Consider the following 87,627-nt stretch of genomic DNA (forward strand, 5'->3'; position numbering starts at 1 on the left):
GATATAAAAGAGATTAACTTCAACATGAGATGTATTTAAATTATAATATTGATGCTAGTATAGTTTTATGGACACATTCTTGAAATAAATTATAATTAAAGTAAGAGAGGTGTGTCCGAATGAGAAGGAAAAGTTATACAGAAGATTTTAAGAAAATGATAATAGAGGTCTATAACACTGGAAAACCGATTAAAGAAATCTGCAAAGAATATGGCGTTTCAACAGCAGAACAAATCTTTAGATTGATAACTGCTGTAGAGTTAAAAAAACATATTAAAAGTACATAAAATATTTAATATGTTGAATTCTACCATCAGTTCATTGGAAATGACAAAAAGTCTATATGATAATTTAGATGGAATAAAGCTACAGATAGTAAAACATCACAAACAAATGGTAAATGAGTTAATAACATTCATTAGACATTAATCTTAAAGGCGATAAACATTGAAAATTAATGTTTATCGCCTTTTTTTAAGCTACTTTATGAGAATCGTCACCAGATCCATCTGAATCTATAACGACTCCAAGCTTGGTTGATATTATGGTATTTAGTTTATTAATTGAACCAGATAAGTTGTTAATTTGTTTTTCTAAGCGAATTAGCAAATATGCGGCAACAGCAATAGCAAAGCCATTATTAACCATCAAATTAATCAGTTCATTAACTTCCATGAGTTCACCACCTCCTCAGATTGGATATATGTGAGGAAGTATTTTATTTCATAAGAATAGTGAAATAATTATTCAAAAGATGTGAATTATATTATTAATGAATTAAGGTCTAATACTAAGGTAATAAAGAAATTGTCTCTAAAAGCTATAATATTTTTGTAAGATAATGTGTACTGATAATGGTATTAGAGAAAAGCATTATATATAAATTCCTAAGAATTTAAGAATATATATTCTTAAGAATTTTTGAATAGTATAAAGTACAATTAAAAATAACAAGTTCATCTGATAGTACATTTGAATTTAATAATGTCACCACAAAAATAAGAGCTCCAAGGGCAACCTTGGAGCTTTAAGCTTGATAATTTAGGGAAATATAGTTGAAGATTTTATTTAAAGCAACTTTCTTTTTTCGAGTAGCAGTAGAGTAACACAGCTTTTTAAAGTGAGCATAATTTTGAACTGTATTGTTTTTAAAGAAAATAAAATCTATAAGTTCTTTTTCATCATCGTTTAAATTATTTAGGGCTAGTCTTAAATCCGTATAATCACATTCCTCACAAAATAAATCTTCTAGGCTGATATCCTGAGAGGGCAAATCTTTTTCAAAATCATCATGGAAACTCAAAGCATCATATCCTTCAGTAGAGCTTCTAGTTTTAATTCGCTTTATAAGATCATTCATATTATTTTTAATTGCATTAGTGGCATAAGCAACAAATCTGTGCTTTTCTAAATTATACATGGAAACACATTTGAACAATGATTTGTAACATTCATTATGAAGATCATGTATGTCATAACCATCAATAAAAGTTCTTTTAGAAATATTAAGGACTAAAGGTTTAAATTCCTCAGCCAATTTATCTTTTGATAACATATCTCCATTTTTACATTTATAAACTAGTTCTTCAATGTAATTAAAATCCATACAGACCTCCTTATGATAATCAGATAAAATTATTTTACTACTATATGCAGTGGAAAAGATAAAATTATATCTACATCTAGTATATATGGTTAATTTATATATATCTTCAGTGGCGACGTATAAAAATGAAAAATTTTATCCGATACCTAGCATGTGAAGATTATTTTACAAGAGCAAATTAGGATAATGAAATAGCAGAAACTTTAAATGTAGAACTATATGTGGAAATTCATCTTTATGGAAGTTGTAGATAATAATCCATATATGGATAAATACTTAAAAATTGATTTAAAATACTATTTAACATTATTCTCATATTTGGTAAAATACTACATATAAGTTGAAATAGTTTTTAGATATATATAGGAGAATTATGAAAAAGATTAAGTTTGGTAATTTTATAAAAAATATATTAACGGTATTATTAATAGTTCTTATATTTAGTGGACAAACAATTGCATTTGCAAGATCAGGAGGTGGAGGATCAGGTTCATCTCATAGTAGTACATCTTCTTCTCACAGCAGTAGTTCATCCCATAGCAGCAGACCATTAACTAGACCATCAAAAAGGCCTACGTTTATGGAGGCAATAATAATTATAGTGGTATTAATTAGTGCTATTATTTTTGTACCAATAATTGTTCGAAAAGTAAGATTAAATAAAAAGAAGCATACATGTATTTCAGTAATGCAGAATTTATCTAAATACGATGGCAACTGGAATTATGATAATTTAATGAAAGACATTAAGGATGCTTTTTATATGGTACAAAATGCATGGAGAGAAAGAAATCAAGATTTGGCAAAGGAATTTATGAGTGAATATTTGTATGGTAAACATAAATTTCAAACTGAGGAGATGAAGCTGTTAAAAGAGAAAAACATTCTTGAAAATATGGTTTTAATTGATGTAATACCTATAGGTCTACAGGATTTAGGAGGAATTGATAAGGATTATATATGGGTTCATATAAAGGCGAAATGCAGAGATTATACAATAAATGAGGAAACTAAGAAGACAATAGAGAAAAAATCTTCAAAAAGCGATTACTTTGAAGAATATTGGAAATTTATAAGAACCGAGAAGAGATGGGTATTGGATGATATAAGACAAATGGATCAGATAACAAATTTGAATTTTTTTAGAATAGATGCATCTAATAGGTATCATTAAAATTGCTGCAATCAGTATTTTGTAAAAATTTGAATTTTATAACTTGTTCAGCTTTTTTTATTTAGAATAAAAAATTGGAATTTTAAATTAGGAGCTCTGGGGTAATAGTAGTGAGTTTACTAACGATTTGCTAGTGGATATAAATAACAATATTGAGCAATTAAAAAAACAATATTCAGTATGGTTATCGTACTGAATATTGTTTTTTAAAAGAGCACAACAATCTTAACTAGCACAATAAAAGATAGTTTATCATCATATAATAATCTTTCGACTAATAATACAACAAATCACAACCTAATAATCATGGTTTGCTCCACCAAACAACATATTTACTCAACTCAATATAACCTCACGGCTATATAAAATCAATTCAACACATTGAATAATGTTAACTCGACCTTATATAATAAGTTGGAGTACCATTATAATAGATATAAATCAACTATAATAAAACTTTTCCCCATCATATAAAATCTTATCGCCGACTAATATAACAGCCATAATATTATGACCATTATATAATCTTTGTTCGACCCATATACACCCTAACTCAAGAGCATATATAAATCTTTGCTCAACTGTTATGTTCCTTATAATATTACTATGTGCAATTTTAGATATAGTATACATAAAATCAAATTGCAATTTATGGAAGTTGATGAGAACTATTTTCCTATGAAATTATTAGGAATATGCAAAATCAATCACGTAAAGAATCATAAAGCTACAGCATATTCACTTTCACAGAGTGCTGGATGAAATTAATAACGTTAATTAAGAAAAGGTGCTAGTCTTGGTTAGATGGAGCGCTTTTTTTGCTTTTAACTTCTATGTCAAAATCAAGAAAGAGAATATTTTTAATTATTTAGTGCGGTAACTCTATAGAATACTATGAGTTATTTGTGCACAATGTCCTATTGTATTTCAGTATCTATAAAGAAAACTCATATTTCAACTGAAATATAGTATAATGTTTGTTAGAACAAAAGAATAACAATATATTTTGTAATTATAAATTCACAATTATTTTTACAATATATATGAAGAAAGACAGAGAGGGAAAAATGAAGATTGCAGTTACTACTACAAGAGATGCAGATGAGAGTTTAAATTATAAAGCAAAAGGTGTATCTAAAGATTTAAATATATCATATATAAAAAGAGGTAATTTTAGCATAAAGGAAACAATTTTGAAAGATGGTTTTGACTATTTATTAGTAGTTGAAAGAGATAAGATTGTTATAAAGGGAGAAGATAGTGCACTGTTTTGGCATCCAAATATGTCAGAACTTAAGGTTAAATCAATAAGACAAGGAAATAAGGAAGCTATAATAGAGGCAACAAAATTAGAAGAAGGAAATAGTATATTGGATTGTACATTAGGTCTTGCAAGTGATTCTCTTGTCTTTTCAGCAGTTGTTGGAGAAAAGGGATATGTAGTAGGAACGGAAATTAATAAGTATATAGCCTATTTAAGTAAATGTGGATTAGAAAACTATAATGGTGTTAATGGTAAAAATATAGATAATATAAAGGTTGTTAATGAATCATATGAAGATTATATTTTAAAGCAAAGAGATAATAGTTTTGATGTAGTATATTTCGATCCTATGTTTAAAGAACCAAATAGAAAGTCAACATCAATAAATTCCTTTAGGGATTTTGCAGATCACAAAGGGTTAACAAAAAATATTTTAATGGAAGCACTTAGAGTATGTTCAAAAAGAGTTGTTATTAAAGAAAGACAAGGCTCTAATGATTTTGAAAAGCTAGGAATAGAAAAATATTATGGTGGCAAAAAAAGCGGTTCAATTATTTATGGAGTAATTGAAAAAAATATATAAAAAATTTAGATATAAATGAGAAATAGGCTGATACCAAAGGGGTTGAAGGTTTTTAAGTAAATATTGAAGTGTGTTTTATGTTCCCTCAGACTATTAGGTTTGGGGGGATTTTGCTTTAGGGGTCTAACATTTATGCAGAACTTGGGATATTGTGCTAAGGTTTGGATTTTGCGTAATTGTGTTTTAATGTTCCATCAATATTAAATTCAGATTCAGTACTAAAGTATTTCTGCTTTTCAGATAGAGGATAGATTAAAAAGCTGATATTTTAAAGCTGATAAATAAAGGAGGATGAAGATGAAAGTAAGTGGCATTATTAGACCTCAATACTCATATATAAGAGTGTAAAAAAGGTCGAATGTATGGTATAATTTGTATTATATAGACGATTTTTTATATATGACCTTGATGGGGAGGACGAAATGATAGATTTAAGCAACTTTGATGAGGAACAGACTAAAATAGTTCAACCAGAATTAGATAAGAGTAGTTCATCTACAGAAACCGGGGATTTTTATGTTGTGGGTATTGGAGCATCGGCTGGGGGACTGGAAGCACTGGAACAGTTTTTCGCAAACATGACACCTGCCAGTAATATAGCTTTTGTAGTAATTCAGCACTTATCTCCTGACTTTAAAAGCCTTATGCCAGAAATACTATCCAGAAAAACGGAAATGGAAGTATATCAGATAAAGAATGGAATGAAAATTTCACCGGGGTGTGTTTACCTGAACCCCCCAAAGTTTAATGTTAAAATATCACAGGGTCAGTTTTTACTTGAGGAACAAGACCCAATACACAAGATTAATCTCGCTATAAACACTTTTTTTGAATCACTAGCTGAAGATATAAATGAAAAATCCATAGGAATCATACTTTCAGGTACAGGAAGTGATGGTACACGGGGGGCTAGGGCAATAAAGGAAGCTGGCGGTATTGTAATAGCACAAGATATTAAGACTGCAAAATTCAACGGAATGCCTAAAAGTGTAATTGCCGCCAATATCTGCGATTTTATTTTATCTCCCTCAAGCATACCTGAAAAGTTGCTAAGATATACAAACCAATCTTCACTGATAAATGTAATAGAGGACGAAGCGGAAACGGTTGATGAAACAGCGGATATTTTATTGCAAATTTATAATATAATTAAAAATTTGCATTCCACTGATTTCAGCCTCTATAAGCAGGGTTATGTACTGCGATGCCTTAATAGAAGGATAAGAATATGTCAAATACAAACACTAGAGGGGTATCTTTCGTACTTAAAGGAAAATCAAGAAGAGATTGAGTGTTTATACAATAGTTTATTGATAGGAGTAACAAGATTTTTTAGGGACTTCAATGCTTTTGATCTGATAAAAAATAAAGTTATCCCTGAAATTGTTGGCAAGAAGACAGACAATGCTGTTATCAGGGTTTGGGTGGCTGGATGCTCTACTGGGGAGGAGGCATATTCACTTGCAATATTATTTAAAGAGTATATGGACAGCATCCAAAGAAATATAAATATAAAGATTTTTGCTACAGATATTGACATTAAATCAATAGAATATGCCAGCAAGGGAATTTATCCAGATAGTATCTCTGAAGATGTATCACTTGAACGTTTGAACCATTACTTCGTAAAAAAAGGGGACGGCTACCATGTTTCAAGACACCTTCGTGAAATGATTATTTTTTCAAGCCATAACGTAATAAATAATCCGCCTTTTTATAAAGTTGATCTCTTAACTTGTAGAAATCTATTAATATATTTCCAACCTAATCTTCAAAAAAGGATTATTTCAACTTTTCAGTTTGCCCTTGAAACAAATGGATTTATGTTTTTAGGGACAAGTGAAACTACCGGAGAAGTGGGTAAATATTTTTCTACCTTTGATGCAAAGTGGAAAATTTATAAAAAGAAGGATATAAAGAAGCGTCCACTCATAGACGATTTTTCCGTTATATCCACAGGTATAAAGGTAATTCAGTCAAAACCTGAAGAAGATTATTTTACTCCAGTGGAAAGGAACAAGCGAGAAATGGAAGATATCAATACAATTTTAATAGAAGAATGTTTACCACCAAGTGTGCTGGTTGATGAGAATGGTAGGCTTGTACAAATTTGTGGTGATGTGGATAAATATTTGAAGGTGCCTAGGGGAACGGTATGCTATGATATTCAAAAGATGGTGCCTAAGGAGCTATCAACCGCTGTTGGAACTGCAATCAGCAAGGTTAGAAAAGAGAGAAAAACCGTTGCTTATTCAAATATTAAAGTCAGGTTAGCCCGAGAAGAAAACAACATTAATCTTGTTGTTAAACCACTGTTTACAAAGAAGAGTGGTTTACTTATTCTTGTAATATTTGAAGAAGTTAATAGTGTCGGCAGCCACAAAGACTATGTTGAAGATTTTGATACAGTAAGTGAATTGCATAGCCGTATAGCTGACTTAGAACAAGAGCTTCAGTATACCAAGGAGAGCCTTCAATCCTCCATAGAAGAGTTAGAGACTTCAAGCGAAGAGCTCCAATCAGCCAATGAGGAATTGTTGGTTTCTAACGAGGAAATGCATAGTACCAACGAAGAACTTCAATCCGTCAATGAAGAATTAATGGTTGTAAACACACAATACCAGTATAAGCTACAGGAATTGGCTGATTTAAATAACGATATGACAAATTTCTTAAATAGTACAACTATAGGTACTTTGTTTTTAGATATCAACCTACGTGTAAGGAAGTTTACACCAGCTATTGCAAAGGAAATTAATCTTATAGAACAGGATATCGGACGCCCAATTGGCCATATAGCACATAACTTTAAAAATGAGGATTTAATTGAAATATCCCGTAATGTGATGGATAACCTAATTTCAGTTGAAAAGGAAATAAAGAGCATAAGCAATAAGTGGTATATACTAAGGTATTCTCCATTCCTTACAAATGAAAATGTTATTAAGGGTGTTGTTCTTTCTCTTGTTGATATTACATCACGGAAGGAAGCAGAAGAAAGTCAACGTAAAAGTAAAGAAAAGTTACAGGAGGCAATTGTATTAGATCAATTGAAAGCTGATTTCTTTAGCAACCTTTCCCATGAGCTTAGGACGCCGTTGAATGTTATTATGAGTACCTTGCAGCTTTTAGAAAGCCAAAGGAAAGCTATAGGGGATAAGGATATAGCTGATAAGCAAGAGAAGTATTTTAATATCATGAAACAAAACTGTTACAGACAGTTAAGACTTGTAAATAATATGATTGATAGTACAAAAATTGATTCGGGTTTTTTTGAAATCTGTAAGCAGAATCATAATATTGTAGAGATTGTTGAAAATATTACCTTGTCAGTAGCAGACTATATTGAAAACAAAGGCATAGAACTGGTATTTGATACAGATGTAGAAGAAAAGATTACAGCCTGCGACTTAGATAGCATTGAAAGAATTATACTAAACCTTTTATCAAATGCGGTAAAGTTTAGTGACCAGGGCGGCAGTATAAATGTGGATATAAAAGATAAGGGTGAAACTATTCAAATTTCTGTAAAGGATTCGGGTATTGGTATACCAGAAGACAAACAAAAAATTATTTTTGACCGATTTAGACAAGTAGACAAATCTCTTACTAGAAATCATGAAGGTAGCGGTATAGGACTATCACTAGTTAAATCCCTAGTGGTTATGCATGAAGGTAAAATTTCAGTTCAAAGTGAATACGGTAAAGGCACAGAGTTTCTCATTGAAATACCGGTAAAAACAGTTACAGAAGAAAATACTGCAATAAAAGCAGAAATCAAACAAGAGGGCAATGTGGAAAAGATAAATATAGAGTTTGCAGATATTTATAAATTAAAAAAATAATTACTATAGATCAACTAAAAAAATCCAGATAGATATAAATTGATGATTGTATTAAAATAAAACTTTGGCTTTGACTATTTATCATATAAATGGTGATACTCAAAAGAAAGGACTTCAAAGAATTATTAATGATATAACCCTAACTGGATTTTGTTTAAAGCCTATACAGATACAGAGTCAGGCAAAAATATCTATAGACCTAGTTTTCAAGAAATAATCTTTGATAGTTATGAAAATTAATTTGATATTATTTTAGCTAAATAAATTAGTCGCTTTAACAGAAAGAATGTTGATTTAATTGATACAGTTAATAAACTCAGATGTTTAGGAAAGGAAGAGTAAGCACTACAGTCCAAAGGATATAGAGGGCAGGGGGTAATTAGGCTTAGACATAAGTGAGTAGAACAGATTAACTGTGCTAAGGTAAGAAGTTTTATATGAAAGGTTTAAATAATAATTAGTTTAGTGTACAATGGGATAAATATTAATCATAGATGAGAGGAAATTGAGATGAACGGAACAAAGAGAAGTAATATTAAAATAGGAGCAACGGTTTTAGTTGTTCAAAAGCAGGATCAACGTACAGGAAAATTGACAGAAGGAATAGTGGAGAAGATACTTACCAATTCATCAGAGCATCATCGTGGCATAAAAGTGATGCTTAAGAACGGTATTGTGGGCAGGGTGAAAGAGATAAAGTAACAGTTATTATATTATGTAACTTATGAACAATCAATGGAAGCAGCTGCTGAATCATTAGAAGAAATTAGGGAAAGTGCTGCATGCATTATCAAAGTGCACTTTAGCATCAGAATTTTCAATTAAGTATAAAATGAAAGACTATTCACAAATGAAGGAACTTTTACTTGAAAAATCAGTATCGGATGCTAAAAATATAAAGCACTTACAATATCAAAAGCAGCAGAAGTAACCTTAGGAGAAATTATAAACATTGATTATAGTTAAAGTGATATAAATATTTATCATAAAGATAGTGTCATATATGAAAGTAGTATGGATTGCTGTGAGTCAAGTATTCAAGCTATTGATCTAGAGGCAGAGGATTTATTTACAAGTGATACCATAACAGTTACTTGGGAAATTATTTAATAGTATGTATAAAGGTTAGAAGTAAAAATTACTTCTAACCTTTTCATATTTAATATAAAAATCTAGAGGAAAAATATAGGTGAATTAATAAAATTTTGTAGTATAATAATGATAAACTATTAATCGAAATTACAACTAAGTTGAAATACTAATTATATCCATAATGGGAAGTTTGAGAATGATATTAAATTTGTGTGGATGAATGGGAATGCAGTAGTATGTGATATCAATAAATACTAGGAGGAATAGCATGTCAAATTTATATTTAAACATTTATACTGAAACTATGGATTTTGTAAGTGGAGACTTTACTCCTACTAATATAGTAAAAGTCAAAAATTATATATGTTCACTTAATAATTTTAATAACGAAAAAATAGAAGAGCTGAGAGCTTTAATTATGAGAGTGAAGGGTGATTGGATTAGTTTTAAGTATGCCTTTTTTAATGAAACATATTATGTAGATGTATATCTTATATTTCGCAATAAAACGCTATCCGTGAATCAAGAAGAAATAGTAAAAAGTATTATTTTACAATGTAGGGAATTTTTGTTAAAGAATAAATATGGAACTATAGATATTAATATTAATAACTCAGACAAACTTTCAAAGCTACTAGAAGAAGATGGATTTATACTAAGTATTTCAGAGAATGATGGAAGTGGATTGTTAAATAATAAGGAAATAGAAAAAGTATTTAATGAAAATGATGTAAAATATGAGGTGTTAAATATTGGAAAATCAAGCTTTGACGGAGGTGCAAGCGGAGCGGCTGAAAATTTAATTTACTTTATTATGAGTTCAGCAGCTTCAGGTGTTACTTGGGATGTTATGAAGCCTATTTTAACTGGAAACTTAGCACTTCCAATACAATCTATAACAATGAAAGTTATGGATAAATATAATTTTAATAAACTCCGAAAAATTGTAGCTGATAGGATAAGGGTGGAAGAAAGGAGTCTAATTCTGGCTGAAATGCATAAGAAGAATTCAAAATTAAATTTAGAATTCAGGGCTTCGAATAAGAAGATACATATAACTTGTGATAGCAATTACAATATTATAGATTTTAAGGTAGTGGAAGACTAGTTTAACTATACATTCTAGCTAGATTTGACTTCTCTTAAAAGTAAGTTATTAGGCTAATAATTGGAATTTAATAAAAATAGTATAGCTTAAATAAAAAGACATGGAGGAATAATATGTGTAATTTAAAATCGGATATTGGCGCCAAGGCAGCTTGGAAAGGGTTTTCTTCACAAACAACGTATATTGCACATAGGCTTATGAATTTAGGTGAGGATTATGATTTTTATCCTGAAAAAGTAGAAGATTTAATGATAAAAAAAGGTAATTCTATTATTGAATTGGTTCAAATTAAGAATCTTAGTAGTGACTTGGCTTTGTCAAGTTTTTCGCCTAAAGATTCAGATTCTTTTTTTAGACGCGCACTAAAAAGTAGAAAGGAAAATGAAAACATAATTTTAACAGTAATTTCATTTGGAAATATAGGACAAGAACTACAGGGATTAATAAAGAAAAATGAATCTCAAATTAAAAGCATAAAAAGTAAGTTGTTGGGATTTGATTATTCAAATGATGAGATTGAATGGATATTATCTAATTTATCTATCATTCAAGTTGATGAAGAAAATCTAAAGAATGACATATTTAAAAAACTAGAAGAAAAAATAGAAACAATGGCAGCTCCACAAATAGCCTTTGATACATTGATTTGTTATGTTTCTGATTTATCAAGATATGCAAAACATACATCAAAAGAAAAATGGGATAACAGAATAGATGATTTTGTAAAAGATATATCCTCAATAAATGGATTATGTGCCCAATATGGAAAAACAATTATTAAATTAACCGATTATAAAACACAAAAAACAGATGAAGATTTAATTAAAGAGTATAGAATGGGTGTAAATGCTCACCCACAGCATATACGAAATAGTTTAGATATTGTACGAAGAGACTGGTTATATAAAATACAAGATTGCTTTAAAAATAATAATATTGTGGTTGTTAAGGGAGTTTCGGGTCAAGGGAAATCTTCATTAGCATATAGATATCTAATAGATAATTACATTGAAAACTATGTGTTTGTTATAGAGAAACTTACTGATTCAAAACAAGCTATTGATATTGTTACAGCTTTAAGTGGATTGTCTATTAATAAGTCTGGTGATATTGCTGTTTATTTAGATGTATCACCTTATGATACTGAATGGTTATGGATAGCTGAAGAAATTAATAAACGTGGGATGAAATTGAAACTTCTTATAACTATTAGAGAAGAAGATTTTAATCGTTCAGATATTGATTCAAATATATTCAATTCTAATATTATTGAAATTTCTTTTAATAAATTAGAAGCTGAGGAAATATTTAATGTGTACGACACGCCATATTTTTTAAATTTTGAACAGGCTTGGGAGAAATTTGGTGAAACTGGGCCGTTTATGGAGTTTATGTATTTATTAAACCAATCAGATACCTTAAAAAACAAGCTTGAATCGCAGATAAATAGAATTATTACTAATGAGGTTAATGCTGATAGATGGTTAGACATTCTTCAAGTTATATGCTATGTTGGGCGGAATAATTTAAAAATAAATCTACAAAGATTAATTGAAAAGCTACCTTGTAATCAAAGTAGAAAAATGCTACAAGAGTTTGAGAAAGAGTATTTGGTGAAAATAAGCAACGATTATCAATATGTTGAATGCTTACATGCAGTTAGAGCTGAAATTTTATATAGCATTATATCTAAAAATAGTATCATGAATGAAGAGAGAACTCTATTGTATTCTATTAGTGTTGTAGATGAATTTTTCCAAGTGTTATTAGTAAAATATTTTTATAATAACAGAATAACAGATTCATTTATAAAAAAAATAACAGAAGATGAATACTTGTCATGGACAGCTTATGCAAGTGTATTAAGCGCTCTTTTGTGGTTAGATTTATACAGATTGTATACAAATAATAAAAGAGTTTATAAAGAAGCCAATAAACTGTTTGGCGGGAATTTTGTCATGTTTACTGGAGATGCAACAGGTTATATTGAATTTGATTCTTCAAGAATTGTTAATAGCTTTGGCACGATTAATCCAAGATTAGCTCAGAAAATGCTAGAGTTAATCAATGCATTGCCACAAAATAAAGTTGATTATTTATTAACTGATATGTTTATAAATAATATAAAGGAAAAAGTGAATAATTGTAATATTTCTTCAAATGATAATCTGTCAGAAGTTGGTTTTGTATTATTCTGGTTAGCTCAAAGGAATATTTTTATAGATAGTATTTTGTGTAAAGATGTGATTACTAATATAGATAATTACTCAATTGATAACATTCTCGACTTTCTTGTAGGAATTCAAATGCAAAACAAAATAGAAATATATGAAAGCGTTGCTAAATATTTAATGCCTGAAATTTGCAAAAAATATAATATTATACGCTTAGAGATTGATGAAAAATATATTGAGGCAGATTTTATTCAAAATGCTTTTAAAGGCAATGAAGAAGAAAATCATATAGAAATGAATGAAATTGTTATGGATATTATTTGTATTATGAGAAGGCTGTTTTATAATAAACAAAGATATAGAGTAAAAGCATTAGGCACTAACCTTATGCAAGGCATTCAAACACCAGATACAGAAAAAAATATAGAGTCAAAAAACTTGCCTTTAATATGGATTGTACAAATAAATGGATGGCTTATAAAAATTGATGATTATGAAAAAAGGACTGAAAATTGGAGTGATTTTAAAGAACTAATTGATAATGACAGAAAAAGTATTATTTACTTCTCAAAATTAATGTGTAATGGAATTGAATACTTTTATAAAAAAGGAGGGAATATTGAAAAATTTATTTCCCAAGAGTATAAGAAAGGTAATCAAGATGTAGCAACAATATCAACACGAACATATCGAACACCAAAGTGCGTTAATGACATATATGGATTAAATGTTAGCAAAAATAAAGTAAAGTTAATTGATAGTATGCAGAATACGAATCAACAAAAAGGTAATAAGGATATTACTTCATTTATGAATAGTTATAAAATGTCATTTACTAATTTTATCAATCAAAAGGATGATCTTATATTGTCTAGATATAAACAAGAAGAAATAAATGAAAATGCAAGGCTTTCTTTAATTAATATTGTAGGGGCTATTTCCGATTTGTCTGAAATGCAAAGTAAATATGCTGAAACATTTTCTAAAACTAGTAGTTATATAAATTTTAAAGAAGAATATGAGCAACTCTTATTGCTCGCCGTTATGTGGAGATATTTATATAACAATAAAGTTAGAAAGGAAAATTCACTTGTATATGAGTGTAAAGAAACAATCAAGCAGACTCGTAAGAAAATCAAAAACTTTTTTGATAAAATATTTGAAAAATATACAGTACAGAAATTTAATGCAATAGATGATAAATTATATATTTCTTTAGATTTAGCACTAGTTGATGACTTTTGTGAGAGATTATTTTCTCAATTCAAAAATGAGTTTCCAGAAATGAAGAATTTATCTGTTGATAGTTTATTTATGAATGAGTATGCTCAAAAAATCATTATTACAATACCTTTGTATGAAGACATAATTATTGGTGGTTTTAAAATAGAACTTAAAAATTTAATAGTGTGTGAAGAAATAGAAAAATTTATGATTTATAGACAACCGCTTGATAAAAATGAAATCGATGAAATTAACAATCATCCGGTAGATGAAAACAACACACTTTACAATGCATACAGAGTTATTGGAAATTTAAGTGCACTACCACTGTTTTATAATCATACTACTTCTGTAATGAAATATATTAAATCATATAGTAAGGGGATATTGATACAAGACGATGTTTTCTTTAATTGGTGTGATGACGGGGCAAAATTTCATTGTTCAGTTATTGAAGATATTATAAATTCCTTCAAAAAACTTAATGATGTGATACCAGAGGAGCTATATGAGACTTATCAAATAATTATGGCATTATTGAATGATTATAAAGAGGCAAGTTTGGACATTGTTAAGGTTGATGATATTGGTCAAATGAATGAAGTTATGGGAAAAATTAATGAGAGTATTATCTCTTTTTTTGATAAGTGCAATTTTGCATAGTGTGATATTTAACTTCCGATTATCAATACCCATTAGGCTAATAATACGAAGATGAGATTTGGAGTGGCAAATAAAAATTGTTCTTTGAACATTGATTAGTATAGTATTTTAAAAATATGTTATGAGGATTAATTGAAAGATAAATTATAATTTGTTTTGATAAAATAAACCTAGCATTGTAATAAATAAGGAGAAAAAATTTGAATAAATATACACGAAAGGATTTATCAGAATTATTTAATATAGGAAAAGAAACTTTGAGATATTATGAAAGTATAAATTTGATACCCAATCCAATCAGGAATGAAAGTGGTTATAGAGTTTATTCAGAGGAAGATGTATTAAGAATTAAATTTATTGTTCAAATGAAAAATTATGGATTTAGCTTAAGAGAAATATCTAATCTGATTAAAATAGTCAGTAATGAAAAATGTGCTCATAGAGATAGGTTAGTAGATTACATAGATAATAAGATAACTGGAGTTGAAAATGAAATTAAAAAATTATATCAATTGATAGAGATACTAAATAAAGTAAAGGAAAATAAGCATTTAGGTGAATGTGATTTTTTAAAATCATTAATAAATAATTCTTGACATTGTTCCATACTACAACCCTTACTATATTAATAAAGTTAATTTAATAATTAAATTTTATAAAATAGGAAATGGGGTTATAAATATGAAGGTAATTGCTATTAATGGAAGTCCAAGAAAAGACGGGAATACAGGAATTTTGCTAAATAAGGCTCTTGAGGGAGCAGCATTAAATGGGGCAGAAACAGAAATGATTAATCTACATGATTTTACTTATAAAGGATGTAAAAGTTGTTTTGCATGTAAATTAAAAAATGGTAATAGTTATGGACAGTGCTGTATTAATGATGAAATAAGTCCAATTCTAAAAAAAATTAAGAATGCAGATTCTATAATTCTTGGTTCTCCAATTTATTTAGGTTCAATTACAGGTGAAATGAAATCTTTTATGGAGCGATTAATTTTTCCATATCTAGTTTATGATGAAAAGTATTCTTCGCTTTTTCCTAAAAGAATTTTTGTAGGATTAATTTATACATTTGGAGTTAATGAGCAAAAATTGGAGCAAACAAAATGGAAAGAAGCTCTTAAATATAATGAATTTTTATTTGAAAGATTTTTTGGGAAAACGGAATCGCTTTTTGTGACAGATACATATCAATTTGATGATTATTCAAAATATGTTTCAACGGCTTTTGAGGCTGACAAAAAATTAAAACGTAGGAAAGAAGTATTTCCACAAGATTGCAAAAAGGCATTTGAATTGGGAAAACGACTAATCCCAATATTATAAGAGTCTTAAAAAATTATAGCAAATGGATATAATTACTAAGCAATAAATTTCAATTTGTAGAGTAAGTTATAAGTGGTATCAATTGATATTAATATAATGAATTATGATATATAGAATACAAATTCACATTATTCATATAATAATAAGTTGATGTGAGTAGAAAAAGTACTTAATAACTTAGGTGTTACTAATAAATTTAGGTTTTTAAAATAGGAAGGAGATTTATATATGATAAATAACTCCTTCTTTTATATCTCTTTAATATAAAAAATTCTTTATGATTGAAGAGTGGTTCCAAGGATTTTTGCTTGTTCTTGAATTTCTAAGGGGATTTTATTTTTAGAAGCTGCACCATCTAAAGTTATGCTTCCAATAATATTATATCCACCAGCTTTAAAAACTATTTCTATAGCTTGTAGAGTACCTTTACTTTGAGTTGGAAGCTGACTTATTGGAAAAGGTGCATTACATGCTGTAACCATAATAGCTTTTTTTCCATTATGTAATGGAATTGGCATTTCTAAGCCGCTCTTTGCTATTTCCTCAAAGGCGGTGAGATTTCTATCAATAAGAATTTTTAATTGCCCAGATATATTTCCAAAGTAAGTGGGACTACCAATAACTATGGCATCAGCAGATCGGATTTTATGCCATACATTATGTCCATCATCTTTAGAAAGAATACATTCTCTATTAGGTCTACAATTTAAACAGCTAATACAAGGTTTTATATCCAAATCGTATGAATGTATCCATTCTACAGAATGTTGTGAATCAATTCCTTTCTCAATACATTTCATTACACCAACTGTATAGCCACTTTTTCTAGGTGATCCGTTCAAAAATAGTATATTCATACATGAATTTCCTCCAGTTCTATATTATAAAAGGTTAGGATATGTTATAAATATAATATAAAGTTCTATGATGATAACAGGAGCTTATTTATACTGGTATAAATTATAATAGGATAGAAATGGAAGCTTAAATATGGAGAAACAGCGATATAAAGAATTAGGAGATTTTTTGAAAACTCGAAGAGCTAAAATTTTACCATCTCAAGTAGGACTTTCAGAAGGCTTGAGACGTCGTACACCAGGTCTAAGACGGGAAGAAGTGGCTCATATTGCAGGTGTGGGATTAACTTGGTACACTTGGCTTGAACAGGGACGTGCTATACAGGTGTCGGCAGAGGTACTGGAAAGCCTATCTAGGGTACTAATGCTTAGTAAACAAGAACGAATTCATTTATATACTTTGGCGAGGCAAGCTATTCCAACAGATATTCCTTCATGCAAAGAATTTGTTAGTCCAATTTTGCAACATGTGTTAAGTAACTTATTATTAAGTCCGTCTTTTATCATGGATACAAGATGGAATATTATTGCATGGAATAAAGCCGCAAGTGTTGTGTTTACTGATTTTAGTAAAATAGATGTAAGTAAGAGAAATATGATTAAGATGATGTTTACATATGATGATTATAAGAAATTATTTATAGACTGGGAATCTCATGCACAAGGAATGCTAGCACGATTTCGAGCAACAACAGGAAAATGCATTGAAGAACCTTGGTTCACTAAAATTATTGAAGATCTTAAAAGAGAAAGTGACGAATTTAATTTATGGTGGACTCGACATGATGTTCTGGGAAATAGTGAAACATATAAAAAACTCAAACATCCAATTGTGGGTGAATTGTTTTTTGAGTTCATTAGTTTTGACGTTTCAGATAATTCTAATCTAAAATTGATTGTAAATACACCCAATTCAGAATCAGATACCGATATAAAAGTAAAGTCATTGCTATAACGAGTTATATAGGTTTTAAATGTCGCACATTAAGTATGTTTTTAATAAAATGTAACTTATCATTATTCATACAATGGGAAGTTATATAGCCAGAAAATAAACTAAATGATAGATAAGTTTAGGGTATGTATAATAAGTGAATGCGAATGTTATTAAAATTGAATAATAGGACAGGGATTAGGTATGCTTCGCCTCCACCATAAAATCCACGACCATTTGTATGTGGCTTAAATAGCTGCTTACAGGTGGTAGTGTTTTTTTATTGTTATGAGTAGCTTACATACAGAACAGATTTTTATATAGTGGGATTTCTGTTAGAGCTTGGTCTCGTGATAATAATGTTAGTGAAAAACAATCTTATTATTTAGAATACTTCGTTAAAATTTAAATAGAAAAATATCAAAGGGATCAAAGATTAACATGGCAAATTATCTTTAGTGACAGAAGTTAAAAAAACGATATAGCAAAACAAGGCACTCTACGTTTAATTTACGTAAAGTGCCTTGTATATTTTATTAATAAAATTCCATTGCTACAGTTATGTAGAATTATTATCATAAAGAGTATATGAAATCAAAATAGACGCACTTCGTTGGTGTCAGGTAGCATGTAAAAATTTTGTTTTCACATGCTACCACCATTTACCTAAATAATACTGTTTTTTGCTCAATTATTCCAACACTTCAGAAGAAATATTCGGAATTTGTACTCTTTCTTCAAATCCATCCATTGGAACACCATCATAACTATATAGTTTTTTCAAAAGTTGCCATAGTGTTTCCAATTCTTCTTTACTGAAATCATTAAATATATCAGTCATAAAATTTTTCTTAACGTCCCTTGCATTTTTTGAAACAGAATTGATGCCAGCTTCTGTAATCATTACATTAACAGCTCTTTTATCCTTTTCTGATGGCACTACTGATATATAGTTTTTCTTATCAAGGCTTTTTATAATCCTTGTTGCATTCTGCTTAGTGGTGCCCAATTTACCTGCTATATTTATGATTGTAGCATCACCTTTAGGTATATGAAGTATTGCTAAAAGTGTCAACAGCTGCTTACTTGTTAGATCACCGCTGTAACTGTCCCCAGCAGTCTGAAGTTTGTTTGAAACCGCCATGAGACTGGCATATGTCTGATCCATTATATACCTTAGTTCGTTCAATTCTTTGTTATCCAATTTCAATCCTCCCGATTAATATAGTTTATAAAAATATTATATCACATATAGACAATGCGTTGACAAATTAATTTTAAAGGTATATATTTAATTTTAGACAATGCGTTGACTAAAATTAAAAAAGATTTTTAAGGAGAATAGAAATGAGATTTATAACTATTATGGGAAGTCCAAAGAAAAACGGAAAAACTGATTTTACACTGTCACTATTCGAAGACCAGATGAGAAAAGCTGGCCATGAAATTGAGAGAATTAATGTCATAGATATAAATATTAACGGTTGCAAAGAATGTTACGCCTGCACACATAAAAGTTCAGAACATGGATGTCCTCAAAAGGATGATTGGGACATGGTATTTAAGAAAATGCTCGCTGCAGATGCTTTAATATATGCAACACCGCTTTTCTGCTATGGTATGAGCTCTCAACTTAAACCACTTACTGACAGACACTTCAGTCTAATGAATAAGGATCTGTTAAAAGGCAAACTTTCAGCACTACTAGTTACTAGCGGAGGTGAAGAAGCCAACAACGCGGATCTTCTTCAAACAATGTTTAGACGTGCTTTTGATATAAATGAAGGAGATAAATTCAAAACTACTGTCGTTGGGACTTACGTTGCAGAATGGAGCATAAAACCTGACTTTGAAAAAAGAGCAGAAGCAGTTGCCGAAAAAATGTTTAATGACTTTAACTGTGCTATTTTGAGCAAATAATTTTAGGGAGGTTAATACACTATGAGTATATTATTTAAAGATGACCAATTTGATTTCCAGGTACTAAGATTACTTGGTGAAACAGCCTATTGTGCAGCTGATATAGGAGAAGTTGTCTCTACAAGCAATAGGATAACAGAAGGTGATTATGACAGTTGGTGTGATGAATGGACTAAAACTGCCGAAAGATTACATTGTATAGGCAACAAAGCCTTGGCGGAAGGTCACTTAATAAGTGCCAAAAAGGCATATCTGCGTGCTTGTAACTATTACCGTACTGCAGAATTTTTCCTTCGTGAAAATCCAAATCCAGAAAAAATTGAAAAGCTATTTGACGCAAGCACAGAATGCTTTTCAAAGGTTATGGAGCTTAATAATCCGGTAATTAAGTCTGTTATGGTACCCTATGAAGGTACAACTCTGTCTGCCCATTATTATCAGATAAATGATACAAATGAGACAAATCCAGTTCTGATACTTTTAACAGGATTTGACGGTACAAAGGAAGAATTTTATGGACTAGCTATGACAGCCCTTGAACATGGAATGAACTGTCTTGCTATAGAAGGTCCTGGACAAGGTGAAGTTGTTAAAAAGCAGCATTTATATTTCAGAGCTGACTATGAAACTATTGTTACCCCTGCTGTAGATTACCTCCTTGCGAATGAATCAATAGACCCGGAAAAGATAGTTCTATGGGGTGAAAGTTTTGGAGGATACCTCGCACCAAGAGCAGCAGCTTTTGAACATCGTCTTGCTGCATGTATAGCAAATAGTGGAATCTACGATTTCCTTGGAGGCGGAATAAAGGGCCTTGGTTTAACAAGAGAACAGATACTCACCATTGCTGAAAAAGACCCTGAAACTCTTAATAATAAGCTGTATCAGATTACGAAAAAAAGTCCTGAATTCCGATGGAAGATATCTCAAGGCATGTATGTATTCGGATGTAGCACTCCAGCAGAATTTGTTATAGCTGCAGGAAAATATCTAATGAAAGGCATTGCAGAAAATATAAAATGCCCGACACTGGTTGTTGATACAGATGAGGACGGACTTATTGATTCACAGGCCAAGCCACTTTATGATGCTCTCACTTGCAGAAAGGATTATATGCTCTTTACAGGAAAAGAAGGTGCAGGAGCACACTGTCAGTGCGGTGCAAAACTTATTGGCAACGAGAGAATTTTCAGCTGGATAGAAGATATTCTTTCCGCAAAGTAATAAGTCTCTCTAGCCTTCGTTAAATAGTTATATGTATCAACTGGGTGTTTATATATGGGTAGTTAACTCTGGACATGTACTTTGAGGTCAACATGGGTTTTTATATCAATCCATTCATAGCAGTATTATTTGGTGTTGTTATTTTTAAAGAGAAGTTAATCCCTTTAAAAATAACAGCACTTATTTTTTTTGAAAATGGAGAGGTAAGATTGTTTGATATGAGCTCATATTTAGAAAAAGGTATATTTAGAGAATTAAAAGATTTATCTTTATTCAAATCTGCGGGAGTTAGTTTTGACACAGTGGAATGGGAGAACGAGGATGATATAGACCTGAAACACTATATGAAGATAGTGTTCCTTATAGCGCTAATTATTAGTGGATTTCAAAGGTCACGCTTCGCCTCCACTATGAAACCCACGAAAATCTAAAATTTGGATTTTCGTGGTTTTTTTGTTTTATACAGGCAAATTAGAAATTCGTTTGGGATAATAAATGGAGTTGTGTATATAAGAATTAGTTATATCGTACGCTGTAATGATATAATTTTTATAATAATTAAATTGGAATTAGATTACAAAGTTTTAATTGAGGAAGAGTATAAAGAAATCTGTCAATAGAAAGCATTTAAAGATAGGACAAACGATCAAAAATTATTTATGATAAAACAGAGGGGAATAGGTTTATGGATTGGCTTAATGCAATGAAAGATGCAGTGGAATATATAGAGGAGCACATTACAGAAAAAATTGATATTGAAAAAGTAGCTAAAATTGCTTTATCATCTACATTTCACTTTCAGCGGATGTACCATATGATAACTGGTGTTACATTAGCTGAATACATAAGGAGGAGAAGGCTTACATTAGCTGCACAGGATATAATATCTGGAGAAAAAATAATAAACGTAGCCTACAAGTATAGTTATGAAACTCCTGAAGCGTTTACAAAAGCTTTTGGGAAAATGTATGGAATAAGTCCATCAGCAGCACGCAAGTCAGGGGTAAGTCTAAAAGCATATCCTAAATTATCCTTTCATATTTCAATAAAAGGAGATAAAGATATGAATTATAGAATTTTTGATAAAGGAAGTTTTACAGTAATAGGGAAGCAAAGAAAAATAACAATGGCTGATGAAAAAAACTTTAAACAAGTTCCAGAATTTTGGCAGGACTGTATGGAGGATGGCTCATATGATTGGCTTACATCAAAAGCAGGTAAGCTTGGTATATTAGGAGTATCTAAAGATTTTGATAAATATAAGGATGAATTTAATTATATGATAGCAATTGAGGAAATTCAGGGTACTATTCCAAAAGGATATGTTTCGACAGTCATACCAGCTGCAACATGGGCTACATTTGAATCAGTAGGGCAAATGCCTGAAGCAGCACATAATCTTCTTAGAAGAATATATTCAGAGTGGATGCCTTCAATGGGATATGAGCATGATTGTGCACCAGACATGGATGTTTTACCTATAGGTGATACATCTGCTAATGATTATAGGTGTGAAATCTGGATACCTATTAAGAGAAATAAGTAATTTAAATGATAATTAGATTTTACATGATTATAGATATATAACTAGTGTATGATAGTAATATTTTAAGAAGGGAAAAATAATATGTTAAGTTTTGAAGAAATTTTAAAAAAAGAGATAGTTTATAAAATTGATGATATTGAAAATGTTAATATACAAAAAAGTATAATTTATAAATCTACAAATAAAGAAGAACTATTAATGGATTTATATACTCCTTTTAGTAATGATAAAAAAGAGAAATTACCTGTAGTAATTCTAGTGCATGGAGAAGCTGCGTCTGTAAATTTTAAGGAGACAGGGCAGTATATTTCTTATGGGAAGTTACTAGCGTCTTTTGGATTAAGTGCAGTGAATTTTAATCATAAGGTTTTAGCTGAAGGCTTTAATATTAAGGAAGTTATTAGTGATATGGATTCACTTATTATTTATTTAGTAGAAAATGCTGATAAGTTAAAGATAGATAAAAATAAAATTGCTATTTGGTGTTTTTCTGGTGGTGTTCCATTTGGTTTATATACAGGAATGAGTAATTATTTTAATTATATTAAAGGTATTATTGCTTATTATGGTTTTGGAGATTTTACATCTTTAGGAGAATTTCTTCAGCTTAATATATCAAAAGAAGATGCAAAGAGGTATTCACCAATAAATCTTATAGATGAAAATGCAAGTAGAATTCCACCATTATTTATTGCAAGAGCAGGACTTGATAATCAAATAATTAATGAATCAATAGATGAGTTTATTACAAAAGGATTGAAAAATAATTTAACTATTGATATCTTTAATCATTCTACAGGTGGACATGCATTTGATTTATTTAATGATAATGATAGAACACATGAAATAATAGCAGAATCATTAGAATTTTTAAGAAAGCATTTGAAATAATAAATGAAATATTATTAATAAGAACATAATTTATGGTGGATTTCAAAGGTCACGCTTCGCCTCCACCAAATAAGAACTAGAATTTTAATACAATGCAAAGCCACTGATTTCAGTGTTTTCTAGGATAAACCTTAATAGAAATTTTTAGTTTTAGATAGTAAATTTATAGATTTCTATATTGTACATGCACACCCCTAATGTTTTTGGAATTAGGGATGTGCATTTTTAAGTTTGGGTGTGCACATTTTGGCGATAATGGCTAAATATGTTTGAATATAAAATAGAATATGGTAAAATGCTACTATAAGTTAAACTAATACAAGTAGCAAGTAAGTAATAACTAGCGAATTTGTTAACATAACTGGTAATGATTTTTTATTTAAGAAAATGTTGATATTTACCAATATATCTCACGCTGAGACGGTAGTAAAGATGTCACGAAAAGATAAATAAAAATATGTAAAGCACTGATAAATAAAGGGTTTCCAGAATATAAGTAATGCTGCTAGTTTTATGGTGGTATATTTCTGACTCGGAAATCCTTTTTTGCGTTGAAAGGAAATGCGTCAACTATAAAAATGTGCGTAGGGTTGAGTAGAGTGGTTAGATAACAAGTAGGTTGTGGAGATAAAATACCCTTAAGCCCCAAAATTGATTTGGACAATTGCCTATACATTTATTATAATGTAGAAAGTTATTGGAGGTAAGTCATGAGAGGAAGAACTTATACAAAGGAATTAAAAGAAGAAATATTAACAGAAGTAACAAATGAAAATGATCAGCTAAAAAAGATTCTTGGAGAAAAGGACCTAAAGATAGCAATACTTAGAGACTTAATAAAAAAATCAAACCCTCAATTAAAGATAAAGTAGAAATAGCTAAAAAATATATAGTGCAAAGATATAATGCAGTTTTTGTTTTATAAAGTAGTTAAACTTGGTAGGTCAACATATTACTATAATTTAAGTGTAGAAGGCAAAGAAAAGGTTAAACCTAAAGTCGGTAAGCCTAAGGGGTACAGCTTAAACATTGTAACTAGTTCAAATAAGATTTGGGAAATGGATATAAAATATGGTTGTATTCATGGTGAGGATAAATTCTTCTACAATATAAACGTTATTGATATTTTTGATAGAAACATCATTGATTATCATATGGGACTTCATTGCGAAGCTAAAGATGCGGCAGCATTGCTGAGAAAGTGCCTAATACGTAGAAACTTATTAATCCATGGAGTTTTATAACAATAGAAGGATTCATTCAAGTATAAGGTTTATGTCACCAAATGAATTTTATGGCCTTTATTTTAGAGAAAATATAACTAATATTGAAATAAGTGTCTAAATCTAAAAAAATTAAAGAATTTATTAGGTTTTGTCCAAAACGAAGGGGTTAATCCGATAAGACTATTAAAATCAAGGAGGATTTTCTATGAAAAAAGAAATCAACTCGTCCAACGAGACGATTAATAAAAATCAAAAGGTTACGGCTTCTGCAATTCTTGAAAAAGATATGGGTACATCAATTCGGGGCGAAAATTCAATGCCTTCAGTACGTATTAAATGGAATGGTTATGCTTTCAATGAGATTAAACTTCCAAATGGTAAAAATATTGTTATAGATCCTTACTATCACAATGTAGATAATAAATATATACTTGACAAAACAAAGACTGCTGCTGATATTGTTGATGGTTGTGATTATGTACTATTTACACATACTCACTTTGATCATAGCCAAGACTTTCCATATATACTGAAGAAATACCCAAGGGTGCCAGTCGTCATGCCTGAATCAGCTATAAGATCCTTTAACTATGTCTATGAGATCATGAGTTCAAATTATAATGTTCAAGGTGTTTCACACAATGATAAACTTGAATTTCCTGATTTCACACTTGAAACCTTCTTGGGCAAGCACACGACTAGAAAGACTATATCTAAAGACCCTAAAACTATTTCAATTTATTTCAACAAAGATGGGCAATTTGATCCTTTTATGTTTGAATTTTTCGAGACAGGCACTATTTTATTGAACTATAAAATAACCACAAAAGAAGGTTTTACTATACTTATTTGGGGTGGACAAGTACCATCAGAATATAGAAAATATAATTATTTAGGAACTAATCCTGATTTAATGTTCTATCAAATGGCTGCTAATAATCTAGGTGATGGAGCAACATTGAATACTGGCAATAGAGAAAATCCAGTAGCTACTATGCTTGGAGATTTCATAGCTTCAGTTAATCCTAAAGCAGCTGTGCCTTATCATCAAGAAAAATTTAGTATGAGTGATCTTAACTCTATTGCTGAGCAATGTGCTGAACGAGGAAACTTGAAAGGAACGACAACTAGTTTTGTTTCACCAGAAACTCATAAGTGGTATCTCTTCGCTAAAGATTCATCTAATAATGTAACTGTCACTTCCGTAGAAAAATAGAAGCTATTTATTAATTAACGAAAAAATATAAATATCTCTAATGTAAATTTTATTGTGACTTTGTGACGCCGTAGCACTGAAAATTTGTGCATGGCTCTTTTTTTATATTTGAGAAAAAATTATTTAAATAAATAATTTAATTCGTGTAATAATATCATCTTACTGCCAAAACACACTTAGTATTAGGAAATATATCAGTATAAGGTATGCACCTTTTAGCATAATTCATATACAATTTAGCGATATTAAAATCAATAACTCCATTAAAAACTCGCTAAATTGTATCAATATTTAAGTCATTAGACAAATAAGAACTAGAATTTTGATACAATGCAAAGCCACTGATTTCAGTGGATTTCAGTGTTTTATAGGAAAAACTGTGGTAGAAAATTTTGAGTTTTTAGATTAAATTTATAGAATTTTATGTTGGACATGCACACCACTGATTCTTTTTGAGTTAGGGGTGTGCATTTTTTGTTGGCGGTATATCTTTTGGTAGAAATAATATTTACAAAAAATATTGTTTTAAAATGTCATTAGTATTGATTCAAAGTGAAATTTTTATTTTAAGAAGCTATATGGTAAGTTATAGTTAAAATAAAAGATGATAAGAACGGATTGTATAAAATAGAAATGCAAATTAAGAATAAGATTCTAGTATTTGATATAAAGGAGTTGATTCAAATGAAATGGCAAGAAGTTAGAGAAATGTATCCAAATCAATTTGTTAAATTTGAAATTGTGGAATATCATGAAGATGAGAAAACTAAATATGTTGATGAAGTTGCAATTATAAAAGCAATAAAAGACGGCAGAGAAGCTATGAAGGAATTTACAAAATGTAAAAATGGTCAACTTGTGTATAGTACAGAAAATGAAAGCATTGTTATAGAGAAAATTAAACATATTGGAATTAGAAGGAGTATATAATGAAAACAAAAATACAAATAAAAAATGGATTACTATATACTTCTATAAAATTAATACATGAAGGAAATTATGTTATTTATAATATTAGTTAATAGTGAATTTCAAAGCTCATACTTCGCCTGCACCATAAAATCCACAACCGCCTGTAGGTGGCTTAAATAGTATTTACAGGCGGTTATGTTTTTTATTAGGGTAGCATTGCAATCAAAACCACAAAAATATAACTGGCAATCAAATTTCTAGTTATATTTTTGATAGTGCCTTACATTGTTAATGGAGATATTCTTCCTTTAAGATTATCTGTATAGGCTAGTTTTCCATCCACAGTTATTACAACAGCACCCATACCCTTAATTCTATTAACTTTATGAATAATTGAAGCAGCATCTAATCCAAACAATTTTGTAGTATATATATCGCAGTCTAAGGAGCTATCGGCAATAATAGTTAAAGAAGCTATATTACTTTTTATTGGGTAGCCTGTTTTGCTGTCAAATATATGGTGGTATTTACGTCCATCCTTTTCAAACACTCTCTCATATATTCCGGAGGTTACAACGGATTGATCTTTTATTTTGACAAGTGCCACAGCATTTCCTCTTGGTAGAAACGGATTTTGTATTCCAACATTCCAGTCACCACCGTTTGATGGTGAGTCTCCAAAAACAAGAACATTACCGCCCATATCTACCATAGCTGAAACAGCTCCATTTTCCTTAAATAATTCCATAACTTTATCAGCAAAATAGCCCTTAGCTATGGCTCCAAGGTCTATTTCAATGCCTTTTTTCAAGAAATACACGGTCTTTTTTTCATCATCTAGTTGTATATTTTCAGGCTTTAAAAGTTCCAGTACCTTTGCTATAGCTTCTTTCTCTGGTACATGTGCCTCCTTAAAACCTATTCTCCATAATTTTATTAATGGTCCTATTGCAATATTTAAATATGTATTCTCACATAGACTATGTTTTTTTCCTATTTTTATCAGCTCATACAGCTCTTCATCAACTTCTTGCGGAGCCAATGAAGCTGTTCTTTTAAGCATGGCAAGCTGTGATTTATCACTGTTAGCACTAAAGACTTCTTCATAATTAATAAGCATGCTGCAAGCCTTTTCTGCAAGCTCTTCAGCAGCCTCTCCCTTTATATAGAGAGAGATTTTCGTTCCCATAAGATATATTATCTTCGTATACTCATTCATTTTGATCTCCTACAGTGTAATTATTTTGTCCATGAATTAGAAATGCATCTATAAGGTCTTTATCAATATCAGTTAGTTTTTTTTCACTATGATATGCTATAAAATAATCTAAACTCAGCTCATCAATTGGAATTTGATATATGTTGTATTCAGATGGACACTCCTTTACATAGACGCTTTCTGGTATAAAAGTCAGTCCCAAATTACTCGCTGCAAGGTTACGTGCAGTATTTATTTCGGTGCTTTCCATTATGATCTTTGGTTCAACCTTATAAACGCTTAATAACTGATCTATCTGCTTTCTTATAGCAGAACCCTTGGAAGTTAGTATCAGCTTTTGAGACAATATCTTATTTATGTCGATAGTTCCTTCTGGAATAATGGCGACGTCTTTCTGATATAGATCACAGCAACGAGGAATAATAGCACGGTATCCGTGTCTGCCCCAAGTAATCGAGTTTAAGTTCGGAGAAATATTTCTTGAATTTTGTCCAAGCCAAAAATCCAATTCACCATTCAGAATAAGTTTCTCATTTTTTTCTGGTAAAACCTCTGAAAGCTCTATTCTACAGTTTGGATGTATATCCAAAAACTTTGGTAAAAAAAGAGGTAAAAGGTAGGTCCCAAGGCTAGGAAGCACTCCTATCTTTATAACCTTGCTATCTATATCTGACACAGCTGATATTTCCCTAATGAGCCTCGCATAATTATTTTCTATTGAAGTTAAATACTGATAATATATTTTACCCTGCTCGGTTAATCGATATGGAAGCTTGTTACGACTTATAAGCTCACAGTTTAACTGACTTTCTATCCTTTTAATACTCTGTGTCAAGTGAGGTTGAGAAATATAAAGTGATTTGGCAGCCTTGCCATAATTACTGTACTTTAAAATGGCATCAATATAATACAAAATATCCTGAGAATAGTATTTTGACATTTAATTCATCCTTTTGCGAAATATTTAGGCATATGAAAATAAATAACGAGTCCCAAATAGCCTTGCAATTGGACTTGTTATTTATGCGATAGTGCCTTAACTCATTTATTCTGTGTTCGATTATAACAAATATGTTATCAAACTTCAATAAATAACTATTAGATATAATGTACTTAACATGTTAAAATTATATCAAACAATTACTAATATTATGAAATTTTGAAATACAGAAAGGGGATTACTATGAAGTATTTAGCAATTGTAGGCACTAACTCAGACGTGTCAACTAATCGTATGTTGCTTCAATTTATGCAAAAGCATTTTTCGAATGAGGCAGAGATAGAACTATATGAAATTAAGGATTTACCTGCCTTTAATGAACCAGAGGATTCTGATGTTCCTGAAAAGGTAGCAGAATTATCGGATAAAATTTTAAAAGCAAATGGTGTAATAATAGCAACTCCAGAGTATGATCATGCCATACCTGCAGTTTTAAAGAGTGCTCTTGAATGGATTAGTTATACTAGTCAAGCACTTACAGACAAACCTGTTTTAATAGTGGGGGCTTCTCTTGGTACACTTGGTTCTTCTCGTGCACAGGCGCATCTTAGACAAATACTTGATTCACCTGAGCTTGCTGCAAGAATCATGCCAAGTAGTGAATTCCTTTTAGGAAGATCACAGGGGGCATTTGATAGCGCAGGAAATCTTATCTATTCAGATAAGTTATCAGAGCTTGATGAAATTTTCAGAGAGTTTCTTTTATTTACAGATATTACATCAAAACTTTTAGCAGAAAAAGTTTTACATAAAAAAGTTAAAAAATTCACTTGGGAAGAGTAGGAGGATTAATATCAATGAAATTTATAGCAATTGTTGGAACTAGTGCAAAAAGATCATATAATCGTAAACTCCTTCAGTTTATGAAAAAATACTTTGAGTCAAAGGCAGAAATAGAAATACTAGAGATTACTGATGTTCCTATGTTTAATCAATCTGATAATCAGTCCTCAAGTGAAGTTATACAGATGTTCAATAATAAAATTACAGCAAGTGATGGTGTTATTATAGCCACTCCTGAGTATAATCACTCAATTCCATCTAGTCTTAAAAGCTTAATTGAATGGCTAAGCTTTGATCTTCATCCACTTGCTGGTAAACCAGTAATGATCCTTGGCGCATCTCTTGATGTTCAAGGTTCTTCACGTGCACAATTGCATCTTCGTCAAATTCTAGATGCACCAGGTGTTGATGCAAATGTAATGCCAGGATATGAGTTTTTACTTGGAAGCGCACACAAAGCGTTTGATGAGGAAGGTAATCTAAACAATGAAAGAACAATAGACTTCTTAGAAATATGCTTTCTACGTTTTATGCGTTTTGCAAAGATTTCAAATCAGCTTAATGAAGAAGAAGATTTTACCTTTAACCCAGGAGTATATGAGGTAGATGCAATAGGTCATAGTGGAAGTCTTCCAATGAAGGTATCCTTTAGTGAGAACAGAATAGAAAGTATAGATATAAATACAGATGGCGAGACAGAAGGACTTGCAGATGTAGTTTTTGTAAGAATACCAGATAAAATAATTGAAGGACAGACATTAAATGTTGATGCTCTTTCTGGTGCTTCGGAAACTAGTAATGCTGTACTAGACGGTGTAGCTAAAGCAGTTAAGCTTGCAGGAGTTAACCCTGACATACTTAAGAGACGTCCAAAACCTGCTAGCAGTCTTATAAAAGAAGACGAAGAATATACTTGTGATGTAGTAGTTGTAGGTGGAGGCGGCGCTGGATTAAGTGCAGCTGCAACAGCGCTACAAAATGGTAAAAGTGCTATTGTTCTTGAGAAATACCCAGCAGTAGGTGGAAATACCATACGTTCAGGTGGTCCTATCAATGCTGCAGATCCAGAGTGGCAGATGCAGTTTGAAGAAAATAAAGGAGAAAGACATACAATTGAAGAGCTACTAGATACAGATGAGAGCTTAATTCATCCAGAATACATAGATGATTTCCGTGCACTTAGAGAAGAGTTTTCTGCTTATAAGGAAAAGTTTGGCACACAAAAGGGACATCTATTTGATTCGCCATTACTTCACAGAATGCAAACATATTTTGGTGGTAAAAGAACTGACCTTAATGGCAACACAATATACGGCCAATATGATCTAGTAAAGATACTTACAGACAGAGCTTTAGAAAGTGTTAAATGGCTAGAAGATATAGGGGTTGAGTATGATAAGAGCATAGTATTTGCTCCAGTTGGTGCACTTTGGCGTCGTGGTCATAAACCTACAAAAAGCCATGGTTCATCATTTATACTTGCACTAACAAAATATGTACAAGATAACTCAGGAAAAATCATTACTGATAGCCCTGTAAAAGAATTTATCATAGAAGATGGTGAAATAAAAGGAGTTATAGCAACTGGTGTCAATGGCCAAAAGATAACTGTTCATGCAAAAGCAGTAGTCCTTGCAAGTGGTGGTTTTGGTGCGAACACAAAGATGCTGAAAGAATACAACACTTACTGGAGTGAAATAGCTGATGATGTAAAAACTACTAATTCATATGCTATGACTGGTGATGGAATATTACTTGGTAAAACTGTAGGTGCAGCACTTACAGGAATGGGCTTTACTCAAATGATGCCTGTAGCTGATCCTGAAACTGGTGAATTATTCAGTGGAGTTCAAGTACCTCCTGAAAACTTTGTAATGGTAAATAAAGAAGGAAAAAGATTTATTAATGAATTCTCTGGAAGAGATGTTTTAACAAAAGCTGCAATTGAACAGGGTGGTTTATTCTACCTTATAGCTGATGATGAAATAAAGAAAACTGCAGCTAATACAAGTCAAGAAAAGCTAGACAGTCAGGTAGAAGCTGGTACTTTATTTAGAGCAGATACCCTAGAAGAGCTAGCAGTAAAAGTTGGAATGGATCCTGCAGTTCTTGTAGATACAATTAATAAATATAATTCATATGTGGATGCTGGTTTTGATCCTGAATTCCATAAGGATACATTTAGCTTAAAAGTAGAGAAAGCACCGTTTTATGCTACTCCTAGAAAGCCAGCAGTTCATCATACAATGGGTGGGCTTAAGATAGACACTAAAGCTCATGTATTAGATGAAAATGATAAACCAATTAAAAATCTTTATGCTGCTGGAGAAGTTGCTGGAGGTATCCATGCAGGTAACCGTCTTGGCGGTAATGCATTAACTGATATATTTACCTTCGGAAGAATTGCTGGTAAAACTGCAATTGATGAAATGAAATAGTTAAGGCAAATGGGCTTATTATTTATTTGATTGTGCCTAATGTTTAGATAAAGGGCCAGATACAAAGACGAAGAGGCTATAACACGCATAAGTAAAAATGCGGTTATAGGCTCTTTCTCTTATTCTTCATTAGATATTGTACATTATGAAAATTAAGTTTTCTTTTAAATGTTCGGTAGAGTATATATGATATCGAAATTGGTAAAAGGACTGCAGATAGAGAATAATTGCTACTGAAGTTATGTACTAATTACAGCAAAAATACATTGACAAGCGCAATTGTATTTATTACAATTAAATTGTAATAAATACTTAGTGGTGCCATAAAAAAGATAAATTTTAGTTTTTGTATTTTTATAAAGCAAGATGGTTTAGCCATATTAGCAATAATTCTATTAATTTATTTAATGTAGGAATTAAGAGAAGGTTTGATTTTTAATTAAAATTTTATAATATAATACTAGGAAGGAAGTGTTAGAAATGAAAATAGAAGTATGGTCTGATTTTGTGTGTCCGTTTTGCTATATAGGCAAAAGGAGATTAGAAATTGCTTTAAATAAATTTGAACATAGTAATGAAATTGAATTAGTTTTTAGAAGTTTTGAGCTTGATTTAGCAGCTAAAAAGAAATTTGATGGAAATATTCATGAAATAATAGCAAAAAAGTATGGCATATCAGTAGAGCAAGCTAAAGCATCAAATAATCAAATTGTTGAACAAGCTAAGGCTATTGGTCTTGACTATAATTTTGATAATTTAATCCCAACTAATACTTTTGATGCACATAGGATAACACACTATGCAAAAACAGAAGGAAAGATGAATGAATTAGCAGAAAGAATTTTAAAAGCATACTTTATAGATTCACTAAATATATCTGATTATAAAGTATTGGCTGGCCTAGTGGGTGAAGTTGGTCTTAATACTCATAAAGCATTACAAGTATTGGAATCAGATAAGTATGGAGCTGAAGTGAGAAAGGACGAAGAAAGCGCCTCAAAGCTTAAAATAAGCGGTGTTCCTTACTTTGTATTTAATAATAAATATGCAATATCTGGTGCGCAACAACCTGAGTTGTTTTTAGAGATATTGGAGAAAGTAAGAAAAGAAGAACTCTCATTACCAATAGAGAAATTTACAGTGGAAGAACAAAGTCAAGAAGATAATAGTTTAGGAACTTGTTCAGATGGCAAGTGTAAAATTTGATACTGTATTGGAATGATTAATTTCTTGAAAAATTAATAAAGAACTAAGATTTGGCTATTTCAAAATAGGAATTTAATTTCAATTTTGAAATAGCCTTTGATATTTTATCAGATAAAATAGAAAGTACTAATGAGTTGTTGACTTAAATTTAATTTATATATAAAATCAAATTTGTACTTAGGAATTAGCTTGATTTTATATACAGAGGAGATCGAATTATTTGAAGAAAAAGGATGATTATAATAAACAAATGAAAAATGGGAAAGAAGATACAGGTAAATGCATTGAGATGAAAAAGTTCAATGAAGAGGAAAAAGAAAATAATATATGCAAAAACTGTGGAGAACAAGCAAGTTATTTTAGTGATGAAAATAATGGTTGGCTATGTGAGGATTGCAGGAGCATAGAAGATAGGTTAGATAAACTTGCTAATAAAATTGAGAAAAAGCTAAGTAAAAGAGTATATTCTTTTGATTTAAATGAATTAATAAATTGTTTATCTAAGGATGAAATATATAATATAGCAAGAAATCTTGGAGTAAATAAGATATCAGGTTTAAATAAAGAAAAATTAATTGAAATATTACTTAAAGAATATAAGAATTTAGTTGAAAAAAGAGCTTTATTCTTTGACGAAGAAAGATATAAGGTTTTAAAAAGTTATGTGGATAGCAAAGGTGTAAAACTTTTTGATGATATTGATGAAGAGGAAGCAGATAAGAGCGCATATTTTATACAGCAAGGAATGCTCTTTCCAACTGTAAAAGATGGGGTATCAATATTTTTAATGCCTGAAATAGTACAAGGATTAATCAAAGAAAGAAATAATTTTGAATATAGACGTGTAATAAAATTTAATAGTGAAATTGTAAATATCTTTAGGGCAATGAATAAAGTATATGGTATTTTAAAACTGAAAGATGCTAAAGGGATAATAGAAAGATATTTGAATATAGAAAATTATGAATTAGAAGAGTTAATTGGAGAGGCAACATATTACTACAATGAATATAGAGAAGAAGGAATGTTTATTGTTAATAATGAAATAGATAATTTTGATGAACTATTAAAGGATATAGATAAAGAAAAAGATTTGAGTTATGCCATGATTTCGAAAGAAGAATTATTAAATATGTTAGAAGAAGATTGGGTTTATAATAGTAAAGCAGGAAAAACTTTTTATAAAGAGTTTACTAATATGTTTAGAGTAGATAGAGACATGCTGATAGCTATGATGGAAGACTTGATTTTTGATGTTCAAGAAAATGAACCTAAAGATGCAGTAGATAAAATGATAGAATTAATTAATATTGAAAATGAAGAAGCCAGATATGTTGCATTTAGTATGATGAATAAATTTGTTAAGAAAATTAGGTTATGGAGATATAAGGGTTCAACCACTAATGATATTAAATCAAATGTAGTTAGCTTAAAGGAAAATAAGGATATAAAAAGAAATGATCCTTGTCCATGTGGTAGTGAAAAAAAATATAAAAAGTGTTGCGGTAAAGATGAGAAGGTTATTAATTTATTTGAATAATTATTAGTTATTTTTTTACGGTTCATTTCAAGATATTATTCATTATAATTGCTCCTTTTATTCTGTTGTGATAAAATTATCGCGTACCTTGATAATAATTTAATACAAATATTTTTACGAGTACAATTATTTTAATACATAGTATCTTAAAAGATACCAAGGAGTGTAAGCATGCAAGAAAACTTAAGCTTAGAAAATTTAAATGCAGAAGAAATATGGGAAAAGTTATATAACAAAGAATTAAATTGTAAGAAGAACATTTTAGAATATATTGATATTGCTAAGATACTAAAAAAGGGTGAGGCTGACCCGGAAAAGATTCAAGATACTTATAATTTTATCTATGATAATATTGAGAAGATGTCAGATAAAGTTAAACCGAATACTATTATGTATCTTCAAAATGAATTAAAAAATCAGTTTGGCAAATATGTAGTTGAAAAGGAGCCTAAAGAAGAAGATGCCTTTATAAAATTCTTTAAGGAGGCATACCCTGTAAAAGATAGAAGAAAAGATTTTACTTGGGTTATGATGAATATTAATAACATAGTAGAAGAACAAATTTGGACTACATTAATTCACATTAACAGAGAATATATATGTAAAAGAATTAAATTAGAAGCTGAAGAAAAAGAATCTATAATTAAAATGATAGAAAAGGTAATTAAAAAAGATAATATAAAATATACTAATCGAATAAAAAGTTTAGATAAAGTATTAAATAATTTAAATATTAAAATAGTAAATGACAAGGATAAATTCAAGGTTAAAAAATTATAATTATGTAAAAAGAATTTTAGTAATGCACAAGAGCATTGTTAAAATTCTTTTTTATTGATAAAGATTTTTAAAGCTGTAGTGATATTTTTTATGTGACAGCTCACTTTTTATAGACAAAGAATAAGATTAGTGAAAATGGGCTATTGTTGAGCCTATTTTTTTAGGTTGTTCTTTTACTGGATCTACATGAATTACCATGCAGATATTCAAATCATTAGAAATTTCATTTTCAGCTGCATCAATTGTTTCCTTCGTTATGGCCATTGCCCCTATATTAGAATTAGTCCATGTTTTATATATTACTGGAGGATTTAGGCATTATTATGATAATAAAATAAGCATTTGTATTTTTAAATGTAAATAATATTGACAAAATTCTGTGAGAATAATATACTATGAAATAAGAACGACGACGTTCGACAAACATACTTTAAAAAGTATATTTTTCGGATGTCGTTTTTTTATACAAAAAAATAGGCCATTATAATTAGTTGAGAAAAAGAATTCAAAAATTAATTTTTAGGTAATGTGCAGTTATTTTTAAGCTAAGGCACATTCAAAAATTAAAAAAACTTATACATAAATAGCTGAAATTTTGTTTTGAGATTTGACATACTTAAGGAGGATTTTATATGGAAATTAATTTAGGCGATTGCAGTTTTATATTAATCTGTTCAGCACTTGTACTTTTAATGACACCAGGACTTGCATTTTTTTATGGTGGAATGGTTCGTAGGAAAAATGTTTTAAATACATTGATGTCTTCATTCTTTGTTTGTGGATTAGCATCAATAATGTGGGTTTTAGTAGGTTATTCATTGTCTTTTGGTAATGATTTTCATGGGATAATAGGTGGACTTAATTTCTTAGGTTTTAATGGGGTAGGAGCAGAGCCTTCAGCATATGCACCTACAATACCCCAAGAGCTTTTTGCTGCATTTCAAATGATGTTTGCAATAATTACTCCAGCGCTTATAACTGGAGCTTTAGTAGAAAGAATGAAGTTTTCAGCATTGTTCATATTTGTAGCTATATGGTCACTTTTTGTATATTATCCAATGGCACATATGGTATGGGGAGCTGGTGGATTAATAAGTTCTTTAGGTGCCGTTGATTTTGCAGGAGGAAATGTAGTTCATATAAGCTCAGGTATTTCGGGCCTTGTAGCTTGTATTATGTTAGGTAAGAGACATGGACATGGAATTATGGCATATAGACCACATAATATTCCATTTGTAGTTCTTGGAGTAGCATTACTTTGGTTTGGGTGGTTTGGATTTAATGCAGGTAGTGCGCTCGGAGCTGGTCCACTTGCTGTACATGCATTCATGACAACAAATACTGCAGCAGCTGCAGCTATGCTTTCATGGATGTTAATTGAAAAAGTAAAACATGGTAAGCCAACATTACTTGGAGCAGCAACAGGAGCAGTGTTAGGGTTAGTTGCAATTACACCAGGAGCAGGGTTTGTTCCACTTTGGTCATCAATTATAATTGGTATAGCAGTATCTCCAATTTGTTTCTTCTTTGTGGAAAAAGTAAAAGCTAAGTTTGGATATGATGATGCACTTGATGCTTTTGGATGTCATGGAATCGGTGGAATTTGGGGTGGTATTGCAACTGGAATTTTTGGACAAACTGCAATTAATCCTGTAGCACAATGGAATGGTCTTTTTTATGGAGATGTTAAACTTTTCATTGCACAAATAATGAGTATTTTAATAACAATAATATTTGCAGGTGGGATGACTTTCTTAATTATAAAAGTTATGAAAATGTTTATGGATATTAGAGTTGATAGCTCAGAAGAAGCTGATGGACTTGATGTAGCTGAACATGGGGAATCTGCTTATCCATCATTTAATGGATTAGACTAGGAATATAATGCATGAATGCATAAAATGGAGAAAGTATAATATTAAAAAATAGAATTAAAAAAATTCTATGGTGGATTTCAAAGGTCACGTTTCGCTTTCACCATGAACCACAACCATTTGTATGTAGCTTAAATAGCTGCTTACAGATGGTTATTTTTTTTATTTAAAAGTCTTAATATAAAGAATGTTGACGTCTGAAAATATTTGATGTAGTATAAAATTATACGGAGTTCAAGAATATACTGAGTATAAAAATGGGAGAGATTTTGATGATAAATAGAAGAGAACGTAAAAAAGAATTAACTAAGGAAATAATAATTGATAGTGCATTAGCTCTTTTTGAAGAAAAGGGTTTTCAAGAAACCTATATGGAGGAAATAGCAACGAAATCGGATATTTCTAAGGGTACGTTATATAATTATTTCCAAGATAAAGAGTCAATATTATCAGCTTATTTTCAGGCCCTTATAAATAATCATGATAATAATTTTAATGAAGTTAGTGAAAAATTCAAAGAAACAAGAGATATAAAAGAAACATTGAATAAGATATTAGATTTCATAAATCATATATTTAGAGAAAATATTCAATATACAGCAATTTATTTTAGATACAGACTCCAAACACTTTTTAACGCTAATCCCATAGATAATCCTAATAGAAGTGGATTGGAAAATTTGATTTCAGAAGTTATAAAAAATGCACAAGAAAATAACCAGCTTAGAAATGACATTTCTTCAATAATAATGGCAAGAAATTTTCAATTCATGTACATGAATTATTTTATTTCAAGTATTTATGGAAATGATAATATCGATTTAGAATTATCAAAGAGCCAAATTATAGAATTATTTTTAAATGGAGCAAAGCTTCAAAAAAATTAGGGGAGATGATCACTATGGTAAATAAGTATACATTGTACTTTGATGAAATAGATAGAAAAGATTTATCACTTGTAGGAGGGAAGGGTGCAAATCTGGGAGAGATGACTAAGGCTGGTTTTCAAGTTCCTTTTGGATTTTGTGTAACTACAGAAAGTTATAAGGAATTTATAAATTATAATAAACTTTATAGTTTTATTGTAGAAGAAATTAAAGATGCAAATCTTGAAAATATTGCTACCATAGGGATTAAATTAAGAGAAAAAATAGAACAAGCAGAAATGCCTAGAAAAGTAGAAGAAGAAATCATTAAAGCTGCTGATAAGATTGGGATTGATAACTATTATGCTGTTAGATCAAGTGCTACAGCAGAAGATCTAGCTTTTGCCTCTTTTGCAGGTCAGCAAGATACATATCTTAATATTAAAGGAAAAGATTCGCTAATTAATGCAGTAAAAAACTGTTGGGCTTCATTATTTACTGATAGAGCAATACTTTACAGATTGCAAAATAAAATTGAACATGAAAAAGTGCATATGTCTGTAGTAGTTCAAAAAATGGTTCTTCCAGATATAGCTGGTATTATGTTTACTGCAGATCCTGTATCAGGGCATAGAGGAATTATTTCTATTGATGCAAGTTTTGGACTTGGAGAAGCGTTAGTTTCTGGTCTTGTATCTCCTGATATATATAAATTTAATAAGAAAAAAGAGGAAATAATAGATAAGACTATAGCAGAAAAGAAACTCGCTATAATGCCAATTCAAGGTGGGGGAACTAAAAAAGTTGATATTACAGGTGAAAAATCTACTAACCAAGTCATGGCGGATTCTGATATTAAAAGGCTTTCTGAACTTGGAATGAAAATAGAAAAGCATTATGGCTGCCCACAGGATATTGAGTGGTGTTTGGAAAATGGTGAATTGTATATTGTGCAGAGTCGTGCAATTACATCATTATTTCCACTTCCAACCCCTAATAACAATGATGATAACACACATGTATATATTTCTATAAACCACCTTCAAGTGATGACCGATCCAATATCCCCTTTAGGGCTTGATTTATTTAGAGATATGCTGCCTTTTGGAAGAAATATTAAAAGAGAAGAAAAATATAAAATTTTAGCTTCAGCAGGTGGTAGGATTTATGCAGATGTAAGTGGTTTTATGAATTCTGAAAGAATAAAGGAAAAGCTTTTAGCTTTATTAACAAATGCAGATGCTTTGATGGCAGAGGCTTTAGGTGAGCTCTTAAAGAGAGAAGAATTTAAGGAAAAGTTTAAAGGAAAGAAAGCTAACTTAAGACCCTTCTTAAAATATATAGCTCCAATAGCAGTTAAAGTTATGAAAAACCTTCTTTTCACTAACCTAACTGGAACGGTGGAGTTTATGAATAATTATATTAAGCAGCGTGAAGAAGATACCTTGAAGGCTATTTTAAATTCAAAGAAAGGTACTGAAAAGTTAAATATAATACATGAAAAAGCAAGTCTTTATGAGGATGCTAAAATAATAGTACCATATTTAGCTCCAGGAATTATTGCCTTTAAGCTTCTTGAAAAGCTGGAAATGAAGCTTTTAGGAACAAATAATTATAGTAATATAATTGCAAAAGGTTTAGAAGGAAACATTACAGCAGAAATGGGATTACTTACTGGAGATTTGGCGGATATGGTGAGAAAGTCTCAAAGTTTAATTGATGAATTTGAAAATGAAGATTATGAAACTTTGGTTTCAAGAATAAATGAAGTTAAAGGAAATGAGGAATTTAAGAGCTTTTTTAATGATTTTATAAATATGTACGGAGTGCGTGCTTCAGGAGAAATAGATATAGCTAGAGATAGATGGATTGAAAATCCTGAGCCACTTGTAAAATCAATACTTGCAACTATTAAAACTTCAGAGGAAGGCGCTCATAGGGAAGAATACAAAAATACTATAAAAAAAGCAAAAATAGCAACAGAAAATATGGTAGAAGAAATACAAAGAAAGCATGGCAAAATTAAAGCTAAAATTGTGAAAAGGCTTATATTTGTTTTAAGAAATTCTTTTCCAATAAGAGAACATCACAAATTTATGATGATGAGACTTTGTATGATTTTTAAGAAGGAATTGCTAAAAGAAGCAGAAAATTTGGTTGTTAAAGGTTATTTAAATGAAGAAAAGGATATTTTCTATGTAAATTTCAGTGAATTATATAGAGCGATTGAAAATAATGAGAGTCTTAAAACAATAGTAGAAAAAAGAAAAGAAGAATATGAACATTATAAAAAGTTAAATGCTCCTCGTGTTATTACAAGTGAAGGAGAAGAAATAAAAGGTGGCTATAAGATAGGGAATCTTCCAAAAGGAGCACTTCCAGGTATTCCTGTTTCCTCAGGAGTTATTGAGGGAATTGCAAAGGTAATAACTGATCCTTCAAAGGCATCCTTGAACAAGGGGGAAATTCTTGTAGCGCCATTTACGGATCCAGGATGGACGCCGCTTTTCATAAATGCAGCTGGATTAGTTATGGAAGTTGGAGGACTTTTAACTCATGGAACTGTAGTAGCTAGAGAGTATGGAATACCAGCAGTTGTTGGAATTTCAGATGCTACAAAAATGATAAAAACAGGTCAAAGAATCAGAGTAGACGGAAATAGCGGATATGTAATAGTTCTAGAAGAATAGGCGGTTTTTCTATGATAGGTTTTATAGGCGTTCTTTTAAGCATGTTGGCTATGGGAATGATGCAGCTGGTACTTGCCTATGGTGAATTTCAAAGGTCGCACTTCGCCTCCACATGAAAACCACGACCATTGTATGTAGCTTAAATTGCTATTTACAGGTGGTCGTGGATTTTTCTTATAACTGGCGGCCTAATCCTATCCATTTTGTAAAAGATGAAACAATCTATAAATTAATCAATATAAGAATATAAGCAAAAATCTTTAATACTATCCTTTGTGTAATCTTTCATTGCTAACTATATTTTTAGCAATTTTATGAGCTGTCTTTCCAATTTCATCTGCATTCATTGAAATAAGATTTCCATCTTTTGATACTAACTTTCCGTTAACAATAGTCATTTTGGTAAAGCTTGAATTTCCAAGGCATACTAATGAAACAAGTGGATCATGGCATCCTGCATACTCAACCTTGTTAAGATCAAATAGTATTATATCAGCCGCCTTTCCAACATCAAGTCTCCCAGTATCAGGCCTTCCTAAAACATCTGCACCACCTCTAGTTGCAATCTTTAGTATTTCGTAAGCATTAAGTCCGTCAGCTCCATACTTTAAATGATTTAGAAGGTACGCACGTCTAACTTCTTCCCACATGTTCGAACCATCGTTACTTGCACTTCCGTCAACTGCTATACTTATATGTCCACCTTTTTTAAAAATTTCAGAAGTTCTACAGATGCCACTATTAAGTTTCATATTTGATGAAGGACAGTGGGCAATACCAGTTCCATTCAATCTATCTATTTCTGAATCGCTAAAGTGTATTCCATGTGCATACCAAACATCAGGACCAAGCCATTCAAGTTCTTCCATAAGCTCAAAGGGTCTTCTTCCATATTTTTCGATACAAAATCTCTCTTCATCAATGGTTTCTGCAAGATGAGTATGAAGCATAACTCCTCTTTTTCTGGCTAAGTTCTTAGTTTCAAGCATTAATTCTTTGGTAACTGAAAATGGTGAACATGGTGCAAGAGCTATTCTTGTCATTGCAAAATCATTTGTATCATGGTATTTGCTTATAAGTCTATCGCTATCCTCTAATATTTTACTTTCAGCTTGAACAACTGACATTGGAGGAAGTCCACCATGATCTCTACCTAAAGACATAGAACCTCTTGTAGCAGTAAAGCGAATTCCAATTTCTTGTGCTGCTCTTATTTGTTCATCAATTAATGTGTCAGGTTGGTTCTTTGGAAATACGTAGTGATGGTCTGAAGTTAAGGTACATCCAGTTCTTAAAAGTTCACTAAAACCTACTAGACCTCCATAATATACAGCATCTGGAGTTATATTTTTCCAAAATTCATAAAGCCCAATAAGCCATGGGAAAAGTGGCTTTTCTTGAACTTCTTTTATTCCCCTAAATAACGTTTGATACAAGTGGTGGTGAGTATTTACAAACCCTGGCAAAGCCACAAGTCCAGTACAATCAATAATTTCGGTTTCAGCAGGTACTTCAAGGCAAGTAGCTATTGAAGTAATTTTAGGTCCTTCAATTAATATATCTACATTTTCAAATACATCTTCTCTGTCATTGAATGTTATGGCATGTCTAATGTTCTTTAAAATTAATTTCTTCATCATAAGATCCTCCTTAAAATAAAAAACCACTTTGAAATGAGTAATTTCAAAGTGGTTAACTCTACACGTTTTTGCGCAAATATAAAATTATATGTTCCTTGGTATTATAATATCAATTGTTTTGATATTTGTATAGTTTTATTTATAGTTTTTATAATAAATTTTATCTTTCATATGAATATAGAAGGATTCCTGTGGTTTAGTATCTAAAAATATAATTTGGTGGATTTCAAAGGTTTTCCTTGTTTTTGAGGACAAACACACAGGGTTTAAAAGTATTTTTAATCAATTTTTACTTGCAAGGACAACGCCTTACAGAATGTGGATATAGCAAGTTTCTCTGTCGTTATTTGTATTGATAAACAATATTCTAAGATGGGTAAATAAGTGGTATTATGGAAGATAGTGGGCAGTTAAGCACTTTTATAAAAAATATAGATAAGAGGCTTTTGAGGAGTCTTGAAAAAGAAATATTCAAAAATTCCCATATTAATAAAAACTATACTGAAGTGACATTTAAAATACAAGAAATTAGTCCGATACTAAATCTTTATTGTAACTCTTAGTTAAGCACTGAAGAAGTGGAACAACTATTATATATGATATTTTAATGAGGTATAAAATTATTTATTTTTTGGGGGGGGATTCTTATGAACAATACTTCTTACGCAACAGACTATAAAGAACTTCCTTTTATTGTGGAAAGTGATGGTTTAATTATAGAGGTAAGTAAGGCATTTGTACAATTGACTGAATATAGCATAGATGATTTTCTAAATAAAAATATAGAAGATTTATTTACAACTTTAAGAGTCAGTCCAGAGGTCAACTATGAAGAAGTTGATAGCTCAGCCGACTATTTTTTGTTTACAAAATCACTTGAAGTTAGGTTTGTAAACATTGAAGTTATACAGGAAAGAGATAAACAATTATATATTTTTAAGGAAAAGTCAAACTCAAGACTAGAAGAGAAGTTTCAGTATATCGAACATCTTTATAAAGCCAACAAGTCTGGTATTGCTATTTACTCTGCACCTGACCCAACTCTTCTAAGAGCAAATGAAACTTACATAGGCTTTTTAAATGAGCCGTTTAATATAAAAGAAAACAGTATTGGGAGAAAGCCAGAGGAATTTGTAAAAGGATATAAAGGAAGTGTTTATGAGGAAATTTGGACAAACTTGTTGAATACAAATGAAGTTTTTTATGCAAATGAGATTCCGTACGATAGATACGACAGAGGTATAACCTATTGGGATTCTTCCATTGTACCCATATATGAGAATGGGACAATAAGGTATTTTGTGGAAAATGTTACCGAAGTAACAGAACATGTACAAAATCGCAAGTTTTTTGAAGAAAAGAACAAAGAATTAAAAAAGCAGGCGGAACAATTAAGGTTGATTTCGGAAAATATGAAGGACGCCTTGTATATTATCAACAAGAATGGAGATTATGAATATATCAATGAAGTAGGCAAAAAATACGCTTACCAACCAGAGAATATCAGCAAGGTTGGTGACAGCTTGGTTAATACATCATTTTATAATGAGAACGGAAGGAAATTAACGAGGGATGAACTGCCTTCTTCAAGGCTATTAAGAGGAGAGAAAATAGAAAATGTAGTACTCAGGGTTGAGAAACCGAACGGCACAGCATATTTGAACTTTAATGGCGGCCCGATTTATAATGATGCTGAAGAATTGACTTCCGCAATATTATGCTTCAGTGATGTGACCAACAAATATATAAATGAGCAAGAGATAAGGGAAAAGAAAGAATTGCTGGAGGCAATCATTGAGAATATATCCGATGGCTTAATAGTTTTTGATAGGGAGGGCAACTGTATGCTGCAAAACAAGGCTGCCCTTACGTTTCAATTCTTGTCTAGTCATAAAAACATCAGTAAAAGTTTTTCTTTTTCAAGATGCTTTGATATAGAAGGCAATGAAGTTCTTTCTTCTGATATGCCTGTAAATCGCATATTAAGTGGACAAAGAATACAAGAACAGACGCTGGCTATGGAACATCCGGAAGGCAAGAGATACTATGTATTTAATGGGTCACCTCTGTATAATGTGTATGGAAGCTTTGGTAAAGGTGTATTACATGTGCGGGACGTTACAGATTCCATAACTAAGAGTGAAATAATCAAGCTTCAAAAAGACCAGCTTGATGCTATATTAGAAAACATGAGGGAAGCCTTGTTTATATTTGATAAGCACGGCAAGTATATTCTTATAAACAAGACAGGCAGACAGCGTTTCGGTAGAGCAATTGATAAGGCGGGGGAGAGCTATGAATTTTCAGAATATTATGACCTTAACGGAAATAAAGTTCCCTTTGAGGATACTCCTAATTATCATGTATTACATGGCAAAACAGTAATTGAAAAAGTAATGCTTATGAAATCTCAAACACAAGAGATTTATATAAGTGTGAGTGGCTCCCCTATATTTGATGACAAAGGAAACTTCATATATGGAGTTGTTACAAGCCATGATGTAACTGAAAAGATAATGTATGAAGCAAAACTAAATCAGCAGCAGGAGCTTCTTCTAAAGGCCGAAAGAGGTCAGAGACAAGCTCTTGAGAAAAACATGGAGATGAAGGATGAGTTTCTATCACTAATATCTCATGAATTCAGGACACCACTAAATGTAATTAATGCAGCTATACAAGCAATGAATTATATCTGTGAAGATGAACTGCCTGATAAAGCAAAAAAATACATTAATATAATAAGGCAAAATACTTTTAGGCAGCTTAGATTGGTAAATAACCTTTTAGATATTACTCGGGTTAATGCAGGAAGGATTAAAATTAATAAAAAGAATATAGATATAGTATTTTTAACAAATTCAATCATAAAGTCGGTTTCCACATATGCTTTACAAAAGGGTGTTGCTGTAATTTTCTCTTCCTCTATAACAAGTAAAATAGTGGGAATAGATGATGAAAAGTACGAGAGGATACTTCTTAACCTTCTATCAAATGCCATTAAATTTACCCCTGCAGGAAAACTGATAGTTGTAAAGTTACGAACTACAAAAAATAAAGTATGTATTGAAGTCAAAGATAATGGTATAGGAATACCAGAGGAGAAGATAGATGTTATATTTGATAGATTTGGTCAAGTTGATAGCTCGTTATCAAGACAGGCGGAAGGTGCCGGTATTGGGTTATCACTTGTTAAAAGATTTGTTGATGCATTAGATGGAAGCATATCAGTTAAAAGTAAGATTGGTAAAGGAAGTACATTTAAAATTATGTTTCCAAATGAGCAGGTTATAGAGGAGCTAGATACAGAAACAGCAACGGATTTATTGGACAATCGCCTTGTTCAGGTTACAACTGTAGAGTTTTCTGATATTTATTTATAGTAGGTCGTAAATTAAGTTGCTCAATGTTATTCATATTATTTATTATCATACAGATTCAATACAATATGAATTTTTTAGATTTTAAACGTTGTAGATTCAGTCGCCTTTTCAGTTAGTTTTCAATGAAACTATGGCAAAATCTGATTATATATTAGTTTGTAATCTTCTTTTTTAATGAACTAAAGGCAACCTTAATTGGTTGTCTTTGTAATTTCAACATTGTTGTTAAACATAGCATTAAGGGCACCCACGAATGTCCAGTGCACAAAGTCGGCATAGCTACAGTATACTCGGTCTCGTACATATTCAGGAAAATTGACAGAAGGAATAGTGGAGAAGATACTTAGCAATTCATCAGAGCATCATCGTGGCATAAAAGTGATGCTTGAGAGCGGTATTGTGGGCAGGGTGAAAGAGATAAATAAAAGTATAGAATATTGCAAAAAGATATAGAGATCAGCAACTAGGGAGAGGTACAATTTTGCGGATTTATTTAGAGTAACTATTAAATTCTTGAGTTATCAATGTAATAATGCAAGCTATTGATTAACAGAAAAGCAGGGTGATAGTACACCCTGCTTTACAAATTTATATATTAATTGCTATTCTTAACTATTCTTTTAAAGCTAAAATATGTTGCATAAAAATATCCACCATATATCACAATAAGTGCTAAGGATATCATGAGGGAAGAACCTTGAAAAATACTTTTATTACCAGTCCTAAGTATTTTATTAGCTACAGTTATTCCAACTATTGAATGTATGATTGCCAAAGCTAAAGGCACCATAAAGTATATAAGTGTCTGTACTAGTATAGATTTATTTATCATCTTTTCAGTAACACCAATTTTTTTAAGAGAATTGTATCTATTCACACTATCGCTTGCTTCTGATAACTGTTGTAAGGCCAGTATTGCAGCACTAGATATCAAAAATACTATACCTAAGTATATGCCTAGAAATACAATAAGAGCTGATGGGCCATATACGCTTGCATAAAGCTGTTCTAGTGTATTTCCATAGATAAGCATAAAGTCATCCTTTTCGAGTTTGTACTTTTCAAGCTCAACAAATAAATTTGAGAATCTTTCCTTAGACTTTTCATAATTATTGCCTTTGAAGATTGCATTAAAGGACGATGCATGCGGCTCTAATGTTCCTTCAAAGTTGTCGGGGATTATGAAATAAAGGAATTCCAAACTAGCTTTTGAACTAATTATATTTTCTGTTATTGGCATTTTATTTTTTATGTTATAAGTTTTATTCTCTATAACTGCAGAGTTTTCATTTTTCATGAATATATCGAAGGCATTGATAGAATGTTCATAGTTGGATACAACTAAGATCTCATTATCCTTTAAGCTTATGGGTTGCTGCCCCAGAAGCTGTCTTATTGAATTATATTCTGATATTTTTACAGCTGATATAGGACCATCTGTATAGTTTGACTGAAGTTCCTTTTGCTCGTTTTTGCTTAAATACTTGATTAATAAATCGTTTAAGGAAAGATCAAGCTTGTATTCAGTAAAAAAGACATGTTTTTCGTAAGGCTCAAATTTAAAATTTGCTTTCTCAAGGGATTCCTTAATATCTTTTGTCTTTTGATCTTTTATATTAATATCTAGTTTAGCCGAAGCATCAAAAGAAGTATTTCCCTTAAGCATTGTATCTAGGCTACCTTTATAGCCAAACATGGTGAATAAAAGTGTGATAGTTAAAAAAAGCATAAGACATATTGTGGTCATTGATAAAAAGTTAGTAGTTATTTTGTTATTTATTTGTCTGAGTATAAATATATTTAAGTTTTTAAGATATATTTTTTGGCTCTTTTGAATCACATTGATTAAGAAGCTGGAAAGACTGAAAAAGAACATTAGGGTTCCTATAACGCCCAGTAGTATGGAGGCTATAAAAGTAGTATTATCAGGAGCTACTCCAACCTTTAACACCATGCTGTAAGCTGTTATAAGTGCTGCTGCTGACAGAAGAAATATAACTATTGAAATAACAGGATTTTTCAGCTTTATGTCTTCATTTTTCTTTGCAGCATTTATCATGTCGATAAGCTTATACTTAGAGATAATAACCTGATTAAATATAATCACTAGAAGGAATATTATTCCAAAGTATATAGACGATTTAATTATTGCACTTATTGATATAATAAATCTGTATTTATTCATATCAACTACCAAAAGTTTTGCCGTAATAACTGATAAGCCTTGGGAAACTATAATACCAAGTAAGATTCCAGCCGCCAGAGACAATAAACCGATTAAAAAAGTTTCCAGTATTAAAATTCTTGAAATTTTGCTTTTCGGCATACCTAAGGTCATATATATACCTAATTCTTTTTTGCGCTTTTTTATTAAGAAATTATTAGCATAAATTATAAGTCCTCCTAAAATAAAGGATACAAATACAGATGTTCCTGCTATAAGCTTATTTAGGGTTATTACATAAGCTTTAGTACTTTTTCCAATCTCAAGCAATGATGTTTGGGCCTCAATAGAATTAAAACTGTAGAATATGCATACAGCAAAGGTTAAGGTTAGAAAATATATAGAATAATCTTTAAAACTTCTTTTTACATTATTCGCTGCTATTTTAAAAAACATCGCTTGCATCTCCTCCAAGTAAAGTTACAATTTCAATTATTTTATTGAAGAATTCCTTTCTTGTATCATTTCCACGGATTAGTTCATTAAAAATCCTTCCATCCTTAATGAACAAAATTCTGTGGGCATAGCTTGCTGTAAAAGCATCATGAGTCACCATAAGTATGGTAGCCTGAAATTCTTTGTTTAACTTTTCAAAGGAGTCTAGAAGAAGTCGTGAGGATTTTGAATCTAAAGCGCCAGTAGGCTCATCAGCCAATATAAGTGAAGGTTTAGTTACCAAGGCTCTGGCAGAAGCCACTCTTTGCTTTTGTCCTCCTGACATTTGGAAAGGATATTTGCTTAGTACATCCGTAATTCCAAGCTTTTCTGAAACTTCTTTTATAGCTGAATCTATTGTAGCCGCTTTTCTATTTTGTATAGTTAGAGCTAACGCTATATTCTCGTAAGCAGTAAGGGTATCTAAAAGATTAAAATCTTGAAAAATAAACCCTAATTCATCTCTTCTAAATTCTTCTAATCCTTTTGACTTAAGAGTTGTAATATCTTTTTTATTTATAATAATGTGTCCTGTTGTAACCGTATCAATAGTTGAAATACAATTTAAGAGGGTAGTCTTACCGCTGCCTGAGGGGCCCATTATTCCAACGAACTCTCCCTTATCCACTTTAAAAGAGATATTATCAATAGCCTTTGTAATATTCCCTTTGTTTCCATAGTATTTTTCAATCTTTTGAACATCTAATATGTTTTGCATACATAATTCCTCCATCACTTTATATGTTTTGCTGGTATTTTCATACCAGCTTTATAAATGTTTAATTTTTTACGTCAAAATTCCAAATGCCTTCCATTATCTCTTTACCTGCGGAATAGATAGTTACACCATATTGACCTTCTTCAAGACCTTCGGGAGCTGATAGCGTAGAAGTAAAGTATCCCGATTTGTTTATCTCTATATTTTCATCTACTTTAAATCTGTTCTTTGTTGCGACTTCGCCTTTATACCACACAACTGTAGCTTTTTTGATAGCAAGCTTTTTGCCTTTTGCAGAAAAATAAACTGTATCTTTTGGTTTAAATGTAGTAGAAGGGGCAGTAGCTTTTCCGTTATCATCTATACTTTTAGTTATTGAGCTCTCTGTTATTTTAGGACCATTAAAGTATTTGTAAGAAGCGCCGCCAGCACCAATTATAAGCACTCCTACTAGTATCGGTATTAATAGTTTTTTCATAGTAAATTCCTCCTTGTATATAATGAATTGTAAACCTCATATATTAATGTTCTGTCCACAGTTATTATCTTACTAGAATTTTTTACAGATACATATTCGTTTATATTTCACTAAAGTTACATTTTTGTAATGTAAAAATAAAAGATTCACAGCATCGCAACAAGCAATAGCTATGAACCCTTTAATATCAATTAAACAAATTATTTCGGCCTAGGGGAAAGATAATACGGACCTTTGTACCTTCGCCAGCTTGAGAAGTTAGAGTTAGACCTAATCCAAGCTGATCAGAAAGCTTCTTACACAAATAAAGTCCAATACCGGTAGATCTTCTAAGTTTCCTGCCATTTTCTCCAGTAAAGCCTTTTTCAAAAACTCTGTTTATATCTTTATCTACAATACCTATGCCATTATCTTCAATGTTAAGTACTAGGTTGTTTTCATTTTTAATAGAATATATTTTTACCTTACCTGCCTTTTCCTTAGAGTATTTAATGGAGTTTACAACTATTTGATTTAATATAAACTCAAGCCACTTGGTATCACTATATACTAAGCCGTCCACACCTTCAATATCAATAGATATTCTCCTGCTTATAAAATCCCTTGAATTACTTTTAATCACGGATTTAATGAGGGAAGCTAAAAAAATCTCTTTAATAATATAATCTTTGCTTACATTATTACTTCTAGAGTAGTATAATACCTGTTCAATGTAACCTTCAATTGTATTAATCTCATAATCAATATTTCTTGTAATCTCATTTGGGTTATTTTCAATAATCAGTTTTGTAGATGCAATCGGCGTCTTAATCTCATGAACCCAGGTTTCTATATATTCTCTATATTCACTCTGCATGTCTCTATATTCTTTTACATGTTCATGCATATCTTTATTAGTGACTTTTAATAAATTATATATAAACTTGCCTTCTGTAAATTCAGGTTCTTTAATGACTTCGCAGAGCAAATATTTTTTATCTAAAGTATCCATTACATTGGTCAAATCAGTATAAAATCTGTTTATTTTAATATATTCTAAAGCTGTAGAGGAAAGTAGGGGAAGAAACCATATGCAAAAGGTTAAGAGAATTATATTGTCGCTAATATTTATAAGCAGCATAATGCCGCAAATAATAAGGAACAATATAAAATTAATAAGCAAGAATACAAATCTATCTTTTAAATAATCTTTTATACTCATGGCATTATATATCCTAGCCTGCGTCTAGTTTCTATATTATCTTTCATTCCAACTTCTTCAAGCTTTTTCCTTAGCCTTGTAACATTTACAGATAAATTATTATCATCTACAAAAATTTCCGAGCTCCACATAAAGTTCATTAAATCATCTCTAGACACAATCTTTCCTTTGTTCTTAATCAAACAGGACAATATTTTAAGCTCATTTTTTGTTAGCTCTGCAGCATTGTCTTTGTATGTAATAGTACCATTTGATAAATTGAGCTTTAAGTCATTGTAAGAAATTATGTCTTGGGTGTTGGAACCTTGAATTCTTCTTAATATAGATGAGATTCTTGCCAAAAGAATTTGAGTATTATAGGGTTTTGTAATAAAGTCATCAGCTCCTAAATTCATACTCATTAGTTCATCCATCTCGCTATCCCTGCTTGTAACTACTATTATAGGCACATCAGAAATTTTTCTTATTTCTCTGCATATGTGATATCCATCGAATATAGGTAGGTTTATGTCTAAGAGTACCAAATCCGGTGCTTCCTCAAGAGTATAATCAATAATATTTTCAAAGCTTGTTGGAGCAACAACATAATAACCATATCTTGTTAGAAAAGTACTAAGCTCTGCTCTTATAGTATCGGTATCTTCTATAATAATAATCTTTGGCATAAATTTACTCCCTTTGTTAAAAAAATATTGGCTTAAGGCTATTATAATTAATTATAGCCATTACTGCAAAGAAACAATCATTTAATCATTTACTGATGCAGACTTTAACGAGTTGCAAAAAATCTCACTTGCTAGCTATACTGAGAGACATATCATAAATAAAGAGAATTTTAAACAAAATTAAAGGTCCAATTATTCATATAATAATAGCAAAAACATTTATATCAAAATATAGGTGTTTTTAGTTTTTTGGTAGAGCAAAAATTATATATTTAGCCATGTTAAGATCTTTGCACTTAAGATTCACGGATACTATAATGTTTTTACATAATACCACATAAACTACTATTCCTCCTCCTTGCTACAATTTTCCCAAGACAATAGTATAAAAAAATGGAAGTTTAAATTCCTAAGATTGGCACCTATGTGGTGATAGTCGTGAGTTTACGAACGACTTGCTATTGGTGCAGTAATAACTGTTTCGAGAACTGCGGATATGCATATGTTTGATGGAAGAGATGGTATGATTGTTTATCAATATGGTCATTTAATAGGCTCATAATGTCTATAATAAGGTTATTTGAATTTCCATTAATTTGTGGTATAGTATTAATTCGGTAAAATCCACCTAAATATTCTATTTTATCAATATACTTTCCAGCAATTTTATGTCTTATGTAGTCAGTTTGTTTGGTGGAAATTGATCTAGGGCATAAATCTCGTTTGCCTAAAATTGACTACAAATTTTACTATATGAGGAATATTAAGATGAAAAAAATAAGTACTAAAATTATAATAACTATTATATCTTGCTGCATTGTGTTATCTTCTGTTTTAGGAGTAATTTCAATAACGGTAGGAAAAAAATTTATTAATAATGATGCTATGGATAAGCTTTTATATATGTCACAAAGCATAGGTGGAAATTTAGATAAAAAATTTGAATTACCAGAAAATAAAGTTGACTCTTTGTATTATAATGTCATGAGCACATTTGATATTCAGCAATTAAAAGCAGATCCGCAATATATGGAAAAATACAGAGGTGTATTAGCATCAACCATAAAAAATTATTCAGATGGTTCTAAAGATTATTTATCAATGTATTTCATATTGAATTCGGATTTAACTGGTGATGTAGCTGATGTGACTCTAGCAGATACTAAAGGTACTGGCAGTTTCGAAATACAATCAGAATTAACAAAAGATAAATATGATTCTAAGAATGAAAATATGAAGTGGTATTATGAAACCATAAAGCAAAAGGATGGAAAGTGGTCTATTCCACATGCTGCATCAACAATTGATTCAGACGTAATTACATATTCAAAACCCGTATTTAAAGATAACATACTTATCGGTGTAGTTGGTGTGGATTTAAAATTTAGTGATATTAAAGATTTGATAAATGGAATTAAAGTATATTCTACAGGATATGCTGCATTATATAATGATAAATTTGATTATTTAGTACATCCTGATTTTACATATAAAGACAATCTAGCTACAGTTAAAGATGGTGTTTACAAAGATATTTATGATCAAATAAAAGGAAAAGAATCTGGTGTTGCTAAGTATAAGAGCAAAAATGGACAAGATAAAATCCTGGCATATACAAAACTTTCAAATGGATGGGTTCTAACTTTGGCACCACCTATAAGTGAAGTTCTTAGCGGCATAAATAAATTAACAACAATAATTTCTATGGTTATAATAATAGGAATAGCGCTATCTATAATTGTAGCACTATATTTAGGTAAGAAAATTTCAGAACCAATTAAAGTAGCAACTGAACTTATAAATAATATATCTCATTATAATCTGGATTCGAACTTAGATCAAAAGGCAAAGAAGTTTTATGGAAATAAAGATGAAACAGGTATTATGATTAAGGCTGTATTTAATTTAAAGCAAAATCTAATTAATATAGTTGATAATTTACGAAATAGTTCAAGCCATGTTTATGAATATTCTAAAAGTCTATCTACAAATACTGAGGATACAGTTATGTATATTAATAATGTTTCAGAAGCGATGTCAGAATTGGCAAGTGGTGCAACTGAACATACAATGTATTCTCAAGAGAGTTTAGAAACAATTAAAAGTTTGGCTGATGACATACAAATTGCATTGAAAAGTTCTGACGTGGTGAAGGAAACTTCTAATAATGCTAAACAAATGGGTATCAGAGGTTCTAAATCTCTTGATATACTTACAAAAAAATTTAAAATAAGTAGCGATGCAACAAGTAAAATATCCATAATTGTTGATAATTTAGGTAATAAATCAGGTTCTATAGATAATATAGTAAGTACAATTAATAGTGTTGCAGAACAAACAAATTTATTAGCACTTAATGCAGCTATTGAAGCAGCCAGAGCTGGTGAATATGGTAAGGGCTTTGCTGTTGTAGCAGAAGAAATACGTCATTTAGCAGAACAAAGTACAGATTATACAAAGGAAATAGCTATGCTTATAAATGAAATACAAGGAGAAATAAGTCTTGCAAAGAAGACTATGGATACTGGTGTGGATGCTGTAAGTGAAGCTAATACTGCAGTAATTGAAACAGAAAAATCTTTTGATTTAATTGAGGATTCTATTAAAAATAGCTTAAATCATATTCATAATTTATCAGAAAATATTAAAAATGTAGATAAAAATAAAGAAAAAGCTATAATTTCTATTGAGAAGATATCTGCTATATCAGAAGAATCAGCAGGTGCTACGGAAGAAGTAGCAGCCATAGCTAAAGAACAAACTAATTCTATGAATTCTATTTCAGAAACATCTCAAAAACTTAATGAATTAGCTGGGAAAATGGATGAAATAGTTAAAATGTTTAAATTAGATTCTACAATGTAAGCTTTAAGACACGTGAAAGAAAATAACAAGTCAAAGATGTAATGAGCTAAGAAAAAATTTCTTAGCTCATTTTTACATTAAAATTAAAGAATTTAGAATTTTAAAACAATGAAAGCCACTGATTTCAGTGGCTTTTAGTATTTGGGGTAATGTTTCAAAAATGTTACTCTCTATTGATGAAGATGAAAAAGTAACTATTACAAATAGTAATAGTGGTGAAAACAAACTTTATTTACATACAATAGAACCGAAGCAGGAATTTATTGATAAAGGATACCTTAAAGCTATTGAAGGCTGCAAGACTTTAAGAGAAAAAACTTTAGGCTATGTTTTAATATGATGTTGAAATGTAGCCTAAAAAAATTATAAGTGGGATTGTCCACCTATAATACTCAATAAAAGAAAAATGCTTACAAACATATTAGTAAACTTTTTCTGCTAACAGTTATTCACTTTTTTATTTTCAACTTTCCACCATATTAATTCGTCATTTTCCTTATATTTGATAGCACCTACATTTTGTAAAACCTTATGTGATGGTGTATTCGCCTTTTCTGTATCTCCTATTACGTACACTGCTTTCGGATTTTTAAAAATCCATTCTATTAATCCTTTTAGTGCTTCAGTAGCATATCTCATATTCCTGTACTTCTCTTCAATACCATATCCGACAATTACTTCACCATTTTCATTAGGGTAACCCTTAATCATTATAAATCCAATTATCATATTCTCTTCTTTAAGAATTATTGCCCAATTTGTTAACCATAAATAGTTTTCTTCATCCTCAAGTATCTTTCTTGACCTTACTTTCATTGCATATTTCATTTCATCGTCAAGAACTGTATTAGTAACTCTTAACCCCAAATCAGTTTGCATTTTTCCATAGTTCTCTATAGATAAAGCCAGTTCATCTGCCTGTAACGGTAATAATCTTAATCTTTCGGTTTCTAATTTTATCATTTTGTCACTCCCCAAAAACTTTATATTTTACCATGATTCTTTCTATTGGTTATTGCATAATAATTTACCATTGTTCATTCGACTATAGTTTCGCATAATGATTATTATAACATAATTTACAAAATATCACACATGTTATATATAAATTGGCTCTCTATTCTTTAAATCTTTTACTTTGATATATGAATGTGTTACATTGCTTTGAATCATAAAATTCTTAGCCTTTACTATCTCTTTATCTGTATCAAATATTTGAAGCCATTTGAACCACTTAATATAGTTACTGATATATTTTGTTGCAACACCATTAAATCTATTCATCCATTTCTTTAAATTGCTATGAAGAGCATTAATATGTTGAATATGATATAATCCCTCTTTATGTTTACCTCTTTTTATACGTTTGTGTTCTAATGATAAATCATTTGCAAATTGCATATAACTCAGTACAAAGTATAGAATCATGTCCTATATGCCCCTCATATAATGTTTCTAATTCATTAGATGTAATTCTACCTTTACATGCTAATTCCATAATTAAATTACCTTGCCTATCAATAGCAGTAGCAATACAGACTTGTTCCTTTGAGATACCCCTTTTCTTAACTTGTTTGCCTCTTTTACGAGAGTGCCTTGGCATGTTAGAAGGCTTTGTACCCTTAAAACTTTCTGCAAAGAATACTTCATCTGCTTCAACGACACCATCAACGTATCCTTTACCTAAAAATGTGCTTATGCAATCGAGAATTTTATGTCTCCAAAAGAAACTTGTTGCCATGTTAATTTCTACGATTTTAGCACTTTTCCTAATAGAGTAACCATTAATCATGCACTTAGCGTATTTAAGCCACTTATCCAATGTTTTCTTACTTTTATAGGTTGCAGAATTAGTGAAGTCAGTAAAAGTTTTCTTACAAGATTTGCAGATATATCTTTGTTTACCATTATACTTACCATTTCTTGATATAGTTTCAGAGCCACAAATTGGGCATACTTTCCCCTTAGAAAATCTAAATTCTTTAACTTCTTGTTCTACTTGGCTTACTTGCGAACCTAAGACAAGAATTTCCTCTAAAGTTGATAGTATTTGTTCTTTCTGATGTAATGGTAACTTTTCAATATCATTTAATATAGACTTCACATTTTGCATAATGCAACCTCCTAAATACTTATTATATCTATTTTATAACCTATTTCACTAATAAATATCCATTTTCAACACTGATTTAAAACATAGCCAAACTTTAAAATAATATTTTTCTTATATTTGGCCTGAAAATGGTGTAATATTTAAATAAAATGTACTAAAAATACATTTATTTGACAAGTTATATTAAAAAATACAACTTTTTCAACAAATTATATTAAAGAAGTAAAGATATCATACGAATATTTAACTATAAGTGAGAAAGTATGTATATAGTGGAATATAACCCACTTTATATAATAATATGTTCATATAGATTAACTTTGAAATATGCGAACTTTAATAGTGCTTGTTGAAGAACAACAAGTATTATTTAGTGTTCACTAATGAAAACACTATGAATAACTAGAAGAAAAGGGGAAATAATAAATGAACAAATACTTAACAGGGGCAGTTGCAATGGCTGCAGTAGGAACTATTGTAACAACATCAATTCCAGCATCAGCTGAAGTAGTAAATGATTTTGAACAGGTAAAATCAATAATAACTGATGCTATGAATAGGCTTACATCTATAGGGGAAGATACAACAGGAGATGACATAAAAGCTCTTTATAGTAATAAGATGGAAGGCTATGTCTATAATACTAATGTAGATATAGAATATACTACACCAAGTGCGGCAACAATTAATATTAATGTGACAGCAACTACAGAAAGTGCAGTTACAGTAGATGTAACCACTCCGGAAGAAGTAACAATAGAAACTTTATCTTTTAATAAACCGGTTACAACTGAAGGATTAGTTACGCTTCCAACTGATGAAGTAACAACTGGATCAGCAGTAACAGTAGGACAAGCAAAAGATAAAATTAATGATGCCTTTAAAAACCTTAAATTATATAATAATGCTCAAGTGTATGACGTGTATGAAGCTGTAAAAGGAGCTATATACGATACAGGTTTTTATGGAGATATACATAACTTCACAATAAATCCAGCAATAAATAATAAAGATGGCTTAGTTACCGGAATTATTGAATTAACAGATAACAATGAAGCGCTTATAGAGAAGATGCCTTATAGTATAGTTGTTTCTAAGGGAATTAATCCTGAAGATGGCAATGATAATAATAATCATGATGAAAGATATGATAAATTATATGATGAATTGGATAATCTTCAAGATGCGATTAATAAGTTAAAAGTATCAAATGATACAACTGTTGATGATATTATAGACTATACGAATAAATCACTTAAAGATAAAAGTTTAGAATTAACAATAAGTAATTTTTATAAAAATCCTTCAGAAGGAGGGCATCCAGGAAACCTTAGTTTTAGTATGAATTTAGTAGATCCTAGCAATAATTTAAACTTAAATAATTATGAGGGGATAGATATTGATACACCGTCTTCAGCAGAAATAAAAGAACTAATAAACAATTATTTAGCAAAATTACAGCCGTCAAACAATATGAATGAATATGATATATTAGACGGACTAAATAAAGTTACAAATGGCAAAGTAGCAAGTGTAAGAATAACAGAGTTCTACTTAATGAAAGCAACTAATGTAGATACAGACTATTCAGATGGTACAGGCATCTGTAATTTTCATATAGAGTTAAAAGATTTAAATGAAAATTGGCTAGGGATAGACTACTACAATGATAAAATCGTTTCTACAGAAGAGCCAGGAAACACTGGATCAGAAGGTGGTTCAGGCTCAGCAGGAGGTTCAGGATCAACAGGAAACTCAGGCTCAACTGGAAATTCAGGAAACTCAGGCTCAACGGGTAACTCAGGAAATACAGGCTCAAATGGAAATTCAGGATCATCAAGTGGTTCGAGTTCTTCACATCATAGCTCAGGCAGTAGTTCCTCAAGCAGTAGTTCCTCAAGCAGTTCATCTAGTAGCTCTTCAAGCAGCAATACCACTGGTTCAACTACTAATACATCTAATACTGGAGCATCAACAGGAACTGTATCAGATTCAACTAAACCAGTGTCACTAGCGAATATGTCAAAGGAAGCTGTAAAAGCAGTTGAGTCATCAGTGGTAAATAATATAAGTAGAGTTACAGGAGCTACTGCTGAACAAGCTAAAGAGGTAGTAACAGCAGACGGAACTAAGCTATCTGTAACAGCTATTACTAAAGATGGTAAGAGCGTAGGTGCTGTTATAACAGCAGAAGCAGGCAGTACAAGAGCGGTTATTCCGGTTGATAAAACTCAAGCACCAGTAGCAGCAGTTTATAAATATGTGCCTTTACTAGGAAAATATATACAAGTACAAGATGCGGTAATAACAGCAGATGCAGTTACATTACCTGTACAAGCTAATGCAACATATGTAGCATCACCAGTAGCTATGACTACAGCAGATACAATAAAAGAAGGCTGGGTACAAGTAAGCAACAACTGGTACATGGTAAATGGAACAGGAGATCCATTAACAGGATGGCAAAAGGATAATGTAGGCTGGACTTATATGTCACCATCAAATGGAGCTATGCAAACAGGTTGGGCACAACTTGGCGGTACTTGGTATTATCTAAAGAATAATGGATATATGTCAACAGGCTGGGTTAAGGATGGTAGTACTTGGTACTACTGTAACTCAGATGGTTCAATGGCAGCTAATACAGCAATTGACGGATATAAATTAGGTGCAAATGGAGCATGGATAGGATAATATAAGAGTGAAAATATAACTTAAAATATAAAAAAGCTATTAACGTATAATAAAACTGTCTCAAAACTGTATTTTGAGGCAGTTTTATTTATATATATATAGCCCTATATATATAAATTATGCTATCTTATTTTTTAATGCACATTGCATCTTCAACGTGCATTAAGCACTCACCAAATCTTTGGAAGTGAACAACTTCTCTTTCTCTTAAAAATGCTAGTATTTCTTTAATTTGAGGCTCATCAGTTAAGTGTATTAAATTCTCATAAGTTACTCTAGCTTTTTGTTCAGCTGCTAAATCTTCATGTAAATCAGCTATAGGCTCGCCCTTTGCTTGTATATAAGTTGCTGCCCATGGATTTCCAGTTGCATCTGTATAAAATAATGCCTTTCTATGATCAGCATAATGCCCAGCAAGTCCTGCTTTTTTTATTTCTTCTATAGTTGCGTTTTCCATAAGTTGATATACCATTGTAGCAATTATTTCTACATGGGCCATTTCTTCTGTACCAATATCAGTCAATAATCCTTTTGATTTTCCAGTTGGCATAGTATAACGTTGATCTAAATATCTCAAGGCAGCACTTAATTCTCCGTCAGGACCACCATATTGAGTTATTAGCAATTTTGCCATATTAAGATCTTTGCATTTGTTAAGATTTACTGGATATTCTAAATTTTTTACATAGTACCACATAAACGCTTATTCCTCCTCCCTGCTACAATTTTCCCAAGGCCATGGTGTGTTTACCCAAGCTTTTGGATTTTCCACATATGCAGATCCAAAGTTTGTTAATGGGCCAAAGTTTTTTTCATATGCGCTAATTAGTTCGGTTAGCTTACAAGATACCTTGTTGTAATCTTCTTTAGCGTTTTTATCTTCAGGAAAATTGTCGAGGAATAGGTTTAGTTCTACAGCACAAAACTGATAAACTCTTATACTATTTAACATCTCTCGTTGGTTCATAATATTATATCACCTCTCGTATTTGATTTTCTTGTATTCAAATTCATATTCATGATCATGGTCATGTTCGTGTTCATGTTCATGTTCATGATGATCATGTTCACAATCATAGCCTTTATGATCATGCTGTTTTTTATATGGTCTGTAAAGGTCTTTAAATATTGTTCCTTTTACAAAACCTTCTTTGCAAGAATACAAATTTTCATATTTTTGAGGTAATATATATGCGCGCGCATATTCATATTTTTTTGAATACTCTTTGGAATATTCCTTTGAATATTCTTTTGATTTACACATACAGTCATCATCGTCGCGTCTGTACATAAAGGTTAACACTCCTTCATTTGTTGTTTGTTTATATAAGTATCTTATGCGCATTATGAAATAATGTGATAAATTATAAAATATATTTTAAATTTTTGATACTTATTGTCTTAAAATGCTTATGAAGAAGCATGGTATAAAAATAAAGGCAATAGTTAGAAAAAATCTAATCACTGCCCTGTTCTTATTTCAGCTAAACATGACCATCTTTAACTGAAACAAAATAATTGCCATTTAAACCGTATTTTTCGAGTATTTCAGGAATTGTTTTATCGTATTTCATTTCATCTATTTTTTCATTTATTGCTTTTGCTAAAGTAATATCATTTTTCCTAACAGCAGCAGCAATTTTACCGGGGGATTCAGGAGTATAATCTGTTGGAGGTAATACTTTCAGATATAAATTATTTTGAGAGATCATATATGAAGCAAAAATAGAGTCAGTCATTGCAGCATCTATTTTTTTAGTGCTTACTGCTGATAATAGATCATTTTGATTTTTAAATGAAACTACATCTTTGACAATGCCTTCTGTTTTCCATTTTTTAGCTAATTCTAAAAAGGCTGTTCCTATTTGCGCACCTATTACAGCATTTTTAAAATCTTCCTTAAAGACAATTTTTGATACTTTAGGAGTGATTATTGCTTCTGATTCTTTATAGAATATGTTTGTAAACAATGCTTCTTTTTTTCGTTCATCTGTAACATACATTCCACTGGCTACTATATCTATGCTATCATCATTATTTAATTGGTTTAATAAATCATCAAATGGAATTTGCTTCATTTCTACCTTTTTTATCCCAAGCCTTTTGGCAGCTTCTCTTATAATTTCTGCATCAATTCCAGTAAATTCTTTAGTTTTCGGATCTATGTAGGCAAAAGGAGCATCATTTGAAGATGCAACAACCAGTACCCCTTTTTCTTTTATTATTTCTAATCTATCTTTTGACATTTTATTATTGGGTACATTAGCGCTACAAAATATTAACTGAATAAGATTTATTACTAAGATAACTCCAATAACTAACTTCTTATGAATTTTCATATGCTAAATTTCTCCTTTATATTATTATCTTAACTTAATATAAAATTATTCATTAAAGAAATCCAATATATATGTTGCAATTCACAATTAAGACTAAAATTCTTGCAATATTTTTAGAATTATGATGTGGAATTATTTTTGCAATACATAATAAATTAAAAGATTTTTTGTAATTAAGATAATGTTAAGAAAAGGAAGGTATAATAAAAGGTGGTAAAAATATCGATAAATATTTATGGTATATATGGAAATTGAGTTTATATATTTTTGTTTTAATTGAGAATTTAATTTGATGCAGTACAAAATGTGAATTTTTTATTCTCTAGGAAATTATATTAATGGACAATCTGCGGATAATTTATAAGAAAGGATGATTCAGAAGGTTGACTTTTAAAAGAGAATAAAAAAAAGAAAATATAGCTGTTATATAATAATATTAGTAGCTAAGTTATAATTATAGACTTAACTAAATAATTATTTATCTTATAATGTATTATTTTGTTGAAAAAGAGGAATTCAGAGCTGATTATCGAATAATAAATAATAGTAGATTTGGCTTATGGTCAAACAATAAATATATGGGGTGAAAGTCACGAATGGAGTGTCTATTAGAAATAAGCAATAATTTTTCATCTTGGGATGATTTTACATCTACTATAAATGAAAATCCAACAGCGAGACAAATTACATTGGAGTCATGGAAAAGATGTGAGAAGTTAGGAATGAATCCTAACGAAGTAAAATTTGAGTTTTTATCAAGCGGGGATGTTGAAAAAAAGAAAAAGGAAAACTCTAAATTGACAGAAGTATCAAGTTTGTACATGGATTCACTATCTATGAGTTTAGTAAATATTCCGCATATAATTGCTTTATCAGATAATGATGGATGGATCATTGATTTTAGAGAAAAGACTGAAGAACAGGGTGGAATAATAGAAGGTTTTTCTCTTGGGGTAAATTGGTCAGAAGAAAATGTTGGAAATAATGGAATAGGCACTGCATTGGCACTGGGGCAGCCAATTTTGGTGTATGGGGAAGAACATTATGGTATGCCTGATTGTAAGTGTGGTTGTATAGGTGTGCCAATTATAAATAATGAAAATGTGATAGGGGCAATTGGGATAAGTGTTCCAGTTGAACATATGAATCCGATAAAATTACATTCTCTTATAGCGTGCATAAATTCAATTGAGACAGCTATGAAATATATTAGCGATAAATTTAGTAATACATCAACTGGAATCAATTTAGCTGCAACAAGTGAATTAATTGCAACAGCTGTTCACGATCTTAAAAATCCACTATCTGTAGTTAGAGGCTTAGGTCAGCTTGGTATAGCAACTTCAGATAAAGCTAGAATGGATAATTATTTCAATAGAATAATTAAGCAAGTTGACGAAATGAATGATATGGTAGTTGAACTTTTAAGTATATTTAAACCAGAAGAGCTCACACCACAGAAGGTAACTACTCTAATAAAAGATGTTTTAAACTCTTTTCAGCCTATTTGCACTCATAAAAATATAAAGTTATCATTGATAGACAATGTAGATGAATATGCAAACATATCAAAAAAGCTTTTGAAGAGGGCAATCGAGAATCTTATAAATAATGCAATTCAAGCAATGGATAATGGTGGGTCAATTGAAGTTATAACTGAAAAGTATAAAAATTCTATACTTATTATAATTAAAGATACTGCTGGTGGCATTCCTGAGGAAATAAATAAGACTTTATTTGAACCTTTTTCTTTTAAGAGAAGTGGAGGAACGGGGCTTGGCTTGTTTATGGTATATCATACAATTACTAATATTCATAATGGTAAGATATGGTTTGATACAGAACTTGGTAATGGAACAACATTTTTTATGAAGTTACCAATAATAAAAAATGTTGAAAATGTCTCAGTTAGGCAGTTCGAGTTGACTTAATTAAATTAAGTTTTCATATGCTGCTATATTGGCTTATTTAAAATTATAATTTTGTAAAAGATATTTGAATAAATTTATAAATAAAGTTTAACAATTTACGAAACTAACTATATTTTGATGTATCATTAAAATGATAATAAAACGATATTTTGTGTATCACTAAAATAAGAATAAAGTGAAAGGATTAGATTTATGTCAAAAGTATTAAAATTAATAAAGTACTTTTTAGGATTTATTGGACTTACGGGTTTAATTTATATATTTATTTATTATTCTGTAATAAGTAAATTAACTACATAATTTGAAAGTATATATGTTGCAATTCACAATTACGGCTAAAATTCTTGCAAGATTTTTAGAATTATGATGAAGAATTATTTTTGCAACATATATATAATAATAATAATAATAATATTTTTTGAATTTCATTAAGCTAATGTTAAGGTAGTACAAGTATAATAAAACTTGTAAAAAAGTTTTTTTCATTTTCATTTCTTAATAATATAAAAAAGATGCTGTCATTAATTTGGCTGCATTTTTTTGTGAATTTTACTTGATAGTAAAATTTGTTTGAAATTTATAGATAAACAACTTTAAAACTAGATTTATGTTATAACTTACCGAAATCATAAATATTTTGTTCCGAAAAGCTATGAAAATATCGCTGAAGATTCTAAGCAGCAGATTTCACCACTTTAGCATGCTCCCACTTTCAGCGTGACAAGCTAAAGTGGAACAACCTACAACTAAGAATCTTAGCAGCTCATTTTCAAATGTTTTCTACACAAATATATTTATGATTTCTAGTGAAGATATGAACTTAAAGTTTTAGCGATTTTGTAAATATGTTCATCTAATAAGTCGAATTCCTAAATGGGTTATCTATAATAATATAAGGCTATGTTTAATATAATGTTGAAATATAGCCTTAAAAATTATAAAAAGTTTAGTAGCTAAATTTAGTAGAAAACTATTATAACTTTTCCACATAAATCATTCTCTCTACTGGAGTTGAAGCAAGCTTACGGCCAGTAGGTTTAACATATTTCTGAGCTATTTCCTCGTAACTTATATCCTCAATTACTTGCCAACCATACTCTTTAAGAAAATTTGGCCATGTTTCTGGCTCCATGCCAAAAAGCCAGATATTATTTGTTACATAATCTTTATACATCTTATCCCATCCATACATATTGCGGCCTTCTATAAAATCTTTAAGAACATAAGTGAAAGCAAGACGGCTACCTGGTGCAGCTTTAGCAAGAAAGTCAAAAGTTGCTCTAATTCCATCTTCAGTTAAATATTGCGTAACACCTTCCCATATAAAAAATGTCTTCTTATATATTGAGTATCCATAAGAATACAATATGGTACTTATATCTTCATGGTCGAAGTCTATTGATACAAGTTTTACATTTGACGGAATGCTTGCGAATATCTTACCAAGCTGGGTTTTCTTAGTTTCAATGTTTGTAGGCTGGTCTAGTTCCCAAACAGGAACGTGTGACAGTTCTTGTAATCTAAATGATCGAGTATCAAATCCAGCGCCTAAATTCACTACCGCTTCGATATCATTAACTGAATCTATTAATTTTTCATCTATATATTTCTTTCTGCACATCATGCAACTCCAGAGACCTGGAAATGTTTTTTCGGTTATTTTAACCATCCAATCCCTGACTGAGTTAAGACGCATCACCTTTAAAAAGACTCCGCCAGAAGGTATTAATCGATGTGCCAAGTTATCCACGATAATGCGTTCTTCTTGTGGAAAATATTGTTCTATAGCTACAATTGATATTGGACCTGAACCTGTTTTACCTGCTGCTTTTGCCATAATATTCACCTCCATATACTTAATAAAGCACTATGATTTTATAATAATAAAATATAAAGTTTTAATATTTATTTAGTGATCTATAGTGAAATTGCTTAAAAAGATTTAAAAGTTATTATTAATTAATACTAGGATGCTAATTTTTCTTTCATTTTATGTAATTATGACGTAATAGTAGATTACTATTATTTATTAGACTATAGTTTTTTAATAGCACTTATTATAAAAATATCACACATGACATGCATATATTGGCTCTCTATTTCTAAGTCTTTTATTCCGCTATATGAGTGTTCTAGATTGCTTTGAAATATAAAATTTTTAGCTTGTCAAACTGAAAGGTAGAGCATCCTAAAGAGGATACAACCTTCAACTTAGAACTATCCTGCGAAAATTTCATTAGTCCGCTGGAACAAATTTGTATCTAATTTCAGCTGATATCCACATAAGTTCAACTCTCATTGCTGAACCCCATATAAATAAAACAATTATAAGCTGGATTTATACTATGAAATATATACTAACTAGAAATCTTAGAATCATCCATCATAACTTCCTTAGAAACTGGAACAACAGCATAATTCTTATTTCGGTGAGCTATATACATAAGTTCAGGTTTTAGTTGGATTATTTCTATAATTATTTTTCAAAAAGGTATTTACAAATAAAGTTAATAGAGTTAATATTAATACATAGAATCAAATTGATATTATCTAAATGATAAATAGCAAGTAAAATAATTTTTCTAATATATAGAGGTGGGTAAGTTGGATAAAGAACTAGCAGATAAAAATGAAAGAGAATTTTTAAGTGAATATGATGTAAATATTTATGATAGGCCAAGTGTTACAAATGATATTATTATATTTACAACTGGTGATAGGATAGAAAAGAATTCAAGAAAAGTACCAAAGAAAGGAATGCAGGTTCTCTTAATTAAAAGAGATGATTATCCTCATAAAGGAAAATGGGCAATTCCAGGAGGCTTTGTTAAAAATGATGAAAGTCTAGAAGATGGAGCACTAAGAAAGCTGAAAGAAGAAACAGGAATAGATAATGTATATACTGAGCAGTTATATACTTTTGGAGAAGTTAATAGAGATCCAAGGACAAGAGTAATCAGCATCGGAAATATAGCATTAATATCGAAAGAAGATATTAGATTTGGTGATTATAAAGATAGGAAAGAATCAAAGTGGTTTTGGGTAGAAAAGAATTTAATTGATTCTAAAAAAGATGATACGCATACCATAAATAAATATATTCTAAAATTTGAAAGTGAAGATGAAGAAATAAAATTTAATTATGAAATAATAGAAAAAATAGAAAGAACTATTTTTAGGAAAAAGGAAAATAGTTATAAGACGTTAAATGAAAGTAATGATGAATTAGCTTTTGATCATTATAAAATAATAGATTATGCAGTAGACAGAATTAGAAATAAAATAGAATATACGCCAATTGCATTAAATCTTTTGCCTAGATTATTTACAGTTAAAGAACTTCAAAATGTATATGAAGCAATAATGGGAAGAGAAATCTTGAATTTTAGAAGAAAAATGGAAGATATGATTATAGAAACTGATGAAAAAATAGAGGGGAAACCTTTTAGACCTGCTAAAGTATTTAAATTTAATGAAAACTGGGAACATAATTTCTAAACTAAATTTAAGTTATTAATAAAATTTAAGGATAGAGAATTGAGATTTAATATGAGAGGGGATAATTAAATGATTTTTTTAAATGACAAAGAAATAAATATTAAAAAATTTCCTAATGGAGAAAGTTTAATAAATAGTCAGGAGTTGAATATTAAAGAATGGGTAAATACCATTAAGCTCAAATTTGAAAGTGATAATGATATAACTCATTTGATATTTTTAAAGGAGCATTTGGATGAATCAAATATTAAATGCAATCTTATAATTCCCTATATGCCTTATAGCAGAATGGACAGAACCGAAGGAGTGACTGTATTTACCCTAAAGCATTTATGCAGACTTATCAATTATTTGAATTTTGAAGAAGTAACAATTTATGAACCACATTCAGATGTATGTGTCGCATTGCTAGACAGGGTTAAAGTTATAAACATGTCTGCAATATTAGCAAAAAATTTATTAGAAAAAGTAGATGATAAAAAAGATTCAGTTTATTTAGTTTATCCAGATGCAGGTGCAGCTAAGAGATATGGGAAACAAATTAAATATGAAAAAATATTAACTGCAAACAAAGAAAGGGATTTTAAAACTGGATTTATAAATAAGCTTGAAATAAACGGAACTGTAGAAAGTAAAAATTTTAAAGCTATTATTGTAGATGATCTATGTTCTAAGGGTGGAACCTTTATTTTAACAGCTAAAAAGCTTAAAGGAATGGGAGCTTCCGAGATTTATTTGGTGGTAACACATTGTGAGGATACAATTTTTGATGGAGAAATTTTAAAGACTGATTTAATTACTAAGGTATTTACTACTAACAGCATTTTATCTAAAGAGCACGAGAAGCTTGAGATATCCTCTATTGTATAACTAAATGAATAATATATATGTTGCAAAAATAATTCTTCATCATAATTATAAAAATACTGCAAGAATTTTAACCGTAATTGTGAAATGTGCATTGTGAATTGCAACATGTATATTTAAGATAGAAAGTTAAATATTTAAAAATGAACCAAGTTAAATTGTTAAGAATAAATAAATTTAAGAATTTAAGAATTTAAGAATTTAAGAATAAAGGAATATAGGAATTTAAGAATTTAAATTTTTAACAATGAAAGAACTTAAGAAGTTAAAATTGAAAATATTTTTAAAGAAAAAAGTATAAAAAGTTAACATTTGTAGTGTTCTCAATGCTTTGAGCGAGTACATCATACAGATAATCAGAGTATTTTCAAAATTAAATTATAGAGATTGGGGAGACGATTATGAATAAATTATTAGTGGTTATAGATTATCAAAAAGATTTTGTTGATGGAGCTTTAGGATTTAAGAAAGCGGAAACCTTAGAACAAGGCATTTATGATAAAGTAAAAAAATATTTGGAAAATGGTGATAAAGTTTTATTCACTTATGATACTCACTTTGAAAATTATTTAGAAACAAGAGAAGGAAAGAATTTACCTGTACCTCATTGTTATATAGATACTGAAGGTCACGAGCTTTATGGAAAGTTAAAAGAATTTGTAGGAGTAGAAAATACTCTTCATTATAATAAAAACTCCTTTGGAATAGCACCAGCGGATATGTTAAAGATATCAAAGGATATTGGCGAGGATATAGATGAAATAGAGTTAGTTGGAGTCGTAACAAACATGTGTGTAATTAGTAATGTAGTTACATTTCAATCTCAATATATAAATGCAAATTTAAGTGTAGATGGAACTTTATGTGCAAGTTTTGATGATAGTCTTCATGATAAAGCACTAGATGTAATTGAAGCACTAAGTGTTAAAGTTAAAAGATAGGAGAGATATAAATGATAGATCCATTATTATTAACTGATTTTTATAAAACAATACATCATATGTGCTATGGACCTGGACTTACAAAGCTTGTAAGCTATTGGACTCCAAGAATGTCTAGAAAAGAAAACATGAACAAAGTGGTTATGTTTGGGCTTCAATCTTTTATAAAAAAATACTTAATAGAATATTTTAATGAAAATTTTTTCGCCATTCCTAAGGATGAAATTATTAGTGAATATAAGAGAGTGATATCTAGAACAATGGGAAGCATCGCAGCAGATACAGCTCATATAGAAAAATTGCATGATTTAGGTTATTTGCCTATACAAATAAAAGCAGTCCAAGAAGGAACAAGAGTAAATATAAAAACACCTATGATTGAAATCACTAATACTCACGATGAATTTGCTTGGCTTGTAAATTATTTGGAAACATTCATGAGTTGTAATATATGGCAGCCTATGACAAGTGCAACAATAGCATATAGATATAGAGAAATTGTTGAAAAGTATTTTGATTTAACTGTTGAAAATGGTGATGTAAAAAAAGCTTGCGGTGATTTTAGCATGAGAGGGTTTAGCTCAATTGAAAGTGCACAGGTTAGCAGTGCAGGGCATTTACTTTCATTTACTGGAACTGCAACAATATCATCAATACTCTATCTAGAAAAATATTATAACTGTAATATTGAAAATGAAATAGTTGGACTTGGAACCCCATCAACTGAGCATAGTGTAATGTGCACTTATGGAACGGATGAGCTTAAGGCTTACAAGAGATTAATTAATGAAGTATTTCCAAGTGGTGTTATAAGTATCGTTTCAGATACTTACGATTATTGGAACCTTATTACTAATATCCTTCCAATATTAAAAGAGGATATATTAAATAGAGACGGAAAGGTAGTAATCAGAGGAGATAGTGGAGATCCAGTGAAAATAATCTGTGGTGATAGTGAAGCACCAAATGATAGTCCAGCATATAAAGGAACTGTTGAACTTTTGTGGGATATATTTGGTGGAGAAATTAACTCAAAAGGATATAAAGTTTTAAATTCTCATATTGGAACAATTTATGGTGATAGTATCACAGTTGAAAGGTGCGAAGAAATCTGTAAGTGCCTTGAGCAAAAAGGATTTGCAGTAAGCAATTGTACTTTTGGAATTGGCTCTTACACTTATCAATATAATACTCGTGATACCTTTGGATTTGCTTTAAAAGCAACGCATGCAGTAATAAATGGTGAAGAAAAATTCATATTTAAAGATCCTAAAACTGATACAGGAAACTTCAAAAAATCTCAAAAAGGAATGTGCTATGTATACAAGAATGGAGAAGATATTCTTTATAAGGAAGAGCTTACTATAAAAGAGCAGGAAGAATATAAGGATAATTTATTAGAAGTAGTATATAAAGATGGAAAGCTTATTAAAGATTATTCATTAAAAGAAATTAGAGATAAGTTACATGGAGAGTTTTAGTTAAAGATAAAGCATCTTGTTTTTATTGCTATTAGGAAAAATAATGGAGGTGAGTTAACATATGAATAAGAATTTAAGAATAGAAGCAGCTCAAAATACATTGAAATATCTAAAAAATGGTTATTATATAGTAGATGATAAAAGGCTAGATATTTTAGATGTTCATAAAAAGTCTGTTGAAGAAAGTATTTTAATTTCGCCAGAAGAAGGGGATGCTTTAGTAGAAAAGCATAAAGGCTCGAAAGCAAATAAGAAAGTAAATATTAAAGTTAAAAATATATCTACAGTAAAAGCTGTGTTAGGCTTAGTAAGTGAAAATTTAAAAGACATAGGAGTATTAAATTTTGCAAGTGCTAAAAATCCAGGAGGCGGTTTCTTAAATGGAGCTTTAGCTCAAGAAGAAAGTATTGCTATAGGATCAGGACTATATGATACTCAGCTAAATAATGAGAAATATTATTTAGAAAATAGAAATTGTAAGACTATGATGTATACGGATTGCATGATTTATTCACCAGAAGTGGTATTTATAAGAGATGATGAATTAAATCTATTAGAACAATGGGTAACAGCAAATATTATTACAGCACCGGCAGTAAATTATGGACAAGTTTTGTTAAAGGGAGAAAATGAAACACTAGCTAAAAAGGTAATGAAAATAAGGATGAGAAAAGTTTTAGCTCTTTTCGTAAATGCAGGAAATAAAAATTTGATATTGGGTGCATATGGGTGTGGTGTATTTAGAAATGACCCTAAATTAATAGCAGAATACTGGCGAGAACTTCTAATTAACGAAAATTTTATTAGTTACTTTGATAATATAATATTTGCTGTTTTAGATAACTCCAAAAACCAAAACTGCATAAAAGCCTTTGAAGGATTAGAAAGGTAAGATATTTATTGTATTTTTAAGAAGGGAATGAGAATTTTGTACACTATTGAAGAAATTCTTAAAATGAAATACCCCTATGAATTATTTACGGGTAATAAAGAAACAGCAAAAAAGGAACACGTTGATCTTCTTAAAATATTTCATCCAGATTTGCATAAAGATTCAGAGAAATACAAAGAGGTTACAAGTAAAATAAATGAATTGTATTCTGAAGCTGTTAAATTATTAGAGAATGGAAACTGGATGGAAGAGGGATTAATTAAAATAACAAGCTCTGATGGCGAAAAATATTCGATGAAATATAATGTAGAATATTCATTTGAATTAGGAAAATATTTTATTGGAAATAGATCAATTTTATATTTAATTGATATAAAGCATGAGGATTTTTTAGAAAATGCATTGGATAGAATCAAGAATTTAAAGTACGAGAATAACAACATGAAATCTGAATTTGAAAAGTATTTTCCGAAAGTGTTAAAAAATTTTGAAACTATAGATAAGAAGATAGGATTGCTTATAGAAAAGCCAGAATATGCCTATTCTCTTAAAGATATATTAAGTTATTATAGCAGCAAAGTTCCATCAAGGCATGTAACTTGGATTCTAAGCAGTTTATATAATGTAACTTGTTTTCTATATTATAATAATCTATCACACAATGGAATAAATATTGATAATTATTATATTTCACCTTCAAATCATAGTGGATTTTTGTTAGGTGGATGGTGGTATACAGTTCCTATAGATGGGAAGATGCTTGGAGTATCTAACGAAATTTATAGCATAATGTCCCCAGAAATGAAGTCATCTAAAATAGGCACATTTCTATTAGACTTAGAATCCATAAGATTAATTGGAAGAACCTTGCTTGGTGATAAGAATGGAATAAGTTTTATTGAAGATTCTGATATACCTAAGCTGCTTATTGATTGGGTCAGAGGAGTCTCAGCAAACAATCCAATGGAAGAGTATAAGCTTTGGGAAAGTGTAATTAAACAAAGTTATGGAGAAAGAAAATTCGTAAATATGGATATTGATATAAATAAATTATACGCTAGAAAAATTAGTAAATAGTATATGAATATTTAGGAGGTATTAAAATGGGAACAGGAAGATGGGATTCAAAAGCTTGGGATAGTTATGCAAGTGCAACTATAAAAGGAAAGAAAACAGTAGATGATGTTTTTGCAGCGAGGAGACTTGATCCTAGTTTAAATCCGTATAAAGTAAGTTTTAGGGAAAGTTGTGACAGTAGTGACAATCCAAGTTCAACACCAATTATTATTGGACTTGATGTAACTGGTTCAATGGGCATAATTGCAGATAGTATTGCAAGAGAAGGCTTAGAAAAATTAGCTACTGAAATATATAATAGAAAGCCTGTTTCAGACCCACATATCATGTTTATGGGAATTGGCGATGTTAAATATGATTCATCCCCTTTACAGGTAACTCAATTTGAAGCTGATATAAGAATTGCAAAAGAGTTAACTAAAATTTATGTGGAGCATGGAGGGGGAGGAAATAACTCTGAAAGTTATACTTTACCTTGGTGGTTTGCTGGAATGCATACAAAATGTGATAATTTTATAAAAAGAGGAAAAAAGGGATATCTATTTACTATAGGAGATGAAGAGTGTCCTAAGACTGTTCTTAAAAAAGAAATTGAAAAGGTCTTTGGAGATACAATACAAACTGATAGTATGTCAGCACAAGATTTATTAAGGCTTGTATCTAAGCAATATGAAGTATTTCATATTATTATTGAAGAAGGAAGTCATATGCGTTATCAGCCAGATGAAGTAATAAAGTCATGGAATGATATTTTAGGCCAAAGAGTTTTGAGATTGTCAGATTATACAAAATTGCCTGAACTTATAGTATCAACGTTACAAGTATTAACTGGAGAAGACAAGGATAATGTTTCTGACAGTTGGGATGGAAGCACAAGCCTAATAATAAGAAATGCTATTAAAGAATTGGTTCCAAATGTAAAAGCTGATGATGGACTTGTAAAGTTTTAATGTTATTGGAGCTGTCCCACAAAGAATAAAAACTACAATATACTGTATTAAATTTAAAAATTCTAATACAGTATAATTGTGGTCAATTTTCTTAATGGAACAGCTCCATGTTTAACATCATGAGAGGAGAGTTTGGCATGAAATCTATAAAAGTGATAATAGGTTCTAATTTGGGTGATGAAGGAAAAGGACTAATGACAGATTACATGTGTTCTATAAATGAAAATCCAGTTGTGATTCGATTCAATTCATCTGCTCAAGCAGGTCATACTGTAGTTACTCCAGATAGTAAAAGACATGTATTTGGACATTTTGGAGCAGGAAGCTTACAAGGTATTCCAACTTTTTTAAGCAGTTATTTTTCAGTCAATCCTTTGTTATTTCTAAAAGAATATGATGAACTTAATAAAATAGGAAATATTCCATATACAATGATAGATCCAAATTGCCCTGTAGTTATACCACAAGACATGTTATTAAATCAGATATTAGAAAGACATAGAGGAAATAATAAACATGGGAGTTGTGGCCTTGGGTATAATGAGTCAATTATAAGAAATGGAATAGATAGATATAAAATAACCTGTGGCGATATTTTCAGTGGAGTTTATAAAGATAAGCTGGAGCTTATAAAAAAAGAATATATAGATAAGAGGATTGAACAGTTAAACTTAAAGTCTTCCAATGATAATTTAATAAATATACTATTTGATGCAAATCTAATAGAACATTTTATTTATGATGTTGATAACAATTTTAAATCAAAGGTAGAACTATATAATATAGAAAGAGTTTTAGAAAATTATCAAACTCCTATATTCGAAGGAGCACAAGGATTAATGCTGTCAGAGGACTATAAATATTTTCCTTATGTGACCCATTCTAAGACAGGTGTAAGCAATGTGATAGATTTGTTAGAAAAAGCAAAGCTCAGTGAACTTGACATAGAAGTAATCTATGTAACAAGGAGCTATTTAACAAGACATGGGGCAGGACCATTGCCAAATGAAATGAAAGAGAATCCATACAAAAATATTACAGACCTAACTAACATTCAAAATGAATTTCAAGGTGTTTTGAGATTTGCACCATTAGATATAGATTTATTATCAGAGAATATAGAAAATGATTATAACAAGATTCACTTTAAGAACAAAAATAAAAAAATCAATATAAGTAAATCTATTACAATAACATGCCTAGACCAGATAGATAATAATAAGGCTGAGTATTATAAAGATAATAATTTTCTGTTAAAGAATACTGATGAATTTATAGAGGACATTCTTAGCAAGATCAATCCTGATAATTGTTATTTAAGTTATGGAGTATCTAGAGATACTATTGTAAAATATTGAAATAAGATTTGAATATCATAATTTATTTAAAATAAATAGTGAAGTTGTTATAGATAAACAATATATTTATGATTTCGGTAAGTTACCACATGAATATAGTTTTAAAGTTGGATATCTATATATTATAGGAGTTATATGTTAAATGTTAATTGGAAACCAAATAAAATGTTATCTATCCCATTATATCAGCAAATAGTTAATTATATTAAGACGATGATATCAACGGGGGAATGGGACGTAGGTAGTAAACTGCCAACACAAAGAGAGCTTGCAAAAATATTTGAAGTAAATAGAAGTACTGTTGTGGAGGCTTTAGATGAATTAAAAGCAGAAGGTCTAATTGAAGGTAAAAGTGGTGTAGGAACTGTCATAGTTAATAATACATGGTCTCTAATTACATCTATTTCACCATTAAAATGGCAAAATTATATTCAAAGTGGCATACAAAAGCCCAATTTGCCTACAATTCAAAAAATAAATCAATTAGAATTTAAAGATGGAATGATACGGTTAGGAACTGGAGAGCTTTCTCGTGATTTATATCCTCATGATATGATGAAAGTGATTTTAAACAAAGTTTCAGAAAACGTAAAAGATTTAGGTTATGAGGAACCAAAAGCATCATTGCATTTAAGAGAAACAATAAGTAAGTATCTGAAAAAGCATAATATAAATGTTTCCCCGTCAAAAATATTAATTGTATCCGGATCCTTGCAAGCACTGCAGTTAATTTCTATGGGAATTTTGAAGAGTGGATCTACAATACTTGTTGAAAAGCCTTCATATTTGAGTTCACTTAATTTATTTCAATCATATGGAATGAATTTAAATAGTGTTTCAATGGATAACTTTGGCATCAAGCCAAATGAAATTATAAAAAATAAGAAAAATGATAATTCAACTTTATTATATACTATACCGACTTTCCAAAATCCTACTGGAATTGTAATGACAGAAGAGAGAAGAAATGAAATTTTAGAAATATGTTCAAAAGAAAGAATTCCTATTATTGAAGATGACGCATATAGAGAACTATGGTTAGATAAAGAGCCACCGCTACCGTTAAAATCAAAAGATAAAAATGGAAATGTGATGTATTTAGGCACGGCTTCAAAATCTATAGCGGCAGGCCTTAGAGTTGGTTGGCTAGTTGGACCAGAAAATGTAATTGAACATTTAAGTGATCTTAAGATGCAGATGGATTATGGAACAAGTTCTTTGTCTCAGGAAGTCTTAGCCGAATTGATTGATAGTGGCTTATATGATGAATATTTATTACAACTAAGAAATCAGCTAAAAATTAGAAGAGATGCAATATTAGATATTTTAAAGAGATATTTTGATGGTATAGCAACATGGAGTAAACCACATGGTGGATTTTATATTTGGCTAAAATTAAAGAAATCATTATCATTAAATAAACTATTTGAATTATCTTATGAGAAAGGAATATTGATTAATCCGGGAAATATTTATGATTTTTCTAATAGTCAAAATTTAAGAATTTCATATTCATATGCATCATTGGAAGAGTTAGAAAAGGGATTAAGGATATTATCAGAATTAGTAAAAAAGAGCTATTTTAATGATATAACCAAAAGCAGCTATTGATTTTTTTCAATAGCTGCTTTTGGTTGGGTAATAAACTAATATCTTGGTTGGGGACTTTTTATATTTCATTAGTTACAATAAGAAAAGAACTAATAAAGGAGGTAAATTATGATTAAATACTTATTACAAGGACTTCTATTTGGACTTGCTTATGTAGCACCAATAGGAACACAAAACTTATATGTAATAAACACTGCTATGCAAAAAAGTAAGGTTGAAACATATAAAGTTGCACTTATAACTATCTTATTTGATATTTCACTAGCGATTGCATGTTTTTTCGGAATAGGGGTGCTTATTCAAAAATACTATCTATTAAAATTGGCAATACTTCTATTTGGATTTGTTGTTATAATTTACATAGGAGCTGGATTAATACGAACATCTTCGCAAATATTAGAAGATAAAAAGCTGGGTGATAATTCATTTATTAAAATTATTATTTCTTGCTTTGCTGTTACGTGGCTTAATCCTCAGGCAATAATTGACGGATCTTTATTATTAGGTGGATTCAATGCTTCACTTCCAGCAGAGATGTCAAAGTACTTTATAGTGGGGGTCTGCATGGCATCAGCCATATGGTTTAGTGGACTTGCAGGATTCGTAGGCAAGTTTAGCAGTAAATTTAATAAAATAATTAAATGGATCAACATAATTTGTGGACTAATACTTATATTCTATGGTTTAAAATTAGGGTACTCATTTATTGAATCAATATATTTATAGCTTTTTGTGGCTATAGATAAACCAACTATAATCTATACTTATGCGCATACCTCACCGAAATGAATAATATACTTTTGTTCCAGTTTTTGGGTAATTCTGATGGGTGATTCTAAGGCTATAAAGTTGCATCCAAAGTGCTATCCTCAAAGAACAAGCGCTCACAGAGAAAGTTCGAAGAACGAAATATGAAATTTCGATTCTCACTTTTTGAACTATCACATTTGGAACAACTTATAGCCAAAGAATCACATCCATCAAAATTACCAATGAAACATTCCACAAAAGTATATCACTCATTTCTGGTTAGAAGATATTTCATAGTGTAAAGCTAACTTATAGTTGGGTTATCCATAGGGTTCCTCATTGAAAATTTGAAATATATCAAGTAGAGAAATTGGATACATGTTTGTAACCTCAAGGGTCATAATATGAAATTTTCATAGTCATATGGAACAAATATGTATTCAATTTCGGCTGATATCCACATAAGTTCGATTCTCATTGTGGAATCCTATATACAAAAATGTATTTGTTGGATACAATAAAAGTGAAATTACTTACATAATAAGGAGATTCATAATATGAAATATTATTTTGCACCATTAGAAGGTGTCACTGGGTATGTATATAGAAATGCATATGAAACTTTTTTTGGACAAATTGATAAGTACTTTATGCCGTTTATATCACCAACTAAAAATAAAAGTTTTACGTCTAGAGAATTAAATGATGTATTACCTGAGCATAATAAAGGAATCAATGTTATTCCTCAGATACTTACTAACAATTCCGAGTATTTCACTGATACTGTAAATGAATTGACTAAATTTGGATATGATGAAGTTAATTTAAATTTAGGTTGTCCATCTGGAACTGTTGTTGCAAAGTATAAGGGATCAGGATTTCTTGCACAAAGAAAGCAGCTTGATGAATTTTTAGAAGATATATTTTCAAATGCATCAGCCAAGATTTCCATAAAGACAAGAATTGGAAAGGATACGCCAGATGAATTTTATGAGTTAATTGAAATCTTTAATAAGTATCCTTTAGAGGAACTTATAATTCATCCAAGAATTCAGACAGACTTTTATAAAAATAGGCCTAATATGGAAGTGTTTAAGGATGCATTAGCATTAAGTAAAAATCCTGTTTGTTATAATGGTGATATTTTTAATGTAGAAGATTATAAAAAATTATCGGAAGCTTATCCGAAGCTTGAAACAGTAATGCTCGGTAGAGGACTTATTGCAAATCCGGGATTGATTGAAGAGATTAAGACCAATCGTCTTGTGGATAAAGAATCAATGAAGGCATTTCATGATAAAGTCTGCAGGGGATATGAAGAAGTTCTTTCAGGTGATAAAAATGTCTTATTTAAAATGAAAGAATTATGGTTTTATATGATACATATGTTTTCTAATAGCGATAAATATGCTAAAAAGATAAGAAAGACTAGTAGTTTACAGGAATATAAAGGAATCATATCAAGCATGTTTCAGGAACTTGATATAAAGAAAACAGATATACATGGATTTTAATGGTTCAATTATCATATAGATTAAGACAGTTTTTAATGGGATAAATTTTGTATAAATAAAATTTATACTTAACTACTGTTTGTTATAGAAAATAAATTTAAAATAGTTATAATTAGAATATTGCTATCAAGATAAATTAAGGGGAATAATATATATTGGAAAAATAATTCTTCATTATAATTCTAAAAATATTGCAATAATTTTAGAATTAATTATGAATTGTGAAATGTGCATTATGAATTGCAAAATATATATTTATAAAATTTGGAATATAATCACTGATATTTTTATAATTTATTGTATCAGGGGGTGATTATATGGGTGTTAAAGAAATAATTGAGAAATACAGGGGTAAAAATGCAGATATGCAAAACATTATCGCAAACCTTGTTCTTGCAGTGGCAGATTTAAATGCCAAAAATAAAATCTTAGTGGATATACTAAAGAAGAATGAAATAGAGATTCATATAACTAATAAGAAATATCAAAAATATTTAAGTGATTCGCTGGAGAGTATATTATCGAAGATTTACAAAGACTAGCCAAAGAAGATTTTATAAATGGAGGATATAGAATGATATTTAAACCTGAATTAATTAAGGGAATAGCGAAAACAAGCCATCCATATGGATGTAGAAAAGAAGTACTAAACCAAATCGAATATTGTAAGAATGCAAAGCAATTCCATGGTCCTAAAAAAGTGCTGATTATTGGAGCGTCATCAGGTTTTGGCCTTGCTACAAGAATTTCTTTAGCATTTGGGGGAGCAAAAGCTGATACAATTGGAGTTTCGTTTGAAACAGGCATTACAGATAGAAGAACAGGAACCGCAGGTTGGTATAATAATATATTTTTTAAAGAGTTTGCAGAAAAAGAAGGATTAATTGCAAAAAACTTTATTGGAGATGCATTTTCAGATGAAGTTAAAGAAAATGTTATAAAATATATAAAGGATGAGTTTGGAAAAATTGATTTACTCATTTATAGTTTGGCATCGCCAAGAAGAAAAGATCCTAAGACAGGAAATATTTACGAGTCAACTTTAAAAACTACATCTGGAGAGTTTCAGGGGCCGACAATTGATATGGAGACAGATGAACTTGTTACAACTAAAGTTAATTCGGCAACTGATAAAGAGATAGAAGCAACAAAAAAAGTAATGGGAGGTGAAGATTGGAGTGAGTGGTGTAAACTGCTTCTTGAAAATGATTGTCTCTCTGACAAGGCTATAACAATTTCGTATTCATATATTGGAGCATCAAGAACATATAAAATTTATAGGGAAGGTACAATAGGAGAGGCTAAACGTCATCTTGAAAATTCTGCACTTCAAATAGATAAAGAGTGGAAAAAGAAGATTAATGGAAAGGCTTTTGTTTCTGTAAACAAAGCAATTGTTACGAAGGCAAGTGCGTATATACCTTCCTTCTCATTATATGCAGCAGTATTATATAAAGTAATGAAAGAAAAGAATTTGCATGAAAACTGCATTATGCAGATGCAAAGAATGTTTGCTGATAAAATATATACAGAAAACCCATCTGAATTTGATAACAGTGGAAGACTTAGAATGGATGATTGGGAACTTAGAGAAGATGTGCAAAGCGAAGTCAATAACTTGTGGGATAAAATAACTCCAGATAACTTTAAAATATTATCGGATTATGACGGATATAAACAGGAATTTATGCAGTTAAATGGATTTGAAATCGATGGAGTCAATTATAGTGAAGATATTGATGTTGAGGTGTTAAAAAGGCTAGAGCCATAGATTAATTAAGGGTTATGTTAAGAAGTATCAAAATGATACTTCTTGTTTTTTTATTCTCTAAGAACTTATATTCAAGTGAAAATTGTAGGTAAGTTATGGAAATACTGATTCGGAATGTTATAATTTGTAAAGGGAATAAAAAAGAAAATATAGTCGCCTGCGATTTTTTACAAATATATTTTAGAGAGATAATAATATTTCAAAAAACATTGCACCTGTGGTATAATTATCCGGGTATGCAATAAATCAAATAGCTATGTATATTATGGTTACATTTGATTTTAGTGTTAATAAACATAATTAACTAAGGAGAAGTGTTTTGAAATGAGAATAAAATATAAACTTATCGTTAGCTATTTGATCTTAATTGTATTTGCTGTAAGTGTATTGGGTTTCTTAATTGGGAATAAATCTAACAAAGCAGTTTTTAAAGAGGTAAACGAAAAAAGTCAGCGTTTAACAGAATCAATTATTACAACTTTGAGTGTAAGAAATGATTTGCTTACTGAGAAATCTTATGGAGATTTAAATTTTGCAAATAACGTATTAAACGATTTAGCTGATATGAGAGTTGATTACAATGAAATCGTAAAAGTTGGAGATTTTAACTTACCAGTTTTATATTCAGGAAATCAAAGAATATCCTTAGATAATACTATAGTTGATAAACTAAAACAATCAACAGGTACTATAGCAACAATGTTTTTATTACAGGATGATAAACTAATAAGGGTTTCTACTACCGTATTTAATAATGGTAATAGGATATTAGGTACATATATTTCAAGTGATACTGAAGCTTATAAAAAGACACTAAATAATGAAGAATTTATTGGCGATATTAGAATAGAGGGAATTGGATATCTAACAAGAATGAAGCCAATATTAGATAAAGATAAAAAAGTAATAGGAGCAATAGGTTTAGGAAATAAAATCATTAATGATTATTTAAATGATACATTAAGTAATATTAAATTAGGAAAGACTGGATATGCGTACATACTAGATTCTGATGGAAATGTAGTTCTTCATCCATCTGATAGTGGAAAGAATGTAAGTAATTATGATTTTGTTCAAAAAATGCATACTGAAAAAAGTGGAATGATTGAGTACACTTATAACGGAGTTAAGAAATTAGGATATTATCAGTATTTCGAAGCTTGGCATTGGTATATAGTTACTACAGCAGATTATGATGAATTAAATTCTTCAGCTAAATCAATCTTGACAACCACAATAGTTACTGGAGCAATAATAATTGTTTTAGGAGGAATTATAGCGTTATTTTTAGCTAATACATTAGTTAAGCCTATTAACAAGTTAAAATCCTGTATGGAGATAGCGGGTAAAGGCGATTTGACAGTACGATGTAATATAGATAGTAAAGATGAGATAGGAGTTTTGGCGAATAGTTTTAATAATATGTTGTCAGAAAATAAAAGACTATTAGAAGAAACCGTGCAGTATGAAAAATTAAAAACGGAATTTATTGCTAATATGTCACATGAATTAAGGACACCATTAAATATTATATTTTCAACAGCGCAGTTATTTAATGTACTTATAAACAGAGATGAAAATTTAAATACTCAGAAAATGAAGAATTATACAAGTAGTATAAAGCAAAATTGTTATAGATTGGTGCGACTAGTGAATAATCTTATTGATATAACAAAAATCGATTCAGGCTATATGAAATTAGAATTGAAAAATGGCAATATAGTACAAGTTGTAGAGGATATAACACAATCAACTGCCGAATATGTAGGATATATGTCTAGAACAATAATATTTGATACAGATAATGAAGAAAAAATTATGGCTTTTGATGAAGAAAAGCTAGAAAGAATTTTGCTTAATCTAATTTCAAATGCTACTAAATTCACTGAACCAGGGGATGAAATAAATGTTACTTTATATGACATGGATGATCATATTGTTATCTCTGTAAAAGATACAGGAAGAGGAATTCCAGAGGAAAAAGTATCGCAGCTTTTCCAACGATTTAAGCAGGTAGAACGATTATTAAATAGAAGCCATGAAGGTAGTGGAATTGGGTTATCTATAGTTAAAGCCTTAGTTGAGATGCATGAAGGAACAATAGAAGTAAAAAGCGTTTATGGAGAAGGTACAGAGTTTATCATATGCCTTCCTGTTAAGATTGTACCAGAAGATAAAGGTAAGAAAAGCAAGAATGGCTATGCAAACCAATCTAAGGTTGAAAATATTAATATTGAGTTTTCAGATATATATAGCTAAAAAAGATTGTCTTATAAATTAGACTTATGCGATAGCTTGCCGAAATCATAAATATTTTGTTCCGAAAAGCTATGAAAATATCGCTGAAGATTCTAAGTTGCAGGTTTCACAACTTTAGCATGCTCCCACTTTCAGTGTGACAAGCTAAAGTGAAACAACCTACAACTAAGAATCTTAGCAGCTTATTTTCAAATGTTTTCTCCACAAATATATTTATGATTTATAGTTAAGATAATAATTTATATATAGTAAGTATGGAAATATGTTCACATAATAAATCTGGGCATCTATATAATATACTGATTTAATGGTAAATTTTCATTGACATTCTAACATTTAGAGTATAAAATTTAGACGAGCACTAGGGGAGCCGTAATGGCTGAGATGAGTTTTTCAGACCCTTTGAACCTGCACTGGGTAATGCCAGCGAAGGGAAGTTATAAGATAATATAAAGCTAAATCTAAAGGTAGTAGATTTATAATTTAATTAGATTATTAACTCCTTTCAATGGTATTTTAATACTGTTTGAGAGGAGTTTTTTTATGCAATTTTCGCAAAGATTATTATTGAAAGGTCAACCTATATGGGAGGCATGTTTGGAGCATTCTTTTCTTAAGGAGCTTAGTGAGGGGACATTAAAGGAAGATAAGTTTTGCTTTTACGTTAAACAGGATTATGTTTATCTAATAGATTATATAAAGCTTTTTGCATTAGGGATGGTTAAAGCAGATTCATTAGAAGATATACAAGCCTTTGCTAAATGTGCAAATGCTATAGTAAATATTGAAATGGATGCACATACTGAATATGCTAAAAAGTTTGGAATAACTAAGGAAGAACTAGAGGCTACAAAGCCAAATGCAAGTAATTTATCATACACAAAATTTATGCTTCAGGTATCATCAGAAGGATCTTTAGCAGAGCTAGTAGCAGCGCTGCTTCCATGTATGTGGAGTTATGCATTTATTGGCAAGACTTTAGCTGAGAATAAAAAGGCATTGGAGCATCCACTTTATAGAGAATGGATACTTACATATGCAACTGAAGAATATAATAAGGAAAATGATTGGTGCATAAAACTTATGGATAAACTAGCAGAAGGACTGCCAGAAAGGCAGCTTCAAAAACTAGAAGAGATATTCATTATATCTTCAAAATATGAATATATGTTTTGGGATGGCTGCTACAAAAAGGAAAGTTGGGTTATTTAGATGAAAGCATTGGAAATTAATAATTTATCATTTAAGTATAAGGACTCAGATAAACTTATACTTGATGATTTATCTTTTAGTATAGATAAAAATGAATTTGTAACAATTATCGCGCCTAGCGGTACAGGTAAAAGCACTCTTTTTAGATTAATTTTAGGACTATTAAAGCCACAAAAGGGAAATATAAATATAGAAAAAGAAGGCAATAAAAATATTATAGGATATATGCCTCAAAAGGACTCCTTAATGCCTTGGAGAAATATTCTTGATAATACTGCAGTAGGACTTGAGTTAAATGGTCATAGTAAGAAGGCTGCTAGAAGAATAGCATCTACATACTTTGAAGGCTTTGGGCTAAAAGGCACTGAAAAGTCTTATCCGCATCAATTATCGGGAGGAATGAGACAAAGAGCTTCATTTCTAAGAGCTATAGTAAATAATCCGTCAATACTTTTATTGGATGAACCATTTTCTTCACTAGATGCATTAACAAGAAGAAAAATGCAAGCATGGCTGCTAGAACTTTGCCAAAGGCAAAATAATACTGTATTTATGATAACTCATGATATAGATGAAGCTTTACTTTTATCAGATAGAATTCTTATCTGTACGGAGCTTCCATATAAAAATTTGAAATCTATAGATGTAAATATTGAAAGGCCAAGGAATTATGAGACTACACTTTCTAGTGAGTTTATTGAGCTAAAAAGAGCTATTTTAAATGTTCTTGATTCTTTAGAAGAAAATAAGGGGGGAATGTAGAATGAAAAAATTTAAAGATTATATATTCCCTTTAATATTTCTGATAATTATAATTTTGGCCTGGGAATTTATAGTACCATATTTTAAGGTGCCAAATTTTATTCTGCCTAGATTTTCTGAAATCATAAAGGCTTTAGTAGATCAAAAAGATTTACTATATAAACATTCGATTATCACATTAGGTGAAGCACTGTTAGGGCTTATAGCATCAGTAATTATAGGTATATCCTGTGCACTTTCTATATATCTTTGGAGGAATGTTTCGAAAACTTTATATCCAATTATAATTTTTTCTCAAACAATTCCGACTATAGCTTTATCTCCAATTATGGTTATGTGGTTTGGATATACTATATGGTCAAAGGTAGCAGTAGTAATATTATTTTGTTTTTTCCCTATAGTTATAAGTACCTTAGATGGACTAAATAGTGTAGATAGAGATTTAGAAGATGTTTTAAAAGCCCTTGGAGGGAATAAATTTCAAATATTTTTTAAACTGCATATGAATTCTGTATTACCTAATTTTTTAAGCAGCTTTAAAATAGCTGCTACCTATAGTATTTCAGGAGCTACTATAGGAGAGTGGCTCGGAGCTGAAAAAGGGTTGGGGATATATATTAAGAGAGCAGCAGGTATGCTGCAGGCAGATTCGGTTTTTGCAGGAGTGTTAGTTTTATCATTTCTAGGATTAGTCCTATTTTCCGTAGGATTCTTACTAGAAAAGATTTTATTAAAATACAGAAGAGGATTGAAGGAGGACAATCATGAAATTAAGAAAGCTTAGTATATTTTTATTATTTGTTATGTTAGTTAGTTTAGTATTTAGCGGGTGCTCTAGTGCTTCTAATAATAAGGAGGACAAAAGTGCTACTAAAGAGCTTAAAGAAGTTAATGTTCTTTTAGACTGGTATCCAAATGCAGTACATTCATTCTTATATGCAGCAGAAGAGCAAGGGTACTTTAAAGAAGCAGGATTAAAGGTTAACTTAATTACACCTGCAGGTACAGATGATGGAATTAAATTAGTAGCAGCAGGAAAAGCTGATTTAGCAATAAGCTATCCTAAACAAATTATCTTAGCAAGAGGCGAAAATATTCCTATTAAATCTGTTGGAGCAATAGTTAGAAGTTCATTAAACCAACTAATGGTTCGTAAAGATTCAGGAGTTAAAACATTAAAAGATCTAGAAGGAAAGAAAGTTGGATATGCATCTTTTGATATTGATAAAGAGACTGTTAAAGCAATGGTAGCACAAGCTGGTGGAGATCCATCAAAGGTTGAATTTGTAGATGTTGGATATGACTTAATGCCTGGAATCGAAACAAAACAAGTTGATGCAATTATAGGTGGATATATAAACCATGAAAAAATATTATTAGAGAAAAAAGGCATTGAATTAGAAACTTTTGCGCCATCAGATTTTGGCGTGCCAAATAACTACGAATTAGCATTTGTTGCAAGTGATGACGCAATTAAGAACAATAATGATACAATACAAGCGTTCTTAGGAGCTGCTAAAAAAGGATTTGAATATACTCAAAAGAATCCTGATAAGGCTTTAGATTTAATATTGAAGGCTCAAAATGAAAGTTTCCCATTAGATGAAGAGATAGAAAAGAAGAGCTTAGAGATACTTTTACCTCTTATGGAGAATGAAAGTGGTAAATTCTTAAGTCAAGATAAAGAGAATTGGAATAACAATATTAAATGGCTAAAAGATAAGAATTTACTTCAAGCTGATGTTGATAGTAAAGATGTGTTTCAATAGTTTAATATTTATTTAAAGTTACAAAATTAATAAAAAGATATTATGTCAACTACGACATAATATCTTTTTTTATTCTTTAGGAATTTATATTCCGATAAAATCTGTGGATAACTAAAAAAAATTGATTGACTAGTTTTTGTATTATAAAAAGAATAAAAAAGAAATCTTATTCGCCTGCCAAGTTTTTCTCACATGCGTTCGAAAAGGCAGATGCGTGAAAAAATCTCCGGCTCCACAGTCGCCTGCGATTTTGTTCTTGTTTTATAAATACTCCGTGATATTAGATTAGTTCGGAGGAAAAGCTAATTTTATGATATAAGATTTTTTATTAGGATTTATATTTTAACCGGTACAGTTGGACTCTTGAAAGAATAATATTGTAATTATATAGATTGAGAAAAAAGCAACAAATTATGTGTTTTATAGATAAACAACTTAAGAATTCGACTTATTAGATGAACCTATTTATAGAGTTGCTAAAACTTTAAGCTCATATCTTAACTAGAAATCATAAATATATTTGTGGAGAAAACATTTGAAAATGAGCTACTAAGATTCTTAGTTGTAGGTTGTTCCGATTTAGCTTGTCACACTGAAAGTGGAAGCATGCTAAAGTGGCTACAACCTGCTGCTTAGAATCTTTAGCGATATTTTCATAGCTTTTCGGAACAAAATATTTATGATTTCGGTAAGTTATCACATAAATATAGTTTTAAAGTTGGTTATCAATATAGATATCCAACTTAAGAATTAAACTTATTCATAGTAATTTCTAGCATAGACTAATGACTTAACCATGTTAAAATCTTCATTTAAATGGATATATATTGAATTTATCGATTCAAAAAGCTCATCAATAGATATAAAAGCACTAGTACTAAAAATACAATTTTTCAACTTATTCCAGATATTTTCCTGTGGATTTAGAACTGGAGAATATCTAGGAGTATTTATTAAAAACAATTCTTCGCTATGCGCGTCAGCGAAGTCCTGCATTATTCTAGAAGTGTGAAATTTAGCATTATCCAGTAAAACATACACTTTTTTA

General features: G+C 30.3%; 71 protein-coding genes, 2 pseudogenes and 1 riboswitch. Of the genes and pseudogenes, 52 read left to right on the forward strand and 21 right to left on the reverse strand.

From position 1 onward, the window contains the following. The first annotated feature begins 119 nt into the window (after positions 1 to 119). A complete protein-coding gene (locus tag T483_RS32555) occupies positions 120 to 287 on the forward strand; it encodes a transposase (RefSeq protein WP_278247497.1) in 168 nt (55 codons plus the stop codon). A 187-nt stretch (positions 288 to 474) separates the two neighbouring features. On the opposite strand, the gene T483_RS0126685 is transcribed toward T483_RS32555, so the two are convergent. Next, on the reverse strand, positions 475 to 675 hold the full coding sequence (locus tag T483_RS0126685; RefSeq protein ID WP_026889584.1) for a YvrJ family protein: 201 nt from the start codon (positions 673 to 675) through the stop codon (positions 475 to 477). A 352-nt stretch (positions 676 to 1,027) separates the two neighbouring features. Next, positions 1,028 to 1,606 (reverse strand): sigma-70 family RNA polymerase sigma factor, encoded by a 579-nt coding sequence (locus T483_RS0126690; RefSeq protein ID WP_026889585.1) that lies wholly within the window; start codon positions 1,604 to 1,606, stop codon positions 1,028 to 1,030. Between the two features lie 373 nt (positions 1,607 to 1,979). Between T483_RS0126690 and T483_RS0126695 the strand changes: the two genes are divergently transcribed. The 9 genes from T483_RS0126695 (at position 1,980) to T483_RS0126740 (ending at position 16,062) form a co-directional block, all read left to right on the forward strand. Beyond that, positions 1,980 to 2,780 (forward strand): Tim44 domain-containing protein, encoded by an 801-nt coding sequence (locus T483_RS0126695; RefSeq protein ID WP_026889586.1) that lies wholly within the window; start codon positions 1,980 to 1,982, stop codon positions 2,778 to 2,780. Positions 2,781 to 3,847: 1,067 nt separating this feature from the next. After that, positions 3,848 to 4,627: a class I SAM-dependent methyltransferase gene (locus T483_RS0126705; protein WP_026889588.1), complete on the forward strand. Its 780-nt coding sequence runs from the start codon at positions 3,848 to 3,850 to the stop codon at positions 4,625 to 4,627. A 422-nt stretch (positions 4,628 to 5,049) separates the two neighbouring features. Beyond that, complete coding sequence (locus T483_RS29870; protein WP_051560580.1) at positions 5,050 to 8,472, forward strand: chemotaxis protein CheB; 3,423 nt, start codon at positions 5,050 to 5,052, stop codon at positions 8,470 to 8,472. Positions 8,473 to 8,982: 510 nt separating this feature from the next. Further along, positions 8,983 to 9,174 carry a YwbE family protein gene (locus T483_RS0126715; protein ID WP_026889589.1) on the forward strand — a complete coding sequence of 64 codons (192 nt, stop codon included), beginning with the start codon at positions 8,983 to 8,985 and terminating at the stop codon, positions 9,172 to 9,174. Positions 9,175 to 9,247: 73 nt separating this feature from the next. Continuing rightward, positions 9,248 to 9,403, forward strand: coding sequence for a hypothetical protein (locus T483_RS31360; protein ID WP_155268548.1), 156 nt, complete (start codon positions 9,248 to 9,250; stop codon positions 9,401 to 9,403). A 429-nt stretch (positions 9,404 to 9,832) separates the two neighbouring features. Then, the gene (locus tag T483_RS0126725) at positions 9,833 to 10,672 is read left to right on the forward strand and encodes a hypothetical protein (RefSeq protein WP_026889590.1); all 840 of its coding nucleotides are present in this window, start codon (positions 9,833 to 9,835) and stop codon (positions 10,670 to 10,672) included. Between the two features lie 113 nt (positions 10,673 to 10,785). Next, the gene (locus T483_RS0126730) at positions 10,786 to 14,733 is read left to right on the forward strand and encodes a hypothetical protein (RefSeq protein WP_026889591.1); all 3,948 of its coding nucleotides are present in this window, start codon (positions 10,786 to 10,788) and stop codon (positions 14,731 to 14,733) included. A 200-nt stretch (positions 14,734 to 14,933) separates the two neighbouring features. Next, positions 14,934 to 15,329 (forward strand): MerR family transcriptional regulator, encoded by a 396-nt coding sequence (locus tag T483_RS0126735; protein WP_026889592.1) that lies wholly within the window; start codon positions 14,934 to 14,936, stop codon positions 15,327 to 15,329. Positions 15,330 to 15,414: 85 nt separating this feature from the next. After that, a complete protein-coding gene (locus T483_RS0126740; protein ID WP_026889593.1) occupies positions 15,415 to 16,062 on the forward strand; it encodes a flavodoxin family protein in 648 nt (215 codons plus the stop codon). Between the two features lie 275 nt (positions 16,063 to 16,337). On the opposite strand, the gene T483_RS0126745 is transcribed toward T483_RS0126740, so the two are convergent. Beyond that, on the reverse strand, positions 16,338 to 16,919 hold the full coding sequence (locus tag T483_RS0126745) for a flavodoxin family protein (protein WP_026889594.1): 582 nt from the start codon (positions 16,917 to 16,919) through the stop codon (positions 16,338 to 16,340). A 133-nt stretch (positions 16,920 to 17,052) separates the two neighbouring features. Between T483_RS0126745 and T483_RS0126750 the strand changes: the two genes are divergently transcribed. Beyond that, positions 17,053 to 17,874, forward strand: a complete 822-nt coding sequence (locus T483_RS0126750) for a helix-turn-helix transcriptional regulator (protein WP_026889595.1) — start codon at positions 17,053 to 17,055, stop codon at positions 17,872 to 17,874. 670 nt (positions 17,875 to 18,544) lie between these two features. Here the strand turns inward: T483_RS0126750 and T483_RS29875 are convergent. Beyond that, on the reverse strand, positions 18,545 to 19,057 hold the full coding sequence (locus tag T483_RS29875) for a MarR family winged helix-turn-helix transcriptional regulator (RefSeq protein WP_035790632.1): 513 nt from the start codon (positions 19,055 to 19,057) through the stop codon (positions 18,545 to 18,547). Between the two features lie 143 nt (positions 19,058 to 19,200). Between T483_RS29875 and T483_RS0126760 the strand changes: the two genes are divergently transcribed. From T483_RS0126760 to T483_RS0126800, 9 genes are all read left to right on the forward strand, one after another. Continuing rightward, a complete protein-coding gene (locus T483_RS0126760; RefSeq protein WP_026889596.1) occupies positions 19,201 to 19,773 on the forward strand; it encodes a flavodoxin family protein in 573 nt (190 codons plus the stop codon). Positions 19,774 to 19,794: 21 nt separating this feature from the next. Further along, positions 19,795 to 20,997 (forward strand): alpha/beta hydrolase family protein, encoded by a 1,203-nt coding sequence (locus T483_RS0126765; RefSeq protein ID WP_026889597.1) that lies wholly within the window; start codon positions 19,795 to 19,797, stop codon positions 20,995 to 20,997. Between the two features lie 92 nt (positions 20,998 to 21,089). After that, positions 21,090 to 21,428 carry a DUF2442 domain-containing protein gene (locus tag T483_RS29880; protein WP_242841935.1) on the forward strand — a complete coding sequence of 113 codons (339 nt, stop codon included), beginning with the start codon at positions 21,090 to 21,092 and terminating at the stop codon, positions 21,426 to 21,428. Positions 21,429 to 21,682: 254 nt separating this feature from the next. Continuing rightward, positions 21,683 to 22,543, forward strand: coding sequence for an AraC family transcriptional regulator (locus T483_RS0126775; RefSeq protein ID WP_026889598.1), 861 nt, complete (start codon positions 21,683 to 21,685; stop codon positions 22,541 to 22,543). 81 nt (positions 22,544 to 22,624) lie between these two features. Beyond that, positions 22,625 to 23,434 (forward strand): dienelactone hydrolase family protein, encoded by an 810-nt coding sequence (locus tag T483_RS0126780; protein WP_026889599.1) that lies wholly within the window; start codon positions 22,625 to 22,627, stop codon positions 23,432 to 23,434. Positions 23,435 to 24,144: 710 nt separating this feature from the next. Beyond that, positions 24,145 to 24,306, forward strand: a complete 162-nt coding sequence (locus T483_RS31365; protein WP_196244929.1) for a hypothetical protein — start codon at positions 24,145 to 24,147, stop codon at positions 24,304 to 24,306. 42 nt (positions 24,307 to 24,348) lie between these two features. Next, positions 24,349 to 24,678 carry a hypothetical protein gene (locus T483_RS30755; RefSeq protein ID WP_207641447.1) on the forward strand — a complete coding sequence of 110 codons (330 nt, stop codon included), beginning with the start codon at positions 24,349 to 24,351 and terminating at the stop codon, positions 24,676 to 24,678. Positions 24,679 to 24,946: 268 nt separating this feature from the next. Continuing rightward, on the forward strand, positions 24,947 to 25,876 hold the full coding sequence (locus tag T483_RS0126795; RefSeq protein ID WP_242841936.1) for an MBL fold metallo-hydrolase: 930 nt from the start codon (positions 24,947 to 24,949) through the stop codon (positions 25,874 to 25,876). 684 nt (positions 25,877 to 26,560) lie between these two features. Next, positions 26,561 to 26,806, forward strand: coding sequence for a hypothetical protein (locus T483_RS0126800; protein ID WP_012058278.1), 246 nt, complete (start codon positions 26,561 to 26,563; stop codon positions 26,804 to 26,806). 262 nt (positions 26,807 to 27,068) lie between these two features. Here T483_RS0126800 and T483_RS0126810 read toward each other — a convergent pair whose 3' ends face one another. Together T483_RS0126810 and T483_RS0126815 are read right to left on the reverse strand one after the other, a co-directional pair. Continuing rightward, positions 27,069 to 28,007 carry an FAD:protein FMN transferase gene (locus T483_RS0126810; protein WP_026889602.1) on the reverse strand — a complete coding sequence of 313 codons (939 nt, stop codon included), beginning with the start codon at positions 28,005 to 28,007 and terminating at the stop codon, positions 27,069 to 27,071. Next, positions 28,000 to 28,947 (reverse strand): LysR family transcriptional regulator, encoded by a 948-nt coding sequence (locus T483_RS0126815; protein ID WP_026889603.1) that lies wholly within the window; start codon positions 28,945 to 28,947, stop codon positions 28,000 to 28,002. The genes T483_RS0126810 and T483_RS0126815 overlap by 8 nt, the downstream gene beginning before the upstream one ends. Before the next feature lie 243 nt (positions 28,948 to 29,190). On the opposite strand from T483_RS0126815, the gene T483_RS0126820 reads away from it, so the two are divergent. The 5 genes from T483_RS0126820 to T483_RS0126840 all read left to right on the forward strand — a co-directional run bounded on the left by T483_RS0126820 (position 29,191) and on the right by T483_RS0126840 (position 35,754). Beyond that, entirely contained in the window at positions 29,191 to 29,790 is a 600-nt protein-coding gene (locus tag T483_RS0126820; RefSeq protein WP_026889604.1) for an NADPH-dependent FMN reductase, read from the forward strand. 14 nt (positions 29,791 to 29,804) lie between these two features. Beyond that, positions 29,805 to 32,228, forward strand: coding sequence for a flavocytochrome c (locus T483_RS0126825; RefSeq protein WP_026889605.1), 2,424 nt, complete (start codon positions 29,805 to 29,807; stop codon positions 32,226 to 32,228). Between the two features lie 480 nt (positions 32,229 to 32,708). Further along, on the forward strand, positions 32,709 to 33,434 hold the full coding sequence (locus T483_RS0126830) for a DsbA family oxidoreductase (RefSeq protein ID WP_026889606.1): 726 nt from the start codon (positions 32,709 to 32,711) through the stop codon (positions 33,432 to 33,434). A 220-nt stretch (positions 33,435 to 33,654) separates the two neighbouring features. Then, the gene (locus T483_RS0126835) at positions 33,655 to 34,974 is read left to right on the forward strand and encodes an SEC-C metal-binding domain-containing protein (protein ID WP_026889607.1); all 1,320 of its coding nucleotides are present in this window, start codon (positions 33,655 to 33,657) and stop codon (positions 34,972 to 34,974) included. Positions 34,975 to 35,145: 171 nt separating this feature from the next. Next, a complete protein-coding gene (locus tag T483_RS0126840) occupies positions 35,146 to 35,754 on the forward strand; it encodes a hypothetical protein (RefSeq protein ID WP_026889608.1) in 609 nt (202 codons plus the stop codon). A 126-nt stretch (positions 35,755 to 35,880) separates the two neighbouring features. Here T483_RS0126840 and T483_RS31370 read toward each other — a convergent pair whose 3' ends face one another. Next, positions 35,881 to 36,018 carry a hypothetical protein gene (locus T483_RS31370; protein ID WP_155268550.1) on the reverse strand — a complete coding sequence of 46 codons (138 nt, stop codon included), beginning with the start codon at positions 36,016 to 36,018 and terminating at the stop codon, positions 35,881 to 35,883. Between the two features lie 368 nt (positions 36,019 to 36,386). Between T483_RS31370 and T483_RS0126850 the strand changes: the two genes are divergently transcribed. From T483_RS0126850 to T483_RS0126860, 3 genes are all read left to right on the forward strand, one after another. Further along, on the forward strand, positions 36,387 to 37,631 hold the full coding sequence (locus T483_RS0126850) for an ammonium transporter (RefSeq protein WP_026889609.1): 1,245 nt from the start codon (positions 36,387 to 36,389) through the stop codon (positions 37,629 to 37,631). Between the two features lie 269 nt (positions 37,632 to 37,900). Then, entirely contained in the window at positions 37,901 to 38,515 is a 615-nt protein-coding gene (locus T483_RS0126855; protein WP_026889610.1) for a TetR/AcrR family transcriptional regulator, read from the forward strand. A 14-nt stretch (positions 38,516 to 38,529) separates the two neighbouring features. Further along, entirely contained in the window at positions 38,530 to 41,184 is a 2,655-nt protein-coding gene (locus tag T483_RS0126860) for a phosphoenolpyruvate synthase (RefSeq protein WP_026889611.1), read from the forward strand. A 266-nt stretch (positions 41,185 to 41,450) separates the two neighbouring features. Here T483_RS0126860 and T483_RS0126870 read toward each other — a convergent pair whose 3' ends face one another. After that, the gene (locus tag T483_RS0126870; RefSeq protein WP_026889612.1) at positions 41,451 to 42,821 is read right to left on the reverse strand and encodes an 8-oxoguanine deaminase; all 1,371 of its coding nucleotides are present in this window, start codon (positions 42,819 to 42,821) and stop codon (positions 41,451 to 41,453) included. A 650-nt stretch (positions 42,822 to 43,471) separates the two neighbouring features. On the opposite strand from T483_RS0126870, the gene T483_RS29890 reads away from it, so the two are divergent. Further along, positions 43,472 to 46,204 (forward strand): sensor histidine kinase, encoded by a 2,733-nt coding sequence (locus T483_RS29890; RefSeq protein WP_051560582.1) that lies wholly within the window; start codon positions 43,472 to 43,474, stop codon positions 46,202 to 46,204. Positions 46,205 to 46,510: 306 nt separating this feature from the next. After that, a pseudogene (locus T483_RS30760) lies at positions 46,511 to 46,657 on the forward strand (YwbE family protein); the annotation flags it as partial. 142 nt (positions 46,658 to 46,799) lie between these two features. On the opposite strand, the gene T483_RS0126890 reads toward T483_RS30760, so the two are convergent. The 5 genes from T483_RS0126890 to T483_RS0126910 form a co-directional block, all read right to left on the reverse strand. After that, positions 46,800 to 48,824, reverse strand: coding sequence for an FtsX-like permease family protein (locus T483_RS0126890; protein WP_026889613.1), 2,025 nt, complete (start codon positions 48,822 to 48,824; stop codon positions 46,800 to 46,802). Beyond that, positions 48,814 to 49,581: an ABC transporter ATP-binding protein gene (locus tag T483_RS0126895; protein ID WP_026889614.1), complete on the reverse strand. Its 768-nt coding sequence runs from the start codon at positions 49,579 to 49,581 to the stop codon at positions 48,814 to 48,816. The genes T483_RS0126890 and T483_RS0126895 overlap by 11 nt, the downstream gene beginning before the upstream one ends. Before the next feature lie 61 nt (positions 49,582 to 49,642). Further along, positions 49,643 to 50,059, reverse strand: a complete 417-nt coding sequence (locus T483_RS0126900; RefSeq protein ID WP_026889615.1) for a hypothetical protein — start codon at positions 50,057 to 50,059, stop codon at positions 49,643 to 49,645. A 187-nt stretch (positions 50,060 to 50,246) separates the two neighbouring features. Next, on the reverse strand, positions 50,247 to 51,260 hold the full coding sequence (locus tag T483_RS0126905) for a sensor histidine kinase (RefSeq protein ID WP_026889616.1): 1,014 nt from the start codon (positions 51,258 to 51,260) through the stop codon (positions 50,247 to 50,249). Next, positions 51,257 to 51,925 (reverse strand): response regulator transcription factor, encoded by a 669-nt coding sequence (locus T483_RS0126910; RefSeq protein ID WP_026889617.1) that lies wholly within the window; start codon positions 51,923 to 51,925, stop codon positions 51,257 to 51,259. Before T483_RS0126910 ends, T483_RS0126905 begins: the two co-directional genes overlap by 4 nt. Before the next feature lie 768 nt (positions 51,926 to 52,693). Between T483_RS0126910 and T483_RS0126915 the strand changes: the two genes are divergently transcribed. Both T483_RS0126915 and T483_RS29895 read left to right on the forward strand, forming a co-directional pair. Next, positions 52,694 to 54,790 (forward strand): methyl-accepting chemotaxis protein, encoded by a 2,097-nt coding sequence (locus T483_RS0126915; protein WP_026889618.1) that lies wholly within the window; start codon positions 52,694 to 52,696, stop codon positions 54,788 to 54,790. 127 nt (positions 54,791 to 54,917) lie between these two features. After that, on the forward strand, positions 54,918 to 55,130 hold the full coding sequence (locus tag T483_RS29895) for a hypothetical protein (protein ID WP_207641448.1): 213 nt from the start codon (positions 54,918 to 54,920) through the stop codon (positions 55,128 to 55,130). A gap of 98 nt (positions 55,131 to 55,228) precedes the next feature. Here T483_RS29895 and T483_RS0126925 read toward each other — a convergent pair whose 3' ends face one another. Beyond that, a complete protein-coding gene (locus tag T483_RS0126925) occupies positions 55,229 to 55,753 on the reverse strand; it encodes a GNAT family N-acetyltransferase (protein ID WP_035790634.1) in 525 nt (174 codons plus the stop codon). A 135-nt stretch (positions 55,754 to 55,888) separates the two neighbouring features. Next, positions 55,889 to 56,903: pseudogene (locus tag T483_RS30765) on the reverse strand (IS1595 family transposase). Between the two features lie 426 nt (positions 56,904 to 57,329). On the opposite strand from T483_RS30765, the gene T483_RS32560 reads away from it, so the two are divergent. Next, the gene (locus T483_RS32560) at positions 57,330 to 59,597 is read left to right on the forward strand and encodes an N-acetylmuramoyl-L-alanine amidase family protein (RefSeq protein WP_026889620.1); all 2,268 of its coding nucleotides are present in this window, start codon (positions 57,330 to 57,332) and stop codon (positions 59,595 to 59,597) included. 127 nt (positions 59,598 to 59,724) lie between these two features. On the opposite strand, the gene T483_RS0126940 is transcribed toward T483_RS32560, so the two are convergent. From T483_RS0126940 to T483_RS0126955, 4 genes are all read right to left on the reverse strand, one after another. After that, complete coding sequence (locus T483_RS0126940) at positions 59,725 to 60,294, reverse strand: manganese catalase family protein (RefSeq protein ID WP_026889621.1); 570 nt, start codon at positions 60,292 to 60,294, stop codon at positions 59,725 to 59,727. A gap of 6 nt (positions 60,295 to 60,300) precedes the next feature. Further along, positions 60,301 to 60,564: a spore coat protein CotJB gene (locus T483_RS0126945; RefSeq protein WP_026889622.1), complete on the reverse strand. Its 264-nt coding sequence runs from the start codon at positions 60,562 to 60,564 to the stop codon at positions 60,301 to 60,303. A 9-nt stretch (positions 60,565 to 60,573) separates the two neighbouring features. Beyond that, complete coding sequence (locus tag T483_RS0126950) at positions 60,574 to 60,888, reverse strand: spore coat associated protein CotJA (RefSeq protein ID WP_026889623.1); 315 nt, start codon at positions 60,886 to 60,888, stop codon at positions 60,574 to 60,576. Between the two features lie 193 nt (positions 60,889 to 61,081). After that, positions 61,082 to 61,936, reverse strand: a complete 855-nt coding sequence (locus T483_RS0126955) for an ABC transporter substrate-binding protein (protein WP_026889624.1) — start codon at positions 61,934 to 61,936, stop codon at positions 61,082 to 61,084. Positions 61,937 to 62,532: 596 nt separating this feature from the next. Here T483_RS0126955 and T483_RS0126960 point away from each other — a divergent pair. Continuing rightward, positions 62,533 to 63,867, forward strand: a complete 1,335-nt coding sequence (locus T483_RS0126960; protein ID WP_026889625.1) for an ATP-binding protein — start codon at positions 62,533 to 62,535, stop codon at positions 63,865 to 63,867. A gap of 973 nt (positions 63,868 to 64,840) precedes the next feature. Here T483_RS0126960 and T483_RS0126970 read toward each other — a convergent pair. Next, on the reverse strand, positions 64,841 to 65,704 hold the full coding sequence (locus T483_RS0126970) for an SAM-dependent methyltransferase (RefSeq protein ID WP_026889626.1): 864 nt from the start codon (positions 65,702 to 65,704) through the stop codon (positions 64,841 to 64,843). 767 nt (positions 65,705 to 66,471) lie between these two features. On the opposite strand from T483_RS0126970, the gene T483_RS0126975 reads away from it, so the two are divergent. From T483_RS0126975 to T483_RS0127060, 18 genes are all read left to right on the forward strand, one after another. Next, positions 66,472 to 67,365: an NUDIX hydrolase gene (locus T483_RS0126975; RefSeq protein WP_026889627.1), complete on the forward strand. Its 894-nt coding sequence runs from the start codon at positions 66,472 to 66,474 to the stop codon at positions 67,363 to 67,365. Positions 67,366 to 67,434: 69 nt separating this feature from the next. After that, positions 67,435 to 68,235 carry a ribose-phosphate pyrophosphokinase gene (locus tag T483_RS0126980; protein WP_026889628.1) on the forward strand — a complete coding sequence of 267 codons (801 nt, stop codon included), beginning with the start codon at positions 67,435 to 67,437 and terminating at the stop codon, positions 68,233 to 68,235. Positions 68,236 to 68,633: 398 nt separating this feature from the next. After that, complete coding sequence (locus tag T483_RS0126985; protein ID WP_026889629.1) at positions 68,634 to 69,173, forward strand: cysteine hydrolase family protein; 540 nt, start codon at positions 68,634 to 68,636, stop codon at positions 69,171 to 69,173. Between the two features lie 11 nt (positions 69,174 to 69,184). After that, entirely contained in the window at positions 69,185 to 70,654 is a 1,470-nt protein-coding gene (locus tag T483_RS0126990; RefSeq protein WP_026889630.1) for a nicotinate phosphoribosyltransferase, read from the forward strand. 61 nt (positions 70,655 to 70,715) lie between these two features. After that, entirely contained in the window at positions 70,716 to 71,546 is an 831-nt protein-coding gene (locus T483_RS0126995) for a TIGR02452 family protein (protein WP_026889631.1), read from the forward strand. A 63-nt stretch (positions 71,547 to 71,609) separates the two neighbouring features. Then, positions 71,610 to 72,623 (forward strand): hypothetical protein, encoded by a 1,014-nt coding sequence (locus T483_RS0127000; protein WP_242841937.1) that lies wholly within the window; start codon positions 71,610 to 71,612, stop codon positions 72,621 to 72,623. 26 nt (positions 72,624 to 72,649) lie between these two features. After that, positions 72,650 to 73,573: a hypothetical protein gene (locus tag T483_RS0127005; protein ID WP_026889633.1), complete on the forward strand. Its 924-nt coding sequence runs from the start codon at positions 72,650 to 72,652 to the stop codon at positions 73,571 to 73,573. Positions 73,574 to 73,710: 137 nt separating this feature from the next. Beyond that, complete coding sequence (locus tag T483_RS0127010) at positions 73,711 to 74,931, forward strand: adenylosuccinate synthetase (protein ID WP_026889634.1); 1,221 nt, start codon at positions 73,711 to 73,713, stop codon at positions 74,929 to 74,931. Positions 74,932 to 75,066: 135 nt separating this feature from the next. Further along, entirely contained in the window at positions 75,067 to 76,542 is a 1,476-nt protein-coding gene (locus tag T483_RS0127015; RefSeq protein WP_026889635.1) for a PLP-dependent aminotransferase family protein, read from the forward strand. Positions 76,543 to 76,650: 108 nt separating this feature from the next. Continuing rightward, a complete protein-coding gene (locus T483_RS0127020) occupies positions 76,651 to 77,268 on the forward strand; it encodes a LysE/ArgO family amino acid transporter (RefSeq protein WP_026889636.1) in 618 nt (205 codons plus the stop codon). A 581-nt stretch (positions 77,269 to 77,849) separates the two neighbouring features. Further along, positions 77,850 to 78,806: a tRNA dihydrouridine synthase gene (locus T483_RS0127025; protein ID WP_026889637.1), complete on the forward strand. Its 957-nt coding sequence runs from the start codon at positions 77,850 to 77,852 to the stop codon at positions 78,804 to 78,806. Positions 78,807 to 79,123: 317 nt separating this feature from the next. Beyond that, positions 79,124 to 79,348 carry a hypothetical protein gene (locus T483_RS0127030; protein WP_026889638.1) on the forward strand — a complete coding sequence of 75 codons (225 nt, stop codon included), beginning with the start codon at positions 79,124 to 79,126 and terminating at the stop codon, positions 79,346 to 79,348. A 32-nt stretch (positions 79,349 to 79,380) separates the two neighbouring features. After that, the gene (fabV, locus tag T483_RS0127035) at positions 79,381 to 80,577 is read left to right on the forward strand and encodes an enoyl-ACP reductase FabV (RefSeq protein WP_026889639.1); all 1,197 of its coding nucleotides are present in this window, start codon (positions 79,381 to 79,383) and stop codon (positions 80,575 to 80,577) included. A gap of 324 nt (positions 80,578 to 80,901) precedes the next feature. Further along, positions 80,902 to 82,836 (forward strand): Cache 3/Cache 2 fusion domain-containing protein, encoded by a 1,935-nt coding sequence (locus T483_RS0127040; RefSeq protein ID WP_026889640.1) that lies wholly within the window; start codon positions 80,902 to 80,904, stop codon positions 82,834 to 82,836. Between the two features lie 353 nt (positions 82,837 to 83,189). After that, positions 83,190 to 83,288: riboswitch (TPP riboswitch) on the forward strand. Between the two features lie 91 nt (positions 83,289 to 83,379). After that, positions 83,380 to 84,048: a thiaminase II gene (gene tenA / locus T483_RS0127045; RefSeq protein ID WP_026889641.1), complete on the forward strand. Its 669-nt coding sequence runs from the start codon at positions 83,380 to 83,382 to the stop codon at positions 84,046 to 84,048. Then, positions 84,049 to 84,810 (forward strand): ABC transporter ATP-binding protein, encoded by a 762-nt coding sequence (locus T483_RS0127050; protein ID WP_026889642.1) that lies wholly within the window; start codon positions 84,049 to 84,051, stop codon positions 84,808 to 84,810. Between the two features lies 1 nt (position 84,811). Continuing rightward, on the forward strand, positions 84,812 to 85,594 hold the full coding sequence (locus T483_RS0127055) for an ABC transporter permease (protein ID WP_026889643.1): 783 nt from the start codon (positions 84,812 to 84,814) through the stop codon (positions 85,592 to 85,594). After that, the gene (locus tag T483_RS0127060; RefSeq protein ID WP_026889644.1) at positions 85,575 to 86,579 is read left to right on the forward strand and encodes an ABC transporter substrate-binding protein; all 1,005 of its coding nucleotides are present in this window, start codon (positions 85,575 to 85,577) and stop codon (positions 86,577 to 86,579) included. Before T483_RS0127055 ends, T483_RS0127060 begins: the two co-directional genes overlap by 20 nt. Positions 86,580 to 87,335: 756 nt before the next feature. Here the strand turns inward: T483_RS0127060 and T483_RS29910 are convergent. Continuing rightward, positions 87,336 to 87,627, reverse strand: a 292-nt coding sequence (locus T483_RS29910; RefSeq protein WP_196244930.1) for a transposase, incomplete at its 5' end; no start/stop codon positions are given.

Origin of the sequence: Clostridium beijerinckii HUN142 (assembly GCF_000621745.1) — a bacterium.
Taxonomy (GTDB): Bacteria; Bacillota; Clostridia; order Clostridiales; family Clostridiaceae; genus Clostridium; species Clostridium beijerinckii_A.

Excerpts from the sequence above, each read along its gene's own strand:
- T483_RS32555 (WP_278247497.1), top strand. The coding sequence starts at position 120 with ATGAGAAGGAAAAGTTATACAGAAGATTTTAAGAAAATGATAATAGAG.
- T483_RS0126685 (WP_026889584.1), bottom strand. The coding sequence starts at position 675 with ATGGAAGTTAATGAACTGATTAATTTGATGGTTAATAATGGCTTTGCT.
- T483_RS0126690 (WP_026889585.1), bottom strand. The coding sequence starts at position 1,606 with ATGGATTTTAATTACATTGAAGAACTAGTTTATAAATGTAAAAATGGA.
- T483_RS0126695 (WP_026889586.1), top strand. The coding sequence starts at position 1,980 with ATGAAAAAGATTAAGTTTGGTAATTTTATAAAAAATATATTAACGGTA.
- T483_RS0126705 (WP_026889588.1), top strand. The coding sequence starts at position 3,848 with ATGAAGATTGCAGTTACTACTACAAGAGATGCAGATGAGAGTTTAAAT.
- T483_RS29870 (WP_051560580.1), top strand. The coding sequence starts at position 5,050 with ATGATAGATTTAAGCAACTTTGATGAGGAACAGACTAAAATAGTTCAA.
- T483_RS0126715 (WP_026889589.1), top strand. The coding sequence starts at position 8,983 with ATGAACGGAACAAAGAGAAGTAATATTAAAATAGGAGCAACGGTTTTA.
- T483_RS0126725 (WP_026889590.1), top strand. The coding sequence starts at position 9,833 with ATGTCAAATTTATATTTAAACATTTATACTGAAACTATGGATTTTGTA.
- T483_RS0126730 (WP_026889591.1), top strand. The coding sequence starts at position 10,786 with ATGTGTAATTTAAAATCGGATATTGGCGCCAAGGCAGCTTGGAAAGGG.
- T483_RS0126740 (WP_026889593.1), top strand. The coding sequence starts at position 15,415 with ATGAAGGTAATTGCTATTAATGGAAGTCCAAGAAAAGACGGGAATACA.
- T483_RS0126745 (WP_026889594.1), bottom strand. The coding sequence starts at position 16,919 with ATGAATATACTATTTTTGAACGGATCACCTAGAAAAAGTGGCTATACA.
- T483_RS0126750 (WP_026889595.1), top strand. The coding sequence starts at position 17,053 with ATGGAGAAACAGCGATATAAAGAATTAGGAGATTTTTTGAAAACTCGA.
- T483_RS0126760 (WP_026889596.1), top strand. The coding sequence starts at position 19,201 with ATGAGATTTATAACTATTATGGGAAGTCCAAAGAAAAACGGAAAAACT.
- T483_RS0126765 (WP_026889597.1), top strand. The coding sequence starts at position 19,795 with ATGAGTATATTATTTAAAGATGACCAATTTGATTTCCAGGTACTAAGA.
- T483_RS29880 (WP_242841935.1), top strand. The coding sequence starts at position 21,090 with ATGGGTTTTTATATCAATCCATTCATAGCAGTATTATTTGGTGTTGTT.
- T483_RS0126775 (WP_026889598.1), top strand. The coding sequence starts at position 21,683 with ATGGATTGGCTTAATGCAATGAAAGATGCAGTGGAATATATAGAGGAG.
- T483_RS0126780 (WP_026889599.1), top strand. The coding sequence starts at position 22,625 with ATGTTAAGTTTTGAAGAAATTTTAAAAAAAGAGATAGTTTATAAAATT.
- T483_RS31365 (WP_196244929.1), top strand. The coding sequence starts at position 24,145 with ATGAGAGGAAGAACTTATACAAAGGAATTAAAAGAAGAAATATTAACA.
- T483_RS0126795 (WP_242841936.1), top strand. The coding sequence starts at position 24,947 with ATGGGTACATCAATTCGGGGCGAAAATTCAATGCCTTCAGTACGTATT.
- T483_RS0126800 (WP_012058278.1), top strand. The coding sequence starts at position 26,561 with ATGAAATGGCAAGAAGTTAGAGAAATGTATCCAAATCAATTTGTTAAA.
- T483_RS0126810 (WP_026889602.1), bottom strand. The coding sequence starts at position 28,007 with ATGAATGAGTATACGAAGATAATATATCTTATGGGAACGAAAATCTCT.
- T483_RS0126815 (WP_026889603.1), bottom strand. The coding sequence starts at position 28,947 with ATGTCAAAATACTATTCTCAGGATATTTTGTATTATATTGATGCCATT.
- T483_RS0126820 (WP_026889604.1), top strand. The coding sequence starts at position 29,191 with ATGAAGTATTTAGCAATTGTAGGCACTAACTCAGACGTGTCAACTAAT.
- T483_RS0126825 (WP_026889605.1), top strand. The coding sequence starts at position 29,805 with ATGAAATTTATAGCAATTGTTGGAACTAGTGCAAAAAGATCATATAAT.
- T483_RS0126830 (WP_026889606.1), top strand. The coding sequence starts at position 32,709 with ATGAAAATAGAAGTATGGTCTGATTTTGTGTGTCCGTTTTGCTATATA.
- T483_RS0126840 (WP_026889608.1), top strand. The coding sequence starts at position 35,146 with ATGCAAGAAAACTTAAGCTTAGAAAATTTAAATGCAGAAGAAATATGG.
- T483_RS31370 (WP_155268550.1), bottom strand. The coding sequence starts at position 36,018 with ATGGCCATAACGAAGGAAACAATTGATGCAGCTGAAAATGAAATTTCT.
- T483_RS0126850 (WP_026889609.1), top strand. The coding sequence starts at position 36,387 with ATGGAAATTAATTTAGGCGATTGCAGTTTTATATTAATCTGTTCAGCA.
- T483_RS0126855 (WP_026889610.1), top strand. The coding sequence starts at position 37,901 with ATGATAAATAGAAGAGAACGTAAAAAAGAATTAACTAAGGAAATAATA.
- T483_RS0126860 (WP_026889611.1), top strand. The coding sequence starts at position 38,530 with ATGGTAAATAAGTATACATTGTACTTTGATGAAATAGATAGAAAAGAT.
- T483_RS0126870 (WP_026889612.1), bottom strand. The coding sequence starts at position 42,821 with ATGAAGAAATTAATTTTAAAGAACATTAGACATGCCATAACATTCAAT.
- T483_RS29890 (WP_051560582.1), top strand. The coding sequence starts at position 43,472 with ATGAACAATACTTCTTACGCAACAGACTATAAAGAACTTCCTTTTATT.
- T483_RS0126890 (WP_026889613.1), bottom strand. The coding sequence starts at position 48,824 with ATGTTTTTTAAAATAGCAGCGAATAATGTAAAAAGAAGTTTTAAAGAT.
- T483_RS0126895 (WP_026889614.1), bottom strand. The coding sequence starts at position 49,581 with ATGCAAAACATATTAGATGTTCAAAAGATTGAAAAATACTATGGAAAC.
- T483_RS0126900 (WP_026889615.1), bottom strand. The coding sequence starts at position 50,059 with ATGAAAAAACTATTAATACCGATACTAGTAGGAGTGCTTATAATTGGT.
- T483_RS0126905 (WP_026889616.1), bottom strand. The coding sequence starts at position 51,260 with ATGAGTATAAAAGATTATTTAAAAGATAGATTTGTATTCTTGCTTATT.
- T483_RS0126910 (WP_026889617.1), bottom strand. The coding sequence starts at position 51,925 with ATGCCAAAGATTATTATTATAGAAGATACCGATACTATAAGAGCAGAG.
- T483_RS0126915 (WP_026889618.1), top strand. The coding sequence starts at position 52,694 with ATGAAAAAAATAAGTACTAAAATTATAATAACTATTATATCTTGCTGC.
- T483_RS0126925 (WP_035790634.1), bottom strand. The coding sequence starts at position 55,753 with ATGATAAAATTAGAAACCGAAAGATTAAGATTATTACCGTTACAGGCA.
- T483_RS32560 (WP_026889620.1), top strand. The coding sequence starts at position 57,330 with ATGAACAAATACTTAACAGGGGCAGTTGCAATGGCTGCAGTAGGAACT.
- T483_RS0126940 (WP_026889621.1), bottom strand. The coding sequence starts at position 60,294 with ATGTGGTACTATGTAAAAAATTTAGAATATCCAGTAAATCTTAACAAA.
- T483_RS0126945 (WP_026889622.1), bottom strand. The coding sequence starts at position 60,564 with ATGAACCAACGAGAGATGTTAAATAGTATAAGAGTTTATCAGTTTTGT.
- T483_RS0126950 (WP_026889623.1), bottom strand. The coding sequence starts at position 60,888 with ATGTACAGACGCGACGATGATGACTGTATGTGTAAATCAAAAGAATAT.
- T483_RS0126955 (WP_026889624.1), bottom strand. The coding sequence starts at position 61,936 with ATGAAAATTCATAAGAAGTTAGTTATTGGAGTTATCTTAGTAATAAAT.
- T483_RS0126960 (WP_026889625.1), top strand. The coding sequence starts at position 62,533 with ATGGAGTGTCTATTAGAAATAAGCAATAATTTTTCATCTTGGGATGAT.
- T483_RS0126970 (WP_026889626.1), bottom strand. The coding sequence starts at position 65,704 with ATGGCAAAAGCAGCAGGTAAAACAGGTTCAGGTCCAATATCAATTGTA.
- T483_RS0126980 (WP_026889628.1), top strand. The coding sequence starts at position 67,435 with ATGATTTTTTTAAATGACAAAGAAATAAATATTAAAAAATTTCCTAAT.
- T483_RS0126985 (WP_026889629.1), top strand. The coding sequence starts at position 68,634 with ATGAATAAATTATTAGTGGTTATAGATTATCAAAAAGATTTTGTTGAT.
- T483_RS0126990 (WP_026889630.1), top strand. The coding sequence starts at position 69,185 with ATGATAGATCCATTATTATTAACTGATTTTTATAAAACAATACATCAT.
- T483_RS0126995 (WP_026889631.1), top strand. The coding sequence starts at position 70,716 with ATGAATAAGAATTTAAGAATAGAAGCAGCTCAAAATACATTGAAATAT.
- T483_RS0127000 (WP_242841937.1), top strand. The coding sequence starts at position 71,610 with ATGAAATACCCCTATGAATTATTTACGGGTAATAAAGAAACAGCAAAA.
- T483_RS0127005 (WP_026889633.1), top strand. The coding sequence starts at position 72,650 with ATGGGAACAGGAAGATGGGATTCAAAAGCTTGGGATAGTTATGCAAGT.
- T483_RS0127010 (WP_026889634.1), top strand. The coding sequence starts at position 73,711 with ATGAAATCTATAAAAGTGATAATAGGTTCTAATTTGGGTGATGAAGGA.
- T483_RS0127015 (WP_026889635.1), top strand. The coding sequence starts at position 75,067 with ATGTTAAATGTTAATTGGAAACCAAATAAAATGTTATCTATCCCATTA.
- T483_RS0127020 (WP_026889636.1), top strand. The coding sequence starts at position 76,651 with ATGATTAAATACTTATTACAAGGACTTCTATTTGGACTTGCTTATGTA.
- T483_RS0127025 (WP_026889637.1), top strand. The coding sequence starts at position 77,850 with ATGAAATATTATTTTGCACCATTAGAAGGTGTCACTGGGTATGTATAT.
- T483_RS0127030 (WP_026889638.1), top strand. The coding sequence starts at position 79,124 with ATGGGTGTTAAAGAAATAATTGAGAAATACAGGGGTAAAAATGCAGAT.
- fabV (WP_026889639.1), top strand. The coding sequence starts at position 79,381 with ATGATATTTAAACCTGAATTAATTAAGGGAATAGCGAAAACAAGCCAT.
- T483_RS0127040 (WP_026889640.1), top strand. The coding sequence starts at position 80,902 with ATGAGAATAAAATATAAACTTATCGTTAGCTATTTGATCTTAATTGTA.
- tenA (WP_026889641.1), top strand. The coding sequence starts at position 83,380 with ATGCAATTTTCGCAAAGATTATTATTGAAAGGTCAACCTATATGGGAG.
- T483_RS0127050 (WP_026889642.1), top strand. The coding sequence starts at position 84,049 with ATGAAAGCATTGGAAATTAATAATTTATCATTTAAGTATAAGGACTCA.
- T483_RS0127055 (WP_026889643.1), top strand. The coding sequence starts at position 84,812 with ATGAAAAAATTTAAAGATTATATATTCCCTTTAATATTTCTGATAATT.
- T483_RS0127060 (WP_026889644.1), top strand. The coding sequence starts at position 85,575 with ATGAAATTAAGAAAGCTTAGTATATTTTTATTATTTGTTATGTTAGTT.